The sequence below is a fragment of the Microbacterium sp. GW823-FHT02G05 genome (assembly GCF_058797175.1).
Genome location: NZ_JBXAJK010000002.1, coordinates 791,363 through 903,883, shown reverse-complemented (window position 1 = coordinate 903,883; position 112,521 = coordinate 791,363). Strand labels below are relative to the sequence as shown.

Genomic DNA, 112,521 nt, shown 5'->3' with positions numbered 1-112,521 from the left:
TCAACCCGGCGAAGTGGATGACCGCATCCGGACGTTCTTCGAGGAAGACCGCGCTCAACGCCGATTCGTCGCGCACGTCGAGCTCGTGGAACGACGGCTGCCTTCCCGCGATCTGAGTGATCCGCTCCACGGCCGTGCGGGAGCTGTTGTCGAGACTGTCGACGAGGACCACGTCGTGTCCGCGCTCCAGAAGGCTGACAGCCGTGTGTGAGCCGATGTATCCGGCACCGCCGGTGACGAGCACGCGCACAAGTTCTCCTTTGGAACGGGGAATCGGAACCTCTAGATCGTAGCCGCGCGCGTCGGTGATTTCCTGATGATGCGCGGCGTGCCTCAGTCGGCTCGATGCGCCAGTACATCCTGGAGAAGGGTCCGGGCACGCGCATCGAAGGAGTGCTCCTGCCGGATCCGCTCCGCGATGTGGGCAAGCTCGCTGTCCGAGGGGAAGAGGGCGTTCACCGGGGTGAGGGCGATCTCGCGAAGCTCCGCTTCGCTGCGATACGTGCGCACGGCCGATCCGAATGTCTCTGCGATCCCGACGACGTCGTCGCTGATGGCGCGTCCCCCCGCCGCGATGACATCGTAGAGGCGGTTCGAGACGAAGCCTTCGCGCTGCATCGCCGGCCAGTGATCGTTGAGGACGGCTCCTGCGCCCTCATAGATGGCGGGAAGTTCCTCGTTGGGCACATGCGTCGCCGTGATCGCAGATGCGGGAATATAGCCTCGCCAGTCCGGTCCGTATACGCGAAGGGGTGCGCCGACGCGGAGGGGCTCGATGACGGACGGTCGAGCGATCCCGCGGGCTGTGCCGACGAAGACGAGATCATCCGTGCGCGGTGATCCGCGCGGAGCGAATCGCGTGGTGTCTGTGCACTGCGCCAGGGGGTGGATGAGGTGCCCCAGGCGACGTGAGGCGCTCTGTGCCCAGGGGGCGGATGCCGCGTAGCGAAGGCCGAAGTCACCCAGTTCCTCCGCGGTGATCTCATCGGGGTGGCTGATGATCCAGAGCAGAGCCGTCCCGGTTTCCGGAGGAACGATGCGTTCCGGCCCGCGGAGGACGAGGTTCACGTCGTCGAGCCTGCTGGACGAACGGTGCGCGGCGGGCAGAGCATCGACAGCAACGTACTGCCCGAGACGCTCCAGCGCGGCCGCGAGCCCCCGCGCAAAGTGCGTGTCGCCCCAGGCTTCGCCGCGCGGGCCCGCCGGCGCCGCTGTCTTGATTGCCCAACGAAGCCGTGGAACGACGGTCCCATCTTCACCGCGGAACTCTTCAGCCACACGACGTATCACCAGTCCGCCCTGGCCCCAGCCGCCGATCTCCAGTCCCCGGCCCGGGGTCAGCCCGTCGAGTCTCAGCTCCGCATCAGGATCGACCCTCGCCGACACCGAGTCGTCATCGGTGACCGCTGCGGCCGCGAGGAGCGTACGCGGTGTGTTCTCGTCGCTGATGACACGGGCTGTGATCGGCGAGTCGGATGCTGTGGGCGCGAGCGTGTCTCCGAGCATGCGCAGATCTTCTCGCGGGTGACCGGCGAAGAGACGAAATCCGCGGCCATCGTGCGCGCCAAGGCCTGCGGAGGCGATTGTGCCGTCCTCCGCCAGCCAGAGCGCAGCATGCGGCGCGGTGCGGCCGCTCTCGATGATCGCGTGCAGATCGGGTTCGGTGATGGAGGCCCCCGCGGCGCGAGACACGAGAAGCGTCGATGTTGTCGAAAGGTGCGGTGCCGGCGAGGCGAGGGGCAGGCCCTCGACAAGAGCGATCCGCGCTCCGGGCAGCGTCAGCTGTGCGGCAGCGACACGCAGGGATCGAGACGCCGCGGCGATGTCAAGGAGCACCGCTGCGCCTCGTTCCTCCGCCACATCGACGACCGTGCGAAGATCGCTGCCGTCGCTGTCGGATTCGTTGAGTCGCCACACGATGAGAGTGTGGGGGCGCTCCAGCGAGGCGGGACCGGTCTGCGCGCGCAGAGCATCGCGCGCATTCGCGATCACCTCGGCCCGTGTGACCAGCCGGTGCTCCGTCGCGCTGCCGAAGAGCAGCGGAGCGCCACCGACCGACTCTCTCCATGCGACCCCGAGAGGGCCGCCCTGCGCGGCCACGGATTCAGGATGCGCCTGCGCGAAAGCCACGGCGTCCCAGGCGAGTGTCGTCGAGATCTTCGTGGCGTCGGCGACGAGGTAGGCGTACAGCGCAGGGACGCGATCACCGTCGGGGAGCTGAGCCGAGACGTGCTCTTCCAGAAACAGTGGGTTGAGTGCGAGGCCGTCGCGGAACCCGCCAGAGACATAGGCGCGTATGGCTCCACGCATCGTGACAGCGGGTCCGAGCAGGAGGCGAGCATACTCGAGGTCCACCACGTCTGCGCGGGCGATCGTCCGTGTCCACCACAGCCGATCGAGACGGGTGAGAAGAGAGCCGAGAACGGGCGCGGAACGCGACGCACGCCAGAGGCGCCTCAGGGAACGGAGCATTCTGGGAGTCTATTCGCTGCATGAGGCACGCCTTCGGAGCCGGATGATAGCCTCGATCGATCGGACACCTCAGCGTGACAGGAGAATTTGTGTCAGACAGCCCTGCACGCGTCGGCATTGTGGTGCGAACGAAAGATCGCCCGTTGCTTCTCGCGCGAACGCTCTCCGATCTGGCCGCCCAGGAATACACAGACTGGCATGCGGTGATCGTGAACGACGGCGGTCTGCCCGAGCCCGTCGATGAGCTCGTTCGGTCGGCGGCGATGGAAATCCGCGATCGCATCACCGTGGTGCACCATGTGGAGTCGGTCGGCCGTTCTGCCGCGGCGAACGTCGGCGTCATGGCGCTGCGCACGGAGTTCGTCGTGCTGCATGACGACGACGATCTATGGCACCCACGTTTCCTTCACGGCTCCGTCGACTGGCTCGACACCCGCGTGGACGACATCGGGGTCGTGTCCCGGACAGAGATCGTGTTCGAACGGGTCGATGGCGACGCGATCACCGAGCTGTCGCGCGCCCCGTTCTGGGCGCGGATGACCCAGATCACCTATGCCGAGCTGCTGCAGGTGAACCGCTTCGTGCCGATCGCCTACGTCTATCGTCGTGCAGTGCATGACGAAGTAGGGCTCTACCGTGAGGACATCCATGCGGCGGAAGACTGGGAGTTCAATCTTCGCGTCGCTCAGCGGCACCCGATCGGCTACATCGCCGACGAGACGCGTGCGTACTGGATGCAGCGGCGCAGTGCGACAGGAGCACTCGGCAACAGCATGTTCGTGCTCGCGCAGGAGCACGAGTACTACGACCGCATGATTCGTGACGAGGCGCTGCGTACCTTCACGCAGTCGCATGGCGACGGCCTCGCCCTGTACCTTGCTCGTTTCGTGCAGGATGAGGTCTCACGTCAACTCGACGAGCGCCGCACGTTGGGGCAGCGGCTCATGTCCGCGGCCCGAGAGTTCCGCCGCGGACGTCGCCCTTAGCCCACTGTGGCGGCAGCGCGCGGGTCGACGCCGTTCGCCCGCGTATTCTCTGCGGACGCAAGCGCATCACTCGCGTCCGCCCGTGCCGCGACGAGGGTCGTGTAGGCGAACAGAGCCATGATCGCGCCGAAGGCGGCGCTGCCCAGGAGCCACGTGACCAGCGGGGTCGGCCCTGCGGCCCACCACCAGTCCACGTCGCCGCTCGGGTGAAGAGTGCCTGGGCCCGTGTAGCGGCGCATGTTCGCATAAAGAGCGACGGAGTTGGCGATCGTGAGCAGTACGGCGATCGCCCAGGTCTGCTCGCGGGTGAGGTGAACGCCGCGTGCGTGCACCGCCTCTGTGCCGCTGGAAGGAGCGATGGCCGTCATCATGAAGAGCGTCACCAGGGGCAGGATGTAGCGTGGTTGAACTTCGAAGCCGACGGTCACGCCGCTCTGGACGAGGATGTACAACGGCACGGCTAGGGCAGCGAAGCCGGTGCCGGCGACGGCGACCAGCTTTCGCCAACCTTGCCAGCGCAGGGAGATGAAGAGGGCTCCGGCGGCAACGAACAGGGTGCACCCCCAGACGATCGGCGGCATCATGGTGTCGAGCCAGCCGAGTCCCCAGTCGATACCGAAGACGCCGCCCCAGAGCATGGGCATGCCGAAGATGTTCTCGATCAGGAGCACTGGCTTCGATGCGACAGGCGCTCCGCCGCTCATGCCCCCGAGCGCGACGCCCGTCTGCCCCGCGGTGAGGAAGGCGATCGCGGCGAGGATCAGCAGCGCCGCAGGAAGTGCCGCCGACAGCCAGAAACGCTTCTGCGTACGGAACGAGAGCACGACGGCCGCGCAGATCGCCACAGCCGTGTACGCCGCGCTGTCACCACGGGCGCCGAGCCCAAGGAGCGCGGAGAACACGGCGACACCGCCGAGCGCGATCCGCTGTGCCCCGGACGTCGCGAAGAATCCGAGGAGAGCCGGGAAGAGGATCGCCATCGACATGATCGACCAGCTGCTCGGATTCGTGGACGGGATGAGGAAGGCCGCCAGCGGTACGAATGTGAGGGCGATTCCGGCCGAAAGGGTCAGCCTGAATCGGCGCGGGAGCAGAAGCCAGGTTCCGACGGTGAGCACCGCGAAGAGCGCGGCATTAGCGATCCGGATGATGATCGTCGACACGGCGATGTTGTCGCTCGCGAAGAACGAGTTCCAGAAGTAGAAGCCCGAGGGGTACTGGGATCCGGAGTTCACGCGATCCGACTCGGCGAGTGTGATTCCCTCGTCGAGGAAGCCCTCGCCCTGGCAGGAGGCGTCGGTCTCTGGCTGGAAGGCGTAGCAGATGGAGTTCGCGGCCTTGTCAGGGATAAGGCGCGACTTCTCGTCGTCGCCCGGGCCGCACAGCCCCTCCCGCTCGCCATTGCCACACCAGATGCTTGCGAGGTGGAAGTCATCGTCAGGACTGGCACCGACCGGCGACGACAGCGCCCATGCGCTCAGCGCGATGAGCAGCAGCAGGCCTGCGCCGACCGCGGAGAGGGTCTTTTTGAGCATGCTCATGACTGTTGTTCTTCCTCCGGGGCGATGGGGTGAGACGTGACGATCCGATGAGGCAGCAGGGCGAAGACGATCAGTGCCACGGCACCGCCGCCACCCCCGATGCCGTAGCCGAGAAGTGCACCCCACTGGCCCCACAGCGGCGCGCAGAGCGCCATGATCACGGTGCCGACCGCAAACGATACCATCCAGATCTTTGCGTACAGCCGTTGGCGTCCATCAGACAGGAGCAGGGCGGAGGGGACGGCCGCGATCGAGAAGAGGAAGACGATCACCAGCAGGATCTGCATCGCCGTCGTACCGCCACGCGCATCCTCGCGGAAGATCTGGAGAAGCCACGGCGCGAGCACGATGAGAATGCCGAAGATCACGGCGAACAGGAGCGTCGAGAGCAGGAACACACGCGTATGGGCGGTATGCCGCGCGCGCGCATCCGAGATTCTCGTGAAGTGCGGGATCAGGACCTGGTTCAGGGCCTGGGAGATCATGTTCGCCGGTGTCGCGAGTGTGAGCGCCGCCGCGAAGAGGCCGGCGTTGGCCGGCGTGTCGAAGGCGCGGACGAACACCATCGTCGCGGGCAGAAGGCCTCCGGTGACGAGCACCCCCAGCGAGGCCTCTCTGGTGAATCGAAGCACCTCGCCCCGCAGCTCCTTCGTGCAGGCCGTCGAGCGCGTGCGAGGGAGGCTGACAGCGGCGAAGAGCAGGTAGCCGAGAGTCAGGGGGAGCAGCAGGGCCCAGCTGATGTTGCCGGTGACGACGAGGACCAGCGCGGTGATGGCGAGGAGCGATGAGAGTGTGTCGGCGATCGCTGCCCACAGCAGGCGGTCTTCACCGGTCAGCACACCGCGAGTGAAGACATAGGCGTTGTAGCCGAAGACGAGAAGTGCGCTGCTGATCGCGATCGCGGGGTCGTTCACGATCAGGAGCGTGAGAGGGATGGCGATCGCTGCGAGGGCGGCGGACGCGATCCACCATGAGCGGATGAGTGGGCGCAGCGCCTGCGCCGCCACTTCCGGCATCGAGAGGTATCGTGTGGCCGCGATTCCCGCTCCGGCTGGCCATACGAGGGCGAGATAGACCGCGAGCGAGAGGACGGTCGTGACCTCTCCCATGGTGTCGAGGCCGGCCACGTTGCCGATCACGAGCGTGTACACGAAGCGAGCCACGCCCTGCACTGCCATGCCGCCCGTGGACAGCACGGCGCGGCTCAGCACCGGGTTGACCCTCATGCGAGTGTGTCCGCGTCGACCACGGTGCGGAACAGCGTGCGATAGCGCTCGGCGACCGCGTGGGCATCATAGTCATGCAGCGCACGGGCGCGAGCCTGCTGGGAGAGATGCGCGCGCGCATCGTCGCTCAGCGCGGCGTAGGTGCTCAGTGCATTCCGCATGGAGTCGGGATCGCCGGGTGCGACGAGAAAACGGCGGTCATCCACGAAGTGCGAGCAATTGCCGACATCAGTGGTGATCACGGGAACGCCGTGACCCGCTGCCTCCAAGCCGACCAGCGGGAACGTCTCGCCGTACAGGCTCGAGATGACGAGCGCGGCGGACTGCGCAAGGACATGCTCCGGATGGGAGGTCGGCCCATCGAAGGACAGAGCCCCGGCGTCGAGGAGAGGCTGCAGATCGAGTTCCTCGATCATGCCCTGGACGCGCGGGTCGTCGATGGTCAGTTCCGCGCCGACAACGCGAAGCCGCCATCCGGGCATCGTCGGCGCCGCGGCGGCGAATGCCTTCAGGAGCGTGGCATGGCCCTTGACCGGGTGGTTGCGGGCGATGGACACGAACGTCCGCGATGAGGTGCTGAACGACGGAGTGGTCGGAACCATCGTGCCGTTCAGGATCGGCGTGACGACATGCTTCATCCGCAGACGCCGAAGGAACATCGTCATGGCGGGGCTGTCGCTGGTGGGCACGACGGCGGCGAATCGGAAGGACAGCGCCCCGACGGCACGCGCGATGACCTTCGTGAGCCAGTGGTCGCCGCTGCCGAACCCGTGCGTGTGCATCGTGGACACGCGCGGAATGCGGGTTCGCGCGAGCGCCGTGACGAAGTCCGCATGGAAAAGGTGCGAGGAGATGATCTCCGGGGCGAAGTCCGTGATCGCGTGCTCGAGCGCGCGCACCATCGCGGGCAGATTACGTGATGACGGCGGGAAATCGAGATACGTGACACGCGAGAAGGCGGCGTCGAGCTCGTCGCTCAGTGTGCCTCGGGACATGAGGACGACGAGGCCCAGTTCGTCCTCCTCGCTCCAGGACCGGGCAAGCGTGGCGAGCAGTCGCTCTGCACCGCCGACATCGGCATCGGAGCAGACGAAAAGTACGCGCATGGACTTCCTTCGTGGATCGCGGGGCAGAGCGAACGAGATCGGCCAGCCGGGCACATTGTATCGTGGGCGACAGGAGTGCGACCTGAGCGGCGTTGTTCGATGACCGCGTTCTTTCGCGCCTGTCGAGCAGGAAGGAAGCCGTCGCGCGTACCGGGAAGTCCGGCGTGCAGAGGCGACATCGCAGATGAGATTCGCGTTCATCGTGAACAACTACCCGCCGCGCGTCGGCGGGGTGGAGAGCCATGTGCACAGCCTGGTGCAGCATCTCGTGGCCAGGGGAGACGACGCCGTCGTCATCACGCTGTCAGAGAATGCCGGCATAGAGCACGCGGACGGGGTCGAAGTGATCCGGCTTCGCGAGCACATGCGGGTGGCGGATGTCCTCGGGTTCCCGTCTCCGGGCACCGCCCGCAGAATCGCTCGGATTCTGAGAGAGCGCAACGTGGACGTGGTCTCGATTCACACGCGGTTCTTCCCCATGTCCTGGGTGGGGCTGCGCAGCGCCCGGAGGGCGGGGCTCCCGGTCATCCACACGGAGCATGGCAGCGACCACGTCGTGTCGGACTCTCCGCTCATCCGCGTGGCGAGTCGATTCGTCGATTTCACGGTCGGCAGAGCGATCCTCCGTCAGGCGGACGATGTGGTCGGCGTATCCGAGCGCGTGACAGCCTTCGTGCATCGTCTCTCGGGTCGTAGAGCAGAGGTGTTCTACAACGCGATCGATGCGTCGGCGGCGGGCGCGCCTGAGGAGGGCATCGTGCAGGGCTCCGGCCCGCGCAACGTCGTCTTCGTCGGCCGGTTGGTGCCGGGGAAGGGGGCCGATGTCTTCGTCGACGCGATCGCTGCGCTGACTGCGCGAGGCCTGGACGTGCGCGGCGAGATCCTCGGGGATGGGGTCGAGCGCGACAGCATCCGTCGGGCGATCGCGGATCGAGGCCTGCAGGACCTCGTCCGGATGAGAGGACGGGTGCCGAGCGAGGAAGTGCGTGCGGCTCTGCGGCGCGCTGTGCTGGTCAACCCGACGACGCTCGCGGAAGGCTTCCAGACGACACTGCTCGAAGCGCTCGACGAGGGAGGGGCGGTCGTGACGTTCGATGTGCCCGGTGCTGCGCTCCTGCGTGAGCAAGGCCACCCCGTGACGATCGTTGGAGAACCGACGGCGCAGGCGGTTTCCGATGCGACGGAGACGATGCTGCACCAGGGGTGGGAAGCGCGTCCCCTGCGGGGCTGGCATTGGGAGGAGCGGGCCGCTGAGTACGCGGTGCGCGCCGAGAGTCTCGTTGCCCGCAATGTCTCAGGACGGCACGGATAGAATCGACTGACCTCGAAACGGAATTCACATACCCATGAGCAACAACACGCCGACGACCGATGACACCTGGCTGATCATCCCCCTCTACAACGAGGCCACGGTGGTGCAGGACGTCATCCGAGGAGCACTCCAGGTGTTTCCCAACATCGTCTGCGTTGACGATGGCAGCCACGACTCCTCCGTCGCCGAGGCACTGGCCGGTGGCGCGGTCGTGCTCCGCCATCCGATCAACCTCGGGCAGGGAGCAGCGCTGCAGACGGGAATCGAGTTCGCGCGGGCGCAGCCCGGCGCTGAATACTTCGTGACCTTCGACTCCGATGGCCAGCACCAGGTTGCCGACGCTCTCGCGATGGTGGAGCGGTTGCGGACCGGAGACTACGACATCATCGTCGGGTCACGATTCCTTGACGATCGAACCAACGCCAGCGCTCTGAAGAAGTTCGTGCTGAAGGTCGCGGTGCTCTTCGAGCGGCTCTCGACGGGTGTGCGCCTGACGGACGCCCACAACGGCCTTCGCGCCTTCAACCGCAAGACCGCGCACGTGCTGAACATCCAGCAGAACCGGATGGCGCATGCGAGCGAGATCGTTGCGCAGATCGGCCAGCACAAACTCCGCTATGCGGAGCAGCCCGTGCACATCGTGTACACCGACTACTCCCGCTCGAAGGGCCAGTCGCTGTGGAACTCGGTGAACATCCTCAGCGAACTCTTCATCAAGTAGGCGTGACATGACTGATCAAATCATCATCAAGGTGCTCCTCATCGGAGCCTTCCTCATCTTCGCGCTCATCCTCCTTCGTCCCGGAGGTTCGGCGCGTACGCAGGCCATCCGCACGATCACGCTGATCCTGCTGCTCGCCGCCGGAGTCTTTGCCGTGCTCTTCCCAGGCCTCATCGACGACCTGGCCCGCAGCGTGGGTGTCGGGCGAGGCACCGACCTGCTTCTGTATGCGTTCATCATCGTCTTCGTCGGCAATGCGCTCACGACCGTGCGCAGACGCCGTGCGCAGGATGCGCAGATCACACAGCTGGCGCGGCAGATCGCTTTGCGCAATCCTGAGCTCCCGGAGGGCAAGCACTGATGGATCTTCTTGTCGTCGGGTCGGGTCTCTTCGGCCTCACCATCGCGGAGCGCGCTGCTGCCGCAGGCCGCAAGGTCACCGTCATCGACCGTCGTCACCACATCGGAGGCAACGCCTACAGCGAGGCGGAGGCGACGACGGGCATCGAGGTGCATCGCTATGGTGCGCACCTGTTCCACACGTCGAACGAAACCGTGTGGGAGTACGTGAACCGGTTCACGACCTTCACGAACTATCAGCACCGCGTGTACTCGACCCACAAGGGCATCGTGTACCCGCTGCCGATCAACCTCGGCACGATCAACCAGTTCTTCAACGCCGCGTACACGCCTGCCGAGGCGCGGGCCCTCGTCGCCGAGCAGGCGGGGGAGCACGATCCTCAGAAGGCTCAGAACCTGGAAGAGCGCGGTATCGGCCTGATCGGTCGTCCGCTGTTCGAGGCGTTCATCCGCGATTACACCGCGAAGCAGTGGCAGACCGACGCGAAAGAGCTTCCCGCGTCGATCATCAGCCGTCTGCCCGTTCGGTACACGTACGACAACCGCTATTTCAACGACACGCATGAGGGTCTGCCCACCGACGGCTACACGGCCTGGCTGGAGCGGATGGCCGACCACCCGAACATCGAGGTGCAGCTCAACGTCGACTACTTCGACGAGAGTCAGCCGCTGAACAAGAAGGCCACCGTCGGACAGGTGCCGGTGGTCTACACCGGTCCCGTCGACCGCTACTTCGAGTACGCGGAGGGCGAGTTGAGCTGGCGCACGATCGACCTGAAGGAAGAAGTTCTCGACATCGCGGACTTCCAGGGCACTTCGGTCATGAACTATCCGGATGCGGATGCTCCGTTCACACGCATCCACGAGTTCAAGCACTTCCACCCGGAGCGTACCGAGATCTTCAACCAGGAGAAGACGGTCATCCATCGTGAGTATTCGCGTTTCGCGACCCGCGCGGACGAGCCCTACTACCCCGTGAACACCGCCGCGGACCGTGAGGGGCTACTGGCCTACCGGGAGCTGGCCAAGGGCGAGGCCGGCGTGCAGTTCGGCGGGCGTCTCGGCACCTACCAGTACCTTGACATGCACATGGCCATCGGCTCGGCGCTGTCGATGTGGAACAACCAGTTGGCGTGACGGACGTTCTCACTCGCAGGGCGGCGCGGGAACAGTCGTCGTTGCGCCCGCTCTACCGCCACGACATCGACGGGCTGAGGGCGCTTGCGATCCTGCTCGTGGTTGTCTACCACGTCTGGATCGGCCGTGTATCCGGCGGGGTCGACGTCTTCCTGATGGTGTCGGCCTACCTTCTCACCAGCTCTTTTGCGCGGAAGATCTCCGCCGACCGTGATCTGCGGGTCGGAGAGTTCCTGCTGGGACGGTTCCGGCGGCTCCTGCCTGCAGCGGCTGTCGTGCTTGCGGCGACACTGGGCGCGGCGTGGCTGCTGCTGCCGCAGACTCAGTGGTCGTCACTGTGGCGTGAAGGGTGGGCTTCGCTCTTCTACGTGCAGAACTGGGTCCTTGCTTTCGATGGTGTCGACTACTACGCGCGAGACACGATCGTCCCCTCGCCGCTTCAGCATTTCTGGTCGCTGTCGGTGCAGGGACAGGTCTTCGTGCTCTGGCCGCTGCTGTTCGTGTGTGCGGCATGGATCATCAAGCGGACCCGCTGGTCGCCGCGCACTGTGCTGGCCGTGCTCTTCGCCGTCGTCTTCGCAGCATCTCTGGTCTTCTCGATCGTGGAGACACGTGAGCTGCAGGCCTTCGCGTACTTCGACACCAGGGCGCGGCTCTGGGAGTTCGCAGCGGGTTCTCTCGTGGCGCTTCTCATCCCGCTGCTGCGAGTCGATCGACGTCTGCGGGCGACTCTGGGGTGGGTCGGTCTGATCGCGGTCGTCGTCTGCGGTCTGGTCCTCGATGTCGAAGGTGGTTTCCCCGGCTATCTCGCGCTGTGGCCGATCATCGGAGCGTCCTTGGTGATTCTCGCGGGGACCCCGGACCGGAACAGCGCAGCGGGTCCGGTCCGCTGGAACCCTTCGCGCCTCTTGGCGCTTCCTCTGTTCCGCGGCCTGGGCGCGGATGCCTATGCGCTCTATCTCGTGCACTGGCCCGTGCTCATTCTGTGGCTCTCGGTGCGCCAGGAGACCCGTGTCAGCATCTTCGAGGGGCTTGTGATCGTCGCCATCTCGCTCGTGCTGGCACGACTGGTGACGATTCTCGTCGAGCAGCCGCTTCGGCTGCCCGCCGGACGGACCGGCAGCTGGATGAGCAATCTGAGCGTGATCATGGCGAGCATGCTCATCGTGGTGGCCGTCATCGGACCGTGGAAGCTGCTCACGGCGGCTCCCGTCGCGGGGACATCAGCATCGGGTGGAGCTACCGTGAATCTGATTCCGGGACCGGAGGCGGAGGATTCGGAGCGCTGGGCTCGCCTCGACATTCCCTGCACAGGGGCGTTTGCCTCCGATCTCGAGGTGGTTCAGGAGAGCTGCACGCAGACGGACGGTGCGGAGGACGCTACGCGGCTTCTCGTGATCATCGGCGACTCGCACAGCAACCAGCTCGCCGGCGCGTTGCGCCCCCTCACCGACGAGCGGGACTGGGGGATCGTGATGCTCATGCGTCCGTGGTGCTCGCTGGAGGCGCATGAGGCCGAGAGCGAGCGCGCCCAGTACTGCGATGAATGGCGGATGGAAGCGACCGCGCACGTCCTTCGGATTGCTCCCGATTCGGTGTTCTCCGTTGTCACGGCCGCCGCACCGGACAGCCCCGAAGAGCGGCTTCTCTCCGACGTCGAGGCGGTGGTCGACGTGTTCACGGCCAACGGCATACGCACCTTCGGCGTTCGCGACAATCCGCGGTCTGAGCAGAAGGACTACTACATGTGCGCGCTCATGGGGGAGGACTGCGATTTCTCCGTCACTCAGGGACTCGCCGCCGAGAACCCGGCTGCGCGGCTGGCGGATCGCGTGCGGCTGGTGGATTTCACCCCGTGGCTCTGTCCCGACGGCGTATGTCGCATGACCGAGGGGGATATCGCCATCTACCTGGACACGAACCACCTGAGCTATCCGTTCGCTCGCTCGTTGAGCGCGGCGCTGTACTCACAACTCTCCGACTACTTCGATGAAACGCCAGAAGCGCATGTCCCGTTCTAGACTCGGATTCGTGAGTCACGCGACGGTCGGGGCGCCGGGTACGCCCCGGCGATACCTGCATTCACTGTGGTTGCTCTCTTCGCGAGACCTGCGCGTGCGCTATTCGACGAGCTTCCTCGGCTACCTGTGGTCGGTGCTCGATCCACTGGTGATGAGCCTGATCTACTGGTTCGTCTTCACGCAGGTCTTCAACCGCGGTGGCCGCATCGGCGAAGAGCCGTACATCGTCTTTCTCATCGTCGCGCTGCTTCCCTGGGTGTGGTTCAACACTGCGGTCTCTGACTTCACCCGCGCATTCCGCAAGGACTCGCGTCTCGTGCGGTCGACGGCGATCCCTCGTTCGATCTGGGTGAATCGCGTCGTGCTGACGAAAGGCATGGAGTTCCTCTTCTCCATCCCCGTCCTGGCGCTCTTCGTGCTCTTCAACGCGGACAAGGTCACGATCACCTGGTCCTTGCTGTGGTTCCCTGTGGGGATGCTGCTGCAGACCGTTCTGCTGGTCGGTCTCGGTCTGCTGGTCGCGCCTCTGTGCGTGCTGTACGCAGATCTCGAGCGCACCACCGCCCTCATCCTTCGTGCGCTCTTCTACGCATCACCGGTGATCTACAGCGTCTCCGACCTCCCCGCCCCGTTCGATGCGATCGGCGCGTTCAACCCGCTGGCCGGAATCTTCACGCTCTATCGCGTCGGGTTCTTCCCTGACCAGTGGGAGACCGGTCCTGTGCTGATCAGCGTCGCCGTGAGCGCCTTCATCCTGCTCCTGGGGATCTGGACGTTCCGATCGCTTGAGCGCCCCGTGCTGAAGGAGCTGTGATGTCGAGCGCGATCGAAGTTCAGGGCCTCGGAGTGCAGTTCCGGCGCAATCGGCGCGGACGCCGCAGCTTCAAAGACCTCTTCGCCGGTGCCTCTCGTCGCACCCGGCCGGGGGAGTTCTGGGCGCTGCGAGACGTCTCCTTCACTGTCGCGCAGGGCGAGGCCATCGGTGTCGTCGGTCGAAACGGCCAGGGGAAGTCCACGCTTCTGCGGCTGGTCGCCGGCGTGCTGCTGCCGGACGAGGGCAAGGTTGCCGTCCACGGCGGTGTTGCACCGCTCATCGAGATCACCGGTGGATTCGTGGGGGACCTCACGGTGCGCGAGAACGTGCGCCTGACGGCAGGATTGCACGGGATGTCGCGCGCCGAAGTCTCGCGCCGCTACGACGACATCATCTCGTTCGCGGAACTGCACGGCTTTGAGGAGACGCCGTACAAGCATCTCTCGAACGGTATGAAGGTTCGGCTGGCATTCGCCGTCGTCTCCCAGCTCGACGAGCCGATCCTCCTCGTCGACGAGGTGCTCGCAGTCGGCGACAAGGCGTTCCGCGACAAGTGCTACAAACGTATCGATGAGCTGCTCGCGGACGGGCGCACGCTCTTCTTCGTGAGTCACAACGAGCGCGATCTGCGTCGCTTCTGCACGCGGGGCCTCTACCTCGACAAGGGTGAGCTCGCCCTGGACGCTCCGATCAACGACGTACTCGATCGTTACAACGCCGACTACAACCTCCGCTGACAGTCGGCGGAGGTATCCGCTGACGACTAGATTCCGACGATCGACCGCAGGTGGATCGCGGCATCGCGGGCGCTGGTGATGCCACCGGAGAGATCACTGTCATCGGCTGCCGCCTGCCGAAGACCTCGCAGCGTCTCCTCGTATGAGCTGACGCCGGCCCGCCACTCGCTGTCGATCGAGGAGGGCGCGGGCGTGTCCGACAGGCGCTGTACGTCCTGCTGGAGCTGATCGATCACGGAGATCGCATCCTGTCCGACGAGGCCTTCGAGGATCGAGAGTCCGGTGAGGGCGTCATCGAGCCGCGGACCGACTGTGCCGGCGAACGTCGCAACGTCGGGGTCCTGAGGCTCAGGGGGTGTCGTCGCGGGAGCGGTCGGCACCCCGGTCGGAGGTGCAAACGTCGGCAGGGGACTTCCCGTGGGAAGCGGTGTCGCAGAGTCAGATGCGCTGGGCGTCGGCGACCCGGAGGGCAGCGGAGTCGGCCCACCGTCGCGCGGGATCAGGAAGAAGGCGAGCGCCCCGGCGATCAGAAGCACCGCGGCGACAAGAGCGACGATCAGCCACACGCGTCCGGCGCGGTTCTTCTCGGGAGGGAAGGTCCACTGGACGTCCGGTTGCTGCTCGTTCATGCTCATGCTTCCAAGGGTGCCATGGGCTGCCAGGAACGGTCGCGCGCAATGCGGCCACCGTCGCGAATCCCTCGGAAGAGATTGCTGGTGCCCCGCACCGTGCGCTCGACGAACAGGAGACGGATGAGCTCCTTCGCGAACGTCATGGTCGTCCCGAGGCCGAACAGCACCGGGTTGTAGACGCCGAGCGAGCGGTAATAGTGCTTGATGTATGCCCGGTTGCGCATGATGTAGTAGCGGTACGCGTTACTGGAGGCGTTCATATGGCGAATGCCCATGTCCCACTGCTTGATCTCGCGTGTGCGGCGCAGCACGAATTCGTCCACGATGACGGCCGTCGTCTTCCGCGACGCCAGCCAACCGTACATCTGGTCATCCCAGTAGATGAAGAAGCGCGGGTCAGGCAGGCCGATCTGTTGCACGATCGAACGGTGGATGAACATCCCCTCGAAGCATCCGCTGTTCATCTCCTTGAACCCCGTGGCATCGAAGCCCGCCGGGGCGAAGGGGATCGGGATGCCCATGCGCTCCGCGATGCGGTACTGCCAGTAGAACGCGCTGCCGTCGTAGTCATAGCGACGACCCTGGATGCTCTTGAAGCGCGGGGCCCACTTGCCCATCTGCGCGAGTCCCTGCGGGAGCACCTCCACATCATCGTCCATGAGCCAGATCCACTCGGATCCCAACTCGTAGGCGACCCGCATGCCCTCGCTGAAGCCGCCGGATCCTCCCGTGTTGGTATCCAGGCGGCGGTAGACGATCTGAGTGCCGATGCGCTCACGGAACGACTCGACGACCTCCGTGGTGTCGTCCTGCGACGCGTTGTCGACGATCACGACGTGGCCCGGCTTCGGGTCCATCGTCGCGATGCTCTCGAGAAGGCCGCTCAGCAGATGCGAACGGTTGTAGGTGACGATGGCGATGGTCGCCGAAGTCGGATCGAACGAGCGGGTGCTCGCGGAGGCGGGGTGTGCCTCGGTCATGCCTTCTCCTCGAAGATCTTCTGCCAGGACTGGGGGGAAACGATATGGGGAAGTGCGCGGCGGTAGCGCTCCTGGAGCGAGGGCCATTCGCGTCGCAGCGCACGGTGCAGCGATGCGGACTCGCGCAGCATCCGGCGGTACCGTGTGCGGTCCCGCACGTAGACCTTGGCGCCGGAGTGATCCGCCGTGCGGATGAGAACGCTGTCGTAGCGCGTCAGGCGCCACCACCCCGCGTCACGGCTCTCGAACTCGACCTCTGGGCTCCGCGGATCGGCTGCTGCAGCGCGATGGAACCACAGCCGAACAAGCGTCGAGACCGTGAGCCAGCGCAGCCTCCATCCGGAGGGCATGTCATCGACGCTGCGATTGACGTGCACGAGGCCGCCTCGGGCTCGGGGCGCTGAGGACTCGTCGCGATGGATCGTGGTCTCGGCGTACTCGCTCATCAGCGCCCGCACCTGAGGCAGAGCCTGTGCCAGTCCGCGTGACAGGTGCTCGGGGCCGGAGAGCACGTCGCGCAGAGCCTGCGCGCGCGCAGCGGTCGGATAGTACTGCATGGCCATTAGGTGCTTCAGATCGACGCGTCGGCTGTGCCGGAGCAACGTGCCGCTTCGGGGCGCCGAGGAATGCAGCAGTGCGGTGACCAGGCGGTTGCGGGCGTGGAAGTAGGCCTGCCAGTCGAGGAAATCGTCCTTGCCGACCCAGGACACGTGCCAGAGAGCAACACCGGGCATCGTCACTGTGGGGTACCCTGCCTCGCCGGCGCGAAGGCAGAACTCTGCGTCATCCCATTTGATGAAGGCAGGGAAGGCCAGCCCGACGTCGCGGATCGCAGCGAGGGGGATGAGGCACATCCACCACCCGTTGAAGTCGGCGTCGTAGCGTCGGTGCAGCTGCGGGGAGGAACGCAGCGGCGAGACCGCGAGGTCGTGCGGCATCTCCAGGCCGTCCGGCGATCGCCAGACGAACGGGGTCTCTTCGATGATCTCGGACCAGGCATGCAGCTGCGTCGGGTGCAGCAGGTCGAGCATGTGCCCGCCGACGAGGACGGGCGAGGTCGCGTAGCGCGCGAAGACGACGGAACGCCGGATCGATTCGGGTTCAAGTCGGACGTCGTCGTCGAGGAGCTGGACGAACTCGCTCTCCGGCCGTTGGAGCGCCTCGTGCATCGCGCGGGAGAAGCCACCGGAGCCACCGAGATTGGGCTGGGTGATGATGCGGAGCACATCGCCCAGGGGTTCGGCGATGGGTGAGAACGAAGGCTGATCACTCACGCGGTCGGTGCCTTGATCGACCAGGAACACCTGATCCACGTACTCGCGAAGATCGGGGACGGACGCCAGTGTTCTCAGCGTGTCAAGACAGTAGGACGGCTTGTTGAATGTCGTGATCCCGAGGGACGCTTTCCCTTGCCGCGCAGGGGTCGCCTCGGTCGTCCACTGTGCGGATGCGAGGGCGAGTTCGGCTGTGCTCGCGGTCAGGTCGAACCAGATCCACCCGCCGTCGGCGAAGCCTGCAAGCGGGATCGCGACGCTCGTCGACAGATCTCCGGACACCGTGTGCGTCTGCAGCAGCTGGTGCTCGCCCGCCTCAGACGAGCGATAAATGAGAAGCAAGCCCGTTCCGCGGGTGTGCACGGTGAGGCGGACCTCGTCGACTTCGGTCCAGTGCTGCCAATAGGACGCCGGAAAGGCATTGAAGTACGTGCCGAAAGAGAGGGTCTCGCCGGCCGCTGCCCTCGCAAGGAGGTGGTCTTGCGGGGTGGGATCCTCTGAGCGGGTATTCGGGGTCTCGTGGGCGACGTAGAGCCGAAGAATGTCATGATCTCCTTCACGAGGGACGACGACATTCTGCAAAACGTGGGTCACGTAGGAATCTCCGGAATCAGACGCTCGGCGAACGCCCGAGCAGAGAGTAGCCTACCCCGCCGGGCAGAGTGGGGCCTGGAGGTGCGTCACGACGTCATACCCGGTGGAAGGGTCGGGATCGTCCCGGTATGCGCGGCGTCGATGTTCTCCCGCCACGATCGCGACTGTCCAGCGCGGAGCGCGCACAGGACGAGGAGGAACCACCCGGCACCCGAGAGCGTGAAGCTCTCGAACATGGACTCGACGCCCAGTGTGACCAGCAGCAGGGGCGTCCAGGCGTACACCACAGAGCGGCGGACGCTGGCGACCAGCCAGGACCGCACCAGGGCGATCCCTCCGACGAGCACGATGAGTGCGAAGCCCACGGCACCGACCTGGAGCAGGGTGTCGAAGTAGGCGTTGAGGGCGGTGCGATGTTGATCGCGGGTGAAGTAGTTGATCGCGTTGAACGGGAACTCATCCGTCTGCCACGGCCCGAACCATCCCCAGCCATGAACGGGACGACGCGCCCATTGGTCGAGAAGGGCATTCCACAGGTCCGCGCGCGTGCTGAAATCGCTGCCCGCATCGAGCCAGGCGATGATGCGGTGGCGCAGGATGAACGAGACGGTCAGGGCAACGACGACGGCAGCTCCCATTGCCCATTGCAGGGCGGACCGGCGTTCCGGTCTCGCATGCCGCACGATGGCGAGGGCAGCAGTCGCGATGCCGACGGCAAGGGCGAGCACGATGACGGTCGGCGACGCGGAGAACAGTGCCAGCATTCCCGCGAGCGCGATGGAGGGAACCGCGACCACGTTCGACACCGATTGCGAGCGTCGTTCGATGACGAAGGTCACCAGGGCGATCACCGCGATGAAGCCGAGCATGTTGCGGCTGCCGAATATGCCCTGGACGGGGCCGCCGATGGCGAGGTTGCCTTGAATGCCGAGGACGCGGATCGGGGTGTCGATGAGGATTCCGGAGAAGATCTCCAGCCCGAGTGAGATGCCGAGAAGAACACGAAGCGTGTCGCCGAGTGCGCGGACCGTCTGGAGCGTGTCGCGGATGTGTCCGATGGTGACGGCGAGAAAGGCGAAGCCGAAGAGCGCGGCCCAGCCGCGGAGGGTGTCGCCCGCCTCCGTAGACCAGAATGTGCTGGCCAGCGTCCACAGCAGGAAGGCCACGAGCGATGTGGGGGCGATCCTGAGGAGGGAGAGTTCCTCTCGACGCACGAAGAGGATCGCGAGCCCGATCATGCAGAGCACGACGATGATGGTGGAGAGCGTGGCCATCCCGCTCATCCGCACGATCGCGAACGAGGAGAACACGGCGAGCAGGACGGTCAGGGTGAACGCCCGCGCCATCTCCGCGGACGCGAGCATCTGCGTGAGCGTGCGACGCGCCGCCGTCACGGAGCCTGCTTCCGCCGCGGACCGCCCTCGACAAGGTTCGCGCGCTCGCTCAGTCCGACTCCGACGAGCGGGACGGCCTTGATCTTCGCGCTGAAGAGCACCACGAGCATCCAGCCCCAGAGCATGATCGGGCCGGATTCGGCGAGCCCCTGCGTCAGCAGGACCGCGACGAGAAGAGTCGGCAGGACCGCGAGCGCGGAGTATCGGCGGTGTGCGTTCAGGTCCCAGCGGGGGCGATCGACGGCGAAGAACCAGGCGCGCCAGACCAGAGAGAGATAGGTGGCGACCATGAGGATCACTCCCACCGCACCGAGCTGGAGGAAGACGTCCACCCACATGTTGTGGGCGTGGAAGACCGTGATGCCGTGGTCGTCTATCCAGCCGGCGAAGCCGGGGTCCCAGGGCACCCAGGGAGACGAGAACCCGTTGCCGACAATGGGATGCTGCGCAGCACGCTCGAGGACCGTCTGCCAGATGTCCAGACGGCCGGTCAGATCCGAACTGCGTCCGAGCGCGCTGAACAGCAGGTCTCGCCCGAACCAGACCGCGGCGAGGAGCGCCACGGCCACGGCGGCGTAGGTGATGTAGATGCGCCTGCGCTGCTCGGGGACGCGCGCTCTCCGCATGAGCAGCACCGTGATGAGAACGACGGCCACAGCTATGGCGCAGGCGGCGGCTGTGGCGGAGCCCGCGCGGAAGAAGAGGAACGCTGCGAGGGCCATCCATGCGATCAGCATGCCGCGGCGGCGGGCGCCCGCTGCCATCAGCACACCGAAAACGACCAGGGCGATGATGCACAGAATCGCGAGAACGTTCGAGTTTCCGACGATGCCCTGGATGCGGCCGCCGTCGAGGAGGTTGTTGCGCACCCAGTACCAGTGCGGGTTGATCTTCTCGCTCGGGGCGTCGAAGAAGTTGGGCAGCAGCGGTGTCCGCAGGACGAGCGACACCCAGAGTTCGAGGAGCAGAGACAGGCCGAGGATCCACTTGAACGCGGATCCGAGCGCTCGGATGATCTCGTGCCAGCTGAGCGACGCCGCGATGAAGAGCGCGTTGACGGTGATCGACAGCAGGAGAGCACCGGTCAGCAGGGTGGCAGCCGGCCACTGCGACCATGCCACCGACAGCAGCGCGAATGCGACGTAAGCGAGTGCAGCCCACGGCAGGCGTCGCCAGGGGTACCGCTGCGGGCGCTGCCTCGCGAGCGCGGGGATCCAGATGGCGAGGGTCGCTGCCGTGAGGACGCCGAGTGCGATCGTGGATCCGATCGGGCCTACGAGATTGAAGACGGCGGTGTGCGCGAACGTGACGAACAGCAGGAGGATTACGTATCCGCGCAGGAAGAGGTGACCGGTCGCCTCACGGGGAGGGGCGGTCGGTGCGGGAGAGACCGAGAGTCGAGAGATCTGCGCCATCGTGGTTCAGGCTATCGCGCGCGGGTGAATTGCACCTCGTGCGTGGCGGGTCGCTGCGACACATCGTTTCCGACCTAATGTGGGGGCATGCTGCTTTCCCTCACGAATGCTCCGCGCGACTACGCGTGGGGATCGACGACTCTGCTCGCCGCTCTGGAAGGTCGAGTTCCGGCGGAGCTTCCCGAGGCTGAGGTGTGGTTCGGTGACCACGCCGGCGATCCTGCCGATCTGCCCGACGGGCGCACGCTGGATGCGGTGACCGGGGGAGAGCTGCCGTTCCTGCTCAAGCTCCTCGCGGCGGAGGACCCGCTGTCGATCCAGGTGCACCCCACGAAGGCCCAGGCCGTCGAGGGGTTCGCGAGAGAAGCGGAGCTCCCGGCGGATGCTCCCGGGCGGAACTACCGCGACGACAACCACAAGCCCGAGCTGATCGTGCCGTTGAGCGACCGATTCGAGGCGCTGTGTGGATTGCGTGAGCTTGCCGCTTCGCGTCGCCTGCTCGCAGAGTTGCGTTCATCGACCGAGGAATCCGCAGGGCTTTCCCGACTCAGCGCTCTGCTCGACGGGGAGGATGACCCGCTGCGGGCGGCGCTGCAGTGGGCGCTCGCCGAGGCGACGACGGCGGAGGTCGCCGACATCATCGACGCCGTGCAGGGCGGAGTGGCTGCGGAGTTCGCGCAGACGCTGGTCGCGATCCGCGAGATCGCAGCCCGCAACCCGGGGGATCCGGGCGTGATCGTGGCGCTGCTCATGAACTTCGTGGTGCTGCGACGCGGCGAGGCCGTCTTCCTGCGTGCCGGACTTCTGCACGCCTATGTCTCCGGGCTCGGGGTGGAGATCATGGCGGCGAGTGACAACGTGCTGCGTGGCGGGCTCACGCCGAAGCACATCGACGTCGCCGAGCTCCTGACGATCGTCGATACGACTCCCGGTGATGTCGAGATCATCCGGCCTGATCCCGGCATGACGGTCCAGCGCTTCCCGGTCCCGGTCGACGACTTCGCACTGTCGCGCGTGGTGCTGTCGGGTGAGGACATCGCGATCGACGTGCAGGCGCCGGCGATGGTGCTCGCGACGAGCGGAGAGGTTCGGGTCATCGGCGCGGATGCCCTGGCTCTGCCGGTTCCGGTGGGAACGGCGGTGTTTGCGGATGCTGCCGAGTCGGCGCTCGTGCTCTCCGGCGTCGGCGAGGTCTTCGTGGCAGAGCCGGGTTCTCGCTGACAAGAGACGACACGCCGCCGACACGCCGTAAAGCTTAAAGCCCTGCTTGAGGGTTTACTATCCGCGACTTGACCCCAGCGAATGACACGGGTGTAATTAGTCAAGCGCTTGCGCCGGAAGGTGCAGGAGTCGGATAGGAGGGGAGACCATGGCCGGCTATCGATCAGAAGTTCCCGAGAACTGGTTTGTCGATCCGGTGAACCTTGGGGTTCCCGGCATACGTCGACCCTCCGCGGACGACGACAACGCTCTCGCCTGGCAGACCGACGCCCTGTGCGCGCAGACCGACCCCGAAGCCTTCTTCCCTGAAAAGGGAGGCTCCACGCGTGATGCCAAGCGCATCTGCACCTCCTGCGATGTGCGCGGCGAATGCCTGGAGTACGCGCTCAACAACGATGAGCGATTCGGGATCTGGGGTGGACTCTCCGAGCGGGAGCGTCGCAAGCTCAAGCGTCGCGCGAGCTGAGGGACCATACGCATCTTGTCGTGCTGAATCCTCGACGCGCGGAGATGGAAGCCGTGTTGCTCGGAATCCGCGCTTAGGCTGACCACGTCATGCCTGCCCGAGTTCACGCCATTCTTGTCACACGTACCAGTGCGACCTCGCTCGCCCGTCTCCTGCGGGCTCTCGATGCGATCTCGCAACAGACGTACACCCCCGACGCTCTGACCATCGTCGTGTGCGGCGCGTCCGATGCCGTACGGCAGAGTCCTGCTGTCGCCGCCGCGGCCGAAGGCGTCGTCGAGACGCGTGGGAACACCTCGTATGCCTCGGCGGTCGCTCTTGCGCTGCCTCGGGTGTCCGAGGGTTCTGCCGTCTGGCTGCTGAGTCACGACACCGTGCCCGAACCGAGGGCACTCGAGAGTCTTGTCGGCACGCTGGAGCGCTCGCCTTCGGTGGCCGTTGCCGCGCCGAAGCTGGTCAGCAGCCTCGATTCCGACGAACTCGTGTCGTTCGGACAGACGGTCACACGATTCGGACGCGCCGTGGATCCGGTCGCAGGAGAACTGGATCAGGGGCAGCACGACGGCAAGGATGACGCGCTGGGTGCGGATATCCGCGGACTGCTGATCCGCGCCGAGTGGCGGCGAGCACTCCGTCCGGACCCCGGGCTGGGCGGAGAGGATGAGGGGCTCGACCTCGGCATCCGCGCACGCCTGGCTGGTGCGCGACTCGCGCCGACAGCGAAGGCGCGCATCGCAGTGTCGCCGGATTCCGCGCTGCGACCGGGGACCGCCGCGCACGCCTTCGCGAGCCGCCGCGCCCAACTGCATCGCCGCCTCGCCTACGCGCCGGCGGCGGCCGTGCCGCTGCACTGGCTGACGCTGATTCCCCTCGCGCTCTGGCGATCGATCCTGCATCTGATCGGCAAGCGCCCCGCGGCCGTAGCTCCCGAATGGGGTGCCGCGGCCGTCGCGATGGTGAATGGGGGAGCGGTTGCGCAGTCTCGCCGGGGAATCCGCGAGATCAGGAAGGCTTCATGGGCGAGCATCGCCCCGCTGCGGGTTTCCCGTGCCGAGATGCGCCAGCGTCTGGATGACGGCCATGGTGCTGAAGGCGCACATGTGCAGGAGCTCGGTTTCTTCTCCGGCGGTGGCGCGTGGGCGGTGCTCGGTGCGCTCTTGGTGAGCGTGACTGCGTTCACCAGTCTTCTGGCGTGGCCTGCGATCGGCGGCGGAGCACTTCTGCCGCTGCGTCAGACTGTCGGGGCGCTGTGGAGTGATGCCGCGTATGGGCTCCGGGGTGGTGGTGTGGACGTCGTGGGGCCCGCTGATCCGTTCGCCGGCGTGCTCGCGGTACTCGGATCGCTGTGGCCCGCGACTCCGTCGTATGCGCTCGTGCTTCTGTGGGTGCTGGCCCTCCCTCTCGCTGTTCTCGGCGGCTGGTTCGCAGCAACCCGACTCACGGATCGACCCGGCCTGCGGATCTTCGCCGCAGTGGTCTGGGCGCTCGCGCCGACCTTCCTCACCGCGCTCTCCGAGGGCCGCCCCGCCGCGGTTCTCGTGCACCTGCTGTTGCCCTGGCTGTTCCATGCCGCGCTCGTCGCGCACCGCTCCTGGGGCGCAGCGGGTGCTGCGTCGCTTCTCGTGTGTGCTGTCATCGCCTGTGCGCCGTCGCTCGCGCCGGCGCTCTTCGTCCTGTGGACGATCGCCGTGATCATCGCGCTGCTGCACCGTCGGGTTCGTGGTGCGGTGCGACTGCTGTGGCTGCTGATCCCCACAGCCGTCGTATTCGCGCCCCTTGTGGTTTGGCAGCTCTCGGAGGGCAACGTCTGGGCGATCTTCGCCGACCCGGGGCTGATCGCGAATCTTCCGCACGCGACGGCGGACTCCATGGGACGCCTGGTGATGGCCGCCGGATTCCCCACGATGGACATCGCCGGATGGGGCAGCATGTTCGGGACGGAGGTGTCGGCCTGGGCGCTGTGGATCGCTGCGCCGCTCGCCCTCCTCGCGGTGTTCGCTCCGCTGTCACCGAGGTGGTCCTCAGGCATCGTTGCGCTGATCGTCGCCGTGCTCGGGCTGGCGACCGCCTTCGCCGCGGTGGGCATCCTCGTGAGCTTCGCGCACTCGGTGCCGGTGTCGATCTGGCCGGGATCCGCCCTCAGCCTGGCGTGGATCGGTGTGCTGGGCGCCGCCCTCGTCACGCTGGACTCCGCGATCACGCTCCCGGCGCTGCGCGCATCCGCTGCCGTCGTCGCGGCGCTCGCGATCGTCGTGGGTGCCGTTCCGGCACTGACTGCCGTCGCACGCGATGCATCCGCGCTCACGAACGGTCCCGTCAGCACCCTGCCCGCATATGTGCAGGCGCAGGCGCGGGGCGACCGTGATCTCGGTACGCTCGTGCTCACCCCGCAGCCCGCGGGCGGGATCGGGCTCGATGTTGTGTGGGGTGCGAGCGATACGCTCTCGGCACAATCAACGATGCTCAGCACCGCGACCTCGCCGCAGGGGCAGGACATCAGCGTCCTGGCGGTCGACCTGATCTCGGCGCGAGAGTTCGACGCTCCGCAGGAGCTCGCCGACCTCGGCGTCCGCTTCGTGCTGTTGACTCGCGAAGCGGAAGGCGAAACGGATGCGGCCCGCGAGCAGCGCCTCGGAGCCATCACCGCGCTGGACCGTCGTGCTGGCTTCGTGCGAGTAGGGGAGACCTCGAAGGGCGTGCTCTGGCGGTTGGAGGCAGAGCCCGCACCGCGCGCCGATCTGACCGCGGCCGAACTGGGGACCTCGCGACTCGTCACCGGTGTGACGTTGCTCGTCCTGCTGGCAGCGCTGCTGCTGGCGATCCCCACCCGGGCGTCACGCCGCGCGGCACGAGGGCGCTCGCGTATCGTCGGACTGGCTTCGGAGGCGACGCCGAGGCCGCGCCGGGAACGCGCGGCAGCGACGTACAAGGCGACGCCGGGGCCGGCAGACACAGCGACGGCCCCCGAGGTCGAGCAGGAGGAGAGCACGGCCGAGGTGACCGCCGTGGCCACGAGTGAAGAACTCGATGTCGACGCCTCCGCGACAGATCAAGCAGAAGCAGAAGCAGAAGCAGAAGCAGAGCTCCCCGTGTCTGGAGACGAGAGGACCGATTTGGATCCGGATGGAGACGCGGCGAAGGAGGAATCCCGATGACCAAGCCCACCGCCGTCCGGGTGGCCGCCACCAGTGCGCGCGTCATTGCAGGTATCGCTGTCTCTGCGGCCTGCGTGGCCGGCGTCATCGTCGCCGTGCCGATGGCCTGGCCTGCGGTTTCGCAGGCACCCGCACAGGCGGAGGTGACCCCGATCTCGGGTGACATCTTCCTCACATGCGCGGGACCCCTGCGCGCATTGGGCCGTGACCCGATGAACGCGGCGCTCGTCAGCGCCGCAGCGTTTCCCGATGTGACGGTGGGCGCCGCGGATGGCGTGCGCGTCGAGGAGCACGAGCTGCGGATGCCGGAGCTCGCAGACGCGGGGGAGCAGACGATGTACGTCGGTCGCTCCGATGCGCGCGAGGCTGTCGAGATCGCCGCCGCCGAGTCGGTGTCGGTGATGCAGCCTGACCTCGCCGGATTCGCCGCATCCGCGTGTCGTGCGCCCAGCATGGAGTCGTGGATCGTCGGCGGCGCCGCGAGTACGGGTACGAGTGACATCGTCCTCATCGCCAACCCCAGCGACGTCACCGCGACGGCATCCTTCACGGTCTACGGCTCCGCCGGGCCGAAGCGCACGAGCGACATCGTGCTGGCCCCCCGGACGCAGATCTCCGTGCCGCTGGCGGCGGGTGCCGCGGGGGAGAGCACGCCGATCGTGCGTGTCACGGCCACGGGAGCGCCGCTGCGGACCATGCTGCAGTCCAGCCTGATCCGCGTGCTGGATCCGAGCGGAGTCGATCTGCAGGACGGCACAGGACAGCCTCAGCGCGCTCAGGTGCTGGCGGGCGTGCGGGTGCTGGAAGAGGCGACGGATGCGGCATCCATGACCATCGTGCGCCTGATGGCGCCAAGCAACGACACGACTGTCCGCCTGACCGCGCGCGACGCCGAAAGCGCGCGAGTCGTGGGCGATGAGATCAGCGTGGAGCTGCGCGCGGGTGAGCCTGTTGAAGTCGATCTTCCGGGTCTTGCCGTCGGCACTTACAGCGTCGAGATCGACGCGGACGAACCCGTGGTGGCGGCCGTCTGGCAGTTGACGGGAGCGGGCGCCGGCGCAGATTTCGCATGGATGACACCCGCACCGACGATCACGGAGCCGACGACGTTCGCCGTGCCTCGCGGCCCAGAGGCCAGGCTGCACCTGCGGAACACGACGGAGACCGATGCGGTGGTGATCCTCACCGACCTCGCCAATGGTGATCAGCGTGAGATCCCCGTCGCGGCCGACGGCTCGGCGCTCGTTGAGGTCGACGCTGACACGTCCTACGGGTTCTCCACCACGGCTCCCGTGCATGCGGCCGTCACGATGGCGACGTCCGGAGCGATCGCGGGATGGCCGGTCTGGCCATCTGCCGCCTCATCCAGCGCGGTGACGGTCTACCCCTAGGAGGGGAGCGGCTCAGTGGTCGTGGAACCCGTGCGGACCGAGGTCCCACGGCTCACGGCCCGTGTACTCTGCGGCGGCGCGGAAGACCGCGCTCTCGATCGCGATCCGTCGGTGGGCGAGATCGTCGTGCCCGGGAACGAGCAGTCGCTCGATCGGCACACGGAAGAGCACGATGCGGTGGTGCGCGGCGTCGACGTACCACCGGGGCATCCCGTCAGGGTCGTCGATGCTTGGCATCGCTGCGACCTCGACGCGCACATCACGAAGCTCTGGCCATACCGAGCAGAGGAAGTCCACCGCCGTGCTGACCGTCAGATCGAACGTGTCGATTCGACCGTCGAGGGCCGGAAGCGGCGGGCGTACGACCGGGCTGCGCCCGAGGCGGCCGTGTCGGCCGTGACGTGTCGCGCGCCGCGGAGCGGGCGGAACCGATGCAGAGCGTCGACGGGGCATGTTCAGAAGTCTAGGCGCTCTGCCGCGCGGCATCCGGTCTCGGGCATCGACGGTGTCTAAGCTGTGGGCGATGCACGGACGAATCTGCTCCAAGGTTGGCTGCGCCCGCGAGGCCGTCGCCACGCTGACGTATGACTACGGCGATCAGATGGCTGCGCTGGGGCCCCTGGGCGCGGCGAACGACCCGCACGCCCACGACCTGTGCTCGCCGCATTCAGAGCGGCTGTCGGTGCCCGCCGGGTGGATGATCGTGCGCCACGAAGCACTGCGCACCTGAGTCCTTCGATGTCGTCACGCAGCCAACCGCCGCGCACGGACCTGGAACAATACGACCATGTCCACGACTTTCGACTACGCCGTCGCTGATCTCTCCCTTGCAGAAGCCGGACGCCACCAGCTGCGTCTGGCAGAGAATGAGATGCCGGGGCTGATGGCATTGCGCGTCGAGTTCGCCGCCGAGCAGCCCCTCAAGGGCGCGCGCATCGCCGGCTCCCTGCACATGACGGTGCAGACGGCCGTTCTCATCGAGACCCTCGTGTCGCTGGGCGCCGAGGTGCGCTGGGCGAGCTGCAACATCTTCTCGACGCAGGACGAGGCCGCCGCGGCCGTCGTGGTCGGTCCGAACGGCACCGTCGACGCGCCCGCGGGTGTTCCCGTCTTCGCCTGGAAGGGCGAGACGCTCGCTGAGTACTGGCAGTGCACCGAGCGCATCTTCGACTGGTCATCCACCGGACACGACGGACCCAACCTGATCCTCGATGATGGCGGCGACGCGACACTTCTCGTGCACAAGGGCGTCGAGTTCGAAGCCGCGGGTGCTGTTCCGGAGGCTGCGGATGGCGACGCGCAGGAGTACCGCATCATCCTCGAGACTCTGCGGGCCTCGCTGGCGAGCGACGCGCAGCGCTGGACCCGCGTGGCGGCAGGCATCCTGGGTGTCACCGAGGAGACCACGACGGGGGTGCACCGGCTCTATGAACTCGCCGCGGCCGAGACTCTTTTGTTCCCCGCGATCAACGTGAACGACTCCGTCACGAAGAGCAAGTTCGACAACAAGTACGGCATCCGCCACTCCCTGCCTGACGGTCTCAACCGTGCCACCGACGTGCTCATGGGCGGAAAGGTCGCTTTCGTGTGCGGCTACGGTGACGTGGGCAAGGGCGCCGCCGAAGCGCTGCGGGGCCAGGGCGCGCGCGTGATCGTCAGCGAAGTGGATCCGATCTGCGCCCTGCAGGCCGCGATGGATGGTTTCCAGGTGACGCGCCTGGAAGACGTCATCGACCAGGTCGACATCGTCGTCACGGGCACCGGCAACAAGAACGTCGTCACGACGCAGCACATCCTGGGACTCAAGCACCTCGCGATCGTCGCGAACGTCGGTCATTTCGACAACGAAATCGACATGGCGGGACTGGAGTCGCTGGAGGGTGCCGAGGCGATCGAGATCAAACCGCAGGTGCATGAGTGGCGCCTGCCCACGGGGCGCAGTGTGCTCGTCCTCAGCGAGGGGCGTCTGATGAACCTCGGCAACGCCACGGGGCACCCCTCTTTCGTCATGAGCGCGTCGTTCACCAACCAGGTGCTCGCGCAACTCGAGCTCTACACCAAGATCGACGAGTATCCGGTCGGCGTCTACGTGCTGCCGAAGTCGCTCGACGAGAAGGTGGCGCGCCTGCACCTCGACGCACTCGGGGTTGAGTTGACCCACCTCAGCGCTGAGCAGGCAGCGTACATCGGTGTGCCCGTCGAGGGACCCTACAAGCTGGAGCACTACCGATACTGAGCGTGAAAACGCGGCTCGCGTATTTTGTTTAGCGCCTAGCTCAAATTCCCGATATCCTGATATCGCATCGCGTTGGGGAGCGGGCTCTGAGGGGCGCCCGCAGGTGGGGGACATCTGCCCTATCGATTCGTGGTGTGCCCGAATTCTTAGAACAAGATAGGACAACATGCGTCTGCGTCAACACATCGCAGCTCTCGCAGGGGTCTTGCTGGTCGGAAGCAGTCTTGTGCTGCCTGCGACCGCTGCCGCCGCTGCGCCGCTGCCTGCGGAGCCGATCGCTCCGGCCAGTTTCAAAGCCTGTGAGGCCACATCGGGAGTGGGTGTCGTGCACCCTCTGAACCCGACGAAGCCGCAGCCGGTCGATGAGAACGTCAACGTCTACGTCGGCGGCAACTTCACCCGCCTGCAGGGCAGCGAACTCGAAGGCCAGCTCGTGGTCAACGGCAATGCCACCCTCGGAGGCAACGCCAATTACAACATGGGCTACGTCGGCGCGGGCTCGGGAATCGTCCCGGTCGCCGACCAGGACCTGATCCGTGTCGGTGGGGACTTCACTCTGAACGGCACGACCCGTGCGCTGGTGAGCTCTATCGCTGCGAACGGAACGCTGCTTCCGGGCAACGTCCGCGTCGGCGGAACAGCCTCCCCGGTGTCGCAGATCTCGCTCGAGGCGGGTTCCGGCCAGCTGACGCAGAACATGGGCCGCGCGGATGCGCTCGGTCCGGTCTTCGCTGATTGGGCCAATGACGACTTCTCGATCCTCCACGACTTCGTCGCGCGCAACCAGACGGGAACTCCCGGTTCGTACGCGTTTGCCGATGGCGGCTACCTCGAGCTCCGCGGAACAGCCGGGGCTGATCGTCACCTGATCACCATCCCCGGTTCGCAGCTCACGGGGCAGGGCGTCGTGCTGAAGCTTGTGGATATCGATCCCACCGATGTCACCGTGATCAACGTCACGGGAGCCACCGCGAACGTCAACGTCCTCGATCTCTTCATCGGCAGCACGCAGATCGTCATGGGCGCTCCCGCGTTCGGTCAGGTCGCCGCCCGCATGCTCTGGACCTTCCCGACAGCCACGGACGTGACGCTCGCCGGCGGTCAGGTGCCAGGTTCGGTCGTCGTTCCCTCGTCGGGGTCGATCACGAAGCAGAACGCGGGTGGATCCAACGGTCGATACTGGGTGGGCGGAGACCTCAGCCAGGACCGGGCAGGTAGCGAGTTCCACGCGTTCCCGTTCCTCGGTGACCCGGACTCGTCCTGCGGAACGCCGATGATCGCGCCGGTTCCTCCGGTGGTTGTGGCTCCGGTTCTTCCGACGGTTGTCGAGGCTGTGTGTGATGCAGGCGCTGCGACCACGCCGAGCGTGACGCTGCCTGCGGATACGGCGGATGTCGTGTATTCGAAGTCGGGTGCGGAGGTTGCGGGTGGCACGGTCACCGTGACCGCTGTGGCTCAGGGCAACAACGTGTTCGAGACCACGGTCAGTGGCTGGACGATCTCGGGCGACCGCAAGACGGCGACCCGTGTGATCGAGTTGGCTGATCCGGACTGCACGGTTCCTCCGGTCGAGGTGGCGCCCGGTCCGCTGAGCATCGTCCAGGCTGTGTGCGAGAACGGCTCGCCGACGGTTCCGTCGGTGACGGTTCCTGCGGACACGGCTGACGTCGTGTATTCGAAGTCGGGTGTAGAGGTTGCGGGCGGCACGGTCACCGTGACCGCTGTGGCCCAGGGCAACAATGTGTTCCCGCAGACGCTCGCAGGGTGGACCGTCTCTCTCGACGGCAAGACGGCGACTCGCGATGTCGTTCTGACGACGCCAGATTGCTCTCCGGTGATTGTGGCTCCGGTTCTTCCGACGGTTGTCGAGGCTGTGTGTGATGCAGGCGCTGCGACCACGCCGAGCGTGACGCTGCCTGCGGACACGGCGGACGTCGTGTATTCGAAGTCGGGTGCGGAGGTTGCGGGTGGCACGGTCACCGTGTTGGCCGTCGCCCAGGGCGACGCTGTGTTCGAGGAGACCGTCACTGGCTGGACGATCTCGGGCGACCGCAAGACGGCGACTCGTGTGATCGAGCTGGCTGATCCGGATTGCACGGTTCCTCCAGTGATTGTGGCTCCGGTTCTTCCGACGGTTGTCGAGTCGGTGTGTGAGTCGGGCGTCGCGACGGTTCCGTCGGTGACGCTGCCTGCGGACACGGCGGATGTCGTGTATTCGAAGTCGGGTGCGGAGGTTGCGGGTGGCACGGTCGCCGTGTCGGCCGTGGCCCAGGGCAACACTGTGTTCGAGGAGACCGTCACTGGCTGGACGATCTCGGGCGACCGCAAGACGGCGACCCGCGTGATCGAGCTGACCGACCCCGGCTGCGTGATCCTGCCGGTAGCGGTGACGCCGGTCACCCCGACCATCGAGAATGTCTGTGTCGCTGGCGGCGTGAGCACGCCGACGGTCATCTTCGACACCTCCACAGGTGTCACCTACGAGATCACCGAGGGATCGGTCGTCCCCGGCACCACGGTGACGGTCACCGCAACGGCAGTGCCCGGCTACGTGCTGGATCCGGCTGACGGCTGGACCCTCGCGCCGGACAACTTCACGGCGACCATGCAGATGGAGATCCCCGCGGCGCTCGACTGTGCACCGGTGACGGTCGACCCGGGCATCACCCAGGCGACCTGCGCGGCCGGCGCCACGCTGACGCTGCCGACGACCCCGGGCATCGTGTACACCTCGTCGAACGCCTCGCCGGCTGCCGGTGAGACGGTCACGATCACGGCAACTCCGGAGGCCGGCTACGCGCTGACCTCCGGTGACGGGTGGACACTGCACTCTGACGGCACGGCGACGAAGCAGTTCACGCTGACGAAGCCGACCTGTGGCGCGGGCGCCGGCACCACTCCGGGCGCGGGTGATCTCGCCACGACCGGCGGCACGCCCGTTCCGGGCTGGGTCATCGGTGGCGGTCTCGCAGCCGTCATCGCGGGTGCGGTGCTCCTGTTCGTGCGCCGACGCGCACTGGGCAGCACGGACGCCTAAGGCAGAGTGACACCGAACGGGTGTCGGGTGTGCGGCAACGCCACCCGACACCCGTTCGTCGTTGCTGTCGTGCGGTGCCGCTACACGCGGACGCGACGCCGCGTGAGGTGCTCAACACGATCATCCGCGATCGCCAGAGAGCGCGACTCCCGCTCGCGGCGCACGATCGTGGCGGCGATCAGAATCGCCTCGGGGTGCGCGGCGGGCAGCGGGGAGATGTACGCGGATGCTTCGCTGACGAGTTCGCGCGCGACGCCATCACGTGCCGCGGGAGTGAGCCGCGAGGCCGTCTGCAGGAACTGCGAAATGCGACGGGCGAGGCGATCCGGCATCCGCGCCACATCCGCGATCTGTGCCCACTCGGCAAGCTCTGCGGGCATGACGGGGTGGCTCACGGGCAGCGCGGGCGTGCGCACGCGCTGCGAGTAGGTGCCGGCGACGAGATCGCCCAGTCGCTGCGAACGCGGCGAGAACGCGCCCGTGAGCAGCGCGACGGCACCGAAGGTCATATAGATCTCGAGGACGCCGACGAGAGCGCGGATGAATGCATGACGGAAACCGGTCGCGCCGCCGTCGACACGGACGATGCGGCCGCCGACGGCGAGCTTTCCGAGGCTCCGACCGCGGGTTGCCACTTCGATCGTGCAGGGGAGGACGACGAAGGAGAACACCGCCGCGAGGATCACGAGAATCCGGTCGAGCGCCGGGTCGCCACCCGTGAACCCCATCGTCCAGAGTCGGATCAGGACGAAGAGCACCATCACGACGACGGACAGAGCGACGTCGATCGCTGCGCCCAGCGCGCGGAGGAAGAAGCCGACAGGCTGGATATCGATGGCGACCGCTTCTCCGGAGAGAACCTCGTCTTCGGCAGGCTGCGTCACGGACATGTGTCCAGTAAATCAGGTCGCAACCCCAGACTGCCTCGCCGACGCAGAGCCCCAGTCCGGAGCGGTCGCCCCGCGATCACGCGACCGCGTACAGTGAATCGGGTGGATGCTGATGCCCTGGCCGACTCCCGCCGTGCAGAGTGGGATCGCCTTGATGAGCTCACTCGTGCGCGCCTCGACGGGGAAGGGGTCGACGAGCTGATCACGCGGTACCGCGCAGCATCCGCCGATCTCGCCGATCTCAAGACCTCCGTCGGCACCTCGCCCCAGAGCGCCTACGTATCGACGATTCTCGCGCGGGCGCGGCTGCGCCTGACGGGAGCCGCCGACAACGTCCTCACCCAGATCGCGCGCTTCTTCAGCGACCAGTTGCCGGCGGCGCTCTACCGAGTGCGCTGGACGACCCTCGCGGTCGCGGTGGTCTTCGTCGCGATCGTCGTGGTCGTCGGGGCGTGGATATCCGCGGATCCGGCACTTGTGGCCAGCCTCGGGCCCGCCGACCTTCTGCAGCAGTACGCCGACGAGTCGTTCACCGGCTACTACACCGAGAACCCTGCCGCGGTCTTCGCGGGGATGGTGTGGACGAACAACGCCTGGATCGCCGCTCAGTGCGTGATCTTCGGGGTCACCGGAATCTGGCCGATCTTCGCCATCGTGCAGAACGCGATGAATCTTGCGACCGCCGTTGCGATCATGGCCGCGCATGAGCGGCTCGACATCATGATCCTCTACCTGCTGCCGCACGGCCTGCTCGAAATGACCTGCATCTTCGTCGCTGCTGCAGCGGGGCTGCACGTCTTCTGGGCGTGGGTTGCGCCGGGCGCTCGCACGCGCGCGACCGCTCTGGCCGCGGCGGGCCGGTCGCTCGGCACGATCGCGATCGGGCTCATCTTCGCTCTGGCGCTGGCCGGTCTCATCGAGGGCTTCGTCACGGGGTGGTCGCTGCCCTGGCCGGTCAAGATCGGCATCGGTGTGGCAGCGCTCGGCATCTTCCTCATCTACATGCTCGTCGTCGGAGGGCGTGCCGCACGTCGCGGCGAAAGCGGCGACCTGACGGAGTACGAGGCCGGAACCGCCACTCTCGTCGCAGGCTGAACATCGAAGAGAAAAGAGGGGCCGACGCCTGAGCGCCGACCCCTCTTCGCATGCGGTCGTTACAGCTGCTTCGGCTGCTTCGCCGTGGCATCGAACAGCGCCTTGTAGGCGAAGCCGGCGATCATCGCGCCGACGACCGGGAACACGAGGAACACCCACAGCTGCGACAGGGGGCCCACGCCGCCGTAGATAGCCGCCGCGATCGAGCGGGCCGGGTTCACCGAGGTGTTGTCCACCGGAATGGAGATGAGGTGGATGAGCGTCAGCGTGAGACCGATCGCAAGGCCCGCGAACGGGGTGCCACGCTTGGCGTGGGTGGTGCCGAGGATCACGAACAGGAAGAACGCGGTGAGGATGATCTCCACCGTGATCGCAGCGAACATCCCGAACCCGCCGGGGGAGTGCTCGCCCCAGCCGTTGCTCGCGAAGCCGGCGTCCTGAGCGCCGCTCAGCCAGCCGTCCGGGCCGAAGGTGCCGATGAGCACGAGCGCGGTGCTCGCGACGACACCACCGATCACCTGAGCGATGATGTACGGGACGACATCGCGCCAGCCGATGCGACCGGCTGCGGCCGCGCCGAGCGTGACGGCGGGGTTGAAATGACCGCCGGAGATGGGGCCGAAGGCGTAGGCGCCGACGACCACGGTCAGACCGAAGGCGAGCGCGACGGCCACATACACGGCCGAGTTCGCACCCGGATCGGTGAAGTGGTTCGAGGCGAAGAGGGCAGTACCCACACCGCCGAACACGAGCAGGAAGGTGCCGAATGCTTCGGCGGCGATTTTCGCCCCGAGAGTGGGCACAGCGGACGGTGAATCACTCATGGCTGGTCCTTTCAGAAGGCGGGGCCTGGTGGCCCGGCGTTCCACATGATCCCGCTCCTCAGCGAACTCCCAGGGAGGCGCGCCGGAACAGGAATCGAGCAGCTGTCGACGAATGCTCTCCCCGGGGGCGTGTGAACACGACGAAGGGGCCGGATGCCGCAGCATCCGACCCCTTCGATCAGCGGGTGTTACTCGCCGACGCCGACCGGTTCGGCCTGGCCGAGAGGCGCTCCCGCGAGCTCGCGCAGCGTGGCGCCGAGGTTCGCGTCGACCTGGCCCCAGTACCAGAAGAAGCGCTCCTGGATGGCGGGGACCGTCAGCCCGTTGTACTGGCCGACGAGGGTCTCGACGAAGCGCGCACGCTGCTCGTCGGTGAAGACCTCGCGGTAGAGGATTCCGGCCTGGCCGAAGTCGCTGTCGTCGGCGCGCAGGGTCGCGGCGGCGCGCACGAGCTCGCCATCCGACTCCCAGCTCGCCTCAACGCCGCGTGCCGGGTCTGCCTCGGGTCCGCCGGCCGCGCCGTAGGAGTTCGGGGTGTAGACGCGGTGGTCCGCCGGGTTGAAGTGGTACTGCATCTGGCCCTCGTGCATGTAGTTGCTCACGGAGGCGGCGTGCGGCTGGTTGACCGGCAGCTGGTTGTAGTTCGCGCCGATGCGGTAGCGCTGCGCGTCGGGGTACGAGAACACGCGAGCCATCAGCATCTTGTCCGGCGAGATGCCCGTGCCGGGAACCTGGTTGCCGGGGGAGAACGCGGCCTGCTCGATCTGCGCGAAGAAGTTCTCCGGGTTGCGGTTCAGCGTGAAGGTTCCGACCTTGATACGCGGGTAGTCCGCCTTCGGCCACGTCTTGGTGAGGTCGAAGGGGTTGTAGCGGTAGGTCTTGGCTTCTTCGTATGGCATGACCTGCACGTAGACGTCCCATGAGGGGAAGTCGCCCGCGGCGATCGAGTCGAAGAGGTCGCGACGGTAGTAGTCGGCGTCGGCGCCGGCGATGCGCTCGGCTTCGTCGGCGAACATCGGCTCGACGCCCTGCTGGGACATGAAGTGGTACTTCACCCAGAAGCGCTCACCGGCCTCGTTGACCCACTGGTAGGTGTGCGAGCCGTAGCCGTTGACGTGGCGCCAGCTGCGCGAGAGGCCGCGGTCGCCCATGAGGTAGGTGACCTGGTGTGCGGACTCGGGTGAGAGGGTCCAGAAGTCCCACTGCATGTCTGCGTTGCGCAGGCCCGAGGCCCCGAGGCGCTTCTGCGAGTGGATGAAGTCCGGGAACTTGATGCCGTCGCGGATGAAGAAGGTCGGGGTGTTGTTGCCGACGATGTCGAGGTTTCCCTCGGTCGTGTAGAAACGCAGCGAGAAGCCGCGCACATCGCGCCAGGTGTCGGGGGAGCCCTGCTCGCCGGCGACCGACGAGAAGCGGAGGAGCGTCTCGCTCTTCGCGCCGGGCTGGAAAACGGCCGCGCGGGTGTACTTCGAGACGTCTTCTGTGACGACGAACTCACCGAACGCGCCGCCACCCTTGGCGTGCGGGTTGCGCTCCGGCACGCGCTCGCGGTTGAACGAGGCGAGCTTCTCGACCAGGTAGCGGTCGTGGAGTGCGGTGATGCCGTCGTTTCCGACGGTCAGGGAGTGTGCGTCACTGGCGACCGGGGTGCCGGTCTGTGTCGTGGTTGCTGGCTTGTCAGACAAGTTCGCGTTTCCTTTCGCATTGTGGGCAGAGTGCTCGGTAGGTCACGGCGGCTTCGAGCAGGCGCATGCCGTGATCGTGGGACGGTGCAAGGCACGGGGCTGCGCCGACCGCGCAGGCGACGTCTTCGACGCGGCCGCAGTCGACGCACTGCATGTGGTGGTGATTGTCGTCGTGATGCTGAATCTCGTAGAGAGCGCTGCCGACGTCGGGAAGGTTGACGCGGCGGACGATTCCCGCGGTGGTGAGGTCGTTGACGATGCCGTGAATCGTGGGCAACGCGATACCGGGAAGAGCGGCTTTGGTGTGTTCGAAGAGAGTGTCCGCGGAAGCGTGCGGATGCTCGTGGAGGATGTTCAGGACGGCGATCCGCTGTGCTGTGACACGCAGACCCGCATGGCGCAGGCTGGCTGCGGCGTCGTGCGGGGTGTGAACGGTCATGCCCACAGTCTAGCTAAATCTGAATGATTAGTAAAAACGAATCATTCATGAATAGGCGGTGACGTCGGGGTGTCGCTACAGGCGGCCCGCCGCTTTCAGGTCCAGGTAGCGATCCGCGATGCGCGGGGGCAGGTCCTCCGGGTCCGCAGCGATCGGCGCCCCGCCGGCACGCCGGATGGCATCGGCGACGTCCGCGGCGTCCCGCAGCGTGCGCTCCGCCGCAGCCGCCAGATAGATCTCATCGCGGCTGTCCCTGTTACGAGCCAGTGCCGCGATGTCGAGATCGGTCACCGATCCGACGAGCATCGTCGTGGCGCGAGACGACTCCGGAAGCGCCCCGAGGAAACTGCGGGCGCTCTCTGGAGCATCCTGGGCGGTGAGGACGACAAGAAGCGAGGGGCGCGTCGTGACCGTGCGGACGGCGGCAAACGCCGCGCCCCAGTCGGTGTCGATCAGGCGCGGGTGCACTGTGGCCATCGCATCCGACATTGCGGGCAGGAGCCCCGCGCCGTCGACGCCGGTGACGCGGGCCCGCACGACCCGGTCCACGAGCAGCAGATGCACGTGATCTCCTGCGCGGGTTGCCAGCGCGCCCAGCAGGAGAGCTGCTTCGAACGCCGCATCGAGCCGGGTGCCGTCTCCGACGCGTGCGGCAGCTGTGCGCCCCGTGTCGATCACGATCACGACGTGGCGGTCCCGCTCCGGGCGCCACGTACGCAGCATCGTCGTGCCCGCGCGCGCGGTCGCGCGCCAGTCGATCGAGCGCACGTCGTCGCCGCGCACGTACTCTCGCAGCGAGTCGAACTCCGTGCCCTGCCCGCGCACCTGCACGCTCGTGTTGCCGTCGAGTTCCCGCAGGCGCGCGAGCCTTGAGGGGAGGTGGCGTCGTGAGGTGAAGGGCGGAAGGACACGGATGCTGCCGCGCACCGCGTGCTCGGCCTGACGACCGGCCAGACCCAACGGGCCCCGCGCACGCAGGGCGACGAAGGTGCTCTCCAGCTCACCACGACGGCGGGGCACGAGCCCGGTCTGTGCACGGCGGCGCTCGCCTGCGGGCAGGTCGAGCACGGCGCGGGCGGCCTGGGCACCGGCGGTCGGCTGCCAGGCGTCCCGCAAATACCCGTGCAGGTGTCGCCGGCCGAGATTCTGCACCACGACATCCGCGGTCGTCGGTTCGCCCAGACGCACGCGCGACGGCGTGCTGCGTGTGACGTGCACGCTGCGAGGGTCCGCGGCCAACAGCACATCCAGGCCGACCAGCAGCAGGCACAGGAGGAGCCAGCCCCCCATGCTCCACCATGCCGGAACCCTCGCGGAGCTGAGGAGCACCACGGGGATCACGCCCGCCGCGATCACAAGGGAGAGTCGGCCGGTGATGAACACTTAGATCGGCACCCGGGTCTGCTGCACGACGGACGAGAGCACCGCATCCGCGGACACGCCCTCCATCTCGGCATCCGGACGCAGCTGCAGGCGGTGGCGCCACACAGGCATCAGCATCGTCTGCACATGGTCGGGGGTGACGGCGCTCGAGCCGTTGAGCCAGGCCCATGCCTTCGCAGCAGCGAGAAGACCGGTCGACGCACGGGGGCTCGCGCCCAGTTGCACGGAGGGCGACTGGCGCGTCGCGCGGGCGAGATCGACGACATAGCCGAGCACATCATCGGTCACCTCGACGCGATCTGCGGCCTCTTGTGCATCGCGGATCTCGTCGAGTGTGACGACGGACTCGAGGTCGGTGAGCTGTCGCGGGGAGAATCCGTCGGCGTGCCGACGCAGCACGGCGACCTCGGCATCGCGTTCGGGCATGCCGACAACGAGCTTCATGAGGAATCGGTCGAGCTGCGCCTCCGGCAGCGAATACGTCCCCTCGTGCTCGATGGGGTTCTGCGTCGCGGCGACGAGGAACGGATCCGGCAGCGGACGACTCTCGCCGTCAGAGGAGATCTGACGCTCTTCCATCGCCTCCAGCAGCGCGGCTTGGGTCTTCGGCGGTGTGCGGTTGATCTCATCGGCCAGCAGGATGTGTGTGAAAACCGGGCCCGGCCGGAAATCGAACTCGCCGGAGCGCGCATCGTAGACGAGTGAGCCCGTCACATCGCCCGGCATCAGGTCGGGGGTGAACTGCACGCGTTTGGTGTCCAGTCCGAGTGCACGCGCGAAGGAACGCACAACGAGGGTCTTCGCGACACCGGGCACGCCCTCCAGCAGCACATGGCCGCGCGCGAGCATCGACACCAGCAGGCCCGTAACGGTGCCGGACTGCCCGACGACCGCCTTCTCGACCTCGGTGCGTACACGGTGCATCGCAGCGCGCAGAGCGAGGTCGGCGTCGGGGATCGGTGTCGACTCCGCGGGAGCGGCGGTTCCGGGATCGAGCGATTCGGTCACGGGGTGTTCCTTTCGGTGCGGACCGCGTCATCGACAGCAGCCTCAAGGTCGGAGAGATGACGAGCGAACGGGACGAGAGCAGCGTCCGTCGCAGGCAGGGGGGAGGTGAGGATGTCGCGGATGCTGCCGCGTGCGACGCCGAGCCGGTCGGCGACGGCATCGGCGATCGCGTCGACGGGCGCCTGCGTCGACAACCCCATCCGCGTCGCGAGGCGGCGCAGGGTTCCGTCGAGCACGGCTTCGGCAGCATGTCGGGCATCGGCCGCCTTTGCCGTGAGGCGGGCACGGCCCAGCATCGTCTCGGAGGCGCGCACCATGACCGGCAGCGATTCCACGACGAGCGGCCCGAACCGACGCCCACGCCAGATTCCCGCGGCCACTCCGGCCAGCAGGAGCAGCAGGATCGCAGGGGTCACCCACGGTGGGGTGAGCGAGCCGAGCGTGTCGACGTCGGCGGTGTCGGCGAGATCGGTGTCGGTGTAGGAGGGGACGTACCAGACGACGTGCGCTTGCTGTCCGAGCAGTGCCAGACCGAGAGCGGCGTTCCCGTCGGTCGCGAGGTGCTCGTTCGTGAACAACCGTGAGCCGTCGATGATCGCGCGGCGTCGATCGTCGACCTCCGAGACGAGAAGGCCTGCGCCGTCGCCCTCGGTGAAGCATGCGGTGACACCTGGATTCGGGGTGAAGAGCCGGCCCGGAGTGACATCACCGACCCGGTCCAGCTCCGGCAGGCGACAGGAGGGCCCCTGGGGTCGGGTGCCGGAGGCGTCCGCATCCGATCCGAGATCCAGCAGGCGCAGCATCCGCGAGCTGCCGGTCAGCACCACGACCGAGCTGGCCTGCTCGAGGAGCGCGTCGACGGCGTCATCGGACAGAGCGGGCGGATCCGCCAGGACGAGAGTGCTCTGATCATCGAGAGCGCGCGCGGCGGCGAAGCGGTCCCGTTCGATCGTCACCGTGACGCCCTGCTGACGCAGGAGCTCCGCAAGCGCGAGCGTGCCGTTGTAGCCGCGCCCCTCCGGATCGAATCCGTCGCGTTGCGGCGCCTGCACTGCGAGCTGGAGACCGACCAGAGACACCCCGAGGACGAGCACGGCGATGAGCACCCAGCCTGCGGCGCGGCGCAGGCGCCCGGGCTGTCTCGTCGCGGTGCTCGCGAGCGCGGGAGGATCGGTCAGCGTCACGCGTGCACCAACTCGGGCCGTGTGGCGCGCAGGCGCTCGTCGGTGTCCGCGATCGCGCGGTAGCGGTCGGCCGTTCCGGGGTGACGCAGGTAGCGCACATCGTCGAAGGAAGCGGCCGCGGACTGCAGGGCGGCGTGCTCGACCGGAAAGACGGCGGATGCTTCGCGCGCGAGAGTCTGCGCGGTGGCCCCGGGTGCCGGGGTGAGCAGATCACGTTCGACGAGGCCGCGAGCGATCGCCCGGTAGCGCAGCACGATGGCCGCATCCCAGTCACCGCCGCGCGCCTGGCGTTCCGCCTCCGTGCGCAGCTGGGCTGCGGTGCGGGTGTCGGTGCTGCCGAGGAGATCTGCGGTCTCGCCGGCGCGCGCGAAGCTGCGGCGCGGGCGCCCCCAGACGATCAGCGCCACGACCAGGCCGATGACCACGAGCGCAGCGACCATGATGGCCGCGAGCGGACCGAGTGCGTTTCCTCCGTCGCCGGAGAAGAGATCGGCGAAGAACTGTGCGACCGCCCGCGACATCTCATCGAAGAATGTCGGACGCGCTTCGGCGTACTGCGGCTTGGCGAGTTCGTTCTCTGCCCATTCCCGGGCTTCGTCGCCATCCGGGATGAGAGGTGCGTCGAGTCGCCGCATCATCCTCGATCGCCACCGGGCGCCGCCCAGGGACTGTCACCAGGCGCGGCCCACGGGCTGTCGGTCGGCGGCACAGGGGTCGCGGGAGGCTGTGGTGCTGGAGGCGGAGCAACGGCAGGACCAGCAGGCGGCGGTGGCGGTGCTGCGTACGACGGCGCGGGCGCAGGCGGAGTCGCGTACCCCTGGGGCGCGCCGTAACTCTGTGGTGCGGCGTACTGCTGTGGCGCCCCGTACTGCGGGGGAGCGCCGTAGGGCGGCTGCGCCCCGGGCGCCGGTGCTGCGTATGCGGGAGCGCCGTATCCGACGGGCGGCACGACAGCAGGTCGCGGCTCGGGAGCTGTGCGCCCGACAGCGCGCGCGGGGTCGAGCGCGAACGGGTCGGGAAGAGCATCTGCAGGGGCACCGGCCTGACGACGCTCGACGTACGAGAGGAGCGTCTGGTCGAGACCCTCGTAGCGCATCCGCGCGTCGATGTAGACGAGCGCGGCACCGGTGGTCTGCACGACCGCGGAGATCGCCTGGATGACGAGGATGAGGACCTGCGGGAGCAGGATCGACAGCACGAACGCCGTCATCTGGCTGGCGTCCAGGTCGCCGGTCGGGCTGATCACACCGAGGAAGAGCGTGGAGATCATCCCTGTCGGCACACTCACCACCTGCGCGGCGATGCCCATGATCAGGCCGATGACGAAGGCGACGCCGAATGTGAACCAGAAACGGCGGCGAGTGAGACGCCACGAACGCACGAGCGCCTGTCGGAGCGTCGCGCCCTCCATGACGAGTGCGGATGGCACGAGCAGCAGCTTCGTGTTGAGCCAGACGATCAGCGGCACCAGCGCGATCACGGCGAGGAAGAAGATGAGCACCATCACGCCGATCGCCGCCTCCGCGTTCTGCCCGCCGAGGGTGAGCAGGCCGCCGAACGCGACGAACGCGAAGACGATCATGATGACGAGCATCGCGGCCATGCTGAGGAGGGCGAAGCCCATCAGACGCCAGAACACGGGACGCACCCGCCGCCAGAGTTCTTTCATCGTGGGCTTGTCACCCACGGCCGCGCTGGCGATGTCCGCGGCGACGATGCCCTGCACGAGCGCGGTGAAGGCGATCGAACCGAGGCTGATCCCGATTCCCGCCAGGATTCCGATACCGGCGGATCCTGCCAGGATGCTCTCGAACTGTGGAGAGCCCGGGCGGACCGTCTCGAGTCGGCCGACGCTCGAGAGCACGACGACCGTCATGATCGCCGTGCTCGCCAGCAGCACCACGAGCTGCATCACGATCGCGAATCCGAACAGAACCTTGGGGTTGTGACGAAGCGCCGCGAAGGAACGGCCGATGACCGTGCCGAACGTCATCGGATGCAGGGGGATGAGCCCCGGTCGTGGTGCCGGTGTCCAGGTCTGTCCGCTCACAGTGCTCCTTAGCGGGTCGCGTCCGTCCATCGTGTCATATCGCCCTTGCCGGCAGGGAAGTGCGAACCGACAGGCGCAGGAATGTCTCTCCGCGACGGGACGGCGGGTGTGAAGTACGCTGGGGATACCGCGGGGCGTGGTACTGGTGCGCCCGCGCGCAAAGCGAGAAAGATGGGCTCCGCACAATGACCTCACGAATCCTCGTGGTCGACGACGATACGGCGTTGGCCGAGATGATCGGCATCGTGCTGCGCACGGAGGGTTTCGACCCCGTGTTCTGCGCGGATGGCGCCCTCGCCGTGGACGAATGGCGTGCTCAGCGTCCGGATCTCGTGCTGCTCGACGTGATGCTTCCCGGAATGGACGGCATCGAGATCTGCTCGCGCATCCGTGCAGAATCCGGGGTGCCGATCATCATGCTCACGGCCCGCAGCGACACCTCCGATGTCGTTCGCGGTCTGGAGGTGGGGGCCGACGACTACATCGTCAAGCCGTTCAACCCGAAGGAGCTCGTCGCCCGGATCCGCACGCGACTCCGCCCGACGCCGCAGTCCACGACCGAGGTGCTGCGTATCGGCGATCTCACGATCGATGTCGACGCGCACGAGGTGCGACGCGGCTCCGAGGCGATCGCGTTGACGCCTCTGGAGTTCCAATTGCTCGTGGCGCTGGCCTCGAAGCCGCAGCAGGTCTTCTCACGCGAGATGCTGCTCGAGCAGGTATGGGGCTACCACTATAAGGCGGACACGCGACTGGTCAACGTGCACGTGCAGCGCCTGCGCGCCAAGGTCGAGCTCGACCCGGACAACCCGAAGATCGTGATGACCGTCCGTGGCGTCGGGTATCGCGCCGGGAGTGCGAGCTAGGGGAACACCGTGCCGACCAACGGGGTCACCATCGCCCGGAAAGCGCGATGGCGGGATTGGCGCAGCTGGCCGGAAACCTTCTCGGGGCTGTGGACGAGCTCGCTTCCATTCCGCACCCTGCTGACGACACTCGCACTGACCTCCTTCGCGATCCTCGTGACCTTCGTCGCGATGGCCCTGGCGATCCAGAACAATCTCTGGGAGTCGCGCAAGGATGACGTTCTCGCTGATGCGCAGCGCGCGGTGGCGGTGGCCCAGTCGACGCTGTCCTCGGCCGAGTCCCGCGGCGACCGCACCGCTCTGCAAGCGCTCATGAGCGACGTGCGCGCGCAGCTCACGAGTGTGTCGTCCTCGGATATGATCGCCGTGTTCCGCATCGATGACTCGCCGTCTCCGGTCGCGCCCACGGGATTCTTCATCGGACGGCTCTCGGAGGACCTGCTCTCGACGCAGCTGCGCCAGCGCGTGGCAGATCATCCCGAGACCCAGTGGTGGCAGCCGATGGAGATCGCCGGCGCCGATGATCTGACGCATGCCGGGATCGTCGTGGGCCAGCAGCTGAACTTTCCGGACGCGGGCGCCTACGAGGCATACATCGCCTATGACCTCTCGGACACCGAGCAGACGCTGGTCCTCGTGCAGAGCAGCCTGTGGCTGGCGGGTGTGCTGCTGGTGGGACTCATCGCCAGCATCGCCTGGCTCGCGCTGCGTTCGGTGGTGGTTCCGATCACGGAGGCCGCCGAGACGAGCGCGCGCTTCGCAGCCGGTGATCTGGAGGTGCGTCTGCCGGTTCGCGGTGAAGATGAGCTCGCTACGCTCGCGGTGTCCTTCAACGCGATGGCAGACAGCATCGAAGCGCAGATCAAAGAACTCGGCGAGCTCTCTCTGGTGCAGCAGCGATTCGTCTCGGATGTCTCTCACGAGCTGCGCACGCCCCTGACGACCATTCGCCTGGCGGCTGAGATGCTCAACGACCAGCGCGAGGACTTCGATCCTCTCACCGCCCGCACGACGGAGCTGCTGCACACCCAGGTGCAGCGGTTCGACGTGCTGCTCGCCGACCTGCTGGAGATCAGTCGCTATGACGCCGGATCCCTGCAGTTGGAGATGGAGGCGACGAGTCTCGCGCACCTCGCCGAAGACATCGTCGACGAGATGCGACCGCTTGCCGCCAGTCGGGACACCGAACTGCGCTTTGTCGCTCCGGGTGGGCACACGCCGGTCGACCTCGATCCGCGGCGCGTGCGGCGGGTGCTGCGCAATCTCGTGGGCAACGCGATCGAACACGGTGAGGGCAAGCCCGTCGTGATCACGGTCGACAGCAACTCTGAGGCGGTCGCGGTCGGCGTGCGCGACTCCGGACTCGGGATGTCACCGGAGGACGCGGAACGCGTCTTCGACCGCTTCTGGCGCGCTGACCCTTCGCGGCAGCGCACGATCGGCGGGTCCGGCCTCGGGCTCTCGATCGCGCTCGGAGACGCGCGTCTGCACGGCGGTACTCTGATGGTGTGGTCCGAGCTGGGCGTCGGCACCAACTTCGTCCTCGCGATTCCGCGATCGAGCAGTCAGGCCTGGGATGGCACGTCCCCGGTTCCGCTGGAGCCGACGCCCTCGCTGGCCGAGATCGGTGCGGTCACCGAGCCGATCGCGCTCTACGCACGCAATCGTGCATCGACGGAGAACGTCGCAGAGACAGGAGATCGCCGCCCATGAGCATCCACCGGCTGCTGCGCACCGCACTTGTGGCCGTCGTCGCCCTGTCACTCACCGCGTGCGCCAGCCTGCCGACATCGGGCGACGTGCGTCCCGGACTGTCCTCGACCGATCACGACGCCGACACAGACGTCACCTACGTGCCCAACGGCCCGTCCGTCGGGGCGAGCTCGGAGCAGATCGTGCGCGGCTTCATCGACGCAGCGAGCAGCCCCGCGGACAACTGGGCGATCGCGCGGCAGTTTCTGGCGCCCGAGTTCGCCGATAACTGGAAGCCTCATGCGGGCGTCACGATCGACACATCGATCTCCGATCGCCGGTTCGAGGCAACAGACACCGAGGACGCGAGCGACACGCAGATCATCCAGTTGAGCATGAAGCAGTCCGGAAGCGTGGACGAAGCGGGCGTCTACAGCGCGGTTGCGGGCCCAGCTCGCGGGGCAGAGCTCACCTTCCAGCTGACGAAGAATGAGCAAGGTGAGTGGCGCATCACCGTGGCGCCGGACGGGGTGGTCTTGGACGCTCCTGCATTCGCCGCCGCGGATGTGTTCCGTCCCTACGCGCTGCAGTTCTTCGATCCGACCTGGTCGTACCTGGTTCCGGATGTGCGCTGGTTCCCGAAGCGCAAGAGCACAGCCTCTCGCGTCGTGCAGTCGCTCGTTGACGGCGGACCCTCGCCGTGGCTCGCGGAGTCGGTGCGCACGGCGTTCGCCGGCGACATCGAACTCGCCCGCGACACGGTTCCTGTCGAAGGTCAGATCGCCGAAGTCGAGCTGACCGCGGCCGCGCAGGGTGCGGATGCCGCGACACTGGGACGCCTGCGCACCCAGCTCGAGCGCAGTCTGATCGGCGCCGGCGTGACCGGTGTGCGCCTGATGTCGGGTGGGCGCGAGCTCGTGGCACCCGCGGTGACGGTGGCTCCGGCGACGGTCGACAGCCGTCCACTCGTGCTCACAGACGAGGGCTTCGGCTATCTCGTCGGCGGCGAAGTCGAGAATCTGCCGCGGGTCGCGGAAGACATCCTCACCTTCCCCCAACCGATCCGTTCTATCGTCGCGGGACCAGATGGTGCGCCGTTCACGGTCGTGCAGAGCGAGGGGGGAACGGTCTACTCGATCGGCGACGGGCAGATCAATGAACTCGACTCGCGTCCGGGGCTGATCGCGCCCAGTCTGGATCGCTTCGGCTACACGTGGACGGTTCCGGCCACAGGGCCTTCGGGCGTGCTGGCATGGACCCCGGAGGTTGCCGAGCACCCGGTTCCGGGGTTCGCGGATGCCTCGGCGATCTCGCAGCTCGTCGTCAGTCGTGAGGGCACGCGCGTCGCGGCCGTCGTGACGGTCGGCAGCCAGCAGCAGGTCGAGGTCGCCGGCGTCGTCCGCGATGAACGCGGGCTCCCGACGAGGATCGGCGAGCCGATCTCGCTGGGATGGCTGACCGGCCCTGTTCTCGGCATGGCCTGGCTGGATTCCGAGACGATCGGCGTTCTCACCAAGGACGGCGACGACACGCTGCTCCTGCAGATGCCGATCGGCGGACCCTCCGTGACGATCGATGTGCCCGATGACGCCGTCGCGCTCGCCCCCAGCACTCCCGCTTCCAGTGTGCGTCTGCTCGGCGCTGACGGTGTGCTGTGGTCACGCAGCGGTCCGACGTGGCAGTCGGAGCGGGCGAACGTGCGGGTGCTCGCGACGCAGATCAGCGGCTCCTGATCCGGTCGTTCTCCGCACACACCGTGCCGGAGGGCGGGCATCCACTGATCTGGCCTCGTGTGGCGGGGAGCAGCGCAGCGGGCTGCACGATCGAGGGATGCCGCCGCTTCAGAAGCTCCTCCGCCTGGGCCATGAGATCCTCGCCTTCCTGTTGAGCGCGGAGTGCGCGGGATGCGGTCAACCCGAGACGGCACTGTGCGCACCGTGCCGAGTCGAGTTGCAGCCGGACATCGTGCGAGGCGCGACGCCAGGCGGTGTTCCCCTTTTCGCCGGACTGCCGTACACGGGGCCTGCGGCGCGTCTCCTGCGTGCGGTGAAGGAGCACGGCCAGACCGCCCAGGTGGGTGCGCTGGCGCCGGCCCTGCGCGCCGCCTGTACGGAAGCCATGCACGACGCCGCTGTCCGCGGCATCCGCGTTCGCGCGGTCGTGCCGATCCCGACATCGCGAGCGGCGTTTCGTCGGCGCGGATATCGCGTGCCGGAGATGCTTGCTGCACGAGTCCCTCTGCCGATTCTGCGGGTCCTGACGACCGCCCGTCGGACTGTCGATCAACGGAAGCTCGGTCGCACCGCGCGTCTGCGCAATGTGGCTGGAAGCCTACGCGCTCGCCGTGACGGTGCAGGCCTCCCTGTGCTGATCCTGGATGACGTGACGACAACCGGAGCGACCATCGATGAGGCCGCCCGTGCTCTCCGAGAACGGGGTTTTCGGATCGCCGGCGCAGTGGTCGCAGCCGCCACGCCGCGCCATCACGACACGCGGAAAGAAAGGTGATGACAGTCAGCCGACTCGCGACTACGGTGGGGGAGACAAGGCGACCACGGTCCGCCCTTGGCCGGGTGGACCGGGACAAGGAGGTCAAGGATGGAAACGAACATCGTGGGTGTCGGAGTGGGTATCAGCGACCGCTTCCGCACAGTTGTCGATGAGAAGAGCACGCGTATCGCGACGCTCGCTCCGCGTGCACAGCGTCTCGACGTGAAGGTCACGCACCGTTCCTATCGCAATGGCCACGTCGATGATGAGACGGTCGAACTGACCCTCGTCGGCAAGGGCCCCGTGATCCGCGCAGAAGCGCGTGATGGCGACAAGTTCGTCGCACTCGATCTGGCGATCGACAAGCTGTCCGAGCAGCTGCGACGCACGAAGGAGAAGCGCGTCGACAGCCGCAACCATCCGCGCGGCGCCCAGTTCGAGAAGAGCACGGGTGAGCTCGCAGGGCTCGACGTGCAGCCGGCATCCGCGGATGTGCTTCGTGCGGTCGCGACGGGCGAGATCGCCGTGGTGGAAGAGACCGAAGAGGAGTACACGCCGGTCGTCATCCGCACCAAGAACTTCGATGCCGAGTGGATGTCGGTCGAGGAGGCCGTCGATCGGATGGAACTCGTCGGCCACGACTTCTTCCTCTTCGTCGATGCGCGCACCGACCACCCGAGCGTCGTGTATCGACGCAAGGGCTGGGACTACGGCGTCATCTCGCTCACGACCCAGGCGCCGCCGGTCGAGGTGATGGCCTCGTAGTCGCGGCACCCAATCCGTGACGGCGCTGCCGGACGACACATCGCAATGTCGTCCGGCAGCGCCGTTCTAGTGTGGAGGGATGTCTGCCCGTCGCGCCGTTCGTCCCGTGACGGGAAAACCCCCTGTCTCACCCTTCATCCGTATCGCGCTGCTCCTGCAGTTCGCATTCCTCGGAATGATGATGTCGTCCTGGATGAGTCGGATGCCCTCGGTCCGAGAGTCCCTGGACGTGACAGCGATGCAACTGGGAGTCCTGCTCATCTCCGGGGGAATCGGCTCCCTCGTCGGTGCTCTCACCGTCGGGACGCTGGTCGCGCGCTTCGGCAGCCGCGCCGTTCTACTTGTCGGGATCGTGGGGAACATCATCGGCTTCGGATTCCTCGCGGGATCCATGTTCCTCACCTCCAGCGAGCTTTTTCTGCTCGGCATGGCGATGAACGGTGTGAGCGGCGCATTCGTGAATGTGGCAATCAACATCAATGCCGCCGCTTTCGAGCGCGCGTGGGGCCGGACGGTTCTTCCGCAGTTCCATGCGGCGTTCTCCATCGGCGCAGCGCTCGGCGCGTTTCTGGCGTCGCTGTTCTCCGCAGCGGGCATCAGCGCAGGCACCCAGGTCATCATCGTCACGGTCGTGCTCACGACCACTCGCCTCGTACTGTGGCGAGCGTCGACCCAGCCCATGCAGGACGCCACTTCCGCCGCACGCTCGCGTCACCGTGGTGCGCTTCGCTCGGCTCTCTCCGCCTGGGTCGAACCCCGAACGCTCATGCTCGGGCTCGTGCTTCTGGCAGGCTCACTCAGTGAGGGGACGGCGACGACCTGGCTTTCGCTGTCGGTCGTGGACGGATACGCGCAACCCGAGGCGATCGGCGCCGCGGTCTACGCGAGCTTCCTGGCGGCGATGACGCTTTTCCGCATCGGCGGCGTCGTGCTGATCGATCACTTCGGTCGCGTCCTCGTTCTTCGACTCTCGGGAGCCGTCGCGTTCGTGGGCGTTCTGCTGTTCGTCTTCGGGGGAACGCTGCCACTCGGCTGGACGGGCGCGGTGCTCTGGGGCATCGGCGCCGCACTCGCTGCGCCGATCGCGATCGCCGCAGCGTCTGACGATGCTTCGCGGGCTGGCGAGCGAGTGTCCGTGGTGACCTCGTTCTCGACGCTCGCGTCGCTCGCCGCCCCACCTCTGCTCGGGCTACTGGTCGATCAGGTCGGGCCGCTGCTCTCGATGCTCCTCGTTGCGGCTGCGGTGATCGTCAGCGTCGCCTTCTCCGGGGCGGTCAAGCGTACTCCGGCCGACGCCGTCACCACCCAGACGGCACCGATCCGCATCGCCGACTGACGACTGACCAGCGGCGTCCGTCGGAGCGTCTCCGCGCGGAATGACGGGCTCAGAACGCCGGGAATCAGTCGAAGATGCCGTCGAGAATGCTGCCGATCACCAGACCGCCCAGCACGCCCGAGACGATATCGCCTCCGCCGCCGCCGCGGCGTCCGCCACCCCAGCCGCCGCCGCCCCAGTTGTCGGGGCCCTGATTGGGGCGCGAAGAATCGATGTCGCGCTGTGCCAACTGCAGGGCTTCCGAGGCGAGCTGTGCGACCCGGCGGGCCGCCGAGAGCGCCTGTTCACGGGTCTCTTCCGCAGGCAGGAGGGACGGGAGGTCGACGCGCAGACGCTCTGCTTCTGCGAGCCGGGTGCGTGCGTCGGCGCCGATCCAGCCGCGGTGACCGGCGATAAGGCCGCGGGCCACGCCCAGCTGGCGGTCGGCGTCGTCGGTGGCGTGCTGCACCTGGGCAAGGGAGGGCAGCGGGTTCTGCTCGCGGTGACGGGCAGTCGCGATCGCCTCGTCGAGTGCGGTGTTCGCGGCGCGTAACGTGCTGAGCTCCGCGAAGGGGTCGTTCTTCGCGCCGGCGGGAGACAGCGACGCCAGAGCCTTCTCCAGTGCGCTGACGGCGGATGTCACCGCGGGCACCTGCGGCGCTGTCCGAGCGGCGACGATGTCTCCGCGCGAGTCGGCGATGACCTCGGCGAGCGTAGATTCGGCACGCAGCGCCTCGATCTCGAAGTCTTCGACGGCGTCGAGGATCACAACTGCTCGGCGCACGGCCTCGGTCGCGGTCTCCAGAGCGAGGTTGGCCTCTTCGTTCTGTCGCGCCGCGCGGCGGCGCTCAGAGACATCGGCGCCGTGAGAGGCGAAAGTCAGCAGCTGCTCGGCTTCGTCGGCGCTCGCCGCGATCTGGTGGATCGCGGACTCGGCGTAGCGCGCCGAGAGCCGCGTGATCGTGTCGCGGGTCTGGGGGAGACGCTCGGCCAGCGTGACGGCGTCCTTGCGAACCTGGGCGACGATCTCGGGGGCACGGCGCACACGGGAGATCGATTCAGCCAGGACAGAGAGCTTCTCGTCGAGCAGATCCTCAGCCCACTCGCAGAGCTGCACGATGCGTGCATTGCGCGTGCGCAGCTCTTCCACCGTGTCAGGGATCTCGTCGTGGTTGAGCTGGTGCAGCGAGAACGCCTCGCGCAGGTGCGTGCGCACGCTGTCGGTGGCAGCGCGGAGATCAGCAGTCAGCGAGTCGCCGAGCTCTGCTATCGCGAAAGCCAGCTCGTCGGAGGTGGTGCGAAGGCGCTCGTCGACCGCGACCAGCGCCTGTTCGGCCCGGCGTGCAAGATCGGCGTCCTGCGCCGTCTGCGCCTCTGCTTCACGTTTCCGTTTGCCCCAGAATCCTGCCATTGTTCGATCCTACGGTCTGGAGCTGACCGCGGGGCGACCGCGTTTCGGACGATTCGTGGCGATGTCCAGAGCGAAGGCATGGCGCGGATGCTGCTGCAGTCGCTGTGCCACGTGCTCGAGCCACCGCAGCTCGGCCTCGGCATGGAAGAGCAGCGCATCGCGTACAAGCGACTCGGCGAGGTCCTCCGCGCTCTCGGCGTCGAATGCGGGGATCGTGCGGTCCCGGAGGGCCGCCGCGTGCGCGGAGGATGCGACGTGCTGGTCGCGCAGGACCGCCTCCACGTCCACGCCGGGAAGCGTGGCCGCGACGGTCACCTTGATGGCCAGCTCGTCCCGCGCAGCCTGAGTGCGCTGCACGGGGGAGAGGATCCACTGCGCCACCTCGTCGGAGCCGGCATCCGTGATCCGCCAGTAGACGTGTCCCTGCGCATCCGCCTCGCCGCGGGCCACGAGACCGTCGCGTTCGAGCCGCTCCAGCGTGTTGTAGATCTGTCCGACATTGAGCGGCCAGGTCGATCCCGTGCGACGATCGAACTCGCTGCGCAACTGGTATCCGTAGCACGGCCCCTGGTCGAGGATCGCGAGCAGGCTCTGGCGGACGGACATGGATGCTCCTGGGCTGTCGGGACGAACAACTCTGAGTATATGGATACGCGGAAACCCAAAGTTCACCCCGAGTGTGTGGACACAGGGCAACCGTGCAGGTCACAGCCCGGTAACATGGCACAGTATGTCCGTCGTGCCCATCGGGGTGGGCGGGTCCCGAATCACCAACAGGGAGAAGGCATCCGTGGCGAATCCTCTCGAGAAGCTGCTCCGCGCGGGCGAGGGTCGAATCCTCCGTCGGCTGAACCAGGTCGTCAAGGCGGTCAACGCGCTGGAAGAGGACTTCGAGAAGCTCACCGACGAGGAGCTGCGCAACGAGACCGCTGAGCTTCGCGCCCGCTTCGAGAAGGGCGAGACGCTCGACCAGCTGATGCCTGAGGCCTTCGCCGCAGTCCGCGAGGCGGCCAAGCGCACGCTCGGCATGCGCGCCTACGACGTGCAGCTCATGGGTGGTGCCGCCCTGCACTTCGGCAACATCGCCGAGATGAAGACCGGTGAGGGCAAGACGCTCGTCGCGACCTTCCCCGCCTATCTCAACGCGATCGCCGGCGAGGGTGTGCACGTCATCACCGTCAACGACTTCCTTGCGAGCTACCAGTCCGAGCTGATGGGGCGTGTCTATCGCGCACTCGGCATGACGACCGGTGTCATCGTCTCCGGCCAGACGCCGGCTGTGCGTCGCGAGCAGTACGCCGCCGACATCACCTACGGCACCAACAACGAGTTCGGCTTCGACTACCTGCGCGACAACATGGCGTGGCGTCAGGAAGACCTCGTCCAGCGTGCTCACTACTTCGCGATCGTCGACGAGGTCGACTCGATCCTCATCGACGAGGCGCGCACCCCGCTCATCATCTCCGGCCCGTCGTCCGGCGAAGCCAACCGCTGGTTCGCGGAATTCGCGAAGATCGCGCGAACTCTCGAGCCCGGCGTCGACTTCGAGGTCGACGAGAAGAAGCGCACGATCGGTGTGCTCGAGCCCGGCATCGAGAAGGTCGAGGACTACCTCGGCATCGACAACCTGTACGAGTCGGCGAACACGCCGCTCATCTCGTTCCTGAACAACTCGATCAAGGCGCTCGCCCTGTTCAAGCGCGACACCGACTACGTCGTGATGAACGACGAGGTCATGATCGTCGACGAGCACACCGGCCGCATCCTCGTCGGCCGCCGCTACAACGAGGGCATCCACCAGGCGATCGAGGCGAAGGAGAACGTGCCGGTCAAGGCCGAGAACCAGACCCTCGCCACGGTGACGCTGCAGAACTACTTCCGTCTCTACGAGAAGCTCTCCGGCATGACCGGTACGGCCGAGACCGAGGCCGGCGAGTTCATGTCGACGTACAAGCTCGGCGTCGTTCAGATTCCCACGAACCGTCCGATGATCCGCAAGGATCAGCCCGACCTCGTCTACAAGAACGAGACGGCGAAGTTCGCGCAGGTCGTCGAAGACATCGCCGAGCGCCACGCGTCCGGCCAGCCGGTGCTCGTCGGCACGGTCAGCGTCGAGAAGAGCGAGTACCTCTCGCGTCTGCTCGCGAAGAAGGGCATCAAGCACGAGGTCCTGAACGCGAAGAACCACGCGCGTGAAGCCGAGATCGTGGCCCGTGCCGGCCGCCTCGGTGCGGTCACGGTCGCCACGAACATGGCCGGGCGAGGCACCGACATCATGCTCGGCGGCAACGCCGAGTTCCTCGCGGTGCAGGAGCTCAAGGCCAAGGGTCTCGATCCCGTCGAGACTCCCGAAGAGTACGAGGCGGCGTGGGACGAGGCCTACGAGGCCATGAAGACCGCGGTCGGCTCCGAAAGCTCGAAGGTGGCCGAAGCCGGCGGCCTGTACGTGCTCGGCACCGAGCGTCACGAGTCGCGCCGTATCGACAACCAGCTGCGCGGTCGTTCCGGCCGTCAGGGAGACCCCGGTGAGAGCCGCTTCTATCTGAGCCTCACCGATGACCTCATGCGCCTGTTCCAGTCGGGTGCTGCCGAGGCGATCCTCGCGCGCACGAACTTCCCGGATGACGTGCCGATCGAGTCCTCGCTCGTGTCTCGGGCGATCCGCAGCGCGCAGAGCCAGGTCGAGGCCCGCAACGCCGAGATGCGCAAGAACGTCCTCAAGTACGACGACGTCCTCAACCGTCAGCGCGAGGCGATCTACACTGACCGCCGGCACATCCTCGAGGGCGATGACATTGCGGACCGCGTGCAGCACTTCATCGAGGACGCGATCACCGCGGTCGTCGACGACCACACCGCGCAGGGGCACACCGAGAGCTGGGACTTCGACAGCCTGTGGACCGAGCTCAAGACCCTCTACCCGGTGGGCGTGACGATCGACGAGGTCGTCGCCGAGGCGGGTGGCCGCAAGGGCGCCATCTCGGCGGAGGGACTCAAGCGCGAGCTGCTCTCGGATGCGCAGATCGCCTACGAGCGTCGCGAGGCCTCGCTGGGCTCCGCTGCGACGCGTGAGCTGGAGCGTCGCGTCGTGCTGCAGGTGCTCGACCGCCGCTGGCGCGACCACCTCTATGAGATGGACTACCTGAAGGACGGAATCGGGCTGCGCGCGATGGCGCAGCGTGACCCGCTCGTCGAGTACCAGCGCGAGGGCTACTCGATGTTCCAGTCCATGATGGGCCAGATCAAGGAGGAGTCCGTCGGCTACCTCTACAACCTCGAGGTCGAGGTGCGCCGTGCCACGGACGAGGGCGGCACCGAGGTCGCGGCCAAGGGGCTGGAGACGGGCGCGAACGACCTGCGTCTCGAGTACTCGGCGCCGAACGACGCGGGCGATGTCGAGGTGCGCAACGAGCGCGGTCAGGTGCAGCAGGCGGCGACAGACCGCCTCCGCCAGTCGGCGCGTGGTGCGCAGGCCGAGCAGGCAGATGTCGCTCCGACCAGCCGTGGCGCTTTCGGCCAGGCGACGACCGCGCCGGCAGCACCGCAGAATCGTGCGGACCGCCGTGCATCGGGCAAGAAGAAGTCCTGATCGACTGAGAATACGACGAAGGCGCCGCGGGAGGCTTCCCGCGGCGCCTTCGTCATATTCCACGTCCGGCATGCCGCGAACGGAGCGGAGCGCAACGTGTCAGAGACACGCCCGGGACGGAGGTATCCTGAACCGATGACACCTCGCCACTTCGACCAGTCGTCCAAGCTGAAGAACGTTCTCTACGAAATCCGCGGCAACGCGCTCGTCGAGGCGGCGCGGCTGGAGGCCGAGGGGCACACCGTTCTCAAGCTCAACACCGGAAACCCCGCGATCTTCGGCTTCGAGGCGCCGCAGCAGATCGTCCAGGACATGCTGGCGACGCTGCCCACCGCGCACGGCTACAGCGACAGTCGCGGCATCATCTCCGCCCGACGCGCTGTCGTGAGTCGCTACGAAGAGGTCGAGGGATTCCCTCCGTTCTCGCCCGATGACGTCTACCTCGGAAACGGCGTTTCCGAGCTCATCACCATGGTGATGCAGGCGCTGCTCGACCAGGGCGATGAGGTCCTGATCCCGTCGCCGGACTATCCGCTCTGGACAGCCATGACGAGTCTCGCAGGCGGCACGCCGGTGCACTACACCTGCGACGAGGAGAACGGCTGGATGCCGGATCTCGAGGACGTGCGCGCGAAGATCACGCCGCACACGAAGGCCATGGTCATCATCAACCCCAACAACCCCACGGGTGCGGTGTACTCGCGCGAGGTGCTGGAGGGGCTTGTGCAGATCGCGCGCGAGAACGAGCTGCTGCTGCTCTCTGACGAGATCTACGACCGGATCCTCTTCGACGATGCCGTGCACATCCCCACAGCCACTCTTGCTCCTGATCTGCTCTGCCTCACCTTCAACGGTCTGTCCAAGACGTATCGCGTGGCAGGTTTCCGGTCGGGATGGCTCGTGATGACGGGACCGAAGGATCACGCGCAGGGGTTCATCGAGGGCGTCACGCTTCTCGCCTCGACCCGGTTGTCTCCCAACGTGCCCTCGCAGCACGCGGTGCAGGCGGCGCTTTCGGGTGTCCAGTCGATCGAAGCACTCGTGGCGGAGAACGGCCGACTTCACGTTCAGCGCGATATCGCCTGGCAGGGCCTGGAGTCCATTCCGGGAGTCTCCTGCGTCAAGCCGGAGGGTGCGCTCTATGCGTTCCCTCGTCTCGATCCCAATGTGCACGAGATCCGTGATGACGCCAAGCTTGTCTACGACCTGCTCGTCGCGGAGCACATCCTGCTCGTGCAGGGCACGGGATTCAACTGGCCGACGCCTGATCACCTTCGCGTCGTCACACTGCCGGAACCGCGCGTCCTCAGCGAGGCGATCGAACGGCTCGGCAACTTCCTCGCTAGCTACCGCCAGTAGCGGGCGCTCACCGCGGCAGGGCGAGCAGTCGTCGGGGCGACCGGCGCCGCTCGCGCCGCAGGGGCACTGCATCTGCGGTACTGGGCGCGGTTACTCCGTTGGTGAGCCTGCGTACGGCGCTGGCGAAGGGCGCGCGGGGGACGACATCGGCCACGGGGCGCGAGTGCAGTAGCGCGGCGTCCAAGGCGCGGGGGTCATCGGGCAGGAACTGCACGTCGGTGATCCCGGAGAAGCGGTCCAACGCGCGGCGGATCTGACCTCGCGCATCGATGCCCAGCGGGCCGGTTCTCACACGATTGACGAGCACGGTCATCGGCGTCGAGCCGATGTGCGCGCGCACCTCCGCGTGGGCGCGCACGAAACGGGCGATGCCCAAGGGATCGGCGCTGGTGACGGCGAAGACCTGATCCGCCTCTTCGAGCACGGTGCGGGTCGCGGCGTTGCGTCGAGGAACCTGCAGATCGCTGAGCAGCTCTTCGTCCGCGTCCAGCGGGGGAGCGACATCGATGACGGTGTGCGCTGCCCAGGATCGGCAGGCCAGGAGCGTCGCGCGCAGTCGTTCCGCGGAGAGCTCCGGCCAGCGGGTCGGCCGGTTCAGACCCGCCAGTACCTCAAGGGTTCCGGTACTCGTCTCTAGGGGAACGGCCAGGCGGCTGAGCTCCTGTGCATCGAGCGAGCCGAGTTCGGCCCGTCGACACGCGGCCGCGATACCGGGGCCGTCGTCCGTGAGTCCGAGCAGCAGGGCGATCGCCGGCGCATAGGTGTCGGCGTCGATGAGTGCGACGCGCCCCTCGCGCGCCGCGAGGGCCGCGCTCACTTCGATGGCGAGCGAGGTGCGACCGGGAGCGCCATGCGGCCCCCAGACCGCGAGGAGCAGGCCATCCTGCTGGGGCACGGGGGTGGAACGACGCTCGCGCTGCAACGCCTCGAGGATCTGCCAGGCGCTGCTCGCGGCGGAGAGCGCGGGGTGAAGGCCGTGTCGCCGCGCGAGGCGCTCGGCAGCATCCCCGTCGCCGAGCAGCAGAATGCGAAGTCCGGCGCGGTCGCACGCCGCGAGCAGAGCGGGGCGGAGCAGGGCGGGGTCGGCGGGGAGGACCAGCGCCTCGGCATCGGGAAGGTCCTGTTCCGCGCCTATGAGGGCATCGGGGGTGAGAGAGGCGATGACCTCCGCGCCCGCGAGAGGGAGGTCGTCGAGCAGGGTCCGGGTGAGATGCTCGTCGAGGGCCAGTGCGATGCGCATCAGCTGCCAGCTCCGAGGGGAACGATCGACAGCGCGCTGCCGTCGGCGATGGCCTCCATAACGCTCGCCACCTCCGAGCGCTCGATGACGAGCTCCAAGGACGCCTGCTCCTGACTGAGCATCGCATCCTCCTTGGAGACCTGGGCGACGGTCGCCTGCGAGAGGAGGATGCGCGGAGCGTCGAATCCGCGTCCTTCCGCTTTCGTGGGCGCTGCCCACACCTCGACCGTGCTGCCGTGCCGGACCGCCTCAGGAACCCCGACGCCGATGGTGATGACGATCGAGGTCGTTCGCATCGCATCGGCGTCGCCCGTCGCGGAGGAGGGCACGAGCTCGCCCTCTCGGATGGTGCGTGCCGCGACGACTCCGGGTTCCAGCGTCGCCGGGGTGAGGTACTCGCTGGCGATGGCTCCGAGCGCGACATCGACGACGCGGAAGTCGTCTGAGCTCAGGACATCGCCGGGGACGATCGTGCGTGTCGCCTGCAGCGCGGGCGATGTCTGTCGTGTGGAGGAGACCACGAGCCAGACGCCCGCGATCGACGCCGCGATGAGCGCGATGCCTACGAGAAATCGATAGTCTCCCCAGAATCGTCGTCGGCTGCGCGGTATCGTCGTCATGCGGCAATCGTCACAGAACGCACCCCACCGCCGTCGAAGTTATCCACAGTCGATCGGTGGCGAAACCCCGCGGAGCGAACGAGAGGACAATGAGTGCCATGCCTGAAGCATCCGCCTCTCCCCAGCGCTTCCTGGCCCCCGCTCAGGTGGCCGAGCTGCTGAGTCTCGAGGTGGGCGACGTGATCGCACTGGTCAAGGAAGGTCAGCTGCGGGGCATGCAGGTGGGCTCTCCGGCTCGATGGCGGATCGACGAGTCCAGCCTCGGTGAGTACATCGCGGCGCAGTCTGAACTCTCCCGGCGAATGGCGCTCTGGCAGCAGTCAGAGGTCGCCAGCTTCCCCGAGGTGTGGGGCTCGGTCAGCCGCTTCGGCAACTGATCCCGCAGGGCGGCGTCGGTTCTCAGCCGAGCACACCGCCCAGAGCGACTCGTTCGGCCATCACGCTCAGCAGCGCGTCGAACGGGACGACGCGGAAGCCGCGCACGGCCTGTGCGCGGCGCGGCTCGTTGAGGTCATGCAACGCGAGATCCAGATGGTCCGCACCGGCCCGGTCGATCGTGCCGCTGAGTTCCAGCCCGCCGCGGATGCGGATCGTCACCCGCACGCGTCGTCGAGCGAGATCACGCAGGACGAATCCGAGGGTCATGCGTTCACGCATCGCCGAGAGTCCGTCGCTGGGTGCGCTGCTCGCGAGAAGGGTCGGGTGGTCCATGGCCCAGAGGGTGATGCTGGCAAGGGGCATGAGGAGCAGTGCGTGACCGGCAGATGGCTCGATGGCGAGCCAATCCGCGCCGACCGCCCGCAGCCGCCCGGCGGCGGTGCTGGCATCCGCGAGCGTCAGGGCGACGGCTGCGCCTTCGGCGGAGAGCGTGTGAGCGCGCGTACGCAGATCGAGCCGGGCGATGCGCAGCCGCTCTGACTCGGCGTTCAGCGCAGCGCGCTCCGCCTCCCATCCGGAGGCGAGCTGATCTTCGAGGTCCTCGAAGAGACGATCCCATTCCACGGATTCGAGAGTAGGCGCAGACGTCGGAGGGGCGTTACGGGTTATCCACATTCTTGGGATCGCGGCCCCCGCGGCGACTTCGCATCATGCTCTACTGCTCGCACACGATTTCTGAAGAGAGTCATTGATGAGAACGCTCGAACAGTTCGCCGTACAGCCGACGTCGTCCGTAGACCTGCCCGACCCCGCGCCGCTCCTCGAAAGCCTGACGCGAGGTGCGCTGGAGGTGCTGGGCGGTGTCCGCGAGGCGGAGCAACTGATCCGCTGGTTCACCGAGGACGCGTACCGCTCCCTGCTGGTCCGCGCGAACCTCTCCGCCCGGGCGCGCAGCGCACGGGGCGTCGCACCGGCCCGTCCGGTGTTCCAGATCCTGTCGACGCGCACGTGCGAGCCGGCCGATGGGATCGTCGAGGCCACGGTCATCGTGGCGACGCCGGCGCGTACGCGTGCTGTCGCGATGCGCCTGGAGGGTCTCGATCAGCGCTGGCGCGTCACGACTCTCGCGATTCTCTGAACGACGCGATCAGACCCAGAGGTATCCCGGTACCTCGCGCAGCTCGCGCGCGTGCGCTCGTCGGGCGAGGAGGAGCGCTCCGTCAAGCGGGTCGCCTGCCGGAACGCGGATCTCCGCGTCAGGTCGCAGCGCCCGAACGGTCTCGGTGAACGACTGCGAGACATCTCCGGATCGGGCGACTCCGCCGGTGAGGGACACCCGCGGCTCCACGCCGGAGACCAGCGCGGCAATCGCCGAGCGCGCGGCGTCCGCACCCGCGTTCCGCAGGATGTTGCGCGCTGTGACGTCGTGCGCGGCGAGCGCGGCGACGTCTGTGGCGAACGAGGCGAGCACTCCTGCGCGGTCATCACGAGTGTAGAACTGTCCGGGCCACGACGTCGGATCCCCGAAGCGCGCTCGGGCAGAATCCAGAATCGCGAGGCCGGCCGCGTCGACGCCATCATGTGCGCGGAGCGCGGTGCGAAGGGCAGTCATTCCGATCAGGGCACCGCTGCCACAGTCGCCGAGGAGATGCCCCCAGCCGTCGACGCGCTGCCAGAGTGCGCGCCCATCGCCGCCGACAGCGACGGCACCGGTGCCCAGGGCGACGATCGCTCCGGATGCACCGTCGAGCGCGCCGAGATGCGCCGTGACCGCGTCGATCGCCAGTGTGACAGGCACAGGATCGGAGTGATCGCGTCCGATTCCGAGCTCGTTGGCGGCGCGCGACATGCTGGCTCGCAGTGCCTGGTGATCCGTGATGAGCGTGCCGATCCCCGTGGCGCCGACAGCCAGTGACGAGACGCCCCCGACCGCGTCCGGCCAGGCGTCTGCGGCGATGCGCAGAAGGGCGACGATGGCATCGGCTGCGGTGGCGCCTTCGCTGGTGATCGAGATGCGCGCTCCCGACTGCACCTGTCGCGCAGCGCCGGGGGCGGCCTGCAGGGCGATCCGACTTCCGGAACCACCGATGTCGATGCCGAGTGCGGGAGGACCGGCGCGGAACGACGACGCGGTCATCGTCAGGCCGTCGCGAGCAACGTGAGTGCGGTGCGCACGGATCCCTCGCTCTGTGCGAGCGCATCGCGGGATGCCGCGATACCCGCGTCGGAGAGCGTCGCGACGATTGCGATCTTGAGGTCGCCGTCGGCGGCGGCCAGCTGCGACCGCGCCGCATCGTCGTCGAGTCCGGTGGCCTCACGGAGAATTCGCACGGTGCGGTCGCGGAGCTTCTCGTTGGTCGCGACCATCGAGACCATGAGGTTCGACCAGGTGCGACCGACGGCGACCATGAGCGCCGTCGAGAATCCATTGAGGACGAGCTTCTCTGCGGTCGCGGCCTTGAGGCGTGTCGATCCCGTGAGCACCTCAGGGCCGGTATCGAGCAGTACGTGGATGTCTGCGAGCGGGCTCAGGCGGGCCGCCGGATTGCTCGAGATGAGTGCGGTGTATGCGCCCCGCGCTCGTGCGGCCTCGAGTGCGCCTCCGACGTACGGGGTGTTGCCGCTCGCGGCGAGTCCGATCGCGACATCGTCGGGGCCGAGTCCCGCTGCGGCGTCTGCTCCTTCGGCGGTCGAATCCTCGGCGTTCTCCACAGCGTGGACGATCGCGGCGTCGCCGCCGGCGATGTGTGCGGTCACGCGTCCGGGCTCCAGATTGAATGTCGGAAGCAGCTCAGCGGCGTCGAGTACACCGAGCCGCCCGGAGGTGCCCGCGCCGAAGTAGTGGACGGCGCCACCGCGACGGAAGCGCGCCGCGGCCTCGTCGACGAGCGTGGCGAGAAGGGGCAGGGCGGCCTGGACAGCGTTGACGGCCACGCGGTCCTGGTCGTTGAGGAGGGTGAGCACACCGAGGGACGGCTGCAGGTCGAGGTCGTGCGACGCGGCCAGACGCTGCTCGGTCGGCGGTAGCTCGACGGTCGGCTCGGCCTTCAGGGGGGTGGTCATCCTCGATGCTCCTCGATGCTCGTTGCGCAGAAAGCGCCTGACTAAAAGTATCGCAGATTGTCTCAAGTGTGAGAAAATTTGTCGGACGCGACACGAGAGCCGTGTCCGAAACGGAGAGGAGCGCCGAGATGGTCGATGGGATCGTCGCGCTGCGGCAACGGCTCCCGCAGCTCAGCGCATCCGAGCGACGCGTCGCTGAGACCGTCATCGCACGCCCGTTCGTCGTCGTGGAATCGACGATCTCCGAGCTCGCGGCGCTGTGCGGGACCTCGTCGGGCACGGTTGCGCGAATGTGTCGGGCGGCCGGGTTCTCTGGCTACAAGGAATTTCGCATATCAGTTGCTGCGGCGCCTTCGCGCCCCCGTGACGCGCAAGTATTCCAGGTGTCCGACGCGGAGATCGCGGCATCCGACTCGCTTGCCGAGGTCGTCGCCAAGGTTGCCTATCAGCAGACCCGTGCGATCGACGACACTGCGAGAACCGTCGACCTCGCCGCACTCGATGCCGTCGTGGGTGCCGTTCGCTCGGCACCACGTGTCGACATCTTCGGGGTGGGATCGAGCGGCCTGGCTGCGAGCGATCTGCACATCAAACTGCAGCGACTGGGCGTGCAGAGCGTGCATTGGGCGGATGCGCACCTCGCGCTGGCCTCCGTGGCCGTCACTCGCCCCGGCGGCGTCGCGATCGCGGTGTCGCACTCGGGGGAGACCCGCGAAGCGGTCGAGTTCCTGGCCGTGGCCGACGAGCAGGGGGCGACGACGGTCGCGGTGACGAACTTCCCGGCGTCCGCCGTCGGCGCCCACGCGCAGTTCGTGCTCGCGACAGCCGCGCAGGAAGGCGCACTTCGCGCCGGCGCGATGTCGAGTCGGCTCGCGCAGATGGCGATCGTCGACTTTCTCTGCGTCCGTCTGGTCCAGCACGATGTCGGCGGCGCCAACCGGCTGCTGCAGACGACGCGCCAAGCCGTGCGGGGGCATCTCGTGGCACGGGGCAGCGCGGAAGGTCCGGTGGTCGACGAGCTGTGAGCCACGATGAATCCTTCCGAATGAGGATGACGTTGTGGACAGTGGCACTATCGAGAGATATGGTCGTCAGAAATCGAACATATTCGATCATGGAGGTTCCGATTGATCGCTGCTGCTCGTCACGACGCGATTCTTCGCGAACTCGACCTGCGAGGAACACTGACAGTATCCTCGTTCGCTCTGCAGCTTGGCGTCTCGTTGATGACGCTTCGCCGCGACCTGGCAGAGCTGGAGCGTGCGGGAAGACTGGTTCGCGTGCACGGCGGAGCCGTGTCGATCGCCGTGGACAAAGAACGGCAGAGGTCGTCGTCGCGAGACGGTACGCCCAAGCGTCCGATCGCGACGATTGGAATGATCGTCCCTTCGGCGTCGTACTACTACCCGCCTGTGATCCGTGGAGCGCGAGATGCCGCTCAGCAGATGAACTGTCGCCTCGTGCTCGGAGCAACCAACTACTCTTCGCGTGAAGAGCTCCGACAGGCGCGCAGGCTCATTGCGCTCGGCGTGGATGCGCTGATGATCACCACTGCGCGTCCGCTTCAGGAGGGATCCCCCTTGCTTGAGTTGCTGCTCTCGGCGGCGATTCCGGTCGTCGTTGTCGAACGAGCGATCGACGAGCGTATTGCTGGACATCTCGAATCTGTGCGCAGCGACCATGCCTATGGCGCAGAGCTGGCCGTTCGGCATCTCATCGATCGCGGGCATCGACGCATCGCTCTCGTTGCCCGGGATGCGCCCACGACGGTCGGCCTGCGCGAGGGGTACAGTCGTACGCTCGACCGCCTGGGCAATCACGAGCCGCGCCTGGACTGGCACCTGCCGGGAGTGGAGAACGGCAACGACGTCGTCGACAGTCTGGAGCGGCTCTTGGCGGAGGTTGCCGAGCAGGAGATCACGGCGGCGCTGGTCCTCGGAGACGTAGAGGCGATCGCGCTCGTCGATCTCGCCTCAGACCGTGGCGTCCGCGTGCCCGATGACCTCGCGATCGTTGCATACGACGATGAGATCGCCGCACTCGCGTCGATTCCGCTCACGGCCGTCGCGCCGCCGAAATATGACCTCGGGCACTCGGCGCTGCGCCTGTGCATGGAACGGATCCGCACGGCGAATCAGCCCGCCCAGGCCGTCACCAGAACGCTCATGCTGCCGGCGCTCGTCGCCCGAGAGACATCCTGAACTCTCACTTCTGTTCGTTATTGTTCGATTAATGCACGTGGACTTGTCGAACACTCCCATCCTGCGATTCAGTGGTCCTACCCGCATCGTTCTGACTTCAAAGGAGATTCCATGAACCTGCGTCGCCCCCTGACCGCGACCCTTGCACTGCTCGCGACGGGATCACTTCTCATCGGATGCGCGTCTACTGCGAGCGCACCCGCTGAGAGCGAAGTGCCGACCACAGCACCTGCCCCATCCGGAGAGGTCACGTTCTGGTCCACGCTGCGCGGCATGGAAGACGTCGCCAAGGCGTTCAACGCCGCGCAGAACGACATCGTCGTGAACTTCGAGCAGATTCCGAATGCCGCCAACGGCGGTTACACGAAGCTCTCGGCAGCGATCAAGTCCAACACGGGACCGGACATCGTGACGATTGAATACGACAGACTCCCGGGCTTCGCCCAGGCTGGCGCTGTCATCCCGATCGACGGCCTCGTCCCCGCTGGTCAGCTGAAGAAGTACCCCGCGGAGATCCTTGAGCTCACCACATTCGCGAAGGAGACCTATGGCGTCCCGTACGACGCTCAGCCGCTGATGGTGTATTACCGTCAGGATCTGCTCGAAGCCGCGGGCGTGGGTGTCCCTTCGACCTGGGAGGAGTATGAGGCGGCAGCACGCGCCATCAAGACCGTCAATCCGGATGCGTACATGACGACGTTCGCACCCAACGAGCCGCTGGCGCTCGCCGCACTCGCCTGGCAGGGCGGCAGCAAGTGGTTCTCGGTCGAGGGTGACGCGTGGAAGATCGGGATCGACGACAAGGCATCGCAGAAGGTCGCGGACTACTGGCAGGGCCTGATCGATGAAGGGCTGGTCAAGGTCGGCGTGGCGTTCAGTGACGAGTGGACCGCGGATCTCAACAGCGGAGCCATGGTCTCGTGGGTCGGCGGCGTCTGGAGTGCGGCTGGGCTGAAGACCCGCACGGAGGCCGCGGGACACGCTGGGCTGTGGGTTGCCGCCCCCGCACCGAACTGGGGCGAGAAGGAGTCCAGCGCGTTCTATGGCGGATCGAGTTTCACCATCACCTCGAACTCGAAGAACGCGGCGGCCGCTGCGAAGTTCATCGAATGGGCGACGAGCACACGTGAGGGCATTGCTGCTCGCGGTGAGGTCGGAAGCGCGTTCCCGGCATACCCCGGCCTCGCCGAGGTCGCGGCAGAGACATTCCCCGCCGAGTACTTCGCGAATGACATCTATGAGGCGTTCGCCGAGTCATACAGTCACCTCTCGACGGGGTGGACCTGGGGTCCCAACTGGGAAGTCAGCAGCACCGCCCTGAAGGACTCGCTGAGCACGGTGGGCTCCGGCCGCACATTGGGGGATGCCCTCGACACTTCTCAGGTGGCCACCGTCGACCAGCTGGCGCAGCTGGGTCTGAACATCACCGAGTAGTCCCTCCGGATGCGACGGGGCATCGCCCCGTCGCATCCGATCGAATGAAAGTCACGCAGATGTCCTCCCTGACTCGCACGCGGGTGCCCGTCGTTCGGCGACGCCATATCCCGGGTACCGGTGGCCGCACGGCCGCCATCTTCCTCACGCCGTTCTTCGCGCTCTTCCTTCTGACGATGGTCGCCCCGGTCGCCTACGCGATCGGTCTGAGCCTGTTCATCGAGAAGCGCGAAGGACTCGGCTTCGGCGGCGCCGAGACGGTGTTCGCCGGCCTCGAGAACTACATCACAGTGCTCTCGAACGAGGCGTTCCTGAGCGGCTTCGGCCGGCTCGCGCTCTACTGCGTGATCTACGTGCCGATCCTGCTGGCCACGGCACTGCTCTTCGCTCTTCTGCTCGACGCCGCGGTGGCGAAGGCGAAGCGTCTGTTTCAGCTTCTCCTCTTCCTGCCGCACGCTGTGCCGGGTGTGATCGCTGCGCTCATCTGGATCTACTTGTACACGCCGGGGGTGAGTCCGATCGTGCAGGTGCTCGCCTCCGGTGGCATCCAGCTCAACTTCCTGTCAGCGGAGATGGTGCTGCCGTCGATCGTGAACATCTCGGTCTGGTCGTGGACCGGCTACAACGTCATCATCCTCTTCACCGCCCTGCAAGCGGTACCTCGCGAGGTCATCGAGGCCGCACGGGTGGATGGTGCGAGCGAACTGCGTTCCGCGATCTCGATCAAGGCACCGCTGATCACCTCGGCCCTCGGTGTCTCGCTGCTGTTCACGGTGATCGGCTCGCTGCAGATGTTCACCGAACCGCAGATTCTGACAATGGCGACGACGTCGGTCACCAGCACGTGGGTTCCCAACATGTGGGCATACGACGCCGCCTTCAACCGCAACAACCTGCCGCAGGCGGCCGCGGCTTCGATCATCCTCGCCTTCTTGGCAGGATCGTTGTCCTGGCTCGTCACCCGATTCGCCGCAAAGGGGCGCAGCTGATGACCACGACACTTGAGCGCGTGAATGAACGTGCATCCGGCAGGATGACCGCGCCGTCCGAATGGCCACGTCGTCGCCGTCGAAACGGCGCACTCGGTCACAGCCTGGCCTCGACGATCAGCGTCAACACCATGCTCGTGCTGGGATCGGCCTACATGGTGCTGCCACTCGTCTGGCTGCTCTTCGCGACGACGAAGAATGCTGCTGACTTCTTCGGCTCCGGAGTCTTCACGATCACCAAGTTCTCCTTCTGGGAGAACATCGCCTCCGTGCTCGCCCAGAGCGATGGGATCTTCCTGCGCTGGATCGCGAACAGCGTGATGTACGCCGGGATCGGTGCGATCGTCGGTGGCTTCATCTCGCTCGCGGCCGGCTACGCCTTCGACAAGTTCCGTTTCCGCGGCCGGGGGGTGCTCTTCGGTGCCGTTCTGATCGGTGTGCTCATCCCCAACACCGCCACGGTCATTCCGCTCTATCTTCTCGCGGCCTCCGCGGGTCTCACCAACAATCCGCTCGCGGTCATCATCCCGGTCCTCTGCAACCCCTTCAGCGTCTACCTCGCGCGGGTCTTCTGCGAGGGCTATGTTCCGGATGAGACGCTCGAAGCCGCGCGGGTGGACGGTGCGGGCCCGATCCGCTCCTTCGTCAGCATTGCGGTGCCCATGCTGACGCCAGGGTTCGTGACGATCGCGCTGTTCCAGTTCGTCGGCATCTGGAACAACTTCATGCTGCCGCTCGTGATGCTGCAGAACCCCGACATCTTCCCACTCAGCGTCGGCATCTCCCTCTGGCAGGGGTACACGCAGCAATCCCCGGACTTCTCGCCGATCGTCATCACGGCATCCTTCCTGTCGATCCTTCCGCTGGTGATCGCATTCATCCTGCTGCAGCGCTTCTGGCGGGCGGGACTGTCGGCGGGAAGCATCAAGTGAGCCCGCAGCGGCTGCGTGTGGGCTTCGCGATGCGCGACGAAGTGCTGGCGCGCGTCTTCCCTGAGGGGGTCCGCGCCGGTTTCGCGGAGATCGCCGACGATGTCGGCCTCTTCACGGACTTCGACTCCGACAGTGCGCGATCGCGACTCGCAGAGGTCGATGTGCTCGTCACCGGATGGGGCAGTCCTCGAATCGACGACGCCGCGCTGGCCAGCGCGCCGCGTCTGCGCGCGATCGTCCACTCCGCGGGGAGCGTGAAGTCGATCGTCGGCGATGGAGTGTGGGAACGAGGCATCATGGTGAGCTCCGCGGCTGGAGCGAATGCCGTACCGGTGGCAGAGTACACGGCGGCAATGGTCGTCCTGGCGAACAAGCACGTCCTGCCGATCGCCGCGGACTACCGGGCTCTGCGCACGGAGTTCGATGTCGAAGCCCGGTTTCCTGGTCTCGGCAACTACCGCAAGAGGGTCGGCATCGTGGGAGCGTCGAAGATCGGACGCAAGGTGATCGAGCTTCTCGGCCCATACGATCTGGAACTCGTCGTCTACGACCCCTACCTCTCGGAGGAGGAGAGCCGGAACATCGGCGTGCGGTGTCTGGGGCTCGCAGAGCTGCTAGCGACCTCGGATGTCGTCTCCGTGCACGCGCCGAGTCTGCCGAGCACACGTCGGCTGCTGGACGCCGCGGGGATCGATTCGATGCGTCCGGGGGCGACGCTCATCAACACGGCCCGAGGAGAGATCGTCGATCAGGATGCTCTGCTTCGGCGTTTGGTGGCGGGAGAGCTCTTCGCCGTGCTCGACGTCACCACTCCCTGGTTGCTGGCACCGGATCATCCGTTCTATCGACTCGACAACGTGGTGCTCACCCCGCATATCGCCGGCTCGCTCGGCGTCGAGCTCGGGCGCCTCGCGGAGGTTGCGCTCGACGAGGTGCGCCGCATCGTCGCGGGGGAGTCACTCGCGCATGCCCTGCACCCCGACGAGCTGGCGATCACGGCGTAGGTGCCTTCCGCTCGCTTCGGCCGAGAGCGGTACGGCAGGCAGCGGAAGCGCGCGCAGGAGGACGACATCACCCAGCGTCTAGGCTGGGAGGGTGTCAACACTTAGTGACCTTGTGCATGCCCAGGGACGCCTGAACGACGCTGACGTCGAATGGCTCCACCGCCTCTCCGGCGACGGTCAGCTGATCGCCGATCTCGCCTTCGCCGACATCGTCATCTGGGTGGCGACAGCGGATGGCTCCTTCGTCGCGGTCGCACATACGCGACCGAGCAGCGCGGCAACGCTGTTCTATCGCGACATCGTCGGAGATCAGGTGCGTCCGCAGTGGCGCACGCAGGTGCAGGGCGCCTTCGACTCAGCTCAGATCGTCGACTCATCCTCACCTGACTGGTTCGAAGAGACTCCGACGCGCGTGCGTGCCGTGCCGATCGTGCGCGAGCGCACGAAGGACGGCGAGGTGCCCGCGGTGATCGGCGTGCTCACGCGCCACACGAACCTCAATGACGCTCGTACGCCGTCGCGTCAGCAGATCACTTTCAACGAGTGTGCCGACGACCTCTGCCGGATGATCGCCACGGGCGAGTTCCCCGACCTCTCCGCGCCCACGTCTCCGCGCCGCGGCGCTCCGCGGGCGTCGGACGGGCTGATCCGCCTCGACGTCGACGGGATGGTCACCTTCGCGAGCCCGAACGCGCTGTCGGCGTTCAACCGCATGGGCTTCGATGACGAGCTCGAGGGGGAGTCGCTCGTCGAGGTCACCACGCGCATTCTGCCCTCGACGCACCAGGTCGACGAGTCGCTCCCCGTCGTCGTCACAGGCCGTGCGCCGTGGCGCACCGACATGGAGGCGCGCGGGGTGACGGTGTCGTTGCGTGCGATTCCGCTGCGCGACCGCGGCACGCGGATCGGCGCGATCGTGCTGTGCCGGGATGTCTCCGAGCTGCGTCACCAGGAGCAGGAGCTCATCACCAAGGACGCGACGATCCGCGAGATCCACCACCGCGTGAAGAACAACCTTCAGACGGTGGCATCGCTGCTGCGTATCCAGGCGCGTCGCACGCATTCGGACGAGGCGCGCGAGGCGCTGACGCAGGCCATGCGCCGCGTCGCCTCGATCGCGGTCGTGCACGACACGCTCTCGGAGGGGCTGGCGCAGCAGGTCGACTTCGATGAGGTCTTCGCCCGGGTGCTGAAGCTTGTCGCCGAGGTCGCAGCTGCTCCGAACACGCGAGCGCGCACGCAGTCCACCGGCCGCTTCGGGGTGCTGCCGAGCGAGTACGCGACGCCACTGGCGCTTGCGCTCACCGAGCTCGTCACAAACGCGGTGGAACACGGTCTCGCGGGGCAGGAGGGCTTCGTCACGATCGACGCGGTCCGCACGGCGACGAACTTGCGCGTCAGTGTCGCGGACACCGGCCACGGTCTGCCGGAGGGACGCGTGGGTCAGGGGCTGGGCACGCAGATCATCCGCACTCTGATCCAGGGCGAGCTCGGCGGCTCGATTGATTGGCATTCGGCGAACATCGACGGTGCTGCTGCGGGCACCGAGGTGACGATCGACATCCCGCTGCGCTGGCTCAACAAGTAGGGGGATGCGACGCGAGGGCGGGGAGTGGATGCAGCAGCATCCACTCCCCGCCCTCGCGTGAAGTGCGGTGCGTCAGGATGCGCGGCGGGCGCGCGCGGCGCGGCGCTTCAGTGCGCGGCGCTCATCCTCGGACAGTCCGCCCCATACGCCGGAGTCCTGGCTGGACTCGAGGGCGTACTGCAGGCAGATCTCGGTGACGGTGCACCGGGCGCAGACGGCCTTTGCCTTCTCGATCTGGTCGACAGCTGGCCCGGTGTTACCGACCGGGAAGAACAGCTCGGGGTCGACGGTCAGGCAGGCGGCTTTGTCGCGCCAATCCATGGGGGCTCCTCAGTGTGGAATCGGTGAGCACGCGAACGCGCGCTCGAAGCCGGGCGACGATTCGGGTCGTGCCCGGTGGTGATGCGAGCTCTCGCTCGCCCCACGCCGCTGTGGGAGCACATGGCTGTGGTCTATTCTCGTACATGGAACGCGTAGGATCAAGGGTTTTTCCACAGTTCCTCAAGAATCATCTGCATCAGGAGGATTATGCGCGCGTCCACGCTAGTCTGGGCGGCATCCGGCCTGCTCGCTCTCGAGGGCGCAGCGCTCGTGATCATCGCCCTGCTGGAGCTCTTCGGGCTGGGCGCCGGCAATGCCGCATCCATACCGACCGCCATCGCACTGATCGTGCTCACACTCATCGCGGGCGTCGGCCTCGTCGCCTTCGCCGTGGGCGTGTTGCGGGGCAAGGGGTGGGCGCGATCCGGCGGCGTCGCCGTGCAGGTCCTCGCGATCGCGACGGCCTTCAGCGCGCTGTCGGTGCAGCCGCTACCCTGGGCGTTCGTGCTGGGTGTCGGGGGATCCGGACTTGTGGGACTGGTCCTGCTGATCGGCGTCGCACGCCGTGCAGGTGCGCAGGAGTCCCGCCGTCGCCTCAGCGACGACGAGACCCACTGACGCCGCTCAGGCGTCGATCTGCAGCATCTTGCGCAGACGCGCGACGTGGCCGGTGGCCTTGACGTTGTAGAGCGCTTCGACGATCGTGCCCTCTTCGTCGAGGATGAACGTCGAGCGGATGACGCCCTCGATGACCTTGCCGTAGTTCATCTTCTCGCCCCAGGCGGCATACGCCGCGTGGACGGTGTGGTCGGGGTCGCTCAGCAGCGTGAAGGTGAGTCCGTCTCGCTCGCGGAACTCCCGAAGCTTCGCAGGCTCATCGCGTGAGATGCCGACGACCGTGTAGCCGGCCCCCTGCAGCGAGCCGATGCTGTCGCGGAAGTCGCACGCCTGCGTGGTGCAACCGGGCGTCATCGCCGCCGGGTAGAAGTACAGGATCGTCTTCTGCCCGCGCAGATCCGACAGCGAGACGGGCGTGCCGTCCTGGTCGAGGAGAGTGAAAGCAGGGGCAGGGGTACCGGGGGAGAGGCGCTCGATGGTCACGCGTCCAGCCTATGCCGTGCGGTCGCTCAGCGCCGGTCTCCGAAGGTCTGCAGCAGCCGCTGCACCGAATCCAGGCGCGCCGCTCCCGTCTCGCCCAGCTCGCCGTTGGCCAGCGCGTCGTTGAGGGCGCAGTCTGCGGCATCCGGCAGATGCGTGCAGCCGCGCGGGCAGTCCTCCGCGATCTTGGCGAGTTCCGTGAACGCGGCGAGGATGTTCTCCGGGTTCACGTGTCCGAGTCCGAACGAACGCACACCGGGTGTATCGATGACCCAGCCGGAGCCCTCTGTCGAGCGATAGCGGAGAGAGACGGTCGACGAGGACGTGTGTCGTCCGCGGCCGGTCACCTGGTTCACGTGTCCTGTGGCCCGCTGCGCGGAGGGGACGAGCGCGTTGACGAGCGTCGACTTGCCCACGCCCGAGTGGCCGACGAAGACCGTGGAGTGACCGACGAGGGCCGCGCCGATCTCATCCAACGGCATCACGTCGCGTGCGCTCGTGAACACCTGCAGGTCCAGACCGTCGAAATGCGACAGGAATGCGGACGGATCCGCGAGATCGGTCTTCGTCACGACGAGTAGAGGACGGATGCCGGCGTCCAGCGCTGCCACGAGATAGCGATCGACCAAGCGCTCACGGGGTTCCGGGTCGGCCGCTGCGACCACGATGAGCATCTGGTCGGCGTTGGCGACGATGACGCGCTCGACCTGATCGGTGTCGTCTGCGCTGCGCCGGAGCAGCGATGAGCGCTCCACGATGCCCACGATGCGTCCGAGCGTGCCCTCGTCACCCGAGGTGTCGCCGACGACGCGAGCCAGGTCGCCCGTCACGATCGGCGTGCGCCGCAGCTCGCGGGCGCGGGCGGCGGTGATGGTGTGCTCGTCCGGGGTGTTCTCGCCGACGAGTACGGCGTAGCGTCCGCGGTCGACACCAAGGACTCGGCCGATCTCCGCGTTCTCGTGCGCAGGCCGCCGCTTCGTACGCGGACGGTTGGCCTTGGGGTTTGGGCGCACCTTGAAGCGGGCTTCGTCGTCGAATTCGTCGAAGTCGTCGTCTTCGTCGCCGTCGAGCCAGCTCACGCGTCGGCGCCTCCGTGGTCACCCGCGAGCATCCGCTCCCACAGCTGCACGAACTCGGGCAGCGTCTTGGCCGTTGTGCCGATGTCATCGATCTCGACACCCGGAACGCGCAGTCCGACGAGAGCGCCGGTCGTCGCCATCCGGTGGTCGTGGTGTGCGGGCCAGGGGCCGCCGTGCAGCGGGGCGGGGGTGATCCGCAGACCATCGGGCAGCTCTTCGACGATGCCACCCAGAGTGCGCAGGTTGCCGATGAGGGCCGCGATGCGGTCGGTCTCGTGAAGGCGGATGTGGCCGATGCCCCGGATCGTGGTCGGGCCGTCCGCGAACGCGGCGAGACCGACGAAGGTCGGTGCCAGCTCGCCGGCAGCGGACAGATCGAGGTCGACACCGTGGATGGCGGAGCCACCGCGGACGGTGAGCACGCCGCTGCGCCGACTGACGCGAGCGCCGAGCAGCGTCAGCAGATCCGGAAGCAGCGCACCGGGCTGAGTCGAGTGCGCCGGCCAGCCCGAGACCGAGACCTCGCCTCCCGCCACGAGGGCCGCAGCCAGGAAGGGGGCGGCATTCGAGAGGTCGGGTTCGATCGGCAGGTCCTTGGACCGCGGAGTGCCGCCTTCGACGAGCCACTCGCCCGCAGCAGGGCGCTCGATGTGGATGCCGCGACGGCTCAGCGACTCAATCGTCATGTCGATGTGCGGGAGGCTCGGAAGGTGCTCGCCCTTGTGGACGAGGTGCAGGCCGACATCGAAGCGCGGAGCGGCGAGGAGCAGGCCCGAGACGAACTGGCTCGACAGCGAGGCGTCGATCTCGACGCGGCCGCCGCGGATGTGCCCACGGCCGCGAATCGTGAATGGCAGCGACCAGCTGCCTTCATCGTCGACGTCGACACCCAGATCACGCAGAGCGTGGATCATCGCGCCCATGGGGCGATGCAGAGCAGTCTCATGTGCGGTGAGGACGACGTCGCCCTGTGCCAGACCGGCGAGGGGGGCGATGAAGCGCATGACGGTGCCCGCCTGCCCGCAGTCGATCGTCGCGCCGCCCTTCAGTCGGGCGGGTGTCACGAGCAGATCAGGGCCGAACGGGCCCGTGGCATCCGTCTCTTCGATTCCCACACCCAGTGCGCGCAGCGCGTCGACCATGCGTGCGGAATCATCGGAGTGCAGCGGCGCGAGAAGGCGTCCTGGTCCGTCGGCGATCGCCGCGAGGACGAGCTCGCGATTGGTGAGCGATTTCGACCCCGGCACGCTCAGCAGACTCGACATCGCACCCTCTGCGACCGGCGCGAGGTAGCGCCCCGTGCTGGTCGGGGAAGAGGTCGGGGAATAGTTCTGAGCGCTCATCGGTTTCTACCCTACTGAAGAGCGTTGCCAGAGCCGAAAGAGTCGACATGATCGCCATGCTGGACCCCGTCGCCGAGACGATCGACGGCCTAGACTGGGCCGCAATGGACGAGCAGGCAGATTTCACCGACGCGCCCGCCGCGATCGACGGCGCTGGCGACCCGCAGCGAGAGTTCGAAGAGCAGGCGATCCCGTACATGGATCAGCTGTACGCGGCGGCGATGCGCATGACGCGCAACCCCGCTGATGCGGCTGATCTGGTGCAGGAGACCTTCGTGAAGGCGTTCGCCTCGTGGGCGAGCTTCACGCAGGGCACGAACCTCAAGGCGTGGCTGTACCGCATCCTCACCAACACCTACATCAACATCTATCGCAAGAAGCAGCGAGAGCCGTACCAGGGCACGATCGACGAGCTCGAGGACTGGCAGCTGGGCGGTGCGGAGTCCACCACGGCGTCGCACAGTCGTTCGGCCGAGGCGGAAGCGATCGATCACATGCCGGCATCCGTCGTGAAAGACGCGCTGCAGGCTGTCCCGGAGGATTTCCGACTGGCGGTGTACCTCGCCGACGTCGAGGGCTTCGCCTATCAGGAGATCGCCGACATCATGAAGACGCCCATCGGAACCGTGATGAGCCGACTGCATCGGGGCAGGCGGATGCTGCGGGAGATGCTGGCAGATTATGCCGCAGAGCGAGGAATCGCCGCGGCCGGAACAGGGAGCAAGAAATGACCGACTGCGGATGCGAGAAAGCGCGCCGCGATCTCGAAGAGTACTTGCGGAATGAAGTCTGCAAGACCGAGCACACGGAGATCCGCGAGCACCTGGAGAACTGCGCCACCTGCCAGGGTGAGGCACTCGTCGCCCGCACACTGACCGAGGTCGTGTCGCGTGCCTGCAAGGAGACGGCTCCTGAGGAGCTGCGCGACCAGGTTCTCGCACGTCTGCGGGCGGCGCAGCAGGACGCACACTAGGTCACACGCCCCCGCGCCGGATCGCGGCGTCGTAGTCTGAATGCATGAGCTCGCTCGACGCACGTGAGATCCCCGTTGACACCGTTTCTGCGCAGCGCCTGGAAGCGATCGGGCTGACGTACCGCCTGATCGACACCGAGGACTCGACGGCCGCGGACGCATTCCTTCGCGCCGAGACGAGGGGATTCCTCGATCCGGAGCCCAACGATGAACTGCTCGAGTTCGAGCGCGCCACGATCTCGGCACGTCGCAACACCGGGGTGTTCCCCGCGGGCGCCGCACGCACGGACCTCCCCGTCGCCACCGTGAACTCCTGGGTGAGTCCGCTCACGGTCCCGGGCGGAGAGATCGACATGTGGGCGATCAGCGCCGTGACCGTCTCCGGCACGCACCGGCGCATGGGGATCGCCCGTGCCATGCTCGAAGGCGAGCTGCGCGCGGCGGCGGCGGCGGGAGTGCCGATCGCCGGGCTCACCGCTTCAGAGGCGACCCTCTACGAGCGCTACGGTTTCGCGGTTGCTGTTCCTGTCATGCGCGTGCGCGTGAAGACACGTCGTGCCGGATGGCGAGGCTCGGCGACGGCAGGGCGCATCGAATACATCGAGCGCCCGCGCTTGGCCTCCGATCTGGGCGCGATACACGAGCGTGCGCGTCTGCAGCGCGCCGGGCAGATCGCGGGCTGGCCGGCACGCTGGGAGCGAATGGCGGGGCTCGCGCCGAACGACACCAAGGCATCGTCCGTGCGCGGCGTCCGCCACATCGACGACGACGGCACGACCCGGGGCGTCCTGGCCTACACTCTGGCTGAGGCAGGACAGGGCGAGGGCATTGAGCTGTCCGTGCGACACCTCACCGCCGAGACGCCGGACGCGCTCCGTGCGCTCTGGCGTTTCGCCGTGCAGCACGACCTCGTGAGCCTCGTAACCGCTGAGCTGCGGCCCGTCGACGACCCGCTGCCGTTGCTGGTCGCCGACCAACGCGGCGTCGAGCAGTCCGTGCATGACCACGGATGGCTGCGCATTCTCGATGTGCCTGCCGTGCTGTCGGCGCGCACGTTCGCGACCGATGTCGATGTCGTCGTGACGGTGACGGACCCGCTGGATCTGGCCGCGGGAACCTGGCGGCTGAAGGCCGTCGCGGGGGAGCGCGCCACAGCAGAGGCTGCACCGGAGGCGGCCGCCGACATCACTCTCGGTATCGCTGAGCTCTCTGCGGCCAGCCTCGGGGGCGTGGCGCTGACACGGCTCGCCGACGCCGGACGCGTGCACGGTGATGCATCGCGCATCGACGCCCTCAGTGGCGCGTTGCGCGCGGACCGGATGCCGCATCTCGCGATCTGGTTCTGAGCCCGGCGGGGAACCGAAACCGCCGGATACGACGAAGGAGGGACCGGATGCATCCGGTCCCTCCTTCGTCGTATGTCTGACTAGCCCAGCGTCAGCGCACGGCGGAGCAGGTCGGCCTGCTCGACCGCGTGCACCTTCGACGAGCCCGTCGACGGCGACGCCGACGCGGCCCGGGCGATCGGACGCACCGTGCGCGGTCCTTCGACCGTCTGGAACTCCAGCGCCAGGAACGGCCACGCGCCCTGGTTCTCCGGCTCTTCCTGAACCCAGAAGATCTCCGCGTTCGGGTAGGTGTCGGCGATCGCCTTGAGTTCAGCCAGCGGCGTCGGGTACAGCTGCTCGACGCGCACGAGGGCGATCTCGGGGTTGGGGTTCTTCTCGAGCTCAGCGCGCAGATCCCAGTGGACCTTGCCCGAGTGGAAGAGGACCCGCTTCACTGCCGAGCGGTCAAGGTTGCGGTCATCGTCGATCACCAGCTCGAAGCGGCCCTGCGTGAACTCTTCCACCGCACTCGTCGCGCCGCGCAGACGAAGCATCGCCTTCGGCGTGAACACGATGAGCGGCTTGCGGGGGCGGGCGTACGCCTGACGGCGCAGCAGATGGAAGTACGACGCCGGCGTGGACGGACGCGCGACCGTCATGTTGTCCTGCGCACACAGCTGCAGGAAGCGCTCGATACGCGCGGAGGAGTGGTCTGGCCCCTGGCCCTCGTAGCCGTGCGGCAGCAGGAGCACGACGCTGGACTGCTGTCCCCACTTCTGCTCGGCAGAGGAGATGTACTCATCCACGACCGACTGGGCACCGTTGACGAAGTCGCCGAACTGCGCCTCCCAGAGAACAAGCGCCTCAGGAGCCTCGACCGAGTAGCCGTACTCGAAGCCCATGGTCGCGTACTCGCTGAGCAGTGCGTCGTAGATCCAGAATCGACCCTGCTTCTCGGAGAGGTTCGCCAGCGGCAGCCACTCCTGGCCGTTCGCGCGGTCGTGGAGGACGGCGTGGCGCTGCACGAAGGTGCCGCGACGAGCATCCTGACCCGACATGCGCACGGGCGTGCCCTCGACGAGGAGCGAGCCGAAGGCGAGAAGCTCGCCGAAGCCCCAGTCGATGTTGCCGTTGCGGCTCATGTCGTAGCGCTTGTCGAGCTGCTGCTGCAGCTTGTTGTGCACGGTGAAGCCTTCGGGCTTGTTCGCGTGCGCGTCACCGATGAGGTGCACGACCTCGAGCGAGACGCCCGTGGTCTCGGGGACGCCAACCTGCTCGACAGCGGCGGCGCCGTTGACGACCGGGGTGGCACCGGTCTCGGCGGCGTGCGTCTCCGCGAACGCGATCTCCAGACGGTTCTGGAAGTCGGCCTTCGCCGCTTCGTACTCTTCTTCTGTGATGTCGCCACGACCGACGAGCGCCTCGGTGTACAGGCGGCGCACGGAGCGCTTCGCCTGGATGAGGTCGGTCATGAGCGGCTGCGTCATCGACGGGTCGTCGCCCTCGTTGTGACCGCGGCGGCGGTAGCAGACGAGGTCGATCACGACGTCTGCGTGGAAGCGCTCGCGGTAATCGAACGCGAGCTGCGCGACGTGGATGACGGCCTCGGGGTCGTCACCGTTCACGTGGAAGATCGGCGCCTGGATGGTCTTCGCGACGTCGGTCGCGTACACCGAGGTGCGCGCATCGGTGGGCGTCGTGGTGAAGCCGACCTGGTTGTTGACGACGACGTGCACGGTGCCGCCGGTGCGGAAAGCGCGCAGCTGCGACATCTGGAGGGTCTCGACGACGACACCCTGTCCGGCGAACGCGGCGTCACCGTGGACGAGGATCGGCAGCCATGTGAACGATCCGATCGGCTTGCGATCCTGCTTCGCACGGGTGATGCCCTCGAGTACGCCGTCGACGGTCTCCAGATGTGACGGGTTGGCGGCGAGGTACACGGGAAGCTCGGTCTTGTCGTCGGACACGAAGGTGCCCTCGGTGCCGAGGTGGTACTTCACATCGCCCGAGCCGCGCTGGTTGCCCGGTGCGGTCGTGCCCTCGAACTCCCGGAACACCTGACCGTAGGTCTTGCCCGCGATGTTGGTCAGCACGTTCAAGCGACCGCGGTGGGCCATTCCGATCGTGGCACCATCGAGACCGGCGGATGCAGCACCCTGCAGGATCTCGTCCAGCAGCGGGATAAGGGACTCGCCGCCCTCAAGCGAGAAGCGCTTCTGTCCGACGAACTTCGTCTGCAGGAAGGTCTCGAACGCCTCGGCCTCGTTGAGCTTGCGCAGGACGCGGAGCTGGTCGTCGTGACCGGGCTTCTGGTACTTGACTTCGACCTTCTCCTGGAACCAGCGACGCTGCTCGGGGTCCTGGATGTGCATGTACTCGATGCCGAGCGTGCGGCAGTAGGAGTCACGCAGCACACCGAGGATGTCGCGGAGCTTCATGACGCGCTTGCCGCCGAAGCCGTTCGTGACGAACTCGCGGTCAAGGTCCCAGAAGGTCAGACCGTGGGACTCGATCTCGAGATCGGGGTGCGAGCGCTGGACGTACTCGAGCGGGTCGATGTCGGCCATGAGGTGACCGCGGACGCGGAAGGAGTTGATGAGCTCCTGCACGCGCGTCGTCTTGTCGACGCGCTCGGCGACGTCAACAGCGATGTCGTTGGCCCAGCGGATCGGAGCGTAGGGGATGCGCAGCGCCGCGAAGATGTCTTCGTAGAAGTCGCGCTGGCCGATCAGGCGCTCGTGCACCTTCTTGAGGAACTCCCCGGAGCCGGCGCCCTGGATCACGCGGTGATCGTAGGTGCTGGTGAGGGTGATCGTCTTGCCGATGCCGAGGTCGTTCAGCGTCTTGTCGCTGGATCCCTGGAACTCGGCCGGGTACTCGAGCGCGCCGGCGCCGACGATGCAGCCCTGACCGTTCATGAGGCGCGGCACGGAGTGCACGGTGCCGATGCCGCCCGGGTTGGTGAGCGAGATCGTCGTGCCCTGGAAGTCGCCTGCGGCCAGCTTGTTGTTGCGGGCGCGCGTGACCAGGTCTTCGTATGCGGAGAGGTAGTCGGTGAAGGTCATCGACTCGGCGCGCTTGATGCTCGGAACCATGAGGGCACGGGTGCCGTCGGGCTTCGGGATGTCGATCGCGATGCCGAGGTTGACGTGCGCAGGGGCGACGACGGAGGGCTTGCCGTCGACCTCGGCGTAGAACACGTTCTGGCTGGGGAACTCCTTGAGCGACTGGATGATCGCCCAGCCGATCAGGTGCGTGAAGCTGATCTTGCCGCCGCGGGTGCGCGCCATGTGGTTGTTGATGACGATGCGGTTGTCGATCATCAGCTTCGCCGGGATCGTGCGCACGCTGGTCGCGGTGGGGACGGTGAGGGACTGGTCCATGTTCGCCGCGAGCGTCTTGTTCATCCCGCGCAGCGGCGTGACGGTGTCATCGTCGGTCTGGACGTCGGCCTGATCGGTCTTCGGAGGATTGGGTGCCTGCGCCGGCACGGGAGCGGGCGCAGCGGGCTTCGCGGTGGTGCGCGCGACAGGCTGGGTGCCGATCACGGGGATGGGGGCCGTCACCGGGTGGGTGATGGGGGCCGCGGAGGAGCCGCTGGTCTGCGACGCGTAGCTCTCGAGGATCGGCCACCACTCTTTGTCGACGGCGTTCCGGTCCACCTTGAACTGCTCGTAGAGCTCCTCTACGAGCCAAGAATTGGCTCCGAATTCTCCGTCACCAGAAGTTCCGACGCCTGACGCCTGGCTCGACACGCTCGATCGCCCTCTTTCATCTTGGCTTCATCGTTGAAGATGTCTGCGGATCTGTCTCGGGCGGTTCCCGAGATCTGTCACGCTCGGCCTTCAAGCCTACTGGGTATCCGTGGCGTCTGAGGCCGGGAGAACGCACGAATCGGGTGAGAAGGGCCTGTGTAATTATTGGTCTCCCGTGAGACCAGAGGATGCTCATGGGATCTGGGTAGAATCGTCGTCACTATGGACGACCCTCCCTCTTGTAATACGTTGCCCCACTGCCCAGCCCGCTCTTCGGAGGGGATGCACTGATGGACTACATCATGTTGGGCGTGGGGCTTCTGCTCACGGTTGGTACCGGCCTCTTCGTCGCCAGCGAATTCGCGCTGGTGAACCTGGACCGGGCTGACCTCGAAGCGCGACAGGCTCGGGGTGAGACGCGGCTTGCGATGACGATCGCCGCATTGAAGATCACCTCTACGCACCTGTCCTCTGCGCAACTCGGAATCACGCTGACGACGCTGCTCACCGGTTACACGATGGAGCCGGCGCTCTCGAATCTCCTGCGCCCAGTGCTGACGGGCTGGGGGATCGCGGAAGCCGCGGTCTCTCCGATCGCGGTCGTGGTGTCGATGACGACAGCGACCGTGCTGTCGATGATTCTCGGTGAACTCGTGCCGAAGAACTTCGCGCTCGCCCTGCCGCTGGCGACGGCCAAGCTCGTGATCCCGTTCCAGACGCTCTTCACGACCGTGTTCAAGCCGGCGATCCTGGGATTGAACGGCAGCGCGAACGCTGTGATCCGCTCGATGGGCATCGAGCCCAAGGAGGAGCTCTCGGGTGCGCGTACGGCAGAGGAGCTCTCCTCTCTTGTGCGTCGTTCCGCGATCGCCGGAATGCTCGAAGCCGATACCGCGACCCTGCTCGACCGCAGCCTCACGTTCTCTCGCCTGACCGCAGGCGACGTGATGACCGCTCGGCCGAGCATGCACGCCCTGTCCGCAGGCGATTCCGCCGACGATGTGATCCAGCTCGCCATGCGCACCGGTCACAGCCGCTTTCCGGTCTACGAAGACTCGCTCGACGACATCATGGGCGTGGTGCACCTCAAGGCCGCCGTGTCGGTGCCGCGGGAACGTCGGGCGGATGTTCCGGCCGCGGCGCTGGCGACCGAGCCGCTGCGCGTGCCGGAGACAGTGCATCTGGATGCGCTTCTCGCCGAGATCCGCAACCGCGGCTACCAGATGGCGATCGTCATCGACGAGTACGGGGGCACTGCGGGTGTGGTGACTCTGGAAGACCTCGTGGAAGAGATCGTCGGCGAGGTTCTCGACGAGCACGACCGCAGTCGTGCGGGCATTGTGCGCTCGCAGGATTCGCTGAGCTTCCCCGCGGAGCTGCGTCCGGATGAGCTGCTCAGCCGCACGGGCGTCGTGGTCCCTGAAGGAGATGTCTACGACACCGTGGGCGGCTATGTCATGAGCGTCCTCGAACGTGTTCCCGTGACCGGTGATGTGGTGGAGACGCCCGGCGGTACCCTCACGGTCGTGCATATGGACGGCCGTCGCATCCAGCGTCTGAGGTTCACTCCCTCGCCGGTCGCGGACGGCGAAGAGGAGGTGTCCCGATGAACGATTGGGTGGGCCTTCTCTGGCTCTTCGTGCTGCTCGCGGCGAACGCCTTCTTCGTCGCCGCGGAGTTCGCGGTGATCTCAGCGCGACGCTCGCAGATCGAACCGCGCGCCGAGCGCGGATCGCGTGCGGCGAAGACCGCGCTGTTCGCGATGGAGCACGCGACGCTCATGCTCGCGACCTCGCAACTGGGCATCACGGTGTGCTCGCTGCTGATTCTGAACGTGTCGGAGCCGGCGATCCACCACTTGCTGGCGGTGCCGCTGTACGCGACGGGGCTTCCCTCCGGAGCCGTGGACGTGATCGCATTCGCAATCGCGCTCATCATCGTCTCGTTCCTGCACGTCGTGTTCGGCGAGATGGTGCCGAAGAACCTCGCGTTCTCGCTGCCCGACCGCGCTGTGCTGCTGCTCGCGCCGCCGCTGGTGTGGGTCTCGCGGGTCTTCCACCCGATCATCTGGGCGCTCAACTCGATCGCGAACGGTGTGCTCCGCCTGTTCCGGGTCGAGCCGAAGAACGAGGTCGCCTCGGCGTTCACGCTCGGGGAGGTCGCGACGATCGTGACGCAATCCCAGCGTGAAGGCGTGTTGGATGATTCCGCAGGAACCGTGAGTGCCGTCGTGGAGTTCACGGTCAAGAAGGCGCGTGACATCGCGGTACCGCTCGCTGACCTCGTCACGCTGCCGGAAGGCGCGACGCCGGGTGACATCGAGCGTGCAGTCGCGAAGCACGGCTTCTCGCGCTACGTGCTCGTCGAAGACGGCGAGCCGACCGGCTACGTCCACCTCAAGGATGTGCTGCGCGCGATGGATCCGTCGAACGACGCGACCACCTCGACGCAGCCCATTCCGGCCAAGCGCATCCACCACATGGTGCCGGTGCAGGAGGACACGGATCTCGAGGACGCCCTCGCGCTCATGCGCCGCAAGGGACGCCACCTTGCGCGCGTGCGCAACAGCGAGGGCCGCACGACGGCTGTGCTGTTCCTTGAGGACATCATCGAGGAGCTCGTCGGAGAGGTGCAGGACGCGACGCGTCGCGGCCACGGTCGGTGATTCGAGAGCCACGGAGAAGGCGCCCACCCGGATCATCCGGGTGGGCGCCTTCGTGTCGGCGGTCAGCGCCAGCGTGCGCGCAGGTACTGATCGGGCCAGGTGATCTCTACGCCGAGCTCATGCGCGGCGCGCAGCGCGAAATGCGGATCGCGGAGCCATTCGCGGCCGAGGAAGACAGCATCCGCATCTCCGTCGACGAGAACCTGCTCGGCGTGCGCGGCGCTTGTGATGAGACCCACAGCGGAGACCGGAGTGCGTCCTTCGCGGCGCACCTGACGGGCGAGGGGGACCTGGTAGCCCGGCCCGAGGGCGATCTGCTGGTGGGCGACGAGTCCGCCGCTGGAGACATCGATGAAGTCGGCGCCGTGAGCGAGGGTCCACGCCGCGACGAGAGTGGCCTCGTCGGGAGTGAAGCCGCCCTCGGCGTGGTCGGTTGCCGAGATGCGGACGAGGATCGGCACGTCCTCGCCCGCCTCAGCGCGTACGGCATCGAGAACCTCCAGCAGCAGCCGTGCGCGATTCTCGAGCGATCCGCCGTAGTCGTCGGTGCGCCGGTTGCTGAGCGGTGAGAGGAACTGATGCAGCAGGTACCCGTGCGCACCGTGCAGCTCCAGAACATCGAATCCTGCGTCGAGAGCGCGGCGGGCGGCAGCGCGGAATGCCGCGACCACCCCTGCGATCCCTGCCGTATCCAGCGCGGCAGGTTCTGCAAAGCCCTCGAATGCCACGGCGGACGGCGCGACGGTCGTCCATCCTCCCTCCGACGCCGGGACGGACCCGTGCTGGGACGCGAACGGCCACCACGTTGACGCCTTGCGCCCGGCGTGTGCGAGCTGCACGCCGATCTTCGCGCCGCGGGCGTGCACCTCGGCCACGATGGGCGCCCAGGCGTCGCGCTGAGTGTCGTTCCACAGCCCCGTGTCACGGGGCGAGATGCGGCCCTCCGGAGTCACCGCGGTCGCCTCGGCGACGATGAGTCCTGCGCCGCCGGAGGCGAACTGCGTGAGGTGCGTGAGGTGCCAGATCTGCGGAACACCGTCGACGGCGCTGTACATGCACATCGGTGAGACCCACGCGCGATTGGGAAAGGTCACGGCACGAAGGGTCAAGGGGGTGAAGAGCGCGCTCATTCTTCGACCGTAACGGTGGGTGGTGAGCAGGTGGGCATCGTGCGTCACGGGCTGTCACGACTACCGTGGGGGAATGGTTACTGCGCACGTCTGGTCTGCAGCCGATACGGCACGATTCGTGCGGGCTCCGCTCGCCGAAGACGACAAGTATTCGCGTGGCGTCGTGGGGCTGCGCACGGGTTCTGCGCGTTATCCGGGGGCGGCGATTCTCGGCGTGGAGGGCGCGTGGCGCGCCGGAGCGGGACTCGTGCGGTACGTCGGCGATTCCCTGCCGTCGGCGCTGGTTCTGGCGCGCAGGCCCGAGACCGTGCTCGTCGAGGGGCGTGTGGGCGCGTGGGTGATCGGATCGGGGACGGATGCGGGCGCGCGAACACCGCACGAAGAGCAGGAGCTGCGCGCGCTGCTGCAGGAGTCGACGCCGGTGGTCGTGGACGCGGGTGCCCTGGATCTCGCGATCGGTGCCGCGTCTCCTGTGGTGGTCACGCCGCACGCGGGGGAGTTCGCCCGACTCGCTGCTCTCCTGGGGCTCTCCGATGAGGAGGATTCCTGGCGTCGCGCAGCCGAGGCGGCACACGAACTCGACGCCACCGTGCTGCTCAAAGGGGCAGAGACGGTGATCGCGGATCCTGCCGGGGGTGTCCGCGTCGTGCAGAGTCCGACCTCGTGGCTGGCGGTCGCCGGCACGGGGGATGTCCTCGCGGGCATGATCGGTGCCCTGATTGCGGCGAACCCGGAGGCTCCGCTCGCGGATGCCGCAGCGGCGGCTGCCTGGCTGCACGGTCATGCCGCGGCCTTCGCCGCGGGGGTGGAGGACGCCGCTCCCGGGCATCCGATCGTCGCGCTCGATGTCGCGGAGGCGCTGCCGTCGATCATCGCGCGGATGCTGCGCGCATGAGTAAAGTTCGGGCGGTGTCGCCGATCGCCCCGATCTTCGTCACCGCCTTCCTGCTGGTCCATGTGCTCGTGGCGTGGATGGGCTGGGTGTATCCGAGCCAGCCCATGGGCGATGTGGTGCTCGTCTACGACCCCTGGTCGCGCGATGCGCTCGGCGGAGGCGCGATCGTGGGTGTCGATGTCTCGTGGGTCTATCCGCAACTCGCCCTGCTGCCGATGCTCGCCGCGCAGGGGATCGCCGCCGTCATCGCACCGCTCACGGGAGGCGCGTCCTCGTACCTGGTCGCCTGGATCGTTCTCGTCACGATCCTCGACGTCATCGCCTTCGTCCTCCTGCTCGGGCGGGGGCATGCTCGATCCCGCCTGTGGGCGGCAGCCTTCTGGGGTGTCGCGCTGCTCGCACTCGGCCCGATCGCGCTCTATCGCATCGATGCGGTAACCGTTCCGCTGGGGGTGCTCGGTGCGCTCTGGCTGGTCCGGCGTCCGCGCGTGGCGGCAGTGCTGCTCACTGTCGGCGCCTGGATCAAGATCTGGCCCGGCGTGCTGATCGCTGCGGGAGCGGTGCTGCTGCGACAGCGCCTCACCCTGTTGATCATCGGCGCCGGCGTCAGCGTGCTCGTCGCGCTCGCCGTCGTGTTCGCCGGCGGCGGGGCGCACCTGTTCGGGTTCCTCACGGAACAGGGCGACCGCGGGCTGCAGGTCGAGGCCGTTGCAGCGACGCCGTTCCTCTGGATGGCCGCAGCGGGGTTGGCGATCATCGCCTATGACTTCGACATCCTCACCTTTCAGGTGTCCGCGCGCGGTGTCGACCAGGTTTCGTCTCTTTTGACGCCCCTTCTCGTGCTCGGCGTTGCAGGGCTGCTCGCGCTCGCCGCGTGGCGGGTTCGTGGTGGAGCATCCGTCGCGCGACAGCTGCCACCCCTGGTTCTGGCGCTGACGACGGCGCTGATCGTGTGCAACAAGGTCGGTTCTCCGCAGTTCCAGACGTGGCTGCTCGCTCCGGTGGTCCTCTGGATCGTGTGGGATCGGCGTCGGGCGCTCGCTCCGGCGGTTCTCGTCCTGGCGCTCTGCGCGCTGACATGTGTCGTCTATCCGCTCACCTACGACGGTCTGCTGCGCGCGGAGTGGGGCCCGATTCTGGTGCTCTCGGTGCGCAATGCGCTGTTGGTGGTGCTGCTCGCCGTGAGCGTGCGGCGGATGCTGCAGGAGAGGCCGGAGAATCGCTAGCAACCAAGGTTGACGCCCTCCCGTAAGCAACGTAGGTTGACAGTATGGAATCGCCTCAGATCACTGCCGTCGCCGCCGACACGAGCGACCCCCGGGCGGGGCTTCGCGCTATCGCCTCCTTGCGGGTGCTCGCCGATGTGCTCGAACTGCGCCAGGTCGAAGCGGCGCTGCGCGCCGGAATGAGCTGGCAGCAGATCGCGGATGCGCTCGGCGTGACGCGTCAAGCGGCGCACAAGAAGTACGCGAAGCGCATTGACCAGAACATCGACATTCCCCGGAGGAACGCATGAGCAAGCCTGCCCGCATGGTCGTGACCAGTCATCAACTCTCCCTCGCGGCGATGGAGGAGGCCTCTCGAACCGGCGAGCGCATCGCCGACCTGGAGCACCTGCTCATGGCGCTGAGTCTCAGCGAGCAGCCTGCGGGACAGGTGCTGCGCGGGCTCGGGGTCTCGCTCACGGCCCTGCGCGAGGCCGTTGCCCAGCAGCGCCAGGCGGAGCTCGGGATGCTGGGCGTCGAGGTCATGGATGGGACCGAACGGCGCATCGTGTTCCACGAGACCGGCGGCTATGAGTGGAGCGATCGCGCGATGCGCGTTCTCGACAAGGTCAGTGCGGGAGATGGGGGTGCCTCGGCAGTGCTCAGCGCGCTCCTGGAGGAGCCCAGCGGTCGAGTGGAGCAGATCCTCGCGCGACTGGGTGTGACGGTGGCTGAGGTGCGGGATCGTCTCGCGGGTGCCACGGACGTGAGGTCGGAGGAGGTGCGCTTCACGCGCACGGATCGCGCGATCGCGCGAACGTCGCAGGCCTTCATCCCCGCATCCGTTTCGGAGGTGTGGGCTCTTGTCGCAGACCCTGCGCGCCTTCCGGAATGGGATCTCAACATCGCCGCGATCGAATCCGCCGGGAGCGGCCCCTGGGCGGCACGCACGAGGACGCGCACGCCCGATGGAAAAGAGCTCCGCCTCGGCCCGGGCCTCGAGCAGCAGCAGGTTGAGCTCGAGGCGTGGGGGGAGCGCTCTCGGGTGGAGTGGCGATTCCACTATCCCGAGCGTCCTGATCTCAACACGCGTCTGGTTGCGCTCACGCTCGAGCCGGCGGCGGGGGGAGCTCAGGTGACGATCACATTCGCGTGGGAGCTCACCGGGCAGCGCTCGCGCAGCCCTCTGCGCGTCGCGACGGGATGGATCATGCGTCCGGCAATGCGCTTCGCCCTCTGGATGCAGGCGTCTCAGGTGGGCGCTTCGATCAGTCGAGTTTTCCGCTGAGCCGGGATCGCGGGGAGCGGTGGTTAGAGTCGTAGCATCCGTCTCCGTCGTCTGAAAGGCCGCATCATGCTCGTCGCATTCTCTGTCGCTCCCTCCGGTACGGGCCGCGAAGACGGCTCCGTGCATGATGCGGTCGCCGCAGCCGTCCGCGTTGTCCGCGACTCCGGCCTGCCCCACCGGACGACCAGCATGTTCACCGAGATCGAGGGGGAGTGGGATGCAGTCATGGATGTCGTCAAGCGCGCCACCGATGAGGTCGGGCGTTTCGGCTCGCGCGTCTCGCTGGTCCTGAAGGCGGATATCCGTCCGGGCTTTACGGGAGAGCTCGACGGCAAGATCGAGCGCCTGGAGCGCGCGATCGACGACGCTGCGGGCGACTGAGCGCGGAGCGTCTCGTCGTGGGTGCGGAACTCGAGCTGCCGATCGCCGGCACCGCGGTCATCCTGCGGGATTCCGCGCGCGGCCCGGAGGCCCTCATGCTGCGCCGCCCGGATAGTGGTTCCTTTGCGAGCGGATGGGTGTTCCCTGGTGGCAAGGTCGAGCCGGGCGACCGGGTGGTGGCCGGAGACCCGCTTCGCGAGGAGCGGGAATCGGCGCGCAGAGCAGCCGTGCGGGAGACGCAGGAGGAAGTCGGGCTCGATCTGACCGAAAGCGTCGCGCTGTCGCGGTGGCATCCGCCTGCTCACGTGCCCGTGCGGATCCGCACCTGGTTCTTCGTCGCGCCCGACCCGGGCGGCGAGCTGGTTCCTGCGGCTGACGAGGTTGTCGAGACGCTGTGGATGACACCGGAGGAGGCGCTGGTGCGCCATGCTGACGGGGGGATCGTGCTCTTCCCGCCGACGTGGGTGACGCTCCAGTCCCTCACGGGGTGGGACAGTGCGGCCGCGCTGCTCGCGCAGGCCCGGTTGCAGGAGCACGCGGCGCTGTTCACGACACAGCTGCTTGAGGTGCCCGAGGGGCAGATCTTCCTCTGGGAGGGTGACGAGGAGCACGCGTCAGGCGGCGCGCCCGGGGGAAGGCACCGACTGGAGACCGGGGTGCTGCCCTGGCGGTTCACGCGCACGGAGCTTTGATCCGGTAAGCTCCTGAACACCGTTCACGTGAACGGTGTTCAGGAAGGTGTGTGTCATGACCGCTGTCTCTCTCGAATCCCCTCGGCGCTATCTCGCAGATGCCTGGGCCGGCGCCTGGGCGCGGGATGTCGCGCTCGTCCTCGCGGGCACGGTGCTCATCACGCTGTCGGCATTTGCGATCGTGCCTCTGCCGTTCACCCCGGTGCCTATCACTCTCGCCACCCTCGGCGTCATGGCGACGGGTTCTGCGCTCGGCCCCGCACGGGGCGCAGCCAGCGCGCTCCTCTACCTCGCCATCGGCGCGATGGGAGCCCCCGTGTTCGCGGGCGGTGCCAGTGGCGTCCTGCTGCCGACGTTCGGATACATCGTCGGGTACGTGGTCGCGGCGTTCATCGTCGGCCAGCTCGCGCGACGCCGGGCCGACCGTCGTGTGCTGACGACCCTCGCACTCGGTGCGATCGGAACGTTGTCCCTGTACCTGTGCGGGGTGCCGTGGCTGGCGTTCTCTCTGCAGATCGACCTCGGTCAGGCCTTCCTGCTCGGCGTCGTCCCGTTCCTCCTCGGTGACGCGCTCAAGGTGCTTACGCTCGGTGGGTTGCTTCCCGCAGCGTGGCGCCTTGTCGCGCGCGTGGAAGGCCCGCGTCGGTGAGTCGCTTCGACGCGCTCGCCGTCGATGTTCTCGACGGCGGTGAACTCAGCCCGGAACATGCGCGAATGATCCTGGACTGTCCGGACGACGAGCTTCTCGCGCTCGTCGCCGCGGGCAGCCGAATCCGCCGCGCGCACTTCGGAAATCGCGTCACGCTCAACTACCTCGTCAATCTGAAGTCGGGACTCTGCCCCGAGAACTGCCACTACTGCTCGCAGGCGCTCGGCTCGCAGGCACAGATCCTTAAGTACTCCTGGCTGGATCCCGCAGAGGCCGTCGCACAGGCCGAAGCAGGCATCCGCGGAGGTGCGTCGCGTGTGTGTCTCGTCGCCAGTGGTCGCGGACCGATGAATCGCGACGTCGATCGTGTCGTCGACACGGCGAGTGCGATCAAAGCCGCACAACCCTCGGTCGAGGTCTGCGCCTGCCTGGGGCTACTGAAGGAAGGACAGGCGGAGAAGCTCGCGGATGCCGGCGTCGACGCCTACAACCACAACATCAACACGGCGGAGTCGTTCCACGAGGAGATCGTGCAGACCCACACCTACGTCGATCGTGTCGATACGATCACCCGCGCGGCTGCTGCAGGGCTGTCACCCTGCAGTGGTCTCATCGTCGGCATGGGAGAGTCGAACGAGCAGGTCATCGAGGCGATCTTCGCCTTGCGTGCGCTGGGCGCTGACTCGATCCCGATCAACTTCCTCGTGCCTTTCGACGGCACACCCATGGAGGGCAGGTGGGAGCTCACTCCCGCACACTGCCTGCGCATCGTCGCCCTCGCGCGCTTCGCTTGTCCGACAGCGGCGGTGCGGCTCGCGGGAGGAAGAGAGCTGCATCTGCGGACGCTCCAGGGGCTCGCGCTCCACCTGGCGACCTCGATGTTCCTGGGCGACTATCTCACCGCAGAGGGACAGGCCGCAGCGTCTGATCTCGAACTCATCCGCGACAACGGCTTCGTCGTCGCTGACCGGGCGGATCCGACAGAAGGCCCCCGTGGACGTGCGGTGGCGCGCCAGCGTGGTGCGGGAACGACTCTGCCCGCGAACGCCTGACGAGAATCAGCTGTCGAGCAGACGGCGCAGGTGCGCGCTGACCTCGTCGGTCTCGATGAGGAAGCCGTCGTGGCCGAAGTCGCTGTTGAGGACCACCGCCTGGTTGCCGTCGAGGGTGTGCGGGATGCCACGGGCGATACGGTGCTGCCCGTCGACGGGGAACAGTCGGTCGCTGTCGATGCCGAGAACGAGCGTCTTCGCGGTGACACGCCGCAGTGCGTCTTCGACACCGCCGCGGTCGCGCCCGACATCGTGCGAGTTCATGGCCTCGACGAGCGTGAGGTAGCTGTTCGCATCGAAACGGCGCGTGAACTTGTTGCCGTGGAAGTCGAGGTAGGACTCGACGGCGAAGCGTCCGCCGTGTCCGAGCGGTGACACCTCCGATTGCCACGAGCGCTGGAACCGCTGATTGAGTTCGATCGGACTCCGGTAGTTGAGCAGCGCCATGCGCCGCGCCAGTGCGAGACCGCGGTGCGGGCCCTCGCCGATCGGCGCATCGTAGTACTCGCCGCCGGCGAAGCGCGGGTCCATGCGCACGGTCTCCAGCTGCACGAAGTTCAGGGCGAGCTGGTCGGCGGTCGTGACGGGTGGAGACGACAGGATCGCGAGTCGCTCGACCCGCTCGGGAACCGTCACCGCCCACTCCAGGGCGTGCATGCCGCCCATCGAGCCGCCGATCACCGCCGCCCATCGGTCGATGCCGAGCTGGTCGGCGAGCATGATCTGTGCCGAGACCTGGTCGCGTACGGTCAGATAGGGGAAGCGCGACGCCCACTCGTAGCCGTCGGGGGCGATGCTTGCGGGACCTGTCGACCCCTGGCATCCGCCGAGGATGTTCGGCGCGATCACGAACCAGCGATCCGTGTCGATCGCACCACCGGGAGCGACGATGTCGCCCCACCATCCGTTCGTGGGATGGCCGGGCCCGGCCTCCCCGACGACGTGGCTGTCGCCGGTGAGTGCGTGCAGGATCAGCACCGCGTTGTCGCGGGCCTCGTTGAGCGTCCCCCAGGTCTCGTAGGCAAGGCGGATCGCGGGCAGCTGCTCGCCGCCTTCCGTACGGAAGGCTCCGAGGGAGGCGAACTCACGTTCGCCGTCGGGATCGCCGTCACGCCACGCGCCGGTTGCCGGCGGGCGTGCACGGAGGAGCCGAGCATCCGCCTCGGTCACCGGCGCCGAGGGCACCGTGTCTTCAGAGGTCGACTGCCAATCCATATGCCCATTCTCTCCCGGATTCGCAGGGTTCTTCGGACCGTTACGGACGAATGCGCCGTCAGACGGAAGGGGACGTGTGAGCGCAGACGGCGGATGCCTCGGAGAGCGGGTCTCCGAGGCATCCGCCGTTCACTGTGGACTCAGGCGCGAGCCGCCTCCGACACGCGACGTGCCGCGGCGAGTGCCTGCTCGAGGTCAGCCTTGAGGTCTTCGATGTTCTCGAGGCCGACCGACAGGCGCACCAGGCCCGGGGTCACGCCCGTGGTGAGCTGCTGCTCCGGCGTCAGCTGCGAGTGCGTCGTGGATGCCGGGTGGATGACGAGCGAGCGCACATCGCCGATGTTGGCGAGGTGGCTGAACAGCGACAGGCTGTTCACGAACTCGCGACCCGCCTCGACACCGCCCTTGAGCTCGAACGACAGGACCGCGCCGACGCCCTTCGGCGAGTAGGTGTTCGCGGCCGCGTACCAGGGCGAGGACGGCAGACCCGAGTAGTTCACCGAGGCGATGTCATCGTGGTTGTCGAGCCACTCCGCGATCTCCTGCGCGTTCTGCACGTGACGCTCGATGCGCAGCGACAGCGTCTCGATGCCCTGGATGAGATTCCAGGCGCTCTGCGGCGAGATCGCCGAGCCGAGGTCACGCAGCAGCTGCACGCGCGCCTTGATGATGTAGGCCAGGCCGTCGCCCACTGCCGTCGTGTACGACGCGCCGTGGTACGAGGGGTCGGGCTCGGTCAGACCCGGGAACTTCTCGACGTTCTGCGACCACGCGAAGGATCCGCCGTCGATGATTGCGCCACCGATCGTGGTGCCGTGGCCGCCGAGGAACTTGGTGACCGAGTGCACGACGATGTCTGCGCCGTGCTCGAAGGGACGGATCAGGAACGGCGTCGCGATCGTGTTGTCGACGATGAGCGGCACACCGCCCTCGTGGGCGATGTCGGCGACCGTGCGGATGTCGAGCACGTTGATCTTCGGGTTGCCGATCGTCTCGGCGAAGAACAGCTTGGTGTTCGGGCGCAGCGCGGCGCGCCACTCTTCTGCGTCGTCCTGGTTCTCGACGAAGGTGACCTCGATGCCGAGCTTCGCGAGCGTGTACTTGAAGAGGTTGTAGGTGCCGCCGTAGATCGACGACGAGGAGACGATGTGATCGCCGGCCTGCGCGATGTTGAGCACCGCGAAGGTGGCCGCGGCCTGGCCGCTGGCGAGGACGAGGGCGCCGGTGCCGCCTTCGAGGGCGGCGAGGCGCTGCTCGAGCACATCCTGGGTCGGGTTCTGGATGCGCGTGTAGATGTTGCCGAACTCTGCCAGTGCGAAGAGGTTCGCGGCGTGGTCTGCGTTGTCGAAGACGTAGGACGTGGTCTGGTAGATCGGCGTCGCGCGGGCCTTGGTGACCGGGTCGGGCGCTGCGCCCGAGTGGATCTGCTTGGTCTCGAAGCGCCAGTTCTCTGCGGACATCATGTTCTCCTTGGGTAGGTGCGGATGATCCGCAGGGGAGGCGGGTGGGTGGATCCGTTCCGCGGAACGGTTCCGAGGATCGTGGTCGACCGGGGTCGATGTGACCAGGCTAGAGAGTGCCGGGTTTGTCAACAACGCGGGGGAAATGTGACGTAACACGATCGGAAGCCGCCGAGCGCCCCGAATCCGCGAGGATGTCGCCGGTTCGTCGTACGGTGGATCCCATGGTGAACACGCAGGCAGTGACTCGACGCGCCGTGGTGACGGGCGCAAGCTCAGGAATCGGCGCCGCGACGGTACGCGCCCTCCGCGCACAGGGGTGGGACGTCGTCGGCGTCGCACGCCGTGCCGACCGGTTGCAGGCGCTCGCAGACGAGACCGGAGCGACGGCGATCGCTGCCGACCTCACCGATCCCGACGCCGTGGCGGCGCTCGCCGAAGAACTCGAGGCGACGGGCGCGGTGCACGCGCTCGTGCATATCGCCGGAGGTGCCCGCGGCACCGATCGCGTGGAGAACGGTCGACTCGACGACTGGCGATGGATGTACGAGGCCAATGTGCTCTCCGCGCAGATGCTGGTCGCCTCCCTCCTTCCGCTGCTGCGTCGTGCCGCGGCCTCGGACGGCCACGCCGACACGCTCTTCGTGACTTCGACGGCCGCGCAGGTGGCCTATCCCGGCGGCTCCGGCTACAACGCAGCCAAGGCTGCGGAATCCATGCTCGTGAAGGTCCTGCGCCAAGAACTCAACGGCGAGCCGATTCGCGTCGTCGAGATCGCGCCGGGCATGGTGCACACGGAAGAGTTCACTCTCAAGCGTCTCGGCGGCGATGTGCAGGCTGCGGAATCCGTCTACGCCGGCGTCGAGGCGCCGCTCGTCGCCGATGATGTCGCGGACGTCATCGCCTACGCGCTCGGCAGCCCCGGGCATGTGAACCTCGACCTGATCACGATGCGTCCGGTCGCGCAGTCCGCACAGCACCTGCTGGCCCGCGGGCCGCTGCGGGTGCAGCCCGAGGTCTGAGCGGATGCCACAGGGGTTCGCGCTCACAGGTACAGAGAGCCCGATCTGTCCGGACTGGGCGGAGGCACTCGCCCCGGTTGCGGGGGAGATCACCGCAATCAGCGCGCGTCTCCGGGATGATCCCGCCGGCTACCTGCCTGAACCGCAGCGAGTTCTCCGCGCCTTCGAGCAACCGTTTCACCGGGTGCGGGTGCTGATCGTCGGTCAGGACCCCTACCCGACGCCCGGGCATCCGGTCGGACTCTCGTTCGCCGTCGACCGCGCCGTGCGTCCGCTGCCGCGCAGTCTCGGTAACATCTATCGCGAGCTCCAGGACGACCTCGGAATCGCTCCGGCCCCGCACGGCGATCTCTCGGCTTGGAGCGACCAGGGTGTGCTGCTGCTGAACCGCGTTCTCACTGTGCGCCCGGGCGCAGCGGGGTCGCATCGCGGCTGGGGGTGGGAAGAGGTCACCGCGTGCGCGATCCGTGCTCTCGTCGCGCGGGACGAACCGCTTGTCGCGGTGCTGTGGGGAAAGGATGCCGAGTCCTTGCGCCCTCTTCTCGGAGACACGGCGATCGTCGCTTCTGCGCATCCGTCGCCGCTGTCGGCCCGGCGCGGCTTCTTCGGCTCACGTCCGTTCTCGCGCGTGAATGCGCTCCTGCGTGCGCAGGGCGCGGAGCCCATCGACTGGCGGGTCGAGACCGCCGGTGAGTCGGCCGACCTGCTGTCGCTCCTGCGTGCGGAGGACTGACGCCGTGCCCTCCGATCTCGCGCCCCTGGGGTGGCTCTTCCCGCGCCGCCGCCGTGTTCCGCCCAGCCTTCCCGACACGTTTGCGTACACGATTCGCCGCGCCGTCGCCGCAGACCTTCCGCATGTGCGTGCGATCTACGACCACTACGTGACCAACACGGTGATCACGTTCGACGAGAAGCCCTCGACCCTCCGGTACTGGCGTGACAAGTTCGCCACCCTCTCGCGCGCGAAGCTCCCGTTCCTCGTCGCGGTCTCGCCGTCCGGGCAGGTGCTCGGCTACGCCCTCGTCCAGCCGTGGGCCTCGAAGTCGGCCTACCGTTTCACGGTCGAGAACTCGATCTATCTCGGCCCGAGCGCAGGAGGCAAGGGACTCGGCACGGCACTGCTGCAGGCCCTCATCGACGCGTCCATCGAGGCGGGTCTTCGGGAGATCGTCGCAGTCGTGAGCGATTCGGGAGCAGAAGGATCCCTCGCACTGCACCGCAAGTTCGGCTTCGTCGAGGTGGGGCGCATGGGCGGGGTCGGCTACAAGTTCGGCCGCAGTCTCGGAACGGTGTACCTGCAGAAGTCGCTGCCACGACGCTCCCGCTGAGACCGGCTACTCCGCGCGCTGGGGGATGACCGGAATCGCGGCGAGCAGAGCGCGGGTGTACGGATGCTGCGGTGCGCGCAGCACATCCGCGGTCGCGCCGTGTTCGACGATCATCCCGTCCTTCATCACGGCGACGCTGTCGCAGAGGTTCTGCACGACGCCGATGTCGTGCGAGACGAGCACGAGGGTCAGATCCTCCGTGCGGCGCAGCTCCCGCAGCAGCTCGATGATCTGAGCGCGAACAGTCACGTCGAGTGCCGAGAGCGGCTCATCGCCGACGAGGATGCGCGGGCGATGCGCGATCGCCCGCGCCAGGGCGACACGCTGGCGCTGACCGCCCGAGAACTCGTGCGGGAAGCGATCGGCCATGTCGGGTTCGAGGCCCACCTGGGTCAGCACCTCCGCGACACGGGCGCGGTGGTCGCCCGGGATCTCCAGCGCGCGCAGCGGCTCGGAGATGCTGCGGCCTGCCGTCATCCGAGGGTCCAGCGACGCATAGGGATCCTGGAACACGAGCCCGGTCTCGCGGCGCAGCCAGCGCAGCGCACGCGCGGATTTCGTCGTATCGACGACGGTGCCGCCGACGGTGACCGTTCCGGTTGTCGGTGCATCGAGGCCGAGCAGGATTCGGACCAGCGTGGACTTCCCCGATCCGGATTCTCCGATGATGCCGAGCGACTCACCCGCGCGGATGTCGAGGTCGGTGGGCTCGAGCGCGGTCATCGTCCGACGCGGCTCGCCGATCGATCGGCGCGGCACGCGGAAGGTGCGTGTCAGTCCGCGTGTCTGGATGAGGGGCTCGGTCGTCATGCGCTCTCCCCGGAGTCGGAGGGGCGCCAGAGGGTGGCGGTCGCATCGCGCAGCAGGCCCTGGGTGATGGGGGAGGAGGGCGCGCTCAGCAGCACCTCGACCGGCCCTTCTTCCACGACTCTTCCGTGCTCGAGCACCACCGCGTGGGTCGCGACCTGCGCGAGCACCGCGAGGTCATGCGTGATGAACACGAGCGACAGCCCCTCGGAGGAGACGAGTGAGAGCAGCAGCTCCAGGATCTCCGCTTGAATCGTGACGTCAAGTGCCGTCGTCGGCTCGTCCGCGATCAGCAGCCGCGGCCGCGCGGCCAGCGCGATGGCGAGGGCGACACGCTGACGCTGCCCGCCGGAGAGCTGGTGCGGGTAGCGGTCGATGATCGACGGCGGATCCGGCAGGCGCACGCGCTCGGCCTCCTGAATCGCGCGTGCCTTCGCTTCGGCGCGCGTGATGCGGTTGTGGATGCGGATCGACTCCGCGATCTGGCGCCCCACGGTGCGGATCGGGTTGAGAGCGGTGCGCGGCTCCTGGAACACGATGCCGATCTCGTCACCCCGGATCGTCGCGAGCTCGCGGTCGGGGAGGCCGATGAGTTCACGGTCGTTCCAGCGGATGCTGCCGGAAGCGGATGCGCCCTCCGGAAGGAGACCCAGGATCGCAAGTGCCGTGAGCGACTTGCCCGAGCCGGACTCTCCGATGAGGCCGAGCCGTGCGCCGTCGGGAACGGAGAACGAGACGCCGTCGACGACACGGCGACCGTCGATCTCGATGACCAGGTCGCGCACATCGAGGCTCATGCGATCACCTCCGGTACGTGGGCGCGCGCGGCGCGGGCGCGGGAACTCTGACGCAGCGTCGGATCCGTGGCCTCGCGCAGTCCGTCGCCCAGCAGGTTGAGGGCGAGGACCGTGAGCGTGATGGCAAGACCGGGCCAGACGACGGAGAGCGGATGCAGCGTGATGTAGCGCTGCAGGTCAGCCAGCAGGATTCCCCAGGACGGCTCGACGATGGAGGCCCCGAAGCCGAGATACGACAGTCCTGCTTCGGCGAGGACCGCTACCGCCATCGACCAGGAAAGTTGAACGATGAAGACCGGCGCGACGTTGGGGAGCAGGTGCTGCGCGAGGTTCTGCGCGGGAGTCAACCCGGAGGCGCGTCCGGCGACGACGAAATCGCTCTGCTGCACGCGGCGAAGCTCGGGACGTGTGACGCGGGCGATGTTCACCCCGAATCCGATCCCGACCGACCAGATCACGACCCAGAGCGAACCTCCCCATACGGAGGAGATCATCATCGCGATGATCAGAACGGGGAAGGCGATCAGGATGTCGACGAGCACGGCCACCGTCTCACGCACCCACCGCGCGGTGAGTGCACCGAGTGCGCCGAGCGCGATGCCGACGAGCGTGGCCACGATGCCCGACCCGATCGCGACGAAGACCGTCGTCTGCGCGCCGGCCATGACAAGGCTCAGGATGTCGTGGCCTGTGCCATCCGTGCCGAGCAGGTGCGGCCAGTTGGGCGTCTGCCAGCGGTTCGCGACATTCGCCTCCTTCGGATCGAAGGGCGTCCAGAACAGGGACACCAGCGCGGTGAGGGCGATCACCGCGACGACGATGACCCCGAAGCGTCCGGTGCTCGTGGCCCACAGGCGGTGCCACCAGGCATGGCGACGGCGCGTGCTCATGCGGCCTCCCGCTGTCGGGGGTCGATCACATGATGCACGAGATCGACGAGGAAGCCGATCACGAGAACGAATCCGGTCAGCACGAGAAGCTCGCTCTGCACCTTCACGAGATCGCGCGTGCCGACGTCGGTCACCAGCATCCGTCCGATTCCGGGCAGGGTGAAGAGCTGTTCGATCACGACGGAGCCGACGACGATGCCGGCGACCTGGAGCCCCAGGACCGTGATGATCGAGAGGCCAACAGCGGGGATTCCGTGGCGCACGAGCGCCGCCGTGCGGGTGAGGCCCTTCGCGGCAGCGGTGCGGACGAAGTCCTGGCTCGCCGCCTGCAGCGTCGCACTGCGCACGAAGCGCATGAGCATCGCGCCCTCGACGATCCCGATCGTGAGAGCCGGCAGGAGGAGCGCGCGGACGGCCTGCCAGGGCTCCGCCCAGCCAGCGCGCGGAAAGCCCTGCGCGGGGAGCCAGCCCAGCCACACGGCGAAGACGACGACGAGCATCATTCCGGCCCAGATCACGGGCACGGCAGCAACGGCCTGCGCGCCGACGTTCATCGCCGTTCCTCCCGCGCGGCCGCGCAGGAGCGCCGCGAGGATGCCCAGAGGCACCGCGATCACGAAGGCGATGATCATCGCCATGAGACCCAGCGGAACCGTGACCTGCGCCTTCTGTAGGAGTTCCTCGCCCACCGAGGCACCGGTGAGCATGGAGACACCGAGGTCGCCGCGGAAGAGTCCGCCGATCCAGTCGCCGTACTGGGCGAACAGCGGGCGCTCGAGTCCGAGAGCCTCACGGATCGCCTGAACCTGGGCGGGTGTGGCCTCGCTTCCGGCGATGAGCTGTGCCACGTCTCCGGGGAAGACACGCAGAGAGAGGAAGATGACCACGCTCGCCACGAGGAGCCCTGCAATCAGCAGGGCTCCTCGGGTGAGCGCGTAGCGGATCACTTCGCGGCGACCGTCACATCCTGCAGGTTGATGCGGGAGTTGATGGAGTCCTGCGGGAAGCCGGAGACGCCCGGCACGAGAGCCGTGATCGTCGCACCGTTGTACAGCCAATCGGCGGCGTGGTCCTCAGAGACGAGACGGGCAGCCTCGGCGAGAAGGGCGGCGGACGCATCCGCATCCGTCTCGGCCAGCGCCTCGGCGTACAGCGCCTGCACCTTCGGGTTGTCGTAGCCGAAGTAGTAGTCGGGGTTCGCGAAGTTGCCGAAGTCGCGCGGTTCGACGTGCAGCACGAAGCTGAGGTCGTAGTCCCGGTTCGTGTAGACGTCTTCGAGCCAGGTCGCGAACTCGACGGACTTGACCTCGAGATTCACGCCGACCTTCGCGAAGTCCGACACGAGCACCTTCGGCACGGTCGTGCCGTAGAAGCTCGGGATCGTCAGGGTGAGGTCGAGATCTTCGTGACCGGCCTCCTTGAGCAGCGACTTCGCCTTCTCGACGTCGTACGAGATCACGTCGGAGAGGTCCTCGAAGCCGGGATCCAGCTCGGGAATCGGGCCGAACATCGTCTGCCCGGCACCGACCGCGGCGACAAGCGCCTTGTGGTCGATCGCCAGGCGCAATGCCTCGCGAACGCGGATGTCGTCGAGCGGCGCCTTCTTGTTGTTGAAGGCGAGCGTGCCCTTGTCGGTCGTGCGGCCCGTCGTGAGAACGAACTCGCCCGTCTGCTCCAGCTGCGGAGCGAGGTTGGGATCGACGGCGGTGAGCACGTCGAGGCTGCCGTCGATCGCTGCGTTCACGCCGGCGGTGAAGTCCGGAATGTACTCGAAGACGACCTCGGCGACGCCGGCGGCCTCACCCCAGTAGGCGTCGTTTCTCGCGAACGTGATCGTGCTGCCCTTGTTCCAGCGGGAGAGCGTGAAGGGGCCGGTGCCGTTCTCTGCGGTCTTCAGGTCGGTGGTGTCCCCGGACTGGAAGACGAGGCCGCCGGGGCCGGTCAGAGCGAACAGGAAGTTCTGGTTCGGCTCGGTCAGGGTGATCTCGACGGTGGCCGCATCCGGTGCGGCGATCGTCGCGACCTGCGCGAAGTCGGCATTGCCCTGGAGCGTGGGGTCGTCCTTCACGGCCTGAAACGAGGCGACGACGTCGGCCGAAGTGAGGGCCGTGCCGCTGTGGAACGTCACGCCGTCGTTCAGCGTGAACGAGTAGGTGAGCCCGTCCGGGGAGACCGTGTAATCGGAGGCGAGTCTCGGCTCGATCTCGTTGTCCTGCGTACGCGTGACCAGGCCCTCGTAGATGTTGTCGATGAGGATCTGCTCGAGGGCGGCGCCGCTCGTGCGGCGGATGTCGAGGTTGGTCGGCTCGAGGACCAGGCCGACCGTGATCGTCGCATCCGGGTCGGGTGTACCTGATGAGGTCGCGGTCGGGGATGGCGCGGGCGCGCTGGTGCAGGCGGTCAGGATGACAGCGGCTGCGGCGATGCCGGCGAGCAGGGTGATGCCTTGGAAGCGGCGGAGCATGACGTGCGTCCTCTCGATGCGGGGGTCGTGCGGTGCTGCGTGGGTGACTGTGTGAGACGAGCTTAGGGGCGTGACCGGCGGCCAGCGGGGCCGTCGGAATGCGGCGTCATAGAGACGTGTCGGCTGCGGTGCTGAGGCACGCCCGTGCCAGGTCTGCGAGCGCTCGGGGAGCTGTCTCCTGGACGTTGTGCGGGGCTTCGAACACCACAACGTGGGAACCTGGCAGGCGACGCTGGTATTCCTCGACGTCGGTCTCCGTGACGAATCCCTGCGCGGCCCGCACGAGGGTGAGCGGCGCGCGCACGGCGGCGAGGTCGTCCCAGCCTTCGGCGCGGAGCACGGGAGCGTTGGCGTTCGGTGCGGGGTCGGCGGCGAAAGTCGTCGCAGCGAGGTGCGCGAGGTGGTGCTTCCACTCCACACGTCCGTCGGCGCGCACGCGTGTGTTGAGGAAGACCCCGCGCTCGGTGTTGGCACGCGAGCCGCCCATGCCGAACGCCAGTGCGCGCTCGACGAGGTCGTCGCGGGAAGCGTAGTCGGTGGGGCCGGCGTAGAACTCACGCAGGATCGCAGGCCCATGGCTCGTGTCGATTCCGGGGGTGATGTCGACGACGACGACCTCGCGGACGAGTTCGGGATGCTGCGCGGCGACGCGTGCGGCGGTGAGACCGCCCAAGGACTGACCGATGAGCACCTGCGGCGCGGTGGTCCATGCGCGCAGCGCCGCGGCGATGTCGGGTGCGATCGCCGGTGCGGAGTAGTCGAGATCGTCGCGCCACGAGGAGTCGCCGTGTCCGGGCAGGTCGATCGCGAGGGCCGGCAGACCGAGCGCGAGCGCTGTGGCGTCCCAGGTGTGTGCGTTCAGGCCGGCGCCGTGGAGCAGCGTCACCTGCGGTGTGCCGTCGCCGAATCGCAGTGCGCTGAGCGTGCGCCCGTCGTCGAGCGTGAGCATGAGGCGCTCGACCGGGGGGACAGGGACGCCCAAGGTCTGCGCTTGCGCATCGAGGAAGGAGAACTCTGTCAGAGTGGACACGTCACCATTGTGCTCCGAGAACGCGGCCCCGGTGAAACGGGGGAGCAATCTGCCAATGTGATTGCCGCAACAAGCTTGCGTTCTGATCAGCTCTGATCGTTTGAATTAAGCATTACTGGTTTCGGCGAGCCGGCTGTGCGGGCTGCGCGTTCGCGTCGAACCGCCACCGCGCAGCATCCGGAGTCGTAGGCTGGGCATATGACTGAGAAGCGCGTGCACCTGTCTCGAACCGAACCCGCCGCCTACGCGGCGCTGGATGCGTTTTCCAAGACCGTCAACGAGATCTGCACGGCCAACGGCATCGATGACCGGCTCAAGGAGCTGGTGCTGATCCACTGCTCGCAGCTCAATGGCTGCGCCTTCTGCGTGCGGATCCACGTTGACCGCGCTGTCGCGGCGGGCGTCGACGTGGACACGCTGACGCAGCTGCCGGCCTGGCGCGAATCCGGTGTCTTCTCCGAGCGCGAGTGCGCGGCGCTCGAGCTCGCGGAGGCCTTCACCTTCATCAGCGAAGACGGAATCCCGGACGACGTGTACAACCGTGTCGGCAGCGTCTTCACCGAGAAGGAGTACGCCGCACTCAGCTGGGCATGCGTCTCGATCAACTCCTTCAACCGCATCGTCATCGCAGGGCGCTACCCGGTGCCTCCGCGCGCGGCGAAATGACCGTCCTTGACGTTCCCGGGGTCGCGAACTTCCGTGACGTCGGTGGTATCCCCGTCGGCAACTCCCGGGTTCGCGATGGTGTGCTGTTCCGCTCCGGGCAGCTCGCGGGCCTGACCGGCGCGGGCAGTGAGTTCCTGCACAGCAGCGTGCACCACATCGTCGATCTCCGCGATGACATGGAGGTGTCCAGCGAGCCCAGCGCGATCCGTGACATTCCCACGACGCGTCTGCCGCTGTTCGTGGGGTCGGTGGCATCTTTCTTCACAGAGAACGCGGGTCTCACTGAGATGTATCGCCACCTGGTCGACCAGGCAGGGCCCAAGCTCGTCGACGCGATGCGCATCATCGGGTCGAGCCCATCCACGCTCGTGCACTGCACTGTGGGGAAAGACCGCACGGGTGTGACCGTGGCGCTGGCACTGTCGGCCGTGGGGGCGGATCGGGATGCCGTCATCGATGACTATGCGCTCACCGCGTCGCTGCTTCCTGAGGAGCGGAACCGGCAGATTCTCGCCTACATGCGCTCGCGCAATCTGGACACGCCGAACGCGATCGAGCTCGCGACGGCGTCACCCGCACCCGTCATGCGTGCGCTGCTCGCGGCCATCGATGCCGAGTTCGGGTCCGCGATCGGCTACCTGCGCACCCAGGGGTTGACCGACGTGGATCTCGAGGCGCTGGGGGAGACTCTCGTCGACTGATCTGTGAGGTAAGGCAACCCTTCGCTTGGTGTTATGGTTAACGCATCATGATCACGTCGGAAACCTCCCGCCTCTCGGCCCGCGCTCAGCGCCGGGCCACGCGTCGCGCCAAGGTTCAGTACCTGATCACCGCCGACGAGAATGCGCTCGCAGAACTGCAGGCCACGCTGGCCACTCTTCCGCTGTGCGCTTCTGGTCGCATCTTCATCGAGGTGCCGGATGCGACCGCGATCGCGCCGATCGATGTGCCTTCCCGCATGACCGTCACCTGGCTGCCGCGCGCGATGCGCACCGGCGCGCCCGGAACAGGCCGCGCGTGCGCGCAGGGGCAGGCTGTCGCGCGTGCCGCGAACGCCTGGGCGAGCGAGATGCTCTGCCGCGACGATGAGGCATCCGATTCGCGGGACGACGTCGAGACCCACGTCACTCTGCTGGGTGGATTCCTCGGCACGGCTGACATCGTCGACCACCTCACCGAGACGCTCGGCGTCGACCCGGCGTCGATCTACGCGCCCGAGCGCTTCGGACTGCTGCCCACTCGCTGAGCCGGTCGCGGCAGGTAGCGCCCGTCTTCGAGGCCTGCTTCAATCTCGAAGCGGTTGCGCAGCGGATTGCGGCCAGCGAGCAGGTACAGCACCGGCAGAAGGATGCCGTAGCGCAGCCACTGCTGCTTATGGACCGCCTCGTGCTGCAGCACGCGATCATCGAGCTCTTCGTCGCCGGTGAGGAAGCATCCGCCGACACAGACACCGCCCCGCGCGAAGGTCCACGATGGCATCCCGCGGAACACCCACAGACCGTGGTGACGCTCGACCGGTCCTGTGCTCCACAAAGACCCCCACGCCCAGCCGACGAGGGTGCCGTACAGATAGCCGAGACGAGCGATCGGGGAGCGCAGGAGAAAGGCCGGGAGACGCCGGTCAGTTCGTCGTCCCTGCGCCAGGATCTCGTCCGCATCGGCGTGGACCTGCGCGATATCGTGGCGGGTGGCCGTCACGCCAGCGCGCCGATCACCCGCAGGATCGCCCCCAGGTCGTCGACGGCATCGTCACGCGTGCGTGGTGCGAAGCCCGCGACGGTCGCGCCGACGAGCGTCGTCTGAGCCCGCAGATCACGCAGCGACGACACCAGGTGCGCGACCTCGGCGCCGAAGGGCGCCGGCATCGAGACACCCGCGAGATGGGCCGGATCGAGCACGTCCACGTCGACGTGGACGTAGACCCGGGATGCGCCGGTCGCGGCGACCGCGCGGGTGAGAGCGCCTGCGGCGGCCAGTTCGTCCGATGAGAGACGCGTGATGCCCGACTCTCTCAGATGCGTGTCTTCTGCCGGATCGACGGCACGGGCACCGACGAGGACGACACGATCCGGGGAGAGTCCCGAGCGGGCGGGAAGTGGCGAATGCGGGTCGCCGAGCGCTGCGCGCAGCGCCATCCCCGCGTAGGCGCCAGATGGCGACGTGGACGGCGTGTGCAGATCGGGATGTGCGTCGAACCAGACGAGGGCGACATCGTCGAGTTCGCCGGGAATGCTCGTGATCGCTCCGACGCTCACGCTGCAGTCTCCGCCGACAAGGATCGTCATCTCGTCGTCGTCATCGGAGAGAGCCTCGACGATGAGGTCATGTGTGCGGCGCAGGCTGCTCAGGCGCTGCACTGTGGTGCCCTGGGCATCTCCCGCTTCGAGGGGAACGTCCAGCACGCGCGTGCGCGCCTTGGGAAGGTCTTCTGCGATGGCGTCAGTGCCATCGACCAGCAGCATTGCCCGCGCGGAAGGGGAGCCCTGCCACTGCGGGACGACGAGGAATCGGGTCATCCGAACCTCCTGAGTATGTGGGGAGGGGTACTGCGAGGGGAGCCGTGTCGTTGGCGGATGCCACGGCGCGCGCCGTGGCATCCGCCCGCTCGGCTTACTGCGATTCGAGCGCGGAGCGCGAAGCGCCGCCCGACTTCAGCTCCGCGAGACGCGCCTCGACCTCGGTGAGCTCACCGAGGTCTTCCAGGCCCTCGAACTGCGCGTCGAGCGAGGACGCGGCGATCTCTGCCTTGCCCTGGGCGATGGCCTCCTGACGACGGATCTTGTCCTCGAAACGACCCAGCTCGCTCGTGGGGTCGAGAACGTTGATCGACGAGACGGCGTCCTGCACCTTGGTCTGCGCCTCTGCGACCTTCGCGCGAGCGAGGAGCTCGCTGCGCTTGTTCTTGAGCTCGCCGAGCTTGTCCTTCATACCGTTCAGGCCGGACTTGAGCTTCTCGACGATCTCGGTCTGAGCCGCGATCTGAGGCTCCGCGGCACGGGCCTCGCGCTCGGCGCTGATCTGGCGCTGCAGAGCGACCTTGGCGAGGCCGTCGAATTTGTCGGCGTCGGCCGTGTGCCCGCCTCCGCGAAGCTCGTCGGCCTTGCGGCTCGCGGCCAGAGCCTTGTTGCCCCACTCGTTCGCCGACTGGACGTCTTCCTCGTGGTCGCGCTCGAGCAGGCGCAGGTTGCCGATGGTCTCGGCGATGGCCGACTCGGCGTCCGCGATGTTGTTGGTGTAGTCGCGGACGAGCTGGTCGATCATCTTCTGCGGGTCTTCCGCAGAGTCGAGGAGCGAGTTGATGTTCGCACGGACGAGGGTGGAGATGCGCCCGAAGATGGACTGCTTGGTCATTGCATTACCTTTCACTGGGACAGGATTCGTGGTCTGAAGCGGAGGGGCGGATGCGGCGGTTAGAAGCGACCACCGCCTGATCGGCCACGGGAGCCGCCGAAACTGGACGGTCGGAAGCCACGGGAGCCGCCGCTGGAACGCCACCCGCCGCCGGAGGAACCGCCCCAGCCGGAGCCGGAGCTGCGGCCACCGCCGCTGGCGAGGATGCCACCGATGATTCCGCCGAGGATGTCACCGCCGATGCCGCTGCCGCCACCACCGGAGAACCCGCCGCCCATGCCGCCGTAGCCGTTGACGTCCTGCTGGGCGAGCGCGATCGCGTTCTGCGCGAGGGAGTCGGCGCGCGCGGCGTGCTGCAGTGCGGTCTCGGGGTCGGTGGGCTGCAGGTTCTGCGCCTGCGAGAGCTGCGCGGATGCCTCGGCGAGACGTGTGCGGGCCGTGGCTCCGACGGCACCGCGGCGGGTCATGATGAACTCGTTGGCTGCCGAGATCTGCGCCTGCGCCTGCAGCAGGGTCTGTGCCAGCATCTGGCTCGCGCGCGCGGCGCGCTGCTGGGCGTCGCGGATCTGCGCAGTGAGGGCATCGATCCGGGTGTTCGCGGCGGTGAGTGCCTCGAGGATCACGGCGGGGCGGCGTGCCGAGCCGGTGAGGTTCGCCCGCGCCTCATCCAGTTGCGCGCGGGTGGCCGCGGCGGTCTGTGCGAGCTGGCCGGTGGGGTCTGGGAGGCTGCCAGCCGCAGCGATGTCTCCTTCGAGGTCTGCCATGAGGACGCGCGCCTGTTCCTCGGCTGCAGCGAGATCAGTGCCGAGCGTCGTGACCGCGTCGCACAGCTGTCGGGCCTGCACGAGACCTTCTTCCGCCGTGCGGATCGCGAACGCGGCCTCGCCGCGCTTCCCTGCATTAAGGAGAGCGGATGCCTCGGCGAGATGCGCGTCCGCGAGTTCGAGCCTGCTGACGGCCTGTGCCGGGTTCTCTGCGATCGTGCTCAATGCGGAGGCGTCGTACGACTGAGCGAGTCGGGCGAGAGCGTCCGGTGCCGCGGCGACGGCGGCTGCGGTCTCAGCGCGCGTCTGCGTCGCCCGCTGCAGAGCCTGCTCGGCGTTCTGCTCCAGCTGGCGCAGCTCGTCGAAGGCTTCGACGTTGCTGTCGAGCAGTGCGTCGGCCTCTTCGCAGAGCGTGATGATCTGGATGTGCCAGGCGCGCCGCTGCTCATCGGTGTCGGGGATCTCATCGTCGAGCTGCTGCTTGAGAGAGAACGCTTCATCGACCTTCGCCTTCGCGTCGGCGATGACCTGCGCGAAGGTCGCGGTGACCTTCTCTCCGAACTGGGCGGTGGCGAAGCCGAGTTCTTCTCGACTGGAGGTGATGGCGTCATCTGCCTGCACGAGTGCGACACCGGCCTGTGTGGTCAGCTGCTCGTCGGTGACACCCGCATAGGGGTCGTCCGCCGCCGCCGCATCCGCCGTCCGCTTCTTCTTCGACCTGGACACGACCCAGACGACGATGATCACGGCGAGGGCGATGAAGACGATCACGAGGATGAAGTCCCAGCCGGAGGAGCCGGCGTCATCGGCAGAGAACGCCTCGGCGGCCGTCATCGCGGCACCCGCCCAGTTCTCGGCACGCAGATCAGGCTTGATGCTCTCTTCGATCGCGAGCAGTCGGCTCTCGCTCACGGGACCGCTCGAATCGGCGGAGATGTAGTACTGGCGGCCCTCGGTGGCGACCGCGAGGAGATACTGCGCCGCGCCGAGACCGTTGTCGGCGGCGACCTGATCCGCCCACTGCTGGCGATCGGAGGGGGAGGTGAACTCATCGACGAAGACGACGAAGAGATCGATGCGTTCGTCGGTGCTGAGCGCCTCGAGACGCGTGTTGATCGTCGACTCATCGGCGGGGGTGAGCACATCGGCCGCATCGGTCACAAAACCCGCGGAGAGGGAGACCGGGGGAGTCGCGACGGCCGGCGCCGCACCCCACACCACTGCCGTGGCAAGAAGCAAGAACCCGGTGACCCCAGCCCAGCGCGCTCGCATTCCTGCTCCCTTCACGGGTGCCGTGCGCCCCCTGGCACGAGTCTATTCATACGCCCGTGTCGTGGGGAGGCTGTTGCGTGTCGCTGACAGCGAACGAGGGGTGCGTCCGCGTCGCTGCGCCGAGTGGTGAACACCCCCTCCTAGGGTGGATCGAATGGACGACAGGTACGGATCCGATGTGCTGGCCGACGGATGGCGCCAGCGTGGTGCGAAGGTGGCCAGAGAGGTCGCAGCGGCCCGCGATCTGGTCGTCGAGGTCGCGATCGACGGATTCTGCGGTGCGGTGACGAAGACCGAGGGCGGCTACGTCGAACTGGAAGACCGCGTCGGCAAGCGGCGGCTGTTCCCGCTCGGCGGCGGTTTCATGATCGACGGTGAGCCCGTGAAGCTCGTGACGCCGAAGACGGCGCCACAGGGTCGCACACGCACAGCATCCGGATCCTTCGCCGTCGCCGACCAGCGCGCCCGCACCGCTCTCCCGAGCCGCATTCTGGTCGAGGGTCGCCACGATGCCGAACTGGTCGAGAAGGTCTGGGGGCATGACCTGCGGGTTGAGGGCGTGGTGGTGGAGTACCTGCAGGGCATCGACCTGCTGGAGGACCTGCTGCGCGATGAGCCTCCGAGCGCGACGCGCCGCTACGGCGTGCTCGTCGATCACCTGGTTCCGGGATCCAAGGAGTCGCGGATCGTCGACGCCATCATGCGCGGCCCGCATGGCGCGCATCTGCGGATCGTCGGGCACCCGTACGTGGACGTCTGGCAGTGCGTGACGCCCGCCGCGATGGGGATCCGGCAGTGGCCGCAGATCCCGCGGAGCGTGGAGTGGAAGGTCGGCATCTGCCAGGCGTTCGGCTGGCCGCACGAGACGCAGACCGATATTGCCCACGCATGGCAGCGCATCCTCTCCCGGGTGACCACCTTCCGCGACCTCGAACCGTCTCTGCTCGGTCGGGTGGAAGAGCTCATCGACTTCGTCACGGCTCCTTAGCGGCACGTCCTTAGCGGCACGCGGAGGGGATGCGACGCCGGTAGCCTGGAAAGATGCCAGAAGCCCCCATCTTCCGTGACGAGCCCGTCTCCTTCGTTCGCCGCAGCGGACGCATGTCAGACGCGCAGGAGCGCGCCTTCGCAGAGATCGCCCCGCGGATGATGATCGACGTTCCACGCTCGATCGCGTCGACGTCGGTGCACCCGGATGCGCGTCTTGACGTGGCGGCAGCTTGGCAGCGAGAGGCACCGCTCATCGTCGAGGTGGGCACAGGCCAGGGGCACGCGATCGTGGCGGCCGCCACGGCGCGTCCCGGAGATAACTTCCTCGCGGTCGAGGTCTTCCGCGCGGGACTTGCCCGCACGATGCTCGACGCTGAGCGCGGTGGTGCGGAGAACCTGCGCCTCATCGAAGCCAACGCTCCCGAGGTGCTCGGCACCTTCCTGCCGGAGGCGTCCGCTCGCGAGGTCTGGGTGTTCTTCCCCGACCCCTGGCACAAGGTGCGTCACAACAAGCGCCGCATGGTGCGTGACGGCTTCGGCGCCACCGCAGGCGCAGCGATCGAAGACGGCGGGCTGCTGCGTCTCGCGACCGACTGGGAGGACTACGCACTGCAGATGCGGGATGTCCTTGACCGTGCGCCGGAGTTCGAGCGCGCCTTCGACGGCGAGTGGGCGGACCGCTTCGACGGCCGCGTCATGACGGCCTTCGAGCGCAAGGGCATCAACAAGGGGCGCGAGATCCGCGATCTCGTCTACCGGCGCACACCGCGCGCATGATCGCCGCACCGCAGGTGACGAGCCTGCGCCTGCCCGCGCTGCTGTCGGCGCTCGCAGTCTGCCTCGCGGCCCCTGCGTTCTTCGTGCTGCTGACCCCGTGGCTCGGCTGGCTGCTGCTGGCGATCGGTGTCGGCACCGCCGCGTGGAGTGAGCGCCGCGGCGCCGCATCCGCATTCTCCACGAACCCGGGGGAGCCGAGCCTCACGCGCGATCTCTCGCTCATCGCGCTGGGTCTCCTGATCGTGAGCTCGGTGCCTTTGGCGGCCGAGCTCGACAACCTCGCGATGCTGCGCTTCACGCTTGCGCTCGGCGGCGCGGTGGCGGTGCCGTACCTCGTGTCGCGGTTCGTCTACCGCGACCGCGCGATCAGCTTTCCCTGGCGCGGCGGTGGACGATGGGGGCGTCTGCACTGGACCTGGCTCATCGCGGTGCTCGTGCTGGGTTGGCTGATCCTGCCGTTCTACTTCATCACGAGCGGCGTGTACCTGAACTGGCCGGTCGTCGATTCGCCCGAGCTCATCGCGCGGCTGTTCGTCGGTGTGGGGGCCGTGGGGATCTGGGATGAGCTGTTCTTCATCTGCACGGTGTTCGCACTGCTGCGACGCCATCTGCCGCATGTCTCTGCGAACATCCTGCAGGCGATCGTGTTCGTGTCGTTCCTGTGGGAGCTCGGCTACCGTGCGTGGGGACCTGTGCTGACGATCCCGTTCGCTCTCCTGCAGGGCTATATCTTCCTGCGCACTCGCTCCTTGGCCTACGTCGTGACCGTGCATCTGCTGTTCGACGCGGTCGTCTTCGCGGTGCTGGTGCACGCGCACAATCCCGGCCTGCTGCCGTTCTTCCTCGTCTGAGCTCTTCCCCGACGGGCACGGGGGAGAGGAGAATCGTCGAATGCTATGGGCAGGAATGATCTTCGCAGGCGCCGCCGCGCTCGTGCACGTGTACATCTTCGTGCTGGAATCGCTGCGTTGGACGGCGCCCTCGACGCGAAGAACCTTCGGAGTGCGCAGCGAGGCCGATGCGCAGACGATGCGCGCGCTCGCCTTCAACCAGGGCTTCTACAACCTGTTCCTCGCGGTGCTGGTCGTCGGGGGAATCGTCTGTGTCATCGCGAACGTGACGACGGTGGGTCTCACTCTGGTCTTCGCGGGCACGGGCATGATGCTCGCCGCAGCGCTCGTGCTGGTGCTCTCCGATGGGCGGATGCTGCGTGCGGCCGCCGTGCAGGGCACGCTGCCGCTGCTCGCGGTGGGCGCGCTCGTGCTCGCTCTGATCATGTGAGCTGCAGGGTCGTCACACAGGTCGCATCCTCATCGGTCGTCGACAGCGGCGCGGTGACCGTGCGTCCGTCCTGAGTGATCGTGATGGTCGCATCGAGGTCACGCGGCAGCCAGAATCCGGCGAAGCCGTTGTCGTTCGTTGTGACGGTCTCATCGACGATGACGGTGCCGTCAGCGCCGATGATCTTTACGGCGAGGGGAGTGCTCGCGAGCTCTCCTCGGCAGGTCGTCAGGCTGTGGTAGAAGCAGTCGTGAGTCTGCGTGACGTAGGGGGCGACGGAGGTGTAGAAGGCGTCGGCGGGCATCGGAAGGGTTGCTTCGCGACCGTCGGCGCTCTTCAGCAGCAGTTCCTCCGTGCGGATGGATGCGATCAGATCGCTGGGACGCTCATCCACCGGCAGTGCCTCCAGTGCGTCGATGACGCTGCGCGCATCTTGTCCGTCGAGACCGAGGGGCGCCAGAAGCTCCGCGGCATCGACCTGCTCCACGACCGCGGGCGACGGCGCGGTGGCATTCGGAGTCTTCGACTGGACGATCGGAGCCGCGCAGCCGGCGAGCAGAAGTGCGGCGGTGGTGATCAGGGCGGGAAGGGCAGAGCGACGGGCTGCAGATCTCATACCTCGACCGTAGCTAACGGGTACGGGGTACGGGTATGAGGCGGCTGTGAGTATTCAGTCGACGTCTGCGGGCTGCTGCCGAATCTCCCGAGGGGTGCGCTCGTACAGCGTGCCGAGTGCACGCCGCAGCGTAGAGCTCGATCCGAACCCCGCGCGACGAGCGATCTCGTCGATTCCGAGGTTGTCCGCGTTGCTGTCGCGGAGCAGTTGCCGTGCGTGTCGTGTGCGCTCACGGCGAATCTCTCCGGCGACGGAGGTGTCGTTGCGGCTGAGGATCGACTGCAGCTGCCGCAGTGAGCAGCCGACATCGCGCGCGACCTGCTCGGGGCTGAGATTCGGATCGGTGGCCCGTGCGCGAATCGCGGACAGCGCGCGGTCCCAGACGGTCGCGCCGGCGCCGCTGTCATGCCCGTAGCGCTGCTGTACGAGTGTCCCGACCATCTCGCGAATCACCCGTTCCACTGCCGTGGCCTCGCTGCCGGACGCGGCGCGGTCATCGTGGATGAGCTGCCGGGCGAAGGTTCCGACCGAGCCTTCGAACAGGGTGAGTTCCGGATACAGCTGGATCTCGTCGCGGATGATCGGCGCATAGGGGAGGAGTATCGCCCGGGGTACGCGGAGGAGGGTCATCTCCCACTCGCGGTCGAACTGCACGCGGTGGGGCTGTCCACTGGGCGCGATCATGAGTGCGGACGTCACGTGGTGCCAACGGCCGCCATCGAGGTACGAGTACTCGCCGCGATCGATCATCGTGATGTCGATCTGGTCGATACCGGGGTCGAGTGGCTTGCGCGTGAATTCCGAGCGGGAGCCCGTCGCGTGAATCAGGAGCGTCGTGCCGATGGGTCGGACGCGGGCGTGCATGCCTGCGTCGCCGCCGACGGTGCGCACGCCTTCTTCCACGAATCGACGATGCCGAAAGTCCTGGATGACCTCATCCACGGGCACGCTTTTCTCCTTTGATCTCCCCCTTGCGGAGAAAATATACCGGAGGCGGCTTTTGATATATCAGCACCCGCGATGTGTGTCGCGGGAACGTGTGCAGATCAGTCGTCACGCATCACGGCGGCCACGGCGCTCACTTCGACGAGCGCCCCCGGTACGCCGAGCCCAGCGACCAGCGCCGCGGTGACAAGAGGAGGAGCGCCCTCCCGCGACAGCTTCGCGGCGACGGCGCCGTACGCGGCGCGAAGATCGGCCTCGGCGTGCAGCAGGACGGTCCAGCTGATCACGTCTTCGAGTCCGGCGCCTGCGGCTGACAGTGCGATGGCCGCGTTGTCGATCGCACGGGCGGATTGCTCCCCGACATCTGCCGAGACGACCGTTCCCGAGCTGTCGACACCGTTCTGGCCGCCGACGTAGATCGTCGTCGCTCCGGGGGGAACGATGGCGACGTGACTGAATGCGGGACTCATCACGAGCCCTGATGGTTGCAACAGCGTGATGTCCATGCAGGCATTGTGCGCCTGGCCTCCGACATTCACGCGCGGCTCTCCGTTGTGTCGGATCCCGCGGCTTCTCTCGCCCTAGGCAGCTGCGCTGCGGGACGCGGCGAGGAAGGCGTCGAGATCGAGAACCGCCTCCGGCTCATCGTCGAAGAAGCCTCCCGTGCGCACGAAGCCGAGCTTCGTGTAGAACCGCTCCGGCCCGTCGTCGCCTTCGCCGAAGCTCGTGAACAGTTCGGAATAGCCCGCGGCGCGCGTCGCCTCGGCGATGTGCGCGATCACGCGGCGACCGATGCCCTGTCCCTGGTAGGGGCCGGCGATCATCATGCGCCAGAGGTAGACGCCGTGGCACTCGATGCCGTCGTCCCAGTCCGAGCCCGTGTGTGTCATGACGAACCCGACGGGCTCCTCGCCGAGGTACACCGCGCGGAACCACGCAGCCTCCGAGCAGAAGCCCTCGGCGATCGAGGTGCCGTTGTCAGCGACGAAGTCGCGCTGTGCGTCGGTGAGCGTCTCGCTCAGTTCGCAGACATCGCAGACGTTCAGGGCGCTGATGCGGCGGAAGGAGAGCTCCTGTTCTTCTTCCGTGCGCGGGTGGTCTGCGGTCGTGGCATCTGTGGTCATCGTGGATCCTCCGCACGGAGAATAGCCGGAGAGATCGCGGTGGCAGAAGCCGATCGTGCGATATTTCGCGAGAAGCGAAAGGGCGCGCCGGGAGGGAGCGAGATGATCCAGCAGCGCGAAAATCCCCGCCCATTGCTGGACGG

At 67.2% G+C, this 112,521-nt stretch carries 106 protein-coding genes (1 of these 106 running past the window's edge); 57 read left to right on the top strand and 49 right to left on the bottom strand.

Annotated elements, in window-relative coordinates; translation table 11 throughout:
• Positions 1 to 250, bottom strand: the 5' end (the start) of a protein-coding gene (gene galE, locus AC1REM_RS14340) for a UDP-glucose 4-epimerase GalE (protein ID WP_492515214.1). It extends 767 nt beyond the left edge of the window; 250 of the gene's 1,017 nt are visible here — the first part of the coding sequence; it begins with the start codon at positions 248 to 250; the stop codon falls past the left edge of the window.
• 83 nt (positions 251 to 333) lie between these two features.
• Positions 334 to 2,472 carry a glycosyltransferase family protein gene (locus AC1REM_RS14335; protein WP_492515213.1) on the bottom strand — a complete coding sequence of 713 codons (2,139 nt, stop codon included), beginning with the start codon at positions 2,470 to 2,472 and terminating at the stop codon, positions 334 to 336.
• Between the two features lie 74 nt (positions 2,473 to 2,546).
• Between AC1REM_RS14335 and AC1REM_RS14330 the strand changes: the two genes are divergently transcribed.
• Positions 2,547 to 3,458 (top strand): glycosyltransferase family 2 protein, encoded by a 912-nt coding sequence (locus AC1REM_RS14330; protein ID WP_492515212.1) that lies wholly within the window; start codon positions 2,547 to 2,549, stop codon positions 3,456 to 3,458.
• Here the strand turns inward: AC1REM_RS14330 and AC1REM_RS14325 are convergent.
• The 3 genes from AC1REM_RS14325 to AC1REM_RS14315 are packed head-to-tail and all read right to left on the bottom strand — an operon-like array spanning position 3,455 to position 7,331.
• Entirely contained in the window at positions 3,455 to 4,993 is a 1,539-nt protein-coding gene (locus tag AC1REM_RS14325) for a DUF2142 domain-containing protein (protein WP_492515211.1), read from the bottom strand. The two genes, AC1REM_RS14330 and AC1REM_RS14325, sit on opposite strands and share 4 nt — an antisense overlap.
• 2 nt (positions 4,994 to 4,995) lie before the next feature.
• Positions 4,996 to 6,225 (bottom strand): lipopolysaccharide biosynthesis protein, encoded by a 1,230-nt coding sequence (locus tag AC1REM_RS14320; protein WP_492515210.1) that lies wholly within the window; start codon positions 6,223 to 6,225, stop codon positions 4,996 to 4,998.
• Positions 6,222 to 7,331 (bottom strand): glycosyltransferase family 4 protein, encoded by a 1,110-nt coding sequence (locus AC1REM_RS14315; protein WP_492515209.1) that lies wholly within the window; start codon positions 7,329 to 7,331, stop codon positions 6,222 to 6,224. The genes AC1REM_RS14320 and AC1REM_RS14315 overlap by 4 nt, the downstream gene beginning before the upstream one ends.
• Before the next feature lie 184 nt (positions 7,332 to 7,515).
• Here AC1REM_RS14315 and AC1REM_RS14310 point away from each other — a divergent pair, with 184 nt between their 5' ends.
• Genes AC1REM_RS14310 through AC1REM_RS14280 form a run of 7 tightly spaced genes read left to right on the top strand, consistent with a single transcriptional unit; the run spans position 7,516 to position 14,433 of the window.
• Positions 7,516 to 8,643, top strand: coding sequence for a glycosyltransferase (locus AC1REM_RS14310; RefSeq protein WP_492515208.1), 1,128 nt, complete (start codon positions 7,516 to 7,518; stop codon positions 8,641 to 8,643).
• A gap of 34 nt (positions 8,644 to 8,677) precedes the next feature.
• Positions 8,678 to 9,364: a glycosyltransferase family 2 protein gene (locus AC1REM_RS14305; protein WP_492515207.1), complete on the top strand. Its 687-nt coding sequence runs from the start codon at positions 8,678 to 8,680 to the stop codon at positions 9,362 to 9,364.
• Between the two features lie 7 nt (positions 9,365 to 9,371).
• Complete coding sequence (locus AC1REM_RS14300) at positions 9,372 to 9,725, top strand: DUF2304 domain-containing protein (RefSeq protein ID WP_454127483.1); 354 nt, start codon at positions 9,372 to 9,374, stop codon at positions 9,723 to 9,725.
• Positions 9,725 to 10,861: a UDP-galactopyranose mutase gene (glf, locus tag AC1REM_RS14295; RefSeq protein ID WP_492515206.1), complete on the top strand. Its 1,137-nt coding sequence runs from the start codon at positions 9,725 to 9,727 to the stop codon at positions 10,859 to 10,861. Before AC1REM_RS14300 ends, glf begins: the two co-directional genes overlap by 1 nt.
• Positions 10,858 to 12,882, top strand: coding sequence for an acyltransferase family protein (locus AC1REM_RS14290; protein WP_492515205.1), 2,025 nt, complete (start codon positions 10,858 to 10,860; stop codon positions 12,880 to 12,882). Before glf ends, AC1REM_RS14290 begins: the two co-directional genes overlap by 4 nt.
• Before the next feature lie 10 nt (positions 12,883 to 12,892).
• Positions 12,893 to 13,696, top strand: a complete 804-nt coding sequence (locus AC1REM_RS14285; protein ID WP_492515204.1) for an ABC transporter permease — start codon at positions 12,893 to 12,895, stop codon at positions 13,694 to 13,696.
• Complete coding sequence (locus tag AC1REM_RS14280) at positions 13,696 to 14,433, top strand: ABC transporter ATP-binding protein (protein WP_492515203.1); 738 nt, start codon at positions 13,696 to 13,698, stop codon at positions 14,431 to 14,433. Before AC1REM_RS14285 ends, AC1REM_RS14280 begins: the two co-directional genes overlap by 1 nt.
• 26 nt (positions 14,434 to 14,459) lie before the next feature.
• On the opposite strand, the gene AC1REM_RS14275 is transcribed toward AC1REM_RS14280, so the two are convergent.
• From AC1REM_RS14275 to AC1REM_RS14255, 5 genes are all read right to left on the bottom strand, one after another.
• Complete coding sequence (locus AC1REM_RS14275) at positions 14,460 to 15,062, bottom strand: hypothetical protein (RefSeq protein ID WP_492515202.1); 603 nt, start codon at positions 15,060 to 15,062, stop codon at positions 14,460 to 14,462.
• 2 nt (positions 15,063 to 15,064) lie between these two features.
• Entirely contained in the window at positions 15,065 to 16,045 is a 981-nt protein-coding gene (locus AC1REM_RS14270) for a glycosyltransferase (protein ID WP_492515201.1), read from the bottom strand.
• A complete protein-coding gene (locus AC1REM_RS14265) occupies positions 16,042 to 17,913 on the bottom strand; it encodes a glycosyltransferase (RefSeq protein WP_492515200.1) in 1,872 nt (623 codons plus the stop codon). The genes AC1REM_RS14270 and AC1REM_RS14265 overlap by 4 nt, the downstream gene beginning before the upstream one ends.
• Before the next feature lie 86 nt (positions 17,914 to 17,999).
• Positions 18,000 to 19,307, bottom strand: coding sequence for an O-antigen ligase family protein (locus AC1REM_RS14260; protein WP_492515199.1), 1,308 nt, complete (start codon positions 19,305 to 19,307; stop codon positions 18,000 to 18,002).
• A complete protein-coding gene (locus tag AC1REM_RS14255; RefSeq protein ID WP_492515198.1) occupies positions 19,304 to 20,722 on the bottom strand; it encodes an O-antigen ligase family protein in 1,419 nt (472 codons plus the stop codon). The genes AC1REM_RS14260 and AC1REM_RS14255 overlap by 4 nt, the downstream gene beginning before the upstream one ends.
• An 87-nt stretch (positions 20,723 to 20,809) precedes the next feature.
• On the opposite strand from AC1REM_RS14255, the gene manA reads away from it, so the two are divergent.
• From manA to AC1REM_RS14235, 4 genes are all read left to right on the top strand, one after another.
• Positions 20,810 to 21,943: a mannose-6-phosphate isomerase, class I gene (gene manA, locus AC1REM_RS14250; RefSeq protein WP_492515197.1), complete on the top strand. Its 1,134-nt coding sequence runs from the start codon at positions 20,810 to 20,812 to the stop codon at positions 21,941 to 21,943.
• Positions 21,944 to 22,091: 148 nt separating this feature from the next.
• Entirely contained in the window at positions 22,092 to 22,409 is a 318-nt protein-coding gene (locus AC1REM_RS14245; RefSeq protein WP_271171593.1) for a WhiB family transcriptional regulator, read from the top strand.
• Positions 22,410 to 22,498: 89 nt separating this feature from the next.
• The gene (locus tag AC1REM_RS14240; RefSeq protein ID WP_492515196.1) at positions 22,499 to 25,564 is read left to right on the top strand and encodes a glycosyltransferase; all 3,066 of its coding nucleotides are present in this window, start codon (positions 22,499 to 22,501) and stop codon (positions 25,562 to 25,564) included.
• Positions 25,561 to 26,955, top strand: a complete 1,395-nt coding sequence (locus AC1REM_RS14235) for a DUF5719 family protein (RefSeq protein WP_492515195.1) — start codon at positions 25,561 to 25,563, stop codon at positions 26,953 to 26,955. Before AC1REM_RS14240 ends, AC1REM_RS14235 begins: the two co-directional genes overlap by 4 nt.
• A gap of 12 nt (positions 26,956 to 26,967) precedes the next feature.
• Here the strand turns inward: AC1REM_RS14235 and AC1REM_RS14230 are convergent, their stop codons facing one another.
• Positions 26,968 to 27,408, bottom strand: a complete 441-nt coding sequence (locus tag AC1REM_RS14230; RefSeq protein WP_239526518.1) for a hypothetical protein — start codon at positions 27,406 to 27,408, stop codon at positions 26,968 to 26,970.
• A 70-nt stretch (positions 27,409 to 27,478) separates the two neighbouring features.
• Between AC1REM_RS14230 and AC1REM_RS14225 the strand changes: the two genes are divergently transcribed.
• The 3 genes from AC1REM_RS14225 (at position 27,479) to AC1REM_RS14215 (ending at position 32,228) form a co-directional block, all read left to right on the top strand.
• Complete coding sequence (locus AC1REM_RS14225) at positions 27,479 to 27,685, top strand: DUF3499 family protein (protein WP_492515194.1); 207 nt, start codon at positions 27,479 to 27,481, stop codon at positions 27,683 to 27,685.
• Between the two features lie 57 nt (positions 27,686 to 27,742).
• A complete protein-coding gene (gene ahcY / locus AC1REM_RS14220; protein WP_492515193.1) occupies positions 27,743 to 29,191 on the top strand; it encodes an adenosylhomocysteinase in 1,449 nt (482 codons plus the stop codon).
• Between the two features lie 166 nt (positions 29,192 to 29,357).
• Positions 29,358 to 32,228 (top strand): choice-of-anchor A family protein, encoded by a 2,871-nt coding sequence (locus AC1REM_RS14215; protein WP_492515192.1) that lies wholly within the window; start codon positions 29,358 to 29,360, stop codon positions 32,226 to 32,228.
• An 80-nt stretch (positions 32,229 to 32,308) separates the two neighbouring features.
• On the opposite strand, the gene AC1REM_RS14210 is transcribed toward AC1REM_RS14215, so the two are convergent.
• Entirely contained in the window at positions 32,309 to 33,118 is an 810-nt protein-coding gene (locus AC1REM_RS14210; protein ID WP_492515191.1) for an RDD family protein, read from the bottom strand.
• A 102-nt stretch (positions 33,119 to 33,220) separates the two neighbouring features.
• Here AC1REM_RS14210 and AC1REM_RS14205 point away from each other — a divergent pair, with 102 nt between their 5' ends.
• Positions 33,221 to 34,213: a stage II sporulation protein M gene (locus tag AC1REM_RS14205; protein ID WP_492515190.1), complete on the top strand. Its 993-nt coding sequence runs from the start codon at positions 33,221 to 33,223 to the stop codon at positions 34,211 to 34,213.
• 59 nt (positions 34,214 to 34,272) lie between these two features.
• Here the strand turns inward: AC1REM_RS14205 and aqpZ are convergent, their stop codons facing one another.
• The 8 genes from aqpZ to AC1REM_RS14165 all read right to left on the bottom strand — a co-directional run bounded on the left by aqpZ (position 34,273) and on the right by AC1REM_RS14165 (position 42,786).
• Positions 34,273 to 35,037, bottom strand: a complete 765-nt coding sequence (aqpZ, locus tag AC1REM_RS14200; protein ID WP_492515189.1) for an aquaporin Z — start codon at positions 35,035 to 35,037, stop codon at positions 34,273 to 34,275.
• A gap of 188 nt (positions 35,038 to 35,225) precedes the next feature.
• Entirely contained in the window at positions 35,226 to 36,722 is a 1,497-nt protein-coding gene (locus AC1REM_RS14195) for a catalase (protein ID WP_492515188.1), read from the bottom strand.
• Entirely contained in the window at positions 36,715 to 37,161 is a 447-nt protein-coding gene (locus AC1REM_RS14190; RefSeq protein WP_492515187.1) for a Fur family transcriptional regulator, read from the bottom strand. Before AC1REM_RS14190 ends, AC1REM_RS14195 begins: the two co-directional genes overlap by 8 nt.
• Positions 37,162 to 37,236: 75 nt before the next feature.
• Positions 37,237 to 38,544: a DUF58 domain-containing protein gene (locus AC1REM_RS14185; protein ID WP_492515186.1), complete on the bottom strand. Its 1,308-nt coding sequence runs from the start codon at positions 38,542 to 38,544 to the stop codon at positions 37,237 to 37,239.
• Complete coding sequence (locus tag AC1REM_RS14180) at positions 38,545 to 39,468, bottom strand: AAA family ATPase (protein WP_492515502.1); 924 nt, start codon at positions 39,466 to 39,468, stop codon at positions 38,545 to 38,547. It abuts the gene before it with no gap.
• Positions 39,469 to 39,548: 80 nt separating this feature from the next.
• Positions 39,549 to 40,736 (bottom strand): DUF4350 domain-containing protein, encoded by a 1,188-nt coding sequence (locus AC1REM_RS14175; RefSeq protein WP_492515185.1) that lies wholly within the window; start codon positions 40,734 to 40,736, stop codon positions 39,549 to 39,551.
• Positions 40,733 to 41,371, bottom strand: coding sequence for a DUF4129 domain-containing protein (locus AC1REM_RS14170; protein WP_492515184.1), 639 nt, complete (start codon positions 41,369 to 41,371; stop codon positions 40,733 to 40,735). The genes AC1REM_RS14175 and AC1REM_RS14170 overlap by 4 nt, the downstream gene beginning before the upstream one ends.
• A complete protein-coding gene (locus AC1REM_RS14165) occupies positions 41,371 to 42,786 on the bottom strand; it encodes a DUF7847 domain-containing protein (RefSeq protein WP_492515183.1) in 1,416 nt (471 codons plus the stop codon). Before AC1REM_RS14165 ends, AC1REM_RS14170 begins: the two co-directional genes overlap by 1 nt.
• Before the next feature lie 185 nt (positions 42,787 to 42,971).
• Between AC1REM_RS14165 and mtrA the strand changes: the two genes are divergently transcribed.
• The 6 genes from mtrA (at position 42,972) to AC1REM_RS14135 (ending at position 49,935) form a co-directional block, all read left to right on the top strand.
• Positions 42,972 to 43,652, top strand: a complete 681-nt coding sequence (gene mtrA / locus AC1REM_RS14160) for an MtrAB system response regulator MtrA (protein WP_204937723.1) — start codon at positions 42,972 to 42,974, stop codon at positions 43,650 to 43,652.
• A 9-nt stretch (positions 43,653 to 43,661) separates the two neighbouring features.
• Positions 43,662 to 45,365, top strand: a complete 1,704-nt coding sequence (gene mtrB, locus AC1REM_RS14155; protein WP_492515182.1) for an MtrAB system histidine kinase MtrB — start codon at positions 43,662 to 43,664, stop codon at positions 45,363 to 45,365.
• Positions 45,362 to 47,077, top strand: a complete 1,716-nt coding sequence (locus AC1REM_RS14150; RefSeq protein ID WP_492515181.1) for an LpqB family beta-propeller domain-containing protein — start codon at positions 45,362 to 45,364, stop codon at positions 47,075 to 47,077. The genes mtrB and AC1REM_RS14150 overlap by 4 nt, the downstream gene beginning before the upstream one ends.
• 97 nt (positions 47,078 to 47,174) lie before the next feature.
• Positions 47,175 to 47,852, top strand: coding sequence for a ComF family protein (locus AC1REM_RS14145; RefSeq protein WP_492515180.1), 678 nt, complete (start codon positions 47,175 to 47,177; stop codon positions 47,850 to 47,852).
• Positions 47,853 to 47,942: 90 nt separating this feature from the next.
• Positions 47,943 to 48,599 (top strand): ribosome hibernation-promoting factor, HPF/YfiA family, encoded by a 657-nt coding sequence (hpf, locus tag AC1REM_RS14140; protein ID WP_204937719.1) that lies wholly within the window; start codon positions 47,943 to 47,945, stop codon positions 48,597 to 48,599.
• Between the two features lie 79 nt (positions 48,600 to 48,678).
• Entirely contained in the window at positions 48,679 to 49,935 is a 1,257-nt protein-coding gene (locus AC1REM_RS14135; protein ID WP_492515179.1) for an MFS transporter, read from the top strand.
• A 64-nt stretch (positions 49,936 to 49,999) separates the two neighbouring features.
• Here AC1REM_RS14135 and AC1REM_RS14130 read toward each other — a convergent pair whose 3' ends face one another.
• A complete protein-coding gene (locus tag AC1REM_RS14130) occupies positions 50,000 to 51,325 on the bottom strand; it encodes a coiled-coil domain-containing protein (RefSeq protein ID WP_492515178.1) in 1,326 nt (441 codons plus the stop codon).
• Positions 51,326 to 51,334: 9 nt separating this feature from the next.
• A complete protein-coding gene (locus AC1REM_RS14125) occupies positions 51,335 to 51,931 on the bottom strand; it encodes a PadR family transcriptional regulator (RefSeq protein WP_492515177.1) in 597 nt (198 codons plus the stop codon).
• Positions 51,932 to 52,115: 184 nt separating this feature from the next.
• Between AC1REM_RS14125 and secA the strand changes: the two genes are divergently transcribed.
• Positions 52,116 to 54,914 carry a preprotein translocase subunit SecA gene (gene secA, locus AC1REM_RS14120; RefSeq protein WP_492515501.1) on the top strand — a complete coding sequence of 933 codons (2,799 nt, stop codon included), beginning with the start codon at positions 52,116 to 52,118 and terminating at the stop codon, positions 54,912 to 54,914.
• 135 nt (positions 54,915 to 55,049) lie between these two features.
• Positions 55,050 to 56,273: a pyridoxal phosphate-dependent aminotransferase gene (locus AC1REM_RS14115; protein WP_492515176.1), complete on the top strand. Its 1,224-nt coding sequence runs from the start codon at positions 55,050 to 55,052 to the stop codon at positions 56,271 to 56,273.
• 7 nt (positions 56,274 to 56,280) lie between these two features.
• On the opposite strand, the gene AC1REM_RS14110 is transcribed toward AC1REM_RS14115, so the two are convergent.
• Together AC1REM_RS14110 and AC1REM_RS14105 are read right to left on the bottom strand one after the other, a co-directional pair.
• Positions 56,281 to 57,513, bottom strand: a complete 1,233-nt coding sequence (locus tag AC1REM_RS14110; protein ID WP_492515175.1) for a CpaE/TadZ family protein — start codon at positions 57,511 to 57,513, stop codon at positions 56,281 to 56,283.
• Complete coding sequence (locus AC1REM_RS14105) at positions 57,513 to 58,133, bottom strand: SAF domain-containing protein (protein WP_492515174.1); 621 nt, start codon at positions 58,131 to 58,133, stop codon at positions 57,513 to 57,515. Before AC1REM_RS14105 ends, AC1REM_RS14110 begins: the two co-directional genes overlap by 1 nt.
• Positions 58,134 to 58,231: 98 nt before the next feature.
• Between AC1REM_RS14105 and AC1REM_RS14100 the strand changes: the two genes are divergently transcribed.
• Positions 58,232 to 58,510 (top strand): helix-turn-helix domain-containing protein, encoded by a 279-nt coding sequence (locus AC1REM_RS14100; protein WP_492515173.1) that lies wholly within the window; start codon positions 58,232 to 58,234, stop codon positions 58,508 to 58,510.
• A 22-nt stretch (positions 58,511 to 58,532) separates the two neighbouring features.
• Here the strand turns inward: AC1REM_RS14100 and AC1REM_RS14095 are convergent, their stop codons facing one another.
• Positions 58,533 to 59,135 (bottom strand): hypothetical protein, encoded by a 603-nt coding sequence (locus tag AC1REM_RS14095; RefSeq protein ID WP_492515172.1) that lies wholly within the window; start codon positions 59,133 to 59,135, stop codon positions 58,533 to 58,535.
• Positions 59,136 to 59,262: 127 nt separating this feature from the next.
• On the opposite strand from AC1REM_RS14095, the gene AC1REM_RS14090 reads away from it, so the two are divergent.
• The gene (locus AC1REM_RS14090) at positions 59,263 to 59,649 is read left to right on the top strand and encodes an Rv3235 family protein (protein ID WP_204937710.1); all 387 of its coding nucleotides are present in this window, start codon (positions 59,263 to 59,265) and stop codon (positions 59,647 to 59,649) included.
• 9 nt (positions 59,650 to 59,658) lie between these two features.
• Here the strand turns inward: AC1REM_RS14090 and AC1REM_RS14085 are convergent, their stop codons facing one another.
• On the bottom strand, positions 59,659 to 60,648 hold the full coding sequence (locus tag AC1REM_RS14085; RefSeq protein WP_492515171.1) for an N-acetylglucosamine kinase: 990 nt from the start codon (positions 60,646 to 60,648) through the stop codon (positions 59,659 to 59,661).
• A 2-nt stretch (positions 60,649 to 60,650) separates the two neighbouring features.
• Complete coding sequence (locus AC1REM_RS14080; RefSeq protein WP_492515170.1) at positions 60,651 to 61,574, bottom strand: N-acetylmuramic acid 6-phosphate etherase; 924 nt, start codon at positions 61,572 to 61,574, stop codon at positions 60,651 to 60,653.
• Positions 61,575 to 61,702: 128 nt separating this feature from the next.
• Here AC1REM_RS14080 and AC1REM_RS14075 point away from each other — a divergent pair, with 128 nt between their 5' ends.
• The 7 genes from AC1REM_RS14075 (at position 61,703) to AC1REM_RS14045 (ending at position 69,722) form a co-directional block, all read left to right on the top strand.
• On the top strand, positions 61,703 to 62,599 hold the full coding sequence (locus tag AC1REM_RS14075) for a MurR/RpiR family transcriptional regulator (protein ID WP_492515169.1): 897 nt from the start codon (positions 61,703 to 61,705) through the stop codon (positions 62,597 to 62,599).
• A 102-nt stretch (positions 62,600 to 62,701) separates the two neighbouring features.
• Entirely contained in the window at positions 62,702 to 63,775 is a 1,074-nt protein-coding gene (locus AC1REM_RS14070) for a substrate-binding domain-containing protein (RefSeq protein WP_492515168.1), read from the top strand.
• Between the two features lie 111 nt (positions 63,776 to 63,886).
• Positions 63,887 to 65,209: an extracellular solute-binding protein gene (locus tag AC1REM_RS14065; protein ID WP_492515167.1), complete on the top strand. Its 1,323-nt coding sequence runs from the start codon at positions 63,887 to 63,889 to the stop codon at positions 65,207 to 65,209.
• A 59-nt stretch (positions 65,210 to 65,268) separates the two neighbouring features.
• Positions 65,269 to 66,198: a carbohydrate ABC transporter permease gene (locus AC1REM_RS14060; RefSeq protein ID WP_492515166.1), complete on the top strand. Its 930-nt coding sequence runs from the start codon at positions 65,269 to 65,271 to the stop codon at positions 66,196 to 66,198.
• Positions 66,198 to 67,130, top strand: a complete 933-nt coding sequence (locus tag AC1REM_RS14055; protein WP_492515165.1) for a carbohydrate ABC transporter permease — start codon at positions 66,198 to 66,200, stop codon at positions 67,128 to 67,130. The genes AC1REM_RS14060 and AC1REM_RS14055 overlap by 1 nt, the downstream gene beginning before the upstream one ends.
• Entirely contained in the window at positions 67,127 to 68,134 is a 1,008-nt protein-coding gene (locus tag AC1REM_RS14050; protein ID WP_492515164.1) for a hydroxyacid dehydrogenase, read from the top strand. Before AC1REM_RS14055 ends, AC1REM_RS14050 begins: the two co-directional genes overlap by 4 nt.
• A gap of 91 nt (positions 68,135 to 68,225) precedes the next feature.
• Positions 68,226 to 69,722 (top strand): sensor histidine kinase, encoded by a 1,497-nt coding sequence (locus AC1REM_RS14045; RefSeq protein ID WP_492515163.1) that lies wholly within the window; start codon positions 68,226 to 68,228, stop codon positions 69,720 to 69,722.
• Positions 69,723 to 69,794: 72 nt separating this feature from the next.
• Here AC1REM_RS14045 and AC1REM_RS14040 read toward each other — a convergent pair whose 3' ends face one another.
• Entirely contained in the window at positions 69,795 to 70,043 is a 249-nt protein-coding gene (locus tag AC1REM_RS14040) for a WhiB family transcriptional regulator (protein WP_067248175.1), read from the bottom strand.
• Positions 70,044 to 70,250: 207 nt separating this feature from the next.
• Between AC1REM_RS14040 and AC1REM_RS14035 the strand changes: the two genes are divergently transcribed.
• Positions 70,251 to 70,661 carry a hypothetical protein gene (locus AC1REM_RS14035; protein WP_492515162.1) on the top strand — a complete coding sequence of 137 codons (411 nt, stop codon included), beginning with the start codon at positions 70,251 to 70,253 and terminating at the stop codon, positions 70,659 to 70,661.
• A gap of 6 nt (positions 70,662 to 70,667) precedes the next feature.
• On the opposite strand, the gene bcp is transcribed toward AC1REM_RS14035, so the two are convergent.
• Genes bcp through aroA form a run of 3 tightly spaced genes read right to left on the bottom strand, consistent with a single transcriptional unit; the run spans position 70,668 to position 73,563 of the window.
• A complete protein-coding gene (gene bcp, locus AC1REM_RS14030; RefSeq protein ID WP_492515161.1) occupies positions 70,668 to 71,144 on the bottom strand; it encodes a thioredoxin-dependent thiol peroxidase in 477 nt (158 codons plus the stop codon).
• Positions 71,145 to 71,170: 26 nt separating this feature from the next.
• On the bottom strand, positions 71,171 to 72,220 hold the full coding sequence (gene rsgA, locus AC1REM_RS14025) for a ribosome small subunit-dependent GTPase A (protein WP_492515160.1): 1,050 nt from the start codon (positions 72,218 to 72,220) through the stop codon (positions 71,171 to 71,173).
• On the bottom strand, positions 72,217 to 73,563 hold the full coding sequence (aroA, locus tag AC1REM_RS14020) for a 3-phosphoshikimate 1-carboxyvinyltransferase (RefSeq protein WP_492515159.1): 1,347 nt from the start codon (positions 73,561 to 73,563) through the stop codon (positions 72,217 to 72,219). Before aroA ends, rsgA begins: the two co-directional genes overlap by 4 nt.
• Before the next feature lie 47 nt (positions 73,564 to 73,610).
• On the opposite strand from aroA, the gene AC1REM_RS14015 reads away from it, so the two are divergent.
• Genes AC1REM_RS14015 through AC1REM_RS14005 form a run of 3 tightly spaced genes read left to right on the top strand, consistent with a single transcriptional unit; the run spans position 73,611 to position 75,882 of the window.
• Entirely contained in the window at positions 73,611 to 74,294 is a 684-nt protein-coding gene (locus AC1REM_RS14015) for a sigma-70 family RNA polymerase sigma factor (RefSeq protein ID WP_492515158.1), read from the top strand.
• Positions 74,291 to 74,536 carry a zf-HC2 domain-containing protein gene (locus AC1REM_RS14010; RefSeq protein WP_492515157.1) on the top strand — a complete coding sequence of 82 codons (246 nt, stop codon included), beginning with the start codon at positions 74,291 to 74,293 and terminating at the stop codon, positions 74,534 to 74,536. The genes AC1REM_RS14015 and AC1REM_RS14010 overlap by 4 nt, the downstream gene beginning before the upstream one ends.
• Before the next feature lie 44 nt (positions 74,537 to 74,580).
• A complete protein-coding gene (locus tag AC1REM_RS14005) occupies positions 74,581 to 75,882 on the top strand; it encodes a GNAT family N-acetyltransferase (RefSeq protein WP_492515156.1) in 1,302 nt (433 codons plus the stop codon).
• An 80-nt stretch (positions 75,883 to 75,962) separates the two neighbouring features.
• Here AC1REM_RS14005 and AC1REM_RS14000 read toward each other — a convergent pair whose 3' ends face one another.
• Positions 75,963 to 79,622, bottom strand: coding sequence for a multifunctional oxoglutarate decarboxylase/oxoglutarate dehydrogenase thiamine pyrophosphate-binding subunit/dihydrolipoyllysine-residue succinyltransferase subunit (locus tag AC1REM_RS14000; protein ID WP_492515155.1), 3,660 nt, complete (start codon positions 79,620 to 79,622; stop codon positions 75,963 to 75,965).
• 290 nt (positions 79,623 to 79,912) lie between these two features.
• Here AC1REM_RS14000 and AC1REM_RS13995 point away from each other — a divergent pair, with 290 nt between their 5' ends.
• Entirely contained in the window at positions 79,913 to 81,232 is a 1,320-nt protein-coding gene (locus AC1REM_RS13995) for a hemolysin family protein (protein WP_492515154.1), read from the top strand.
• Positions 81,229 to 82,287 carry a hemolysin family protein gene (locus AC1REM_RS13990; RefSeq protein ID WP_492515153.1) on the top strand — a complete coding sequence of 353 codons (1,059 nt, stop codon included), beginning with the start codon at positions 81,229 to 81,231 and terminating at the stop codon, positions 82,285 to 82,287. The genes AC1REM_RS13995 and AC1REM_RS13990 overlap by 4 nt, the downstream gene beginning before the upstream one ends.
• A 62-nt stretch (positions 82,288 to 82,349) precedes the next feature.
• Here the strand turns inward: AC1REM_RS13990 and AC1REM_RS13985 are convergent, their stop codons facing one another.
• Positions 82,350 to 83,417, bottom strand: coding sequence for an NADH:flavin oxidoreductase/NADH oxidase (locus tag AC1REM_RS13985; RefSeq protein ID WP_492515152.1), 1,068 nt, complete (start codon positions 83,415 to 83,417; stop codon positions 82,350 to 82,352).
• 73 nt (positions 83,418 to 83,490) lie between these two features.
• Here AC1REM_RS13985 and AC1REM_RS13980 point away from each other — a divergent pair, with 73 nt between their 5' ends.
• From AC1REM_RS13980 to bioB, 8 genes are all read left to right on the top strand, one after another.
• Complete coding sequence (locus AC1REM_RS13980; protein ID WP_492515151.1) at positions 83,491 to 84,312, top strand: NAD(P)H-hydrate dehydratase; 822 nt, start codon at positions 83,491 to 83,493, stop codon at positions 84,310 to 84,312.
• Positions 84,309 to 85,538, top strand: coding sequence for a hypothetical protein (locus tag AC1REM_RS13975; RefSeq protein ID WP_492515150.1), 1,230 nt, complete (start codon positions 84,309 to 84,311; stop codon positions 85,536 to 85,538). The genes AC1REM_RS13980 and AC1REM_RS13975 overlap by 4 nt, the downstream gene beginning before the upstream one ends.
• 44 nt (positions 85,539 to 85,582) lie before the next feature.
• A complete protein-coding gene (locus AC1REM_RS13970; RefSeq protein WP_492515149.1) occupies positions 85,583 to 85,828 on the top strand; it encodes a hypothetical protein in 246 nt (81 codons plus the stop codon).
• Positions 85,825 to 86,805: an SRPBCC family protein gene (locus AC1REM_RS13965; RefSeq protein ID WP_492515148.1), complete on the top strand. Its 981-nt coding sequence runs from the start codon at positions 85,825 to 85,827 to the stop codon at positions 86,803 to 86,805. Before AC1REM_RS13970 ends, AC1REM_RS13965 begins: the two co-directional genes overlap by 4 nt.
• Positions 86,806 to 86,871: 66 nt before the next feature.
• Positions 86,872 to 87,186 (top strand): thiamine-binding protein, encoded by a 315-nt coding sequence (locus tag AC1REM_RS13960; RefSeq protein WP_492515147.1) that lies wholly within the window; start codon positions 86,872 to 86,874, stop codon positions 87,184 to 87,186.
• Between the two features lie 17 nt (positions 87,187 to 87,203).
• Positions 87,204 to 87,878, top strand: coding sequence for an NUDIX hydrolase (locus AC1REM_RS13955; RefSeq protein WP_492515146.1), 675 nt, complete (start codon positions 87,204 to 87,206; stop codon positions 87,876 to 87,878).
• A 55-nt stretch (positions 87,879 to 87,933) separates the two neighbouring features.
• Positions 87,934 to 88,527 carry a biotin transporter BioY gene (locus AC1REM_RS13950; protein WP_492515145.1) on the top strand — a complete coding sequence of 198 codons (594 nt, stop codon included), beginning with the start codon at positions 87,934 to 87,936 and terminating at the stop codon, positions 88,525 to 88,527.
• Complete coding sequence (gene bioB / locus AC1REM_RS13945; RefSeq protein WP_492515144.1) at positions 88,524 to 89,579, top strand: biotin synthase BioB; 1,056 nt, start codon at positions 88,524 to 88,526, stop codon at positions 89,577 to 89,579. Before AC1REM_RS13950 ends, bioB begins: the two co-directional genes overlap by 4 nt.
• Before the next feature lie 6 nt (positions 89,580 to 89,585).
• Here the strand turns inward: bioB and metX are convergent, their stop codons facing one another.
• Together metX and AC1REM_RS13935 are read right to left on the bottom strand one after the other, a co-directional pair.
• Entirely contained in the window at positions 89,586 to 90,794 is a 1,209-nt protein-coding gene (gene metX, locus AC1REM_RS13940; protein ID WP_492515143.1) for a homoserine O-acetyltransferase MetX, read from the bottom strand.
• A 140-nt stretch (positions 90,795 to 90,934) separates the two neighbouring features.
• A complete protein-coding gene (locus AC1REM_RS13935; RefSeq protein ID WP_454127529.1) occupies positions 90,935 to 92,257 on the bottom strand; it encodes a bifunctional o-acetylhomoserine/o-acetylserine sulfhydrylase in 1,323 nt (440 codons plus the stop codon).
• A 221-nt stretch (positions 92,258 to 92,478) separates the two neighbouring features.
• On the opposite strand from AC1REM_RS13935, the gene AC1REM_RS13930 reads away from it, so the two are divergent.
• The 3 genes from AC1REM_RS13930 to AC1REM_RS13920 are packed head-to-tail and all read left to right on the top strand — an operon-like array spanning position 92,479 to position 94,604.
• Positions 92,479 to 93,276, top strand: coding sequence for an SDR family oxidoreductase (locus AC1REM_RS13930; protein WP_492515142.1), 798 nt, complete (start codon positions 92,479 to 92,481; stop codon positions 93,274 to 93,276).
• Between the two features lie 4 nt (positions 93,277 to 93,280).
• Entirely contained in the window at positions 93,281 to 94,009 is a 729-nt protein-coding gene (locus AC1REM_RS13925) for a uracil-DNA glycosylase (RefSeq protein WP_492515141.1), read from the top strand.
• A 4-nt stretch (positions 94,010 to 94,013) separates the two neighbouring features.
• Positions 94,014 to 94,604 carry a GNAT family N-acetyltransferase gene (locus AC1REM_RS13920; protein ID WP_492515140.1) on the top strand — a complete coding sequence of 197 codons (591 nt, stop codon included), beginning with the start codon at positions 94,014 to 94,016 and terminating at the stop codon, positions 94,602 to 94,604.
• Between the two features lie 6 nt (positions 94,605 to 94,610).
• Here AC1REM_RS13920 and AC1REM_RS13915 read toward each other — a convergent pair whose 3' ends face one another.
• From AC1REM_RS13915 to AC1REM_RS13890, 6 genes are all read right to left on the bottom strand, one after another.
• Positions 94,611 to 95,414, bottom strand: a complete 804-nt coding sequence (locus AC1REM_RS13915) for an ABC transporter ATP-binding protein (protein WP_492515139.1) — start codon at positions 95,412 to 95,414, stop codon at positions 94,611 to 94,613.
• Complete coding sequence (locus AC1REM_RS13910) at positions 95,411 to 96,208, bottom strand: ABC transporter ATP-binding protein (protein ID WP_492515138.1); 798 nt, start codon at positions 96,206 to 96,208, stop codon at positions 95,411 to 95,413. The genes AC1REM_RS13915 and AC1REM_RS13910 overlap by 4 nt, the downstream gene beginning before the upstream one ends.
• Entirely contained in the window at positions 96,205 to 97,098 is an 894-nt protein-coding gene (locus AC1REM_RS13905; protein ID WP_492515137.1) for an ABC transporter permease, read from the bottom strand. Before AC1REM_RS13905 ends, AC1REM_RS13910 begins: the two co-directional genes overlap by 4 nt.
• A complete protein-coding gene (locus AC1REM_RS13900; RefSeq protein ID WP_492515136.1) occupies positions 97,095 to 98,045 on the bottom strand; it encodes an ABC transporter permease in 951 nt (316 codons plus the stop codon). Before AC1REM_RS13900 ends, AC1REM_RS13905 begins: the two co-directional genes overlap by 4 nt.
• Positions 98,042 to 99,562: an ABC transporter substrate-binding protein gene (locus AC1REM_RS13895; protein ID WP_492515135.1), complete on the bottom strand. Its 1,521-nt coding sequence runs from the start codon at positions 99,560 to 99,562 to the stop codon at positions 98,042 to 98,044. Before AC1REM_RS13895 ends, AC1REM_RS13900 begins: the two co-directional genes overlap by 4 nt.
• Before the next feature lie 106 nt (positions 99,563 to 99,668).
• Complete coding sequence (locus tag AC1REM_RS13890) at positions 99,669 to 100,583, bottom strand: alpha/beta fold hydrolase (RefSeq protein ID WP_492515500.1); 915 nt, start codon at positions 100,581 to 100,583, stop codon at positions 99,669 to 99,671.
• A gap of 207 nt (positions 100,584 to 100,790) precedes the next feature.
• Between AC1REM_RS13890 and AC1REM_RS13885 the strand changes: the two genes are divergently transcribed.
• Genes AC1REM_RS13885 through AC1REM_RS13875 form a run of 3 tightly spaced genes read left to right on the top strand, consistent with a single transcriptional unit; the run spans position 100,791 to position 102,504 of the window.
• Entirely contained in the window at positions 100,791 to 101,258 is a 468-nt protein-coding gene (locus AC1REM_RS13885) for a carboxymuconolactone decarboxylase family protein (RefSeq protein ID WP_492515134.1), read from the top strand.
• Positions 101,255 to 101,959: a tyrosine-protein phosphatase gene (locus tag AC1REM_RS13880; protein ID WP_492515133.1), complete on the top strand. Its 705-nt coding sequence runs from the start codon at positions 101,255 to 101,257 to the stop codon at positions 101,957 to 101,959. The genes AC1REM_RS13885 and AC1REM_RS13880 overlap by 4 nt, the downstream gene beginning before the upstream one ends.
• Before the next feature lie 47 nt (positions 101,960 to 102,006).
• A complete protein-coding gene (locus tag AC1REM_RS13875) occupies positions 102,007 to 102,504 on the top strand; it encodes an SIP domain-containing protein (protein WP_492515132.1) in 498 nt (165 codons plus the stop codon).
• On the opposite strand, the gene AC1REM_RS13870 is transcribed toward AC1REM_RS13875, so the two are convergent.
• The 4 genes from AC1REM_RS13870 to AC1REM_RS13855 form a co-directional block, all read right to left on the bottom strand.
• On the bottom strand, positions 102,465 to 102,956 hold the full coding sequence (locus AC1REM_RS13870) for a Fe-S oxidoreductase (RefSeq protein ID WP_492515131.1): 492 nt from the start codon (positions 102,954 to 102,956) through the stop codon (positions 102,465 to 102,467). The two genes, AC1REM_RS13875 and AC1REM_RS13870, sit on opposite strands and share 40 nt — an antisense overlap.
• The gene (locus AC1REM_RS13865; protein WP_492515130.1) at positions 102,953 to 103,774 is read right to left on the bottom strand and encodes an arginase family protein; all 822 of its coding nucleotides are present in this window, start codon (positions 103,772 to 103,774) and stop codon (positions 102,953 to 102,955) included. The genes AC1REM_RS13870 and AC1REM_RS13865 overlap by 4 nt, the downstream gene beginning before the upstream one ends.
• 94 nt (positions 103,775 to 103,868) lie before the next feature.
• Positions 103,869 to 104,609: a PspA/IM30 family protein gene (locus AC1REM_RS13860; protein ID WP_492515129.1), complete on the bottom strand. Its 741-nt coding sequence runs from the start codon at positions 104,607 to 104,609 to the stop codon at positions 103,869 to 103,871.
• Positions 104,610 to 104,668: 59 nt separating this feature from the next.
• A complete protein-coding gene (locus AC1REM_RS13855; RefSeq protein WP_492515128.1) occupies positions 104,669 to 106,645 on the bottom strand; it encodes a TPM domain-containing protein in 1,977 nt (658 codons plus the stop codon).
• A 154-nt stretch (positions 106,646 to 106,799) separates the two neighbouring features.
• On the opposite strand from AC1REM_RS13855, the gene AC1REM_RS13850 reads away from it, so the two are divergent.
• The 4 genes from AC1REM_RS13850 to AC1REM_RS13835 are packed head-to-tail and all read left to right on the top strand — an operon-like array spanning position 106,800 to position 109,693.
• Entirely contained in the window at positions 106,800 to 107,633 is an 834-nt protein-coding gene (locus AC1REM_RS13850) for a DUF3097 domain-containing protein (protein ID WP_492515127.1), read from the top strand.
• A 53-nt stretch (positions 107,634 to 107,686) separates the two neighbouring features.
• Positions 107,687 to 108,412, top strand: coding sequence for a tRNA (guanosine(46)-N7)-methyltransferase TrmB (trmB, locus tag AC1REM_RS13845; protein ID WP_492515126.1), 726 nt, complete (start codon positions 107,687 to 107,689; stop codon positions 108,410 to 108,412).
• Positions 108,409 to 109,263, top strand: coding sequence for a CPBP family intramembrane glutamic endopeptidase (locus tag AC1REM_RS13840; RefSeq protein WP_492515125.1), 855 nt, complete (start codon positions 108,409 to 108,411; stop codon positions 109,261 to 109,263). The genes trmB and AC1REM_RS13840 overlap by 4 nt, the downstream gene beginning before the upstream one ends.
• Before the next feature lie 40 nt (positions 109,264 to 109,303).
• Positions 109,304 to 109,693: a DUF1304 domain-containing protein gene (locus tag AC1REM_RS13835; protein WP_492515124.1), complete on the top strand. Its 390-nt coding sequence runs from the start codon at positions 109,304 to 109,306 to the stop codon at positions 109,691 to 109,693.
• Here the strand turns inward: AC1REM_RS13835 and AC1REM_RS13830 are convergent.
• From AC1REM_RS13830 to AC1REM_RS13815, 4 genes are all read right to left on the bottom strand, one after another.
• Entirely contained in the window at positions 109,686 to 110,309 is a 624-nt protein-coding gene (locus tag AC1REM_RS13830; RefSeq protein WP_492515123.1) for a CueP family metal-binding protein, read from the bottom strand. The genes AC1REM_RS13835 and AC1REM_RS13830 overlap by 8 nt on opposite strands.
• Before the next feature lie 54 nt (positions 110,310 to 110,363).
• A complete protein-coding gene (locus AC1REM_RS13825; RefSeq protein ID WP_492515122.1) occupies positions 110,364 to 111,257 on the bottom strand; it encodes a helix-turn-helix domain-containing protein in 894 nt (297 codons plus the stop codon).
• A gap of 98 nt (positions 111,258 to 111,355) precedes the next feature.
• Positions 111,356 to 111,760, bottom strand: a complete 405-nt coding sequence (locus tag AC1REM_RS13820) for a RidA family protein (protein ID WP_492515121.1) — start codon at positions 111,758 to 111,760, stop codon at positions 111,356 to 111,358.
• A gap of 75 nt (positions 111,761 to 111,835) precedes the next feature.
• Positions 111,836 to 112,378 carry a GNAT family N-acetyltransferase gene (locus AC1REM_RS13815; protein ID WP_492515120.1) on the bottom strand — a complete coding sequence of 181 codons (543 nt, stop codon included), beginning with the start codon at positions 112,376 to 112,378 and terminating at the stop codon, positions 111,836 to 111,838.
• Positions 112,379 to 112,521 lie beyond the last annotated feature (143 nt).

Coding starts and splice junctions, on each gene's coding strand:
- AC1REM_RS14335 (WP_492515213.1), bottom strand. CDS start 2,472: ATGCTCCGTTCCCTGAGGCGCCTCTGGCGTGCGTCGCGTTCCGCGCCC.
- AC1REM_RS14325 (WP_492515211.1), bottom strand. CDS start 4,993: ATGCTCAAAAAGACCCTCTCCGCGGTCGGCGCAGGCCTGCTGCTGCTC.
- AC1REM_RS14320 (WP_492515210.1), bottom strand. CDS start 6,225: ATGAGGGTCAACCCGGTGCTGAGCCGCGCCGTGCTGTCCACGGGCGGC.
- AC1REM_RS14315 (WP_492515209.1), bottom strand. CDS start 7,331: ATGCGCGTACTTTTCGTCTGCTCCGATGCCGATGTCGGCGGTGCAGAG.
- AC1REM_RS14310 (WP_492515208.1), top strand. CDS start 7,516: ATGAGATTCGCGTTCATCGTGAACAACTACCCGCCGCGCGTCGGCGGG.
- AC1REM_RS14305 (WP_492515207.1), top strand. CDS start 8,678: ATGAGCAACAACACGCCGACGACCGATGACACCTGGCTGATCATCCCC.
- AC1REM_RS14300 (WP_454127483.1), top strand. CDS start 9,372: ATGACTGATCAAATCATCATCAAGGTGCTCCTCATCGGAGCCTTCCTC.
- glf (WP_492515206.1), top strand. CDS start 9,725: ATGGATCTTCTTGTCGTCGGGTCGGGTCTCTTCGGCCTCACCATCGCG.
- AC1REM_RS14280 (WP_492515203.1), top strand. CDS start 13,696: ATGTCGAGCGCGATCGAAGTTCAGGGCCTCGGAGTGCAGTTCCGGCGC.
- AC1REM_RS14275 (WP_492515202.1), bottom strand. CDS start 15,062: ATGAACGAGCAGCAACCGGACGTCCAGTGGACCTTCCCTCCCGAGAAG.
- AC1REM_RS14270 (WP_492515201.1), bottom strand. CDS start 16,045: ATGACCGAGGCACACCCCGCCTCCGCGAGCACCCGCTCGTTCGATCCG.
- AC1REM_RS14255 (WP_492515198.1), bottom strand. CDS start 20,722: ATGGCGCAGATCTCTCGACTCTCGGTCTCTCCCGCACCGACCGCCCCT.
- manA (WP_492515197.1), top strand. CDS start 20,810: ATGCTGCTTTCCCTCACGAATGCTCCGCGCGACTACGCGTGGGGATCG.
- AC1REM_RS14245 (WP_271171593.1), top strand. CDS start 22,092: ATGGCCGGCTATCGATCAGAAGTTCCCGAGAACTGGTTTGTCGATCCG.
- AC1REM_RS14240 (WP_492515196.1), top strand. CDS start 22,499: ATGCCTGCCCGAGTTCACGCCATTCTTGTCACACGTACCAGTGCGACC.
- AC1REM_RS14235 (WP_492515195.1), top strand. CDS start 25,561: ATGACCAAGCCCACCGCCGTCCGGGTGGCCGCCACCAGTGCGCGCGTC.
- AC1REM_RS14230 (WP_239526518.1), bottom strand. CDS start 27,408: ATGCCCCGTCGACGCTCTGCATCGGTTCCGCCCGCTCCGCGGCGCGCG.
- AC1REM_RS14225 (WP_492515194.1), top strand. CDS start 27,479: ATGCACGGACGAATCTGCTCCAAGGTTGGCTGCGCCCGCGAGGCCGTC.
- ahcY (WP_492515193.1), top strand. CDS start 27,743: ATGTCCACGACTTTCGACTACGCCGTCGCTGATCTCTCCCTTGCAGAA.
- AC1REM_RS14215 (WP_492515192.1), top strand. CDS start 29,358: ATGCGTCTGCGTCAACACATCGCAGCTCTCGCAGGGGTCTTGCTGGTC.
- AC1REM_RS14210 (WP_492515191.1), bottom strand. CDS start 33,118: ATGTCCGTGACGCAGCCTGCCGAAGACGAGGTTCTCTCCGGAGAAGCG.
- aqpZ (WP_492515189.1), bottom strand. CDS start 35,037: ATGAGTGATTCACCGTCCGCTGTGCCCACTCTCGGGGCGAAAATCGCC.
- AC1REM_RS14190 (WP_492515187.1), bottom strand. CDS start 37,161: ATGACCGTTCACACCCCGCACGACGCCGCAGCCAGCCTGCGCCATGCG.
- AC1REM_RS14180 (WP_492515502.1), bottom strand. CDS start 39,468: ATGCACCGTGTACGCACCGAGGTCGAGAAGGCGGTCGTCGGGCAGTCC.
- AC1REM_RS14170 (WP_492515184.1), bottom strand. CDS start 41,371: ATGCGGCGACTCGACGCACCTCTCATCCCGGATGGCGACGAAGCCCGG.
- mtrA (WP_204937723.1), top strand. CDS start 42,972: ATGACCTCACGAATCCTCGTGGTCGACGACGATACGGCGTTGGCCGAG.
- AC1REM_RS14150 (WP_492515181.1), top strand. CDS start 45,362: ATGAGCATCCACCGGCTGCTGCGCACCGCACTTGTGGCCGTCGTCGCC.
- AC1REM_RS14145 (WP_492515180.1), top strand. CDS start 47,175: ATGCCGCCGCTTCAGAAGCTCCTCCGCCTGGGCCATGAGATCCTCGCC.
- hpf (WP_204937719.1), top strand. CDS start 47,943: ATGGAAACGAACATCGTGGGTGTCGGAGTGGGTATCAGCGACCGCTTC.
- AC1REM_RS14135 (WP_492515179.1), top strand. CDS start 48,679: ATGTCTGCCCGTCGCGCCGTTCGTCCCGTGACGGGAAAACCCCCTGTC.
- AC1REM_RS14130 (WP_492515178.1), bottom strand. CDS start 51,325: ATGGCAGGATTCTGGGGCAAACGGAAACGTGAAGCAGAGGCGCAGACG.
- AC1REM_RS14125 (WP_492515177.1), bottom strand. CDS start 51,931: ATGTCCGTCCGCCAGAGCCTGCTCGCGATCCTCGACCAGGGGCCGTGC.
- AC1REM_RS14115 (WP_492515176.1), top strand. CDS start 55,050: ATGACACCTCGCCACTTCGACCAGTCGTCCAAGCTGAAGAACGTTCTC.
- AC1REM_RS14110 (WP_492515175.1), bottom strand. CDS start 57,513: ATGCGCATCGCACTGGCCCTCGACGAGCATCTCACCCGGACCCTGCTC.
- AC1REM_RS14105 (WP_492515174.1), bottom strand. CDS start 58,133: ATGACGACGATACCGCGCAGCCGACGACGATTCTGGGGAGACTATCGA.
- AC1REM_RS14100 (WP_492515173.1), top strand. CDS start 58,232: ATGCCTGAAGCATCCGCCTCTCCCCAGCGCTTCCTGGCCCCCGCTCAG.
- AC1REM_RS14090 (WP_204937710.1), top strand. CDS start 59,263: ATGAGAACGCTCGAACAGTTCGCCGTACAGCCGACGTCGTCCGTAGAC.
- AC1REM_RS14085 (WP_492515171.1), bottom strand. CDS start 60,648: ATGACCGCGTCGTCGTTCCGCGCCGGTCCTCCCGCACTCGGCATCGAC.
- AC1REM_RS14080 (WP_492515170.1), bottom strand. CDS start 61,574: ATGACCACCCCCCTGAAGGCCGAGCCGACCGTCGAGCTACCGCCGACC.
- AC1REM_RS14075 (WP_492515169.1), top strand. CDS start 61,703: ATGGTCGATGGGATCGTCGCGCTGCGGCAACGGCTCCCGCAGCTCAGC.
- AC1REM_RS14065 (WP_492515167.1), top strand. CDS start 63,887: ATGAACCTGCGTCGCCCCCTGACCGCGACCCTTGCACTGCTCGCGACG.
- AC1REM_RS14060 (WP_492515166.1), top strand. CDS start 65,269: ATGTCCTCCCTGACTCGCACGCGGGTGCCCGTCGTTCGGCGACGCCAT.
- AC1REM_RS14055 (WP_492515165.1), top strand. CDS start 66,198: ATGACCACGACACTTGAGCGCGTGAATGAACGTGCATCCGGCAGGATG.
- AC1REM_RS14040 (WP_067248175.1), bottom strand. CDS start 70,043: ATGGATTGGCGCGACAAAGCCGCCTGCCTGACCGTCGACCCCGAGCTG.
- AC1REM_RS14035 (WP_492515162.1), top strand. CDS start 70,251: ATGCGCGCGTCCACGCTAGTCTGGGCGGCATCCGGCCTGCTCGCTCTC.
- aroA (WP_492515159.1), bottom strand. CDS start 73,563: ATGAGCGCTCAGAACTATTCCCCGACCTCTTCCCCGACCAGCACGGGG.
- AC1REM_RS14015 (WP_492515158.1), top strand. CDS start 73,611: ATGATCGCCATGCTGGACCCCGTCGCCGAGACGATCGACGGCCTAGAC.
- AC1REM_RS14010 (WP_492515157.1), top strand. CDS start 74,291: ATGACCGACTGCGGATGCGAGAAAGCGCGCCGCGATCTCGAAGAGTAC.
- AC1REM_RS14005 (WP_492515156.1), top strand. CDS start 74,581: ATGAGCTCGCTCGACGCACGTGAGATCCCCGTTGACACCGTTTCTGCG.
- AC1REM_RS13995 (WP_492515154.1), top strand. CDS start 79,913: ATGGACTACATCATGTTGGGCGTGGGGCTTCTGCTCACGGTTGGTACC.
- AC1REM_RS13990 (WP_492515153.1), top strand. CDS start 81,229: ATGAACGATTGGGTGGGCCTTCTCTGGCTCTTCGTGCTGCTCGCGGCG.
- AC1REM_RS13985 (WP_492515152.1), bottom strand. CDS start 83,417: ATGAGCGCGCTCTTCACCCCCTTGACCCTTCGTGCCGTGACCTTTCCC.
- AC1REM_RS13980 (WP_492515151.1), top strand. CDS start 83,491: ATGGTTACTGCGCACGTCTGGTCTGCAGCCGATACGGCACGATTCGTG.
- AC1REM_RS13975 (WP_492515150.1), top strand. CDS start 84,309: ATGAGTAAAGTTCGGGCGGTGTCGCCGATCGCCCCGATCTTCGTCACC.
- AC1REM_RS13970 (WP_492515149.1), top strand. CDS start 85,583: ATGGAATCGCCTCAGATCACTGCCGTCGCCGCCGACACGAGCGACCCC.
- AC1REM_RS13965 (WP_492515148.1), top strand. CDS start 85,825: ATGAGCAAGCCTGCCCGCATGGTCGTGACCAGTCATCAACTCTCCCTC.
- AC1REM_RS13960 (WP_492515147.1), top strand. CDS start 86,872: ATGCTCGTCGCATTCTCTGTCGCTCCCTCCGGTACGGGCCGCGAAGAC.
- AC1REM_RS13950 (WP_492515145.1), top strand. CDS start 87,934: ATGACCGCTGTCTCTCTCGAATCCCCTCGGCGCTATCTCGCAGATGCC.
- metX (WP_492515143.1), bottom strand. CDS start 90,794: ATGGATTGGCAGTCGACCTCTGAAGACACGGTGCCCTCGGCGCCGGTG.
- AC1REM_RS13935 (WP_454127529.1), bottom strand. CDS start 92,257: ATGATGTCCGCAGAGAACTGGCGCTTCGAGACCAAGCAGATCCACTCG.
- AC1REM_RS13930 (WP_492515142.1), top strand. CDS start 92,479: ATGGTGAACACGCAGGCAGTGACTCGACGCGCCGTGGTGACGGGCGCA.
- AC1REM_RS13925 (WP_492515141.1), top strand. CDS start 93,281: ATGCCACAGGGGTTCGCGCTCACAGGTACAGAGAGCCCGATCTGTCCG.
- AC1REM_RS13915 (WP_492515139.1), bottom strand. CDS start 95,414: ATGACGACCGAGCCCCTCATCCAGACACGCGGACTGACACGCACCTTC.
- AC1REM_RS13910 (WP_492515138.1), bottom strand. CDS start 96,208: ATGAGCCTCGATGTGCGCGACCTGGTCATCGAGATCGACGGTCGCCGT.
- AC1REM_RS13905 (WP_492515137.1), bottom strand. CDS start 97,098: ATGAGCACGCGCCGTCGCCATGCCTGGTGGCACCGCCTGTGGGCCACG.
- AC1REM_RS13895 (WP_492515135.1), bottom strand. CDS start 99,562: ATGCTCCGCCGCTTCCAAGGCATCACCCTGCTCGCCGGCATCGCCGCA.
- AC1REM_RS13885 (WP_492515134.1), top strand. CDS start 100,791: ATGACTGAGAAGCGCGTGCACCTGTCTCGAACCGAACCCGCCGCCTAC.
- AC1REM_RS13880 (WP_492515133.1), top strand. CDS start 101,255: ATGACCGTCCTTGACGTTCCCGGGGTCGCGAACTTCCGTGACGTCGGT.
- AC1REM_RS13875 (WP_492515132.1), top strand. CDS start 102,007: ATGATCACGTCGGAAACCTCCCGCCTCTCGGCCCGCGCTCAGCGCCGG.
- AC1REM_RS13865 (WP_492515130.1), bottom strand. CDS start 103,774: ATGACCCGATTCCTCGTCGTCCCGCAGTGGCAGGGCTCCCCTTCCGCG.
- AC1REM_RS13860 (WP_492515129.1), bottom strand. CDS start 104,609: ATGACCAAGCAGTCCATCTTCGGGCGCATCTCCACCCTCGTCCGTGCG.
- AC1REM_RS13855 (WP_492515128.1), bottom strand. CDS start 106,645: ATGCGAGCGCGCTGGGCTGGGGTCACCGGGTTCTTGCTTCTTGCCACG.
- AC1REM_RS13850 (WP_492515127.1), top strand. CDS start 106,800: ATGGACGACAGGTACGGATCCGATGTGCTGGCCGACGGATGGCGCCAG.
- trmB (WP_492515126.1), top strand. CDS start 107,687: ATGCCAGAAGCCCCCATCTTCCGTGACGAGCCCGTCTCCTTCGTTCGC.
- AC1REM_RS13840 (WP_492515125.1), top strand. CDS start 108,409: ATGATCGCCGCACCGCAGGTGACGAGCCTGCGCCTGCCCGCGCTGCTG.
- AC1REM_RS13835 (WP_492515124.1), top strand. CDS start 109,304: ATGCTATGGGCAGGAATGATCTTCGCAGGCGCCGCCGCGCTCGTGCAC.
- AC1REM_RS13830 (WP_492515123.1), bottom strand. CDS start 110,309: ATGAGATCTGCAGCCCGTCGCTCTGCCCTTCCCGCCCTGATCACCACC.
- AC1REM_RS13820 (WP_492515121.1), bottom strand. CDS start 111,760: ATGGACATCACGCTGTTGCAACCATCAGGGCTCGTGATGAGTCCCGCA.
- AC1REM_RS13815 (WP_492515120.1), bottom strand. CDS start 112,378: ATGACCACAGATGCCACGACCGCAGACCACCCGCGCACGGAAGAAGAA.